This window comes from Bacillus spongiae, assembly GCF_037120725.1.
GTDB lineage: Bacteria > Bacillota > Bacilli > Bacillales > Bacillaceae_K > Bacillus_CI > Bacillus_CI spongiae.
This window is the reverse complement of sequence record NZ_JBBAXC010000013.1, coordinates 1-115343: the sequence shown is the minus strand read 5'-3', so window position 1 is coordinate 115343 and position 115343 is coordinate 1. Positions and strand designations below refer to the sequence as shown.

At 35.5% G+C, this 115343-nt stretch carries 98 protein-coding genes, 9 pseudogenes and 1 riboswitch; of the genes and pseudogenes, 86 read left to right on the top strand and 21 right to left on the bottom strand.

The features are described 5' to 3' along the window. Window positions 1-138: 138 nt before the first annotated feature. From WAK64_RS15810 to WAK64_RS15800, 3 genes are all read left to right on the top strand, one after another. The gene (locus WAK64_RS15810) at window positions 139-585 is read left to right on the top strand and encodes a hypothetical protein (RefSeq protein ID WP_336587960.1); all 447 of its coding nucleotides are present in this window, start codon (window positions 139-141) and stop codon (window positions 583-585) included. A gap of 168 nt (window positions 586-753) precedes the next feature. After that, window positions 754-1233 (top strand): hypothetical protein, encoded by a 480-nt coding sequence (locus tag WAK64_RS15805; RefSeq protein WP_336587959.1) that lies wholly within the window; start codon window positions 754-756, stop codon window positions 1231-1233. A 199-nt stretch (window positions 1234-1432) separates the two neighbouring features. Then, window positions 1433-1873 (top strand): NADAR family protein, encoded by a 441-nt coding sequence (locus tag WAK64_RS15800; RefSeq protein WP_336587958.1) that lies wholly within the window; start codon window positions 1433-1435, stop codon window positions 1871-1873. Window positions 1874-2168: 295 nt separating this feature from the next. On the opposite strand, the gene WAK64_RS15795 is transcribed toward WAK64_RS15800, so the two are convergent. After that, window positions 2169-3698, bottom strand: coding sequence for a cell wall-binding repeat-containing protein (locus tag WAK64_RS15795; protein WP_336587957.1), 1530 nt, complete (start codon window positions 3696-3698; stop codon window positions 2169-2171). 604 nt (window positions 3699-4302) lie between these two features. Between WAK64_RS15795 and WAK64_RS15790 the strand changes: the two genes are divergently transcribed. From WAK64_RS15790 to WAK64_RS15745, 10 genes are all read left to right on the top strand, one after another. Then, window positions 4303-4620: a hypothetical protein gene (locus WAK64_RS15790; RefSeq protein ID WP_336587956.1), complete on the top strand. Its 318-nt coding sequence runs from the start codon at window positions 4303-4305 to the stop codon at window positions 4618-4620. Window positions 4621-5011: 391 nt separating this feature from the next. Next, window positions 5012-5536, top strand: a complete 525-nt coding sequence (locus tag WAK64_RS15785) for an RNA polymerase sigma factor (protein WP_336587955.1) — start codon at window positions 5012-5014, stop codon at window positions 5534-5536. Continuing rightward, on the top strand, window positions 5517-6569 hold the full coding sequence (locus WAK64_RS15780; RefSeq protein ID WP_336587954.1) for a DUF4030 domain-containing protein: 1053 nt from the start codon (window positions 5517-5519) through the stop codon (window positions 6567-6569). Before WAK64_RS15785 ends, WAK64_RS15780 begins: the two co-directional genes overlap by 20 nt. A gap of 429 nt (window positions 6570-6998) precedes the next feature. Further along, window positions 6999-7667 (top strand): response regulator transcription factor, encoded by a 669-nt coding sequence (locus tag WAK64_RS15775; protein ID WP_336587953.1) that lies wholly within the window; start codon window positions 6999-7001, stop codon window positions 7665-7667. Beyond that, on the top strand, window positions 7664-9043 hold the full coding sequence (locus WAK64_RS15770) for a HAMP domain-containing sensor histidine kinase (protein ID WP_336587952.1): 1380 nt from the start codon (window positions 7664-7666) through the stop codon (window positions 9041-9043). The genes WAK64_RS15775 and WAK64_RS15770 overlap by 4 nt, the downstream gene beginning before the upstream one ends. Before the next feature lie 107 nt (window positions 9044-9150). After that, entirely contained in the window at window positions 9151-10059 is a 909-nt protein-coding gene (locus tag WAK64_RS15765) for an ABC transporter ATP-binding protein (protein ID WP_336587951.1), read from the top strand. Further along, entirely contained in the window at window positions 10059-10769 is a 711-nt protein-coding gene (locus tag WAK64_RS15760) for an ABC transporter permease (protein WP_336587950.1), read from the top strand. The genes WAK64_RS15765 and WAK64_RS15760 overlap by 1 nt, the downstream gene beginning before the upstream one ends. After that, window positions 10770-11498 carry an ABC transporter permease gene (locus WAK64_RS15755; protein ID WP_336587949.1) on the top strand — a complete coding sequence of 243 codons (729 nt, stop codon included), beginning with the start codon at window positions 10770-10772 and terminating at the stop codon, window positions 11496-11498. A gap of 323 nt (window positions 11499-11821) precedes the next feature. Then, window positions 11822-12304, top strand: coding sequence for a histidine phosphatase family protein (locus WAK64_RS15750; RefSeq protein WP_336587973.1), 483 nt, complete (start codon window positions 11822-11824; stop codon window positions 12302-12304). Window positions 12305-12665: 361 nt separating this feature from the next. Continuing rightward, on the top strand, window positions 12666-12824 hold the full coding sequence (locus WAK64_RS15745) for a hypothetical protein (RefSeq protein ID WP_336587948.1): 159 nt from the start codon (window positions 12666-12668) through the stop codon (window positions 12822-12824). A gap of 60 nt (window positions 12825-12884) precedes the next feature. On the opposite strand, the gene WAK64_RS15740 is transcribed toward WAK64_RS15745, so the two are convergent. Together WAK64_RS15740 and WAK64_RS15735 are read right to left on the bottom strand one after the other, a co-directional pair. Further along, complete coding sequence (locus tag WAK64_RS15740) at window positions 12885-13121, bottom strand: hypothetical protein (RefSeq protein WP_336587947.1); 237 nt, start codon at window positions 13119-13121, stop codon at window positions 12885-12887. Window positions 13122-13328: 207 nt separating this feature from the next. Beyond that, entirely contained in the window at window positions 13329-13805 is a 477-nt protein-coding gene (locus tag WAK64_RS15735) for a hypothetical protein (protein WP_336587946.1), read from the bottom strand. Window positions 13806-14758: 953 nt separating this feature from the next. Between WAK64_RS15735 and WAK64_RS15730 the strand changes: the two genes are divergently transcribed. Next, the gene (locus WAK64_RS15730) at window positions 14759-15682 is read left to right on the top strand and encodes a patatin-like phospholipase family protein (protein ID WP_336587945.1); all 924 of its coding nucleotides are present in this window, start codon (window positions 14759-14761) and stop codon (window positions 15680-15682) included. A 152-nt stretch (window positions 15683-15834) separates the two neighbouring features. Here the strand turns inward: WAK64_RS15730 and WAK64_RS15725 are convergent, their stop codons facing one another. Together WAK64_RS15725 and WAK64_RS15720 are read right to left on the bottom strand one after the other, a co-directional pair. Continuing rightward, on the bottom strand, window positions 15835-16542 hold the full coding sequence (locus tag WAK64_RS15725; RefSeq protein WP_336587944.1) for a LiaF transmembrane domain-containing protein: 708 nt from the start codon (window positions 16540-16542) through the stop codon (window positions 15835-15837). Between the two features lie 404 nt (window positions 16543-16946). Then, complete coding sequence (locus WAK64_RS15720) at window positions 16947-17699, bottom strand: hypothetical protein (protein WP_336587943.1); 753 nt, start codon at window positions 17697-17699, stop codon at window positions 16947-16949. A gap of 214 nt (window positions 17700-17913) precedes the next feature. Here WAK64_RS15720 and WAK64_RS15715 point away from each other — a divergent pair. Continuing rightward, window positions 17914-18511 (top strand): annotated as a pseudogene (locus WAK64_RS15715) (IS1595 family transposase); the annotation flags it as partial. A 101-nt stretch (window positions 18512-18612) separates the two neighbouring features. On the opposite strand, the gene WAK64_RS15710 reads toward WAK64_RS15715, so the two are convergent. Next, on the bottom strand, window positions 18613-18837 hold the full coding sequence (locus WAK64_RS15710; RefSeq protein WP_336587942.1) for a hypothetical protein: 225 nt from the start codon (window positions 18835-18837) through the stop codon (window positions 18613-18615). A 213-nt stretch (window positions 18838-19050) separates the two neighbouring features. Here WAK64_RS15710 and WAK64_RS15705 point away from each other — a divergent pair, with 213 nt between their 5' ends. From WAK64_RS15705 to WAK64_RS15680, 6 genes are all read left to right on the top strand, one after another. Then, complete coding sequence (locus WAK64_RS15705; RefSeq protein WP_336587941.1) at window positions 19051-19905, top strand: metallophosphoesterase; 855 nt, start codon at window positions 19051-19053, stop codon at window positions 19903-19905. Window positions 19906-20088: 183 nt separating this feature from the next. Beyond that, window positions 20089-20272: riboswitch (cobalamin riboswitch) on the top strand. 120 nt (window positions 20273-20392) lie between these two features. Next, complete coding sequence (locus tag WAK64_RS15700) at window positions 20393-21349, top strand: ABC transporter substrate-binding protein (protein WP_336587940.1); 957 nt, start codon at window positions 20393-20395, stop codon at window positions 21347-21349. Next, a complete protein-coding gene (locus WAK64_RS15695; protein ID WP_336587939.1) occupies window positions 21309-22373 on the top strand; it encodes a FecCD family ABC transporter permease in 1065 nt (354 codons plus the stop codon). Before WAK64_RS15700 ends, WAK64_RS15695 begins: the two co-directional genes overlap by 41 nt. Continuing rightward, window positions 22370-23758 (top strand): ABC transporter ATP-binding protein, encoded by a 1389-nt coding sequence (locus WAK64_RS15690; RefSeq protein ID WP_336587938.1) that lies wholly within the window; start codon window positions 22370-22372, stop codon window positions 23756-23758. The genes WAK64_RS15695 and WAK64_RS15690 overlap by 4 nt, the downstream gene beginning before the upstream one ends. 15 nt (window positions 23759-23773) lie before the next feature. Further along, window positions 23774-24349: a cob(I)yrinic acid a,c-diamide adenosyltransferase gene (locus tag WAK64_RS15685; protein WP_336587937.1), complete on the top strand. Its 576-nt coding sequence runs from the start codon at window positions 23774-23776 to the stop codon at window positions 24347-24349. 191 nt (window positions 24350-24540) lie between these two features. Next, window positions 24541-25113: a histidine phosphatase family protein gene (locus WAK64_RS15680; protein WP_336587936.1), complete on the top strand. Its 573-nt coding sequence runs from the start codon at window positions 24541-24543 to the stop codon at window positions 25111-25113. Window positions 25114-25567: 454 nt separating this feature from the next. Here the strand turns inward: WAK64_RS15680 and WAK64_RS15675 are convergent, their stop codons facing one another. Further along, a complete protein-coding gene (locus WAK64_RS15675) occupies window positions 25568-26053 on the bottom strand; it encodes an NUDIX hydrolase (protein WP_336587935.1) in 486 nt (161 codons plus the stop codon). A 343-nt stretch (window positions 26054-26396) separates the two neighbouring features. Here WAK64_RS15675 and WAK64_RS15670 point away from each other — a divergent pair, with 343 nt between their 5' ends. After that, the gene (locus WAK64_RS15670; protein ID WP_336587934.1) at window positions 26397-27884 is read left to right on the top strand and encodes a multicopper oxidase family protein; all 1488 of its coding nucleotides are present in this window, start codon (window positions 26397-26399) and stop codon (window positions 27882-27884) included. 247 nt (window positions 27885-28131) lie between these two features. Next, the gene (locus WAK64_RS15665; RefSeq protein WP_336587933.1) at window positions 28132-30138 is read left to right on the top strand and encodes a phospholipase D-like domain-containing protein; all 2007 of its coding nucleotides are present in this window, start codon (window positions 28132-28134) and stop codon (window positions 30136-30138) included. 168 nt (window positions 30139-30306) lie between these two features. Here WAK64_RS15665 and WAK64_RS15660 read toward each other — a convergent pair whose 3' ends face one another. Then, on the bottom strand, window positions 30307-31149 hold the full coding sequence (locus tag WAK64_RS15660; protein WP_336587932.1) for a DegV family protein: 843 nt from the start codon (window positions 31147-31149) through the stop codon (window positions 30307-30309). Between the two features lie 192 nt (window positions 31150-31341). Here WAK64_RS15660 and WAK64_RS15655 point away from each other — a divergent pair, with 192 nt between their 5' ends. The 4 genes from WAK64_RS15655 to WAK64_RS15640 all read left to right on the top strand — a co-directional run bounded on the left by WAK64_RS15655 (window position 31342) and on the right by WAK64_RS15640 (window position 35874). Beyond that, on the top strand, window positions 31342-32136 hold the full coding sequence (locus WAK64_RS15655; RefSeq protein ID WP_336587931.1) for a DUF1295 domain-containing protein: 795 nt from the start codon (window positions 31342-31344) through the stop codon (window positions 32134-32136). Between the two features lie 354 nt (window positions 32137-32490). After that, the gene (locus WAK64_RS15650; protein ID WP_336587930.1) at window positions 32491-33372 is read left to right on the top strand and encodes a MerR family transcriptional regulator; all 882 of its coding nucleotides are present in this window, start codon (window positions 32491-32493) and stop codon (window positions 33370-33372) included. A 483-nt stretch (window positions 33373-33855) separates the two neighbouring features. After that, entirely contained in the window at window positions 33856-34887 is a 1032-nt protein-coding gene (locus tag WAK64_RS15645) for a class I SAM-dependent methyltransferase (protein ID WP_336587929.1), read from the top strand. A gap of 114 nt (window positions 34888-35001) precedes the next feature. Then, window positions 35002-35874, top strand: coding sequence for a CvfB family protein (locus WAK64_RS15640; RefSeq protein ID WP_336587928.1), 873 nt, complete (start codon window positions 35002-35004; stop codon window positions 35872-35874). A gap of 387 nt (window positions 35875-36261) precedes the next feature. Here WAK64_RS15640 and WAK64_RS15635 read toward each other — a convergent pair whose 3' ends face one another. The 4 genes from WAK64_RS15635 to WAK64_RS15620 form a co-directional block, all read right to left on the bottom strand. Next, window positions 36262-37164: a DUF4097 family beta strand repeat-containing protein gene (locus WAK64_RS15635; RefSeq protein WP_336587927.1), complete on the bottom strand. Its 903-nt coding sequence runs from the start codon at window positions 37162-37164 to the stop codon at window positions 36262-36264. Further along, window positions 37161-37706: an HAAS signaling domain-containing protein gene (locus WAK64_RS15630; protein ID WP_336587926.1), complete on the bottom strand. Its 546-nt coding sequence runs from the start codon at window positions 37704-37706 to the stop codon at window positions 37161-37163. Before WAK64_RS15630 ends, WAK64_RS15635 begins: the two co-directional genes overlap by 4 nt. Window position 37707: 1 nt before the next feature. Then, window positions 37708-38022 (bottom strand): PadR family transcriptional regulator, encoded by a 315-nt coding sequence (locus WAK64_RS15625; RefSeq protein WP_336587925.1) that lies wholly within the window; start codon window positions 38020-38022, stop codon window positions 37708-37710. A gap of 503 nt (window positions 38023-38525) precedes the next feature. Beyond that, the gene (locus tag WAK64_RS15620; RefSeq protein ID WP_336587924.1) at window positions 38526-39719 is read right to left on the bottom strand and encodes an MFS transporter; all 1194 of its coding nucleotides are present in this window, start codon (window positions 39717-39719) and stop codon (window positions 38526-38528) included. 219 nt (window positions 39720-39938) lie between these two features. Here WAK64_RS15620 and WAK64_RS15615 point away from each other — a divergent pair, with 219 nt between their 5' ends. The 6 genes from WAK64_RS15615 (at window position 39939) to WAK64_RS15590 (ending at window position 43825) form a co-directional block, all read left to right on the top strand. After that, a complete protein-coding gene (locus WAK64_RS15615) occupies window positions 39939-40370 on the top strand; it encodes a GNAT family N-acetyltransferase (RefSeq protein WP_336587923.1) in 432 nt (143 codons plus the stop codon). A 14-nt stretch (window positions 40371-40384) separates the two neighbouring features. Continuing rightward, window positions 40385-41023, top strand: coding sequence for a MarC family protein (locus WAK64_RS15610; RefSeq protein ID WP_336587922.1), 639 nt, complete (start codon window positions 40385-40387; stop codon window positions 41021-41023). 202 nt (window positions 41024-41225) lie between these two features. Then, entirely contained in the window at window positions 41226-41594 is a 369-nt protein-coding gene (locus tag WAK64_RS15605) for a GNAT family N-acetyltransferase (protein ID WP_336587921.1), read from the top strand. Between the two features lie 141 nt (window positions 41595-41735). After that, window positions 41736-41867: a hypothetical protein gene (locus tag WAK64_RS15600; RefSeq protein WP_336587920.1), complete on the top strand. Its 132-nt coding sequence runs from the start codon at window positions 41736-41738 to the stop codon at window positions 41865-41867. A gap of 392 nt (window positions 41868-42259) precedes the next feature. Next, window positions 42260-42694, top strand: a complete 435-nt coding sequence (locus tag WAK64_RS15595; RefSeq protein WP_336587972.1) for a DUF4275 family protein — start codon at window positions 42260-42262, stop codon at window positions 42692-42694. Between the two features lie 858 nt (window positions 42695-43552). Then, a complete protein-coding gene (locus tag WAK64_RS15590; protein ID WP_336587919.1) occupies window positions 43553-43825 on the top strand; it encodes a DUF4190 domain-containing protein in 273 nt (90 codons plus the stop codon). A 77-nt stretch (window positions 43826-43902) separates the two neighbouring features. Here the strand turns inward: WAK64_RS15590 and WAK64_RS15585 are convergent, their stop codons facing one another. Together WAK64_RS15585 and msrA are read right to left on the bottom strand one after the other, a co-directional pair. Then, window positions 43903-44391 (bottom strand): BsuPI-related putative proteinase inhibitor, encoded by a 489-nt coding sequence (locus WAK64_RS15585; RefSeq protein ID WP_336587918.1) that lies wholly within the window; start codon window positions 44389-44391, stop codon window positions 43903-43905. Between the two features lie 277 nt (window positions 44392-44668). Then, a complete protein-coding gene (gene msrA / locus WAK64_RS15580; protein WP_336587917.1) occupies window positions 44669-45211 on the bottom strand; it encodes a peptide-methionine (S)-S-oxide reductase MsrA in 543 nt (180 codons plus the stop codon). A gap of 516 nt (window positions 45212-45727) precedes the next feature. Between msrA and WAK64_RS15575 the strand changes: the two genes are divergently transcribed. From WAK64_RS15575 to WAK64_RS15555, 5 genes are all read left to right on the top strand, one after another. Next, window positions 45728-46516 carry a DUF6612 family protein gene (locus WAK64_RS15575; protein WP_336587916.1) on the top strand — a complete coding sequence of 263 codons (789 nt, stop codon included), beginning with the start codon at window positions 45728-45730 and terminating at the stop codon, window positions 46514-46516. Between the two features lie 2194 nt (window positions 46517-48710). Continuing rightward, window positions 48711-49499, top strand: a complete 789-nt coding sequence (locus tag WAK64_RS15570; RefSeq protein WP_336587915.1) for a DUF4931 domain-containing protein — start codon at window positions 48711-48713, stop codon at window positions 49497-49499. A gap of 152 nt (window positions 49500-49651) precedes the next feature. Continuing rightward, window positions 49652-50575: an AAA family ATPase gene (locus tag WAK64_RS15565; RefSeq protein ID WP_336587914.1), complete on the top strand. Its 924-nt coding sequence runs from the start codon at window positions 49652-49654 to the stop codon at window positions 50573-50575. Beyond that, window positions 50572-51672, top strand: a complete 1101-nt coding sequence (locus WAK64_RS15560) for a DUF58 domain-containing protein (protein ID WP_336587913.1) — start codon at window positions 50572-50574, stop codon at window positions 51670-51672. The genes WAK64_RS15565 and WAK64_RS15560 overlap by 4 nt, the downstream gene beginning before the upstream one ends. Before the next feature lie 12 nt (window positions 51673-51684). Beyond that, a complete protein-coding gene (locus WAK64_RS15555) occupies window positions 51685-52338 on the top strand; it encodes a hypothetical protein (protein ID WP_336587912.1) in 654 nt (217 codons plus the stop codon). A gap of 49 nt (window positions 52339-52387) precedes the next feature. Here WAK64_RS15555 and WAK64_RS22470 read toward each other — a convergent pair. Next, a pseudogene (locus tag WAK64_RS22470) lies at window positions 52388-52933 on the bottom strand (IS3 family transposase); the annotation flags it as partial. A gap of 37 nt (window positions 52934-52970) precedes the next feature. Between WAK64_RS22470 and WAK64_RS15540 the strand changes: the two are divergent. After that, window positions 52971-53140, top strand: a pseudogene (locus WAK64_RS15540) (IS3 family transposase); the annotation flags it as partial. Here WAK64_RS15540 and WAK64_RS22465 read toward each other — a convergent pair. Further along, window positions 53141-53710, bottom strand: a pseudogene (locus tag WAK64_RS22465) (helix-turn-helix domain-containing protein); the annotation flags it as partial. 184 nt (window positions 53711-53894) lie between these two features. Beyond that, window positions 53895-55151 (bottom strand): MDR family MFS transporter, encoded by a 1257-nt coding sequence (locus WAK64_RS15530; protein ID WP_336587908.1) that lies wholly within the window; start codon window positions 55149-55151, stop codon window positions 53895-53897. Window positions 55152-55250: 99 nt separating this feature from the next. On the opposite strand from WAK64_RS15530, the gene WAK64_RS15525 reads away from it, so the two are divergent. The 11 genes and pseudogenes from WAK64_RS15525 (at window position 55251) to WAK64_RS15480 (ending at window position 72217) form a co-directional block, all read left to right on the top strand. After that, window positions 55251-56957 (top strand): ABC transporter substrate-binding protein, encoded by a 1707-nt coding sequence (locus tag WAK64_RS15525; RefSeq protein ID WP_336587907.1) that lies wholly within the window; start codon window positions 55251-55253, stop codon window positions 56955-56957. Window positions 56958-57061: 104 nt separating this feature from the next. Next, a pseudogene (locus WAK64_RS22460) lies at window positions 57062-57922 on the top strand (ABC transporter transmembrane domain-containing protein); the annotation flags it as partial. A gap of 60 nt (window positions 57923-57982) precedes the next feature. Then, window positions 57983-58583, top strand: a pseudogene (locus WAK64_RS22455) (ABC transporter ATP-binding protein); the annotation flags it as partial. Between the two features lie 1017 nt (window positions 58584-59600). Beyond that, a complete protein-coding gene (locus tag WAK64_RS15515; RefSeq protein ID WP_336587905.1) occupies window positions 59601-62243 on the top strand; it encodes a leucine-rich repeat domain-containing protein in 2643 nt (880 codons plus the stop codon). A gap of 448 nt (window positions 62244-62691) precedes the next feature. Further along, window positions 62692-64560: a leucine-rich repeat domain-containing protein gene (locus WAK64_RS15510; RefSeq protein WP_336587904.1), complete on the top strand. Its 1869-nt coding sequence runs from the start codon at window positions 62692-62694 to the stop codon at window positions 64558-64560. Between the two features lie 382 nt (window positions 64561-64942). After that, window positions 64943-65287: a PadR family transcriptional regulator gene (locus tag WAK64_RS15505; protein ID WP_419465958.1), complete on the top strand. Its 345-nt coding sequence runs from the start codon at window positions 64943-64945 to the stop codon at window positions 65285-65287. After that, a complete protein-coding gene (locus WAK64_RS15500) occupies window positions 65271-66449 on the top strand; it encodes a DUF2812 domain-containing protein (RefSeq protein ID WP_336587903.1) in 1179 nt (392 codons plus the stop codon). The genes WAK64_RS15505 and WAK64_RS15500 overlap by 17 nt, the downstream gene beginning before the upstream one ends. A gap of 98 nt (window positions 66450-66547) precedes the next feature. Then, window positions 66548-67111 (top strand): annotated as a pseudogene (locus WAK64_RS15495) (AAA family ATPase). A gap of 183 nt (window positions 67112-67294) precedes the next feature. Continuing rightward, window positions 67295-67765, top strand: coding sequence for an arsenate reductase/protein-tyrosine-phosphatase family protein (locus WAK64_RS15490; RefSeq protein ID WP_336587902.1), 471 nt, complete (start codon window positions 67295-67297; stop codon window positions 67763-67765). A 421-nt stretch (window positions 67766-68186) separates the two neighbouring features. Further along, window positions 68187-70445, top strand: coding sequence for a right-handed parallel beta-helix repeat-containing protein (locus WAK64_RS15485; RefSeq protein ID WP_336587901.1), 2259 nt, complete (start codon window positions 68187-68189; stop codon window positions 70443-70445). 476 nt (window positions 70446-70921) lie between these two features. After that, window positions 70922-72217 carry an L-lactate MFS transporter gene (locus WAK64_RS15480; protein ID WP_336587900.1) on the top strand — a complete coding sequence of 432 codons (1296 nt, stop codon included), beginning with the start codon at window positions 70922-70924 and terminating at the stop codon, window positions 72215-72217. A gap of 469 nt (window positions 72218-72686) precedes the next feature. Here WAK64_RS15480 and WAK64_RS15475 read toward each other — a convergent pair whose 3' ends face one another. Beyond that, a complete protein-coding gene (locus tag WAK64_RS15475; RefSeq protein WP_336587899.1) occupies window positions 72687-73481 on the bottom strand; it encodes an alpha/beta fold hydrolase in 795 nt (264 codons plus the stop codon). A gap of 169 nt (window positions 73482-73650) precedes the next feature. Here WAK64_RS15475 and WAK64_RS15470 point away from each other — a divergent pair, with 169 nt between their 5' ends. The 22 genes and pseudogenes from WAK64_RS15470 to WAK64_RS15365 all read left to right on the top strand — a co-directional run bounded on the left by WAK64_RS15470 (window position 73651) and on the right by WAK64_RS15365 (window position 96846). After that, on the top strand, window positions 73651-74106 hold the full coding sequence (locus tag WAK64_RS15470; protein WP_336587898.1) for a DUF3939 domain-containing protein: 456 nt from the start codon (window positions 73651-73653) through the stop codon (window positions 74104-74106). Window positions 74107-74467: 361 nt separating this feature from the next. After that, window positions 74468-75358 (top strand): nitrilase-related carbon-nitrogen hydrolase, encoded by an 891-nt coding sequence (locus tag WAK64_RS15465; protein WP_336587897.1) that lies wholly within the window; start codon window positions 74468-74470, stop codon window positions 75356-75358. Window positions 75359-75432: 74 nt separating this feature from the next. Then, window positions 75433-76788: an NAD(P)-dependent oxidoreductase gene (locus tag WAK64_RS15460; RefSeq protein WP_336587896.1), complete on the top strand. Its 1356-nt coding sequence runs from the start codon at window positions 75433-75435 to the stop codon at window positions 76786-76788. Between the two features lie 24 nt (window positions 76789-76812). After that, window positions 76813-78108 (top strand): NAD-dependent dihydropyrimidine dehydrogenase subunit PreA, encoded by a 1296-nt coding sequence (gene preA, locus WAK64_RS15455; protein ID WP_336587895.1) that lies wholly within the window; start codon window positions 76813-76815, stop codon window positions 78106-78108. Window positions 78109-78136: 28 nt separating this feature from the next. Then, complete coding sequence (gene hydA / locus WAK64_RS15450; protein WP_336587894.1) at window positions 78137-79552, top strand: dihydropyrimidinase; 1416 nt, start codon at window positions 78137-78139, stop codon at window positions 79550-79552. A 171-nt stretch (window positions 79553-79723) separates the two neighbouring features. Then, entirely contained in the window at window positions 79724-81199 is a 1476-nt protein-coding gene (locus WAK64_RS15445) for an NCS1 family transporter (protein WP_336587893.1), read from the top strand. 13 nt (window positions 81200-81212) lie between these two features. Further along, entirely contained in the window at window positions 81213-81419 is a 207-nt protein-coding gene (locus tag WAK64_RS15440; protein ID WP_336587892.1) for a hypothetical protein, read from the top strand. A 14-nt stretch (window positions 81420-81433) separates the two neighbouring features. Continuing rightward, a complete protein-coding gene (locus tag WAK64_RS15435) occupies window positions 81434-81613 on the top strand; it encodes a hypothetical protein (protein WP_336587891.1) in 180 nt (59 codons plus the stop codon). Between the two features lie 68 nt (window positions 81614-81681). Next, window positions 81682-83277, top strand: coding sequence for a PucR family transcriptional regulator (locus WAK64_RS15430; protein ID WP_336587890.1), 1596 nt, complete (start codon window positions 81682-81684; stop codon window positions 83275-83277). Window positions 83278-83394: 117 nt separating this feature from the next. Further along, window positions 83395-84861 (top strand): CoA-acylating methylmalonate-semialdehyde dehydrogenase, encoded by a 1467-nt coding sequence (locus tag WAK64_RS15425; protein ID WP_336587889.1) that lies wholly within the window; start codon window positions 83395-83397, stop codon window positions 84859-84861. A 47-nt stretch (window positions 84862-84908) separates the two neighbouring features. Continuing rightward, window positions 84909-86264, top strand: coding sequence for an aspartate aminotransferase family protein (locus WAK64_RS15420; RefSeq protein ID WP_336587888.1), 1356 nt, complete (start codon window positions 84909-84911; stop codon window positions 86262-86264). Window positions 86265-86472: 208 nt separating this feature from the next. Then, window positions 86473-86571 (top strand): annotated as a pseudogene (locus tag WAK64_RS15415) (GNAT family N-acetyltransferase); the annotation flags it as partial. Window positions 86572-86639: 68 nt separating this feature from the next. Then, the gene (locus tag WAK64_RS15410) at window positions 86640-86900 is read left to right on the top strand and encodes a hypothetical protein (protein ID WP_336587887.1); all 261 of its coding nucleotides are present in this window, start codon (window positions 86640-86642) and stop codon (window positions 86898-86900) included. Between the two features lie 918 nt (window positions 86901-87818). Beyond that, on the top strand, window positions 87819-89540 hold the full coding sequence (locus tag WAK64_RS15405) for an ABC transporter ATP-binding protein (RefSeq protein ID WP_336587886.1): 1722 nt from the start codon (window positions 87819-87821) through the stop codon (window positions 89538-89540). Then, window positions 89530-91299 (top strand): ABC transporter ATP-binding protein, encoded by a 1770-nt coding sequence (locus WAK64_RS15400; RefSeq protein ID WP_336587885.1) that lies wholly within the window; start codon window positions 89530-89532, stop codon window positions 91297-91299. Before WAK64_RS15405 ends, WAK64_RS15400 begins: the two co-directional genes overlap by 11 nt. A 10-nt stretch (window positions 91300-91309) precedes the next feature. Beyond that, a complete protein-coding gene (locus tag WAK64_RS15395; protein ID WP_336587884.1) occupies window positions 91310-91735 on the top strand; it encodes a GNAT family N-acetyltransferase in 426 nt (141 codons plus the stop codon). Window positions 91736-91984: 249 nt separating this feature from the next. Further along, window positions 91985-92275 carry a hypothetical protein gene (locus WAK64_RS15390; protein ID WP_336587883.1) on the top strand — a complete coding sequence of 97 codons (291 nt, stop codon included), beginning with the start codon at window positions 91985-91987 and terminating at the stop codon, window positions 92273-92275. 198 nt (window positions 92276-92473) lie between these two features. Then, entirely contained in the window at window positions 92474-92653 is a 180-nt protein-coding gene (locus WAK64_RS15385) for a spore germination protein (protein WP_336587882.1), read from the top strand. A gap of 816 nt (window positions 92654-93469) precedes the next feature. Then, window positions 93470-94174 carry an SDR family NAD(P)-dependent oxidoreductase gene (locus WAK64_RS15380; RefSeq protein ID WP_336587881.1) on the top strand — a complete coding sequence of 235 codons (705 nt, stop codon included), beginning with the start codon at window positions 93470-93472 and terminating at the stop codon, window positions 94172-94174. Window positions 94175-94453: 279 nt separating this feature from the next. Then, window positions 94454-94522: a metal-sensing transcriptional repressor gene (locus WAK64_RS15375; protein ID WP_336587970.1), complete on the top strand. Its 69-nt coding sequence runs from the start codon at window positions 94454-94456 to the stop codon at window positions 94520-94522. Between the two features lie 195 nt (window positions 94523-94717). Further along, entirely contained in the window at window positions 94718-96115 is a 1398-nt protein-coding gene (locus WAK64_RS15370; protein ID WP_336587880.1) for an MATE family efflux transporter, read from the top strand. Between the two features lie 494 nt (window positions 96116-96609). Next, window positions 96610-96846: a hypothetical protein gene (locus WAK64_RS15365; protein WP_336587879.1), complete on the top strand. Its 237-nt coding sequence runs from the start codon at window positions 96610-96612 to the stop codon at window positions 96844-96846. 143 nt (window positions 96847-96989) lie between these two features. On the opposite strand, the gene WAK64_RS15360 is transcribed toward WAK64_RS15365, so the two are convergent. Then, complete coding sequence (locus WAK64_RS15360; protein ID WP_336587878.1) at window positions 96990-98261, bottom strand: APC family permease; 1272 nt, start codon at window positions 98259-98261, stop codon at window positions 96990-96992. A gap of 93 nt (window positions 98262-98354) precedes the next feature. Between WAK64_RS15360 and WAK64_RS15355 the strand changes: the two genes are divergently transcribed. Continuing rightward, window positions 98355-99251 (top strand): LysR family transcriptional regulator, encoded by an 897-nt coding sequence (locus WAK64_RS15355; RefSeq protein ID WP_336587877.1) that lies wholly within the window; start codon window positions 98355-98357, stop codon window positions 99249-99251. A gap of 283 nt (window positions 99252-99534) precedes the next feature. Here WAK64_RS15355 and WAK64_RS15350 read toward each other — a convergent pair whose 3' ends face one another. After that, on the bottom strand, window positions 99535-99927 hold the full coding sequence (locus WAK64_RS15350) for a hypothetical protein (protein WP_336587876.1): 393 nt from the start codon (window positions 99925-99927) through the stop codon (window positions 99535-99537). An 856-nt stretch (window positions 99928-100783) separates the two neighbouring features. Here WAK64_RS15350 and WAK64_RS15345 point away from each other — a divergent pair. The 10 genes and pseudogenes from WAK64_RS15345 (at window position 100784) to WAK64_RS15300 (ending at window position 110637) form a co-directional block, all read left to right on the top strand. Further along, window positions 100784-102112, top strand: a complete 1329-nt coding sequence (locus WAK64_RS15345) for a cytochrome P450 (RefSeq protein ID WP_336587874.1) — start codon at window positions 100784-100786, stop codon at window positions 102110-102112. A 617-nt stretch (window positions 102113-102729) separates the two neighbouring features. Continuing rightward, window positions 102730-103347 carry a stage II sporulation protein M gene (locus tag WAK64_RS15340; protein WP_336587873.1) on the top strand — a complete coding sequence of 206 codons (618 nt, stop codon included), beginning with the start codon at window positions 102730-102732 and terminating at the stop codon, window positions 103345-103347. 275 nt (window positions 103348-103622) lie between these two features. Next, window positions 103623-104525 carry a DUF1002 domain-containing protein gene (locus WAK64_RS15335; protein ID WP_336587870.1) on the top strand — a complete coding sequence of 301 codons (903 nt, stop codon included), beginning with the start codon at window positions 103623-103625 and terminating at the stop codon, window positions 104523-104525. A 728-nt stretch (window positions 104526-105253) separates the two neighbouring features. Beyond that, the gene (locus WAK64_RS15330; RefSeq protein WP_336587869.1) at window positions 105254-106621 is read left to right on the top strand and encodes an MFS transporter; all 1368 of its coding nucleotides are present in this window, start codon (window positions 105254-105256) and stop codon (window positions 106619-106621) included. 563 nt (window positions 106622-107184) lie between these two features. Continuing rightward, window positions 107185-107334 carry a hypothetical protein gene (locus WAK64_RS15325; protein WP_336587868.1) on the top strand — a complete coding sequence of 50 codons (150 nt, stop codon included), beginning with the start codon at window positions 107185-107187 and terminating at the stop codon, window positions 107332-107334. Beyond that, window positions 107331-107609 carry a hypothetical protein gene (locus tag WAK64_RS15320; RefSeq protein WP_336587867.1) on the top strand — a complete coding sequence of 93 codons (279 nt, stop codon included), beginning with the start codon at window positions 107331-107333 and terminating at the stop codon, window positions 107607-107609. The genes WAK64_RS15325 and WAK64_RS15320 overlap by 4 nt, the downstream gene beginning before the upstream one ends. Window positions 107610-107734: 125 nt before the next feature. Then, the gene (locus WAK64_RS15315) at window positions 107735-107989 is read left to right on the top strand and encodes a hypothetical protein (RefSeq protein WP_336587866.1); all 255 of its coding nucleotides are present in this window, start codon (window positions 107735-107737) and stop codon (window positions 107987-107989) included. Window positions 107990-108664: 675 nt separating this feature from the next. Continuing rightward, entirely contained in the window at window positions 108665-108847 is a 183-nt protein-coding gene (locus WAK64_RS15310; protein WP_336587865.1) for a hypothetical protein, read from the top strand. Window positions 108848-109737: 890 nt separating this feature from the next. Then, a pseudogene (locus WAK64_RS15305) lies at window positions 109738-110136 on the top strand (hypothetical protein); the annotation flags it as partial. A 273-nt stretch (window positions 110137-110409) separates the two neighbouring features. Further along, window positions 110410-110637, top strand: a complete 228-nt coding sequence (locus WAK64_RS15300) for a hypothetical protein (RefSeq protein WP_336587864.1) — start codon at window positions 110410-110412, stop codon at window positions 110635-110637. Between the two features lie 579 nt (window positions 110638-111216). Here WAK64_RS15300 and WAK64_RS15295 read toward each other — a convergent pair. Continuing rightward, on the bottom strand, window positions 111217-111528 hold the full coding sequence (locus WAK64_RS15295) for a hypothetical protein (RefSeq protein ID WP_336587863.1): 312 nt from the start codon (window positions 111526-111528) through the stop codon (window positions 111217-111219). Between the two features lie 387 nt (window positions 111529-111915). On the opposite strand from WAK64_RS15295, the gene WAK64_RS15290 reads away from it, so the two are divergent. The 3 genes from WAK64_RS15290 to WAK64_RS15280 all read left to right on the top strand — a co-directional run. Continuing rightward, window positions 111916-112422 carry a YolC/YozM family protein gene (locus WAK64_RS15290; RefSeq protein WP_473700449.1) on the top strand — a complete coding sequence of 169 codons (507 nt, stop codon included), beginning with the start codon at window positions 111916-111918 and terminating at the stop codon, window positions 112420-112422. A gap of 282 nt (window positions 112423-112704) precedes the next feature. Further along, a complete protein-coding gene (locus WAK64_RS15285; protein ID WP_336587861.1) occupies window positions 112705-113388 on the top strand; it encodes a hypothetical protein in 684 nt (227 codons plus the stop codon). A gap of 1769 nt (window positions 113389-115157) precedes the next feature. Beyond that, window positions 115158-115343, top strand: a 186-nt coding sequence (locus tag WAK64_RS15280) for a transposase (protein ID WP_336587860.1), incomplete at its 3' end; no start/stop codon positions are given.

Sequence of the window (115343 nt, the reverse complement as noted above, 5' to 3'; positions counted from 1 at the left end):
GGTTAACACAGTTTTCTTGCGAAAAGGATGAAAAATTCAATAAATTCCAGGTTTGAATGTAGGGAAATTATCATCATGACAAACATAAAAGTAAAACTAGTACGATTATTAAGATAGAATAAATGGAGAAGATATTGAATGACCTTAAGTAAAAGAGATGCAGAAAAGTTATTTCATTTAAGGTTTAAAAGGCCCAATTATGCTGAAGAAGTATATCCACAGGATATATATGAATATGATAAGTCTACTTGGATTGTCGGAGGGAGAACTGTACCGTCAACGAAAGTATTATGTGATGAAAAAATGTATAGACAAGGCACTTGGATTCCTTCAATAACAGATTTACTAGAATGGTTTGATGAAAATGAGTGTACATTTACTATGACTTATAATGACCTTAGTTATAAAATCGAAGCATTAGATATAAATGAACAGTACTATAAAGGAAAGGGGATATCAGCAGAGTTTGGGTTATTGAATGTCATTATTCAAATTCTTACTAAATATGGAGGTTCACCTGTAACCAAAACTTACACTGTAATTGAAGCGGAATTAGTGGATGATGAAGACCTAAATGTTCATTAGGTAAATATAAAACTTACAACTTTCTAATATATAGCATCTCAACATTAAGAGAGATGACATGTTAAAAGGGAAGGACTAAATAATTGGTGCTAAGGATAAAGTGTGAGATTGCACGTAAGCATGCTAAAACAAATCGTACCATAGTTAAATATGAAGGAGGCGTAACGATTGAAGGAGAGTCCTAAGTATGCAAAAACGATCATTGTGTTTGTGAAATATAAAAATGAGGATAGGTGGTATGTTGCGGATAAGGAACTTTGGTTTTTGGATTTACGTAAACTGTCTGCTGCTTTTAGTAAGATAGTTTTTGATGATGATCTTTCTAATGACTTCTCTGACAGATATGATATTGATATAGTGAACGAGGATACAGCGGAGGATTTCCTGAATCACATTAGGGAGGCTTCAACAGAAGAATTGCACAACATACTGAAGGGCGGATTTTATAGCGATATTGTTGATTTGGTCCCCTCTCTATATATTGATTTTGATAATAAAATATTTTTATCCTATTATCCTGAACCAGCATCATATGAAGTGTTCGTACCAAATGGGTGGGTTGGAAAGTATGAGGATTTTATGTTTACGGATTCTATCCCACCCGAATATAGATATTGGATCATCAATGGTAAGGATGTATTTTTATAAGGAGAATAACAATGGAAAAGAGTTTAACAGAATCATTGTTTCTCCCATAGGCTTCTGTTACAGCAGAAGCGGACCATGCTCAATATCCAGACCCTCTTTATGGGAATTAGAGAAGTTAGAAGGGTAGATAGAAAGGTTCTTTGGGATGCCCTTATTAGTGAATTGTAAAGAAGAATAAAATATGCATAGGAGCAAAAACATGGCAATTTACTTTTATAAAATGAAAGACGATTATGGTAGTTTTTCAAACTTTTCTCATCATGGGTTTGAATTAGATGGTTCTTTTTGGCCCACGAGTGAGCACTATTTTCAAGCAATGAAATTTATTGGAACGGAATCGGAGGAAGAGGTTAGACGTTCTGATTCCCCTATGGAAGCGGCAAAAATGGGACGTGATAGAAGCAAACCCCTTAGGGAAGATTGGGAAAATGTGAAAGATGATGTGATGAGAAAAGCCGTGTTGACAAAATTTACAGTACATAAAGACCTACAAAGCCTACTCCTTTCTACCGGAGACCAAGACATCATTGAGAAAACGTCAAATGACTACTATTGGGGATGTGGAAAGGATGGTTCAGGCAAAAACATGTTAGGTATTATTTTAATGGAAATTCGAGAACAGTTAAGAAAGAAAGTTTAATAATAGTGATTTAACCCTTGATAGACACTAAGCCCTTCAAGGTTTTTTTAATATTCAATTACGTTCTTAAAGGAGAGAAAGAAACGACATACGGTTAATCTGTAACAATTAGTGTTTATTAAGAGCAAGAGGATGAAAAGGAACGAACGATTTGCTGTGATGTATCGAAACAAGGGGTATGTAGAAATAAATGTAAAAAAAACTTAAACCCCCGTTACCTGTCAATAACGGGGGAATGTAAGTGATGTTTCTATTCGTTACATCAGTATGATGACTGAAATTTAATCTTTTTTGCTTATTTGAATAAGTTGTGGAGATAGTCTTCAACAGATTGAGGGACTCTTAAGGTTCCCCCGATAAGATACACATTATCAAGCGCTTGATGTTGCAGCTTATCATTGAATGTGTCCTTTACTACTCCGTGTAAATCTTCGTCTTCAGGGGTTAAATACAGATTTGCCCCACTAAAAGCACCTAATAAAGCTCCAGGAATTCCATCGTAATAAGTGGCCGCAACGACGGCGCTTCTCTTTGTATAGTGAAGGTCAGATGCAATACTATTTGGAAGCTCATAAATATCGCTACTAGAAACCCGTCTTACTTTCCCGAATTCCTCTAATTCTTTTTCTACATTAGTTGACGCTACTTCTGTATTACCTACTAAAATAAAATCGTTTAGTTGTGGGTTGTCTGTTAAAAACTTTACCGTATCCTCGAGTAAATAATTTCCATTTGTATAGAGAATGGGTTTCCCTGTTTCAGCGGCATAAGATGAAATTAAAAGTGGTTCATCAAAGGAAAGTCCATTTACGATAATAGCGGAAGTCGAGTATTCGTCCATGATTTTTTCCGCAACCAAATTTGAAGTAATAGTGCGGGTATCCCCACTAATCCGTTCAACAGATAAACCGGCATCACGTAGTTGTGCTTCAGCCTCATCTGAAACAACGACAGTTCCACCTATAATGATTGCTTTTTTTGCGCCTAATCGTTTGATTTCGCCCAGTATTTCATCTGGAACGAAATCAGTGTCAATCGATAAAAGGGGCGCTTTTTCCTGATACCCTAATACAACGCCAAGAATGGAATCATTAAAGCCATCCCAAGCATCTGTTATGATGACGGTATCCGTATTTCCACCAAATTTATCAATTTCTTTACTAATTTCCACATATGTTAAGTATAGAGTATCTCCGCTAATTCGCTTAGCACCTGGTGATACGACTGTTCGTGTATCTGTGATGCTATTGTCATTGGCTGATTCTGCAAATGATACAATGGTGTTTGTTCCAAACAATACATCGACACTTTTTGAAAAAGAGCTTGAAAGGGTATTGGCTTGTGTGTGTCGGTTAATAATGTAATTGATGGTTGAGCCATTACTAGATCCGTTAAAGCCTGTGTTGAAATCTCCAACACTTAGTTTCGTAAAGGGGGAAGGCTCTGACACATTCAAAGATGGTAATTCCGTATCACCTGAAAGGTCAAGGTCTCCTGTTAACTTTATTTCATAGCTTCTGTCAGACTTATTTGTAGATGAAATAGAAAGGACATAGTCTCCAACTGGTAAAGAGTCACCACTGTAATAGGGTTTCTCTGTGTCTTTGTCAACGAGAGAGTAAAATACTTCTGTATTCGACAAAAAACGGATGGAGAGCGTTCCTTCTTTGGCAGTAGAGAAAGAATAGCTATGGACTTGTTGACTAGGTAATTCTCCCTTGTATGTAATTGAAGAACCTTCGCCATACGCCGTATTCGTATTGCCAATTGTAAAGAACAATACTACTATTAATAGGAAAGAGAGTACTATCCTTGATTTATTCATAATTTTCGACCTCCTGTCATATTCAATTCGAATTTTATTTGAGTTTAGTAATAATATCGTGATGACAAAACAAAATAGAATTACGGACTTATTTATAATAAAGCATAAAGGTCAAAACAATCAACTACTAAAAGTATGAAAATGGCATACTTTAATAAGTTAAATAAAGTTAGATATTACATGCAAGATATAGATTTTAAGCTATGAAGCTCTGTTTGAATCGTGTCAATATAGTCTATTCACTCATGTTACATGAATGGTAGAAAACAACAGTAGTTATGACAGAATCATTCAATAGATGGAAACCTGATATTTCTAGAAGCTTCTATTAAACATAATGCTCCAGAAGTGAAAAGAATAATCGACGTAATCAAGGAAGAACATTTCGGACCCTCTCTCAGGCGATCAATAGTTTTTATGGTACTAAGGTTATATCTAACAATATTGTTGAACACATTTAAAATGACTAAGGAAAGATTTATTGTAGTACAGCTTAATTGAAAATGTTGAGACTCTTACATAAGAGTAGATGTTCTAAATATTACATGTTATTCTATAATTTAGTGAAATCGATAAAAATTTGTCAAAGTAGGGGGATTACAATATGTACGGGCTGCTTAACCTTGGAAGTCTCGTGCTTGGGCTAATTGCTTGGACACTTCCTATTAGTCTTCTAACACGAGAAAAGAAATATGAAAATAGACATTGGGTTACTTTGTCTTTTATAAGTATTAGTGCTTGTAGTATTTCGTTATGTTTGCAGATTTTCTACATCTATCACAAAGTAACAGTTGAAGATTGGGGTGCTTTAATGGACACGATGTATGCAGTTGCCTTTGCTTCGGCATTTCTTCTCATCGTCACCATAATACTAAATGTGATGACTTTTTATGTAACCCAAGACAAAAAAGTGAAGCAATAATAATGAAAGTTCATTTTGAAAAAGAATAAACAAAAGTGGTTCCGTTGGTTTGAGTTAAGGAAGAACTTAGAATTTAAAACAGGTAGAGTAAATGCTTTTTAAACTCGAAAAAAATAAGTCAATTTTCCGTAGAAATGTACAGACGTACATATTGTTTAGTGTCTTCTTTGCTAAGAAACATAATCAAGTAGACAAGGTTTTATCCACGTAAGGCACGATGAAGTATAAGATATTTTCCAAAGGTGCTTTTTCTATCTCAATCGTATTGGAACAACGATACCATTTTAGTATATTGTATCAATGTTTTAGAGCAGACAAGAATGTCTGCTTTTTTTGCGACCGATTTTTATACATTTCGTCTAAGTAGTAGGAAGAGAGGAGAGGTAATTAATTGGATACTCAGGAAACCATTTCACAATGGTATAACGATTATGGGGAGTCTGTCTTTACATTTATTTTGATGATTGTGAAAGATTATCAGCAGGCAGAGGATTTAACTCAAGAAACATTTGTGAAAGCTTATCGAAAGCATCATACATTTACTCAGAAATCTACTATAAAAACATGGTTATTTAGCATTGCACAAAATACGGCGAAAGATTACTTACGTAAAAAAAATCCGTTGTTGCATTATTTACGGTTATCGTTACATGAACGCGATGTAACGCCTTTACCTCATCAATTAGTGGAAATGAATGAAGATGAAGTAAAACTATATCATTCCTTACAAAGGATAAAACCAAATTATCGACAAGTGATTGTTTTACGTAAGTTAAAAGAATTTTCAACGAAAGAAACTGCTGAAATTTTAGGATGGTCAGAAAGTAAGGTTAAAAGCTCACTTCAACGAGGTTTACAAGCATTAAAAAATGAGTTGATTAAAGGAGGATTTGAATATGAAGAAATCATTGGATGATGAGTTAAATCAATCTTTCCAAAGCCTTAATCAAAAACTTCGGATGAAACGAGAATATCATGACCATTTAAAGAAACGAATATTACTTGAGAGTAAAACAGCTGTTAAACAGAAAAGAATAAACAAAAAAGTAGTCCTTTCAATAGCGCTTACAGCCCTTTTATTGTTAATTAGTTCTCCATTGTATTCAACAACAATGGCATCATTAGCTGCGAAAATTATTCCGCTTGAAATGAAAAGTAATTCATCAATAATAGGTAAAATATTTGAAGTGGGTGAACAATCTGGTTACAAGCCACTTCATGTAAAAATTTCGTATAATCCGTACACAATTACTATTTGGTTGGAGAAAGGCGAAGATAGTCTTGCTAAAATACAAGGAATACTTGAACCAGAAATTAAGGAGTTACTTTATAATGAAGGAATTGATCAATATACATTGAATTTTACACAAGAAGATAAAGAGTATAAAGAAAGACAGAGTGAATCGGATACATTTGACAAAATGCGGGAAATCATTAGCACAGCGTTCTCGACTTTTGGTTATTCAGATTGGGCGGAATATGCATCATTTGGAATAGGAAAAGATACTCTTTATTTGGATATGCCGATGCATGTGAAAGAAGCTGAAGAAATCAAAAGCGATGTCATGAAATCGATTAAGAACGAAAAATTGAAGATTAACGAGGTTAAATTAGAATATATTTATTCCGATGTCGAAGACCAAAGGCAAAGGAGCCGCTGGGAAGGAATTACATCGGATATTCATCAGGCTTTAGCTGGGAAGTCAATTTATAATGTAACTAATATTTTTAGCTTAAATGTGCAGCGCGGGGTTTCATATGTTTCGATTCAAACGGGAGCGGGAATGTCTGATCCTCCTGATAAACAAATTCTCTCAGAAATCGATTCAGCTCTGCGCACTTTTTTAGATTCTGATGAGGTGAAAAAAAAGATACAAGATGATCAATACGAGATTCGACTATTAAACAAATATGATGGAACACTGTTGGTGGTTTCCAATAAAGAATAACATGCAACACAATAGTAAATTTCTATCAAAATGAATCTTCCAACATAAGAGTAATAAATAGCCTAATTTCTCAACTCATTGCTGAGAAAATTAGGCTATTTGAGCTTCACCATTTCAAATGTGTTAATGCACAGTTTCTTGAAGTTTGACCCTCACTTAAACTAAGCCACCTTCATTCACCGATTCTCAGTCAGGTAAGATACTCGAAAGGGGAAGTATGGAATCATCAATTATTCTAAAAAAATTATTCTTAATTATTGCAACGAATGAAGGTAATTCCAATATTGGTCCTTAAAAAGTGGTGGCAATATAAATAAATAACATTTTCAACAAATAATGGATAGTAGTGTTATTATATAAGTATTGTAAAGATTGACATAATTGATTAGACAAATAGTAATTTGAATGATTAGTAAGGGAGGGGAAAAGGTGGTTCATGTTTTGTACATAGAAGATGAAAGTGATATAGGCAAGTGGGTCAAAAAGGATTTAATGGAGAGGGGATATGAGGTTACGTGGCTACAGTCTGGCGAAGGTGTTGAAAACTATATAGCAAGTACCGACATCGTTATTTTGGATGTTATGTTGCCTGGATTAGATGGTTTCTCGATTGGAAAACGGATTAAGAAAGAAAATGGAGACCTGCCTATTTTAATGCTTTCCGCACGTACTGCGGTAGAGGATAAAATAGAGGGTCTCCATTTTGCAGATGATTATTTAACAAAGCCTTTTCATCCAGATGAGCTTGCAGCACGTGTCGAGGTATTATTAAGGAGATATCAAAAGAATGAAGATAAATTAGTGCTTCAACACTTAACCGTTTATACAAAGGATATGAGAATCGTTGAGAGCGATACAGGTATGGAAGTTAAATTAACGGGAAAGCAGTATCATATATTGCAATACTTTATTCGACATTTAAATCAAATATTAACAAAAGAACAGTTATATGAAGGTGTTTGGGGAGATCGTTTTATTGAAGGCGACAAAACCTTGATGGTTCATATCCGTTATTTACGAGAAAAAATTGAAAAAAACCCAGGAAAGCCAACAATTATTGAAACGATTCGGGGAATCGGGTATAGGGTGAGAATATGAGGAAGATTTTCCGGTCTCTGTTGGCAAAGTATATGTTCATTATCCTAATGGCACTTTCACTTGTTCAACTTACTTACATACTTATTGCTGTATTTGTATCCGAGGTAACAAAAGATACGGAAGATAAAAGCCAATCCCAAGGCTATGAAGGTTTTGAGGAAGTAGAGGAGAAATGGCATCAAGAAGCAAAAGATATCCAAAATGTCACGGTTCAAACAGTAGACCAACATTTTTACGAGTGGACACAACAATATGCTGATGCATCGATGTTTTGGGTAGGTGAAGATGGAAAGCTATTAACAACAGTTAATCTGAAGGACCAGCTGCCATCAGAATGGACACCGGCATTTACGACAAAATTTATTAAAGAGCGTTATGGAGGAGACCCCTTTACGATAATCGCATTTTTAGGCGAAAACGAAACGAATGGCTTTATTGTTTTGGAAGTGCCAAGGTCAACGTTTAATCCACCACTTAGAGACGTTTATGACAATTATGGATCAATTTTGTTTATTGGTGTCATTCTCATTATTTTCTTATTTATTACGGCTTCCTTTTTATTTTTTAGAGGAATTAGAAAACGTTTAGTAAAGTTACAAGATGCGATGGAGCTAAGAGATGTCGATAATCTGCCAATTCAAATTAACGTAAAAAAGCAGGATGAAATTGGTCAACTTGAACAAACGTTTAATCAAATGGTATTTGAATTGAGAGAAAGTAAACAACGTGAACAGAAGGAGGAGCAATTACGTCGAGAATTAATTGCCAATTTATCTCATGATTTACGTACACCGTTAACGAAGGTAAGAGCTCAAACCTATTCAATAGCTAAAGAGGATTTATCAGCAGACGGTAAAAGAGCGATAAAGGCGCTTGAAGCTTCGGTTGTGAATATTGACAGTTTAATTGAAAATTTGATGTCGTATTCTCTCCTAATGGCTAGTAAGTATAAATGTGATCGAAAAGCAATCGATGTTGTTCGTTTTGTACGCAAATCTTTAGCTTCATGGTACCCAGTATTTGAAAAAGCAGGATTTGAAATCGATATTGAGTTAAATGTTTTTAAAGAAACCAAATGGCTGGTTGACCCAATTTGGTTAGGGCGTATATTGGATAATCTTTTTCAAAATGTCGTACGTCATGCACGGAGTGGACAATATATCGGGGTAAAAACAGAGTCAAAGGACAATATTGACTCACTCATCATTATTGATCGAGGAAAAGGGATGAATGATGAATCAAATGAAAAAGGAGCAGGAATAGGTTTGTCCATAGTTGACATGATGGTGAAAGGAATGGACCTAGATTGGGATATTGAGTCAAGTGAACAAGGAACAACGATTACAATAAAGAAATATAACGAAAGGTGTAGTTGAAAAAAGCCACCAGCTTTTTTCAATTGCACCTTTTTAAATAAAATTTAACCTTTCCGCTTACCTTACTTTAACCTTTAATTTCTATCATAGAGGATGAGGTGAGAGAAATGGAATATGTTGTACAAACTAAAAATTTATCAAAACGTTTTGGCAAAGAAAATGCAGTTATCGGATTGGATATGAACATACGAAAAGGGGATATATATGGATTTTTGGGGCCTAATGGTGCTGGGAAGACAACGACAATCCGTATGCTATTAGGCTTGATGAAGCCAACATCCGGTTCTATTACTATTTTTCAAAAGGATTTGAAAAAAGAAAGAATCGAAATATTGAGGAAGGTTGGATCACTTGTTGAGAATCCATCCTATTACCCTCATTTAACAGCTTATGAAAATTTGGAAGCGTTAAGAAAAATTTTAGGAGTTCCAAAAACACAAATCTATGATGTACTAGACATTGTTCGCTTAACAGAAGTGGCCAATAAAAAAGTAAACGGATTTTCACTTGGAATGAAGCAGCGCTTAGGAATTGCCGCTTCACTTCTAAATAATCCAGATCTGTTAATTTTGGATGAACCAACTAATGGACTTGATCCTTCTGGAATTATTGAAATCCGAAATTTAATTAAACGATTACAATCTGAATTTGGAATAACGGTTATCATCTCAAGTCACTTATTAACAGAGATTGAACAAATGGCAACGACTGTTGGGATCGTCACGAAAGGAAAAATGATCTTTCAAGATTCTATCGAAGCGATGAACAGATACGCTCAGCAAAAAATCTTATTAAAAGTAAGTGACAGTGAGCAAGCGTGGCGATCATTACTAGCTAAAGGGATAAAAGCCGATTTTAAAGAAGGTATCATTTTATTACAAGAACATTCAAATGAAAAAGTAGCGCATACCATTCGAACACTCGTTCAAGACGGATTTTGGATTTATCGAGTGGAAGAGGAGAAAAGATCATTAGAAGAAACTTTCTTACAAATGACGAAGGAGGAGAAAAACTAATGATTGGAAGACTTTTAACGACTGATTTTTTAAAAATAAAGCGAAAAGGAATCTGGTTTTTAACGTTTTTAGGCCCTTTTGGTGTTGTTGCGATGCAAATGGTGAATTACGGGGTTCGAAAAGATTATTTACTCCAGCAAAGTGAGGATAATTGGGGATATTATCTATTGAATGTTAGTGGATTTACCCCACTTGCACTTGTGTTGGGAATAGCGATATTAACCTCCTTTATGGCGAGTATAGAGAATGAAACGAATGCATGGAAGCAGTTGATTTCATTACCTGTTTCGAAAATGAGTATTTATTTATCTAAATTCATTGTTCTTGCGTGTTTATTATGGATCTCTTCATTGATATTGATGGTGCTCACTCTTAGTTACGGTATTTTTCTAGATTTAGGAGACAGTATTCCTTTTTTTGAACTGATCAAGTATAGTTTCTATCCTTACTTTGCCGTACTACCGATATTAGCATTGCAGCTCTGGATTGCAACGGTTAGCCGAAATCAAGGAATCCCAATTACTACCGGTGTTTTAGGAGTAATTTTCACTTATTCTGCCTATAAATTGCCAGATTGGATGATTTGGAAGTGGCCTTCACTAATGAATGAATGGGGAGAACCTATTGTCAATGTCATGCTCGGGGTTGCGGTAGGTTGCATATTGTATGTAGTAGGAATGGTTGACTTTACGAGAAGGGATGTGGAATAAATGTTCTCTATTATACAATCAGAATGGTATAAACTACGAAAATCCAAAATTATACTTATTCTATTTGCAGGACCCTTTATTGCATTTTTTATCGGCTTAACAGGAAACCTCTTTCCTACCGATATTGGCAATGAATGGTATATCATGTTATTATCTATGAATTTATCGTATGCTCTGCTATTTTTACCTTTAATAACAGGGGTATTAGCAAGTGTCATATGTAGGTATGAGCACCAAGCTGGTGGTTGGAAGCAACTGTTAGCCATGCCGGTCACAAGAGGAAAAGTGTTTGTGGCGAAGTTTGTCTTAGTGATGATTCTTGTGTTGACGATCCAACTCTTATACCTCGGTGCTGTTTATGCGGTTGGCATGTTAAAGGGCTTCACAACCCCTTTTCCAGTCGATATTGTTTGGAAAAGTATTTTCGGGGGATGGGTGGCGACTTTTCCATTAGTAGCATTACAATTGTGGATGTCTATTCTGTTTAAAAGCTTTGCGGCCCCTTTTACTGTTAACGTTGTCTTTACCTTACCGACTATACTGGCTGTGAATTCAGAGAAAGTTGGACCGTACTACCCATGGGCACAACCATTTTCTATGATGTATACAGGTGATAATACAGGCGGTATATTTTATGTTCCAGGAGACCAATTATTAACGATTGTTGGGGGAAGCTTCCTATTGTTTTTCCTTGGAGGGCTTTTCTATTTCCAAAGGAAGGCAGTATAGAGAAGTAACCTTATCACTAAATAGAAGTCAAACCAAATATGGAACTAGACCTAATCGTAAATCAGCTGATTTACGATTAGACGGGTTTGTGATCATTTTTGCCCAAATCTTTCTTCAAAATAATTTCTTCAACCATCAGTGATTCACTTCTATAAGGAAGAAGAATAGTTAGTTACCCTACATTCTTGACGCTTTCATAATGAATATGAAAAAATAACGTTATATTCATTTTATTGTAAATTTTTATTAATAGAGGAAAAAATGAACACTACAACAATATATTTAGTTAGTCACGGTGAAACGATATGGAATAAAGAAAAGGAATTCCAGGGACAAAAGATTCTCCATTAAGTTCTATAGGGAGAGAACAAACATTACGATTAAGTGAAAAACTACATCCTTTCGACCTAGATTTAATATACACAAGCTCTACCAATAGAACCATTGAAACAACCAACATTATTAACGAACAAAGAAATTTAATAGTTACTAAAAGTAATAAATTATTAGAAATGAATTTTGGAGAATGGGAAGGGTTAACAAGGTCACAAATTAAGGAGACATTCAATAACGAATATAAATTGTTTGAGACCGATCCTGCTAATTTTGTGGCACCAACAGGCGAATCATTGGTAGAAGTGAAAGCACGAGTCATTCAATTTATAAATGAACTATTAGAAAAACACAATGGAAAGAACGTATTAGTAGTCACTCATTCCATTGTCTTAAAAATACTAATGGCTAATTTTGAAGGGCGCCCTCTAGCGAAAATGTGGAATGAATCCACCATACATTCAACAAACTAGCTTAAGTATAGTCACAGTAAACCCACAAGGATATCATATTGAACTTTATGCTGATAGTTCCCACCTTCAAGATCTACAAGCACAATAAAGGGATTATTACAGCAGCTTGTTTTACTTTACATATCAATTTTGTATCCTATATACACTCATTTTCATCTATGACCGAGTTAGGTAACATGTATATTTGTCGAGAGAAACTCTGACAAGGTGACCTTTTCGCAAACATACAATGGGTAGATTGACGAAAGAACAGTTAGACAAAGTGATTAGGCATAAACATGCTCTAAGGGATAAATAACCAACCGAGCAGTAATGTTCAGTAAAGTTTGCAAATAATATATTTAAGAAAGGGGAGGGTACTATGACTATTTGGACTTGGGTAGCCATAGCTATTGCTTTAATTTGTGGTGTAATTGCTGCTAATTCTGGAAAGAAGAAAACGGAAAGAAAAAATGTTATCGCATTTATTTGGTTTATCGTTGCAGTAGTTTTATTTTTTGTTTGGTGGTTTACAAGATAACCTTTTTAACTACTAGAAGTATTCGTTTAATAAGATGATAATGGTGAACAGAACTCCTATCTAACTGGAAGTTTTGTTTTTTTTTGAAACATCAACACCTTTTACATCTTTACAGTTAGCATTTAATATTGCAAGAAAATTAGGGGGAAGGGTTGACAATCTTTTTTTAGATGGACCAAATGAAAAGTTCCCCATTGCATTCTTCATGATGCTGTTTTTATTGGTTGCCGTTTGTTTTGATAAATGGATAAACGATACAGTCAATCTTTTTTTATTTGGAATTTTAGGATTAGCCATGATATTACTACCTTTAATGGAGCTTCTTATTTCTAGAAAATATCAATAAATACATACTAGGGAAGGTGTTAGAAACTACAAATTGTCGACGGATAAGAGTAAATCTAGTTTTTCACAATCGTTGGGTACGATTTTATTCTGAAGGTGGTCTTGAAAAAAAGCTGAAATTTCGGAAGCTTGATAATCTGGCTTCCCAATCGCTTCTTATCAACCTGTTACAATATGTTCTATGTATACGATTCCCATAAAAATTAACCAAACCGTTATAGGAATGGCCAAACTCTTAATTGCTTGCATCACTGTATATTCTTTGGCTGTTTTTTGTAGAATTCTGTCAGTAATAAAGAACAAGATAGCAGCACTTAAACTATACAAAAGTAAAATAAGACCAAATATAATGTGTAAAATGCCAGACAAAATGATTTCAGATTTTTCATTTCCTATTTTTGTAGAAGTAATTTGACTGATTTTGTCGCTAATAATAGACGTTAATACTCCGTAAATTAAAATAGCTGGGAAACTATACATCAAATAAACAGGTGTGACTAATACAACAGCAAATAAATAATTCGGTATCGATGGAATCGTTTCGCCAAATGGATTTGGCACGAATAGACCTAACAAAATAGCAAACAAAGAACCAGAAACAGATGCCGAAATAATCTTTCTTGATATCAATTTCATCACCATCCTATTCAACAAATAGTTAAAGTATCACGTAACATGGAGTTTCAAACTATCAGACATATCCTTTCTTTCAATTACAATGAAGCGTACCACGTTATTTGATTTAATTGGAAAAAGGCTTTAAAATCTCTCCAAATATATTACTAAAATGTTAGTTTAACACCAATCATATTTTCTACTTTGTGTTTCACAATCTTCCTATGCAAGCTACTTTTGATACAATTGCTGTTATTCTTCCTCTAGCAATAGCTGCCTCAGCTTACTTTGCTAAACCTTTTCAAGGAGACTAATATAAGTGAATGATAAAGACGAATAAGTTATTTTTTGCTACAATCGAACTATAATATACAAATTTCCTAATTATTACTAATCTACTACTCTATTAATATTTTATCAAAAGATAAGAGATGTAGGAAGCAAATAAAAGAAGGGTAAGAAACGAAATGAAATCAAAAAGCAACCAAGCAAATATAATGAGACAGTCACTCTTAATGGAAAACAATTTTCGTTATCAGATCTATGCACGATGAAGTGATAAGTATCAATTCATGGAAAAGCATAATGAGGAAACAATTGTTGCAAAGGTGCACTAAACAGTAAGATATTTGAGGTTGGGGAATATTTAAACGAAATTAGTCTGTAAACACAGTGATATTTCTTGAATAAAATAATAATCCATATACAGGTTACATTCTGTAACAGAGTGAACTGACAGTAACAAGAAGGTGTTGGTAGTCGGAGGTCCCGCTATCATCACTTATCACTCGTGTGTATCTGAATCTTTTCGAAGGTGCAGTCGTGATATCTGTGCTATTAACAAGTAACGCTATCACGCCTCTCCTGTAGAACGAAAACGAAAGGCACGACTTCTTTATCAAAATAGTCATTTTTCCTTATGTATAGGGTAAGGTATTAGTGGAATGATTTTCAGTTGAAGAGGGGGTGGCTTTATGTTGTTGGATGGTGTTTTTGAAGGCGGAGGTGTAAGGGGAATTGCTCATGTTGGTGCTGTTGAATCGGTTGAATTAAGAGGCTATAGGTGGAATCGTTTAGCGGGAACATCAGCAGGGGCGGTTATAGCGGCTCTCTTAGCTTGTGAATACTCTGGTTCAGAGATAAAGGACATTATCGATAGTGTTGATTACACACAGTTTATGAAGAAAAATTGGTTGGATTCAATTCCTCTTATCGGGAAAGGAATAAATCTATTGATTCATGAGGGTCTGTATGATAACCACTATCAAGAAACATGGTTGGAAGACCTTCTCATCCAGAAAGGGTATCGTTATTTTAGTGACCTTAAAGAAGGACAATTGAAAATTATTGTGTCAGATATTACGAATGGAAGAATGACAATCCTTCCGGACGATTTACACATATATGGTGAAACACATGATTTTCCTATTGCTAAAGCAGTTAGAATGAGCAGTACGATTCCTTTTTTCTTTTATCCGATTAAGTGGAAAACGAAGAAGTTTAAGCATCCTTCTTATATGGTAGACGGTGGTCTTTTAAGTAACTTTCCGATCTGGATATTTGATACGCCGGACGAACCAAAATGGCCTACGTTTGGTTTTCACTTTGTAAGAGACAAAATGAAGTCATCTCCTATGAATAGAATTGGACCGATTCGTATGTATAGATCGATGTTTAAAACGATGATGCAAGCCCATGATTTTCGTTATTTTGATGACGACGCTTATGCGAGAACGGTTAAAATTCATACGGGTACAATAACGAGTACGGATTTCCAGCTCACAGAGGACGAGAAACAGTGGCTCTATCAAGCCGGGTTTCAAGCGGCTGAAAAGTTTTTGAACACATGGAGTTTTAAAGAATACAAAAGAAGATTTAGAAGCAATAAAAGGGAGTAGGGGGAGGGTGAAGTCTGGTTCTTATGTAAAATACATCTGTCTAGCCTTGAACCCTCTCAATGTACGAACCTAGTGATGATTTTTCCCTTTATTTGAGAATGTTAAATCGACACTTTAAATAAATGTATTGGTCCTATGGCATTTCAAACATGTTAACCGTTTCGAATCGTCATTTCGCCAAACATAATGACACCATTGATTGTTAAAGTAGGGGCATCTTGAAGACCGGAACGTAAGATTGTATTGTTGGTCCAGCGCCCAAATATTCGAATGGCATTTACCTCAATGTTCCACCCTTTTGGAACAATCATATCAGCATGTCCAAAGGCTACAACTACATCAACCGTAACATCTCTTTCTGCTATTTGCGCTTCCGTTAAATTGACCGTTGCATTGCCAAACGCAACAAACTGCTCACCGCCGATAAAATCTTTGGAAACATTTTTTACATGAGACGAAGAAAATAATTGAATAGATTGAAGCTTATTTTTTGACACAAGGTTGAATGGTTGTTCCTTTTGAGAATAGTGTTTTTTTGGTGTCCGCTTCTTTCCCGTTGAAAGGAACACCCACACACCTAAGAGAATAAGAATGCTTGGCCAAAAACTTGTATACTCAAAAATATCCACGATACCAAGTACCCTTAATTGAAGCAATACGCCGATTGTGACGATGATCAACCCGCTAGAGGTTGAATGATAATGGTTTATGAGTCGGTGAAAACCATAGAAAACTAAAATCATCGGCCAAAAGGTTGTAAAAAGCTCCCCTAGCCTTAAATCTATGACTTCTAAATTATTTAGTAAAAGAAATACACCTAATGCAATCAAAACAATTCCGAAAAAATGTTTTTTCCTCAAGGACAATCCTCCTTTTAATTATCGTTTATTTATTATTATATGTTACTAGATAGGTAGAAAGAAGTAGAAAATGGAAAACATGGTTTATTCTAGTATTGATAAAAAGGTTTGCTAATAGGATAAAAATAGAGGGGTTTACGACAAAAAAGGTGTACGTACACCATCTTTCTTAAAAAAAAAAATTAAACCGAGTTTACTAAAAAATCCATTAGTGTAGGAATCTTGAAGGGATGTCCGATGATGCACAGTCCGAATACTTATTGTATAAGAGATAAAATAAGAATCAGAATCTAACAACATCAATTATTACATTGAAGTTATTATCTACATATACTCTATTTTAGTACTGCTTTAAAGTTCTTTGTTGTCACTTTCTATTAACGCGCACAGCAATTAGATTAAACCTAGTAGCCTTTGCATTGTTCATTACTTTCTTTTCCAGATATATTTTCATGCTTTATAATTTCTTTGATTTGAACCCCATTACGTGTATCAGTCAAAATGATATTGATTTTAGCAGAATTACCAGAATGATGTCCATAATAGCTTAATGCGCTGGCATAAACAATATGACTTCTGGTATCGCCATTTATCCTTTCGATTTTATCTATTTTTGGGCACATAAAAAAATCAGAGTATGCTTTGTCTAGATGTGAAAAGTAGTACCTTGTATACAAAGTTTCTTCTAACAGTTCCACTTTCGTAGGGCCATCAATTTCATGTTTCCATCCGACAAAGAGCCAATCATAAAGTTTAGGCGATTTTAAATGGGTTTTCACTTTATTTCGGTTGTATACAATTTCACCATCTACTGCTGTACAGATTTTAGTTTGCTGTTCCGAAATGCATGTATAGACAGGTTCTATAATGGCAATTTCTCCGTCATTCATCTTTAATTTCAGGGATATTGGAACCTTTTGAAATTCTAAATCCACTTTACCTTCACCAGGACTCGATGTGTTGATCCATTCAAGTACCTTACGCATTATTTTTTCTTCGTACCCATCGGTAATTCGGAATAAACGCGATTCACCTGAAGAGTATATAACTTGCATTGCTGCAACCTCTTCAATTTTAAGGTTTACATTAGCCTTGACGATAAAATCGGAAAAAAATAAACAAATGATCGCCATAAAAACAAGGATTGCGTTTTTCATGAAGCATTTCATCTCTTTCTGGAATTTTTTTATATTTTCCCCCTCGGAGATAAATCGATACCTTGTTCAACAAACGGGCTCTTTCCACAAAGTCCCGCCCATTTCGCGAGGTTTGCATTAACCAGTGATAGGATCTTCAATAATGTCCCTGTGAATTTAATAAATAATAAACTCAAATTATCCTTACCCTTTGAGCCATTCATCAAAAAAGTTGCTTTTTTTTGCTCTGCGTTCAATGGGTTATAAATGTTGAAAGGGATTATCGAATGCGATGAGACCTTTTTTAAAGAGTCTATAAAAGGACGAAGGGCTCTGGACAGAAAACCTAATAAACGTGGCGCTAAAGATAAAAAGAGGGATTAGTAATCTAAAAATGCTGTTGTTGTCGCCCAGGACCGAAAGGGGCAAGTCATTGCTCAGAGAACTGGTCGTGTAAAAGCAGAAGAAATTGACTCAGTTATCGGAAGCTATATCGCCCCATACTCTTTTTATACACAGATACAGCCACGAACTACAAGAAATTCGCCCAAATAAAGGCACTTAAACACGAGCCGATAAATCTAAGCAAAGAGGGGTATGTCAAAAAAGGCATCTATCATCTGGAAAACGTTAATAACTATCATAAACGTTTAAAGGGGTGGATGGATAGGTTCCAAGGAGTGGCTACGAAGTATTTGGACAATTACCTTTACTGGTTTAGCTTCCTTCAGCAAAGTAAGAAGCTGGCTGAAAATGAACAAATAAACCAAATGCTACTTAGTGCTTGCCAAAATTCAAATAGCATTACCGTCAATTTTTTATTTGAGGTATAAAAAAATAGCCATCCCTATGTTGGCACGACTGTATTTCTTATTCCGTTAAAGTCCAATCTGCTCTTCATTTTCTCTTTCTTTTCATTGTATCTCTTTCGCAATTAAACGCTTCTGAGTTTAACTATGCGTTCCACAACAAATCCAACTATTAAGCCGATAGCAAAAGGAAGTAATGCAATATTTGCATCAAAAATCAACCCATTTTCTAACGGTTCGTTAAGTACGAGTGAAAACCTAAAAAGAGATAAATCGAATATATTTCCAATTCCATAAAACAGAGCCATTGTCGCAACTGAAGATAATAACGGAAACCATATTTTTCTCATAAAAGCCCCCCTTTTCAATAATTGTTATATTGAACTAAACTCCCGTTAGCTGATTAGTCCTCTCCTAATATAATACCATAAAAAGTAAATTATTCCTTGTAAGAATCAAAAGCAACAATCTTTACGAAAAGGGCCTATATTAAATTAGTGTGAAAGAAGCTCTACTTATAGTATAGTTGTAAAAAATAATAGAGGATAAGAAGAGGGGAAAAGATGAAAAAAAAGAAGAAGGTTGCGTTGTATGTTTTACTAACTGTTGTAGTATTGGGTTTGTTTTCTTATTATCAAAACAATTCGATTACAACGACAAACATGAGTATTCAATCAGATCAAATTCCAGAAGCATTCAATGGCTATAAGGTTGTCCAATTATCTGATTTACATAGTAAGTCCTTTGGTAAGAACCAGCGGGTGTTAGTGGAAAAGGTGAAAGAGACCAATCCTGATGTCATTGTCTTTACGGGTGATTTAGTCGATTCGAAAAAATATAATGAAGAAAATAGTGTCGTGTTAATGGAACTGTTAACGAGCATAGCCCCTGTTTATTACGTTAGTGGAAATCATGAATGGTGGTCAGAAAGGTTTGCCACATTAGAAGAGAGGTTAACAAGTGCTGGAGTAAAAGTACTCCGGAATTCTAGTGAAGTGATTGAAAGAGAAAATGAACAAATTCATATCGTAGGGATTGATGATCCGGCGATTCAACCTTTTTTGGAAGAGGGAGAGACAACGGATAAAGCCATTACAAAGGCTCTTGAAGGGATTGATCCGGCAGAACACTTTACGATTCTCCTCGCACATCGGCCAGAGTATTTCGGTATCTATGCCGAGCACGAGCTGGACCTTGCTTTAGCCGGCCATGCACATGGGGGGCAAGTTCGAATTCCGTTTATAGGTGGTGTTGTAGCGCCTAATCAAGGTTTCTTCCCAGAATATACGTCAGGAACCTATACTGAAGCTGATTCGAAAATGATTGTTCATCGAGGGTTAGGAAACAGCATTATTCCTCAACGTATCTTTAACCGTCCTGAAATCATCGTCATTACCTTAGCATCTAAGAATGAATAAATGCCTTTAAATCCTTGGTAGAAAACAGAGGGACCCACTTAAAAGTATTGGTCACTCCGTTGAACGTTCTTGACGAGAAAATGGAATCTGCTCGAAAAAAGGCTGATAATGACGAAAATGATGAAAAATATGTCAACGATGAGTGAGAAAATAGTGTATAATGGCTAGGAACGGAAAGAAAATTACATACATTTGGAATTAGGTGAAGCAATTTACTATTGCTTAAAAGGGAAGTTGGTGAAAATCCAACGCGGTCCCGCCACTGTAAATGAGAGCGAACTGTAACGCCCACTGTGAATGATTTCATGGGAAGGGACAGGGAACGATGATCATAAGCCAGGAGACCTGCCTAATAACCGCACCAATCATGCCTACGAGGATAGGAAGGTGTATGAAGGCTTATGGCTTTAGATGTACTTTACTGCCTTTATGCACATGACATCTTCCTTAGGAAGATGTTTTTATTATGTTTAACAGGAGGATTACCATGAAGAAGCTATTTTCATTATTATTTGTATTATTATCGTTTGGCTTAGCAGGCTGTGGAGAAGACGAGAAAAAGACAGAGGAAACAAAGAAACCCGCGACGGAACAAACAGAAGAAAAAGCAGCGTTTCCTGTCACGCTAACGGATAGTGTGGATAACGAAGTGACGCTTGAAGCGAAGCCAGAGAAGATTGTTTCAATCATGCCGAGTATTACTGAAATTCTCTTTGCGGTTGGCTCAGGTGAGGAAGTGGTTGCTGGAACAGATTTTGATAATTACCCAGAAGAGGCCCAGAATCTTGAAAAAATTGGTGGAATGGAATTTAATGTCGAGAAGATTATTTCGCTACAACCTGACCTAGTATTGGCTCCTGAATCTGGATATGCGTTGGGACAGACCGGCTTGGAGCAAATTGAAGAAGCAGGCATTCCTGTTTTGGTTGTCGATGATGCAACGAATTTCGATGAAGTATATGCATCTATTGAATTTATAGGGAAAGCAACAGGACACATGGAAGAAGCTTCGAATATCATTGAAGACATGAAAACAACGTTAAATGAACTGAAGGAAAAAGCAAGTTCGATTGAAGAAGCAGAGAAAAAGAACGTCTTTATTGAAGTAAGTGGAGACCCACTCTTTACGGTTGGGACCAGTACATTTATGCATGAGATTTTAATGGCGATTTCTGCAAATAATGTAGTAGAAGAAGAAGGCTGGGTTGAACTGAATGAAGAAAAGGTTGTTTCATTAAATCCAGATGTCGTGATTACTACATATGGAGAAGGAGCGGCTGAACAAGTCTTAGCAAGAGAAGGCTGGCAAGGTGTATCCGCTATTTCAAACGAAGAAGTATATGAGGTCAACTCTGATTTAGTGTCCCGTCCAGGGCCAAGGTTAGTACAAGGAGTAGAGGAAGTTGCAAAAGTCATTTATCCTGAGGTCTTTACAAACGAATAAAGCATTCACGTATTGTATTGCCTTACTATTTCTTTTCTTATCAATTATTTTAGGCGTATCGATTGGTACTGTGTCCGTTCCGTTCACTGTGATTATTCAACTTTTTGTCATGAAGCTTCTACCTTTTCTTTCATTTGAGGTTGAGGAACAACTGGCGTATATCGTAAATTTGATTCGTTTGCCACGTGTCGTACTAGCTGGACTTGTAGGTGCTTCTCTTGCGTTAGCTGGAGCTGCCTTCCAAGGACTACTCAGAAACCCGTTAGCAGATCCCTATACATTAGGGATCTCATCGGGGGCTTCCGTTGGAGCGGTTGTCACCATCTTTTTTAATTTGTCGATACCCTTCCTCTCCCTTTTTACCCTTCCATTCATGAGTATCGTCGCTGCCTTTATCACAATTTTTTTGGTTCTTATTTTTACAAAGAAAATTGATCCGACGATGAAGGTGGAAACGATTATTTTAACAGGCATTATATTTAGCTCTTTTTTAGGAGCAACGATATCCCTCATGATAGCGCTCACGGGTGATCAGCTTCGCCAAATCATTGGTTGGTTATTAGGAAGTGTCGCGATGAGAGGCTGGGAACATGTATGGATATTAATTCCGTTTTTCCTCGTTGGCTGCATCGTTCTGTTATGGAATGCAAAAGAGTTAGATGTATTAACCTTTGGGGAAGAAAAAGCACAGTATTTAGGTGTGAATGTTCACCGGCGTAAAATGATGATCTTGCTGGCAGGTTCCATTGTGACTGGAGCGGCAGTGTCAGTATCCGGTACGATCGGATTTGTAGGTTTAGTCATCCCCCACTTTGTTCGTCTTATATGGGGACCAAGCCACCGACAATTGCTCATTTTATCGATCGTCTATGGGGCCGGCTTTCTTATTTTAGCTGATCTGATTTCACGCACGATCATTGCACCAACAGAGCTGCCAATTGGTGTTATTACAGCCCTTTTTGGCGCGCCAGTCTTCGGACTCGTGCTTATGAAGCAAAAACGTGAAAGAAGTGGTAGGCTATGATTGAAGTTCGCTCATTAACAGGAGGATACGGAAATAAGGAGATTATTCGTAATGTCACTTTTTCCGTGAAGCAAGGGGAAATGTATGGTATTTTAGGACCAAATGGAAGTGGGAAGACGACGCTTTTAAAGATGATGACTGGTTTGCTGCCGTATCAGAGAGGTTCCATTTCCATCGCTGGGAAGGAGCTTAGCCAATACTCAGCGAAAGAGCTGGCACAAACGACAGCCGTTTTACCACAAATGTCTATGCAGTCTTTTTCCTATTCTGTTAAGGAAATTGTTTCTTTAGGTAGATATTCTCATCAACAAGGAATGTTCAAATCGTGGAGTCCGAACGATGAGGAGATTGTACAAGAAGTAATGGAATTGACAGGAATTAAAAACTATGAAAACGTCTTCATTGAACAGCTGTCTGGAGGCGAACGACAGCGAGTATTTTTAGCACAGGCACTTGCCCAGCAACCGAAACTACTACTATTAGATGAACCGACGAATCATTTAGATTTGGCGTTTCAAAAAAGTATGCTTGATACGCTCAAAACATGGACGATTGAAAGAGGTCTTACTGTATTATCAATCTTCCATGATCTAAATTTAGCTAGTTTATATTGTGATACATTACTATTATTAGCAGATGGTTCCGTACAAAAGGTAGAGCAGCCGAGTAAGGTCCTAAGCGAGAGGAATATTACAACGGTATATCAGACGAAGGTGCAAAAAATCATGCATCCACATGTGGCAAAGCCACAAATCGTCTTACTACCAAATGTTGCTGAGGCATCAAGTCAACCCCACTTTTCCCTTGACTTAGTAGAAAGAAATGATGAAAAGGTCGTCATACAAACTTCTAAGCCAGTAAAGGTTATGTCTACGGCAATAGAAGGGGAGGCAGTAGGGTGGTTTACAGCCTTTTTTCTATCGCTAAAAAACGATCGAGTGCAGTCTAGTGAGATGCTCACACGATTGATTCAAAAGGAAGGGCTAATCGTAGAAGATACGATTGCTATGATGACGCCTCGCTCTTGTCATCATATATCTTCTAGCTTTTATGATGAGGGGAAAATTTCATTCATGATGGTCGTGTCGTTAACGAAAGGGATTGAAAAAGGTTCCATTAGTGTTGACCATATCATGATCTTTTTTAATGGATATTTATCTGAAGCAACATTTCTTCAAGCGTTCATGGCTGTAACTGAAGCAAAGGCTGCAATAAACTGTGGAAAAGAAGAGTCCCAATCATCTAATTATTCATCACCAAGTATCACCGTTGCTGCAACGCAAATGGGCGAGCGACTTCGTGATGCAGGACCACATTCACCGATAGGAAAACGCATAAAGTCAAGTATTGATGAGAGTATAAAGGAAGCAAAAGAGAACAAATGAATGGGAGGATGTAAGATGAGGCTATACACAAAAGGTGGAGACAAAGGGAAAACGAGTGTCATTGGAGGACGCGTCGATAAAGACGATCTTCGTGTTGAAGCATATGGCACTATAGATGAAGTGAACTCGTTCGTCGGTCAAGCACGCTCACATCTTGAAGCAAAGAAATTTGATGATATTCAAAAGGATCTTGAAAAAATTCAGCATGAATTATTTGATCTCGGTGGAGAATTAGCTACTCTTGATAAAGATCGCGAAACCGTATTTACAAACGATACGATTGAGTATTTAGAAAAGCGTATTGATGAGTATACACAAGAAGCACCCCCGCTTCAGCGCTTTGTTCTACCTGGTGGAACAAAAGGCTCATCTAGCCTCCATATTGCGAGAACCGTTACTCGACGAGGGGAAAGACTAGTCGTTCAGCTTTCTAAACTTGATGAATCGACATCCGCTTTAGCGTTAAAATATTTAAATCGACTGTCAGATTATTTCTTCGCTGCAGCAAGAGTCGTAAATATTCGTGATGGTGGGAAGGATGTCGAATATATTCGCAGTAAAAATGTCTTTTCTCCTAAAAGCGATAATTAAAGCGAGCCACTCATGTTGTGAGAGGATTGTACACCGTTACCCGTTAATGGTGTACTTTTTATGTAACGGAGAATAAACGAAGTTAAATGAAATCCATGAGGGGAAAGAGGGGGAGAAGTCTCTATCTTCTGTGGTCTATCGAAACTGAAAAATTTTATTCGAGAAATAAAATTCGTATGATGGAGGCTAGGATGAAAACAACTATCTATATGGTGAGACATGGCGATTCACCCAAAGTAGGCAATGAAAGAACAAGAGGATTAACGACGAAAGGAAAAAGAGACGCCAATGAAATAACGGAATTATTGAAGGGGGAAGAAATTGACATTTTCCTTTCAAGTCCCTATGACCGGGCAATCTTGACGATAGAGGAGATGGCTCAACGTGCAGGGAAGGAAATCGTCGTGAAGGAAGATTTGAAAGAAAGAGTGTTTTTCCATGACGACAACCGCCATCCTGACAACGAATTATTTCCCGTATTGGAAAAATCATTTTCCGACCCTACCTATTCACTACCAGGTGGTGAATCAAATCAAGAGTGCCAACAGCGAGCGGTGTCTGTTTTGAATGAATTATTAACTGAACATCAAGGAAGAAAAATGGCAATAGGCACTCACGGAGCGGTTATGACCTTAATGATGCATCATTATGACAAGCAGTATGATTTGAGCTTTCTCCTGAGTACATCGAAACCGGATGTATACAAAATGGAATTTAATGGTCAGGATTTAGTGGATGTCCAAAGGCTATGGCATAAAGAGTAGTCATTTCGCCGTTCTTATCTTCAAGTTCATCAGGGGGAAACATGGTTTATTATACCTGAAATCCTCTATCGACTCGACATCCGTTATGCTGCATGAAGGGGTTGGTTCGGTCGAAAAAAGGTTGATTTATTCCATATCTAATCTATTCAAGTACTTCATTTTAAAAACTCTCCTTTATTTGGAGAGTTTCTTTTAGTCAGAGCATTAATTAGAGGCAATCCACGATGAAAGCTTCAGTACCCTCCCACTTGCTGAAACGAATCGTATGGGACGATTTTCACGCTTCTTTTAAGGAGGTGACGAAGTTACTATTTTTCCACGATGAATTTCTCTCTATTTCTAGTTTTGAAATCTTATAAACTCTTTTTCTGGAAAAATCTTGTTAATAGCACTAATTGTTTTTCTATGCAAAAGAAAAGGCTATCTTTAACTAACACAAGTACAGATAATAAATCTACTTAAGAACCTTCCAATCTTCGTAAGTATTCAGATCAATACCTAAATTATTCGTTCTTAACCATTCAAAAGCTTTTATAACAAGTGGGGAGGCATTGTCCAACGATACATCATTTTCAGATACCCATACAGCTCCAACAGAGTCTTGTCCATTAAATTGTGCTGGAACGCTTAGCTCTCCAGCTATTTCTTTAACAGAATAGTAAACGGCAATATGGTGCACATTAGTAAAATCTCTCCATGACCAAGGCAGTTTAAAATCGATTACACCGATATTTTCCTTGATTTCAATTTCTAAACCTGTTTCTTCAAGAAATTCTCTTTTCATAGCTTTAGATAAAGCTTCACCCTCTTCTAAGCTTCCTCCAGGAAGGTCATATCTATTTATATAAGGACCTCTGTTCTTATTTACCACCAATAATTTGTCGTCTTTTAGTAAAATCCCATATACACCAAAAGCCGTGTGACATTTTTTTTCTGACACAAAAAACCCTCCAATTTTCTAAACTTGTTCAATTAATCTAGTTTAGGAATTCCCTTCATCCATTATATGTTAAATAGAAGGTGAATCAATAGCCTCCTCTAGATACATCGTTTGAGCATCCCTTTTCCTCAAAAAGTTCATTCGTCACGATTATCCAATTGATTGAAATTTAAAGGAAGCAATATCTTATCGAGTTTGCCATATCTACATAGAAACGAACGAGTAATTGAACTTAAAATACGATTATTATAAAAAAACTAAAGAAAAATTAAACTTCATTAAACCTTCAATATTTATCAGTAAAATTTAGTTATTGAAAACGATTAGAAAGGGAGGAAGTTCAGTGAAATGGAAAGGGTTAGGGATCATATCGCTAGTACTGTTTGGTTTGGCTGCCTGTTCTGAAATCGATACAATGAAAAATACAGAAGAATCTACCGATATCCAAGAAAGTAAAGAACCTATCATATTAAAAGAAGATAATAAGAATGAATTTATGATAGTGGCTAATGAGAGAAAGCATACATTTACAAAAAATTCATCCATTGAAGCTTGGACATTTAATGGTTCCGTTCCGGGCTCACAAATTCGTCTTAAGCAAGGAGAGGAAGTGAAAATTCATTTAAAAAATGAATTACCTGACCCCATTACTATCCACTGGCATGGAATTACAGTGAATAATAATATGGACGGTATCCCTGGTGTCACTCAAAATGCCGTTCAACCAGGCGATACTTATACGTATCGCTTCACCCCTGAAGACCCAGGAACTTACATGTATCATACTCACCAAGATGGTGTAAATCAAATGGATAAGGGATTAGCTGGGTCTCTTATTGTCGAACCACAAGAAGCTGAACAGCTGGATAGAGATTATACACTCGTTTTAGATGAATGGAACACTAACAGCGATGAAAAGCTGGGAGGGATGATGGAAGGAATGATGGAAGGAATGATGGGGAACATGGATGCTTATGACATGTATACAATAAACGGGAAAACTGGAGAAAGCATTAAACCTCTAGAAGTGAAGGAAGGAGAGAAAGTTAGGATTCGTTTAGTGAATGTAGGGTTCATGTCCCATGCATTTCATCTCCATGGACATGAGTACAAAATTGTTGCTGTTGATGGTCAAAAAATAAATGAACCAAAAGCAATTGAAAATAAACTGATTTCTGTTGCTCCTGGTGAGCGATATGATATTGAATTCACTGCTGATAATTCAGGGGATTGGTATTTAGAACGACATGGAAACGAAGAAGGTACGGAAAATATGAAAATACAAATTAAATATAAGAATGCAACAGTAAATGAAGATCGGTCCAACCAGCAAGTTGCATTACCTCATTTCGACTATACATCCTATGGAGAGGCTTCTGATAGTCCTTTTGCACTCAGTCAGGTATATGATGTTGAGTATACGATGGACTTAAATACAGAAATGAAAAATCATGAAATGGCCTATACGATTAATGGAAAGACATTTCCGAACACGGAAAATATTCAAGTGAAGGAAGGAGAGAAAGTAAAAGTTACATTAAGGAATAATTCGATGATGGATGATCATCCTATGCACTTACATGGACACTTCTTTCAAATAATAAGCAAAAATGGGAAGTTAGTTGAAGGATCTCCTATCATCAAAGATACCGTGAATTTAACTCCAGGTGATGAATATGTTATTGCATTCGAAGCTGATAATCCAGGTGATTGGCTTTTCCACTGTCATGACCTTCATCATGCTTCTGCTGGCATGGTGAATATGGTGAAGTATGACAATTTCCAGCCTGATTTTGAACTAGATCCAAATGCTAATAATAAACCTGAGTAATAGTGAATTTTATTTTATATAACCATATTAATAGAAAAACGCATTACGAATTTTAATCTGTCGCCCTCCAAATAGGAAAAAACATTTAGAACGTCTTTTTACTAGGATAGTCTAAATGTTTTTTATGGGTTTAAACGAATGTAAGTAATCTGCTGATTATAAGTTATCTTGTAAAAGCAGTCTATTCCGATTGTAATAACTGGTTTTTATTTCAAGGGGATTTTTGAGAGGGTGAATGCTAGAATAAATGTTGGAAGTGGTTTCATTTCATCCTAATAGAAATAGAAAGGTAGATGTTGATAGAATGGGAAAACGATTAAAAGCATTCATTGTCTTTATCTTTATTTTTTCACTTGTGTCACCTTCAATTAGAACCGGGCATGCAGCAATAAAAGGTGATGTTGTCTTAAATGAAATTGCCTGGATGGGTACGACGGTAAGTAGCAATGATGAGTGGATTGAATTGTATAATAATACAAGTTCTACTATTTCTTTAGCAGGATGGACATTAAGCGCTACGGATGGTTCACCGACCATTACGTTAAGTGGTGTAATTGAAGCGAATGATTATTACCTTTTAGAACGAAGTGATGATCAAACGGTAGCCAATGTATTGGCAGATTTGATCTATACAGGAGCATTGAGCAATACGGTTGAATCGCTTGAACTAAGAGATGAGAATGGTAATTTAATAGACAATGTTTCAAGTTGGTTTGCTGGAGACAATAATGAGAAAGCCACAATGGAAAGGGTCGATCCAAACGATGCTTCTATTTCAACAAACTGGGTTAGCTCAACTGTCGCGTATCAAGAAGGCTTTGGAACTCCTAAACAACTAAACTCTGCTTCTTCAAATGATCTGATTGGATGTAATACGACGACAGAACAATTAAATAATGTATCAAATGAGTTAGGAGCCATTAATGTCTATTTTAATAAATGCGCTTTAGTTGAGTATGCTGATGAGAATAATGAAGCCAATTATAACGTGAACCTAGAAACACGATTAATTGAACGCTTAAATGAAGCCACAACAAGTATTGATATGACTGCTTACGAAATTAATCTCCCAAAAGTGGTCGATACGTTACTACAGAAAGCTAGTGAAGGGATTGATGTTCGCTTCATTGCTGATGCTAAAGATGCGGATGACCCTCACAATTTAGAGCGGTTTGAATTAATGAGACTATACGTTGAAAAAATGGTGAGAGGTCTTGATGGTGTCATTGGGACGGCCGACGATATTCACGTATTTTCAGATTCACCTATGTTTGTCGTCGAGGACAGTGTAAAAAGAGTAGAGTATGGTTTACCTGCTCAGTTCAGTGACGTTCCTGAAGTGACCGTTCAACTTAGCAATGCTGTATATACGGGGCATATGTTTGTAGATGCTGAGCAAAAAGACGTGAACGCTTACTATTCACCAAATACTCAAATGCATAATAAATTTGCGATTATTGATGACCGTTGGGTTTTTACAGGAAGTTGGAACTATACAGTAACGGGTTTATACGGAACGGATGAAAATATGGAGAATGCGGTATTAGATGGGAATCAGCAACATGTTGTCGAAGTTCACAGTCCAGACCTTGCCAATATTTATGAGGTTGAATTCAATGAAATGTGGGGAAGTAATACATTGACTCCCGATCCACTGAATGCGAACTTTAACACACGAAAAACGGATAATACGAAGCATTTTGTCGAGATTAATGGGAAAACGGTTGAAATTTACTTTTCTTCAGGTGACAATGCGTTAGGTCGTGTTCAAGAGCTAATTAAAAATGAAGCGGATCAAAGCGCTTATTTCACAATGTTTGCTTGGAGTGACCAACAAGTATTAGATGAATTAAAACATAAGTGGGAAGGGTCCTATACTGATTTAACAGGAACGCTTACAGGCTTTGATGTAAAAGGAGTATTTGATGCTAGCTATTGGAATCAATGGTGGTCAGCAAGTGTCGACATGACTGGTAGAACGGCAACACAACAAAGTGAAGGGAATCCAAATACACGTTGGGCAAATCCTGCACCAGTTTATAAAGACAACGAATCAAGAAAACTGCATAGCAAAACGATGCTAATTGATGCAAACTCCACAAGTGATCCGACCGTCATCTTAGGATCAACGAACTGGAGTGAAAATGGAAACAATGTGAATGATGAAAATATGTTGATTATTCACGATGAATCAATTACAAATCAATTTCTTCAAGAATTCAATGCTCGATATGAAAATGCGGGTGGTTTTTAACTTATTAAAACCGGAACTCCTTGATGGTAAGTAATCTTTACTATCAAGGAGTTTTTTTGTAGAATTTGAGCTTCTGTGCTTTTTCTTAACCTTTATAAGGAATAGGCGGGGTTTTACAGGATGGGTTGTCTTTTTCTATTATTCTACGTTTTTTACTTATTATGACGATTACTCGATTTTCCAAACTAATGTAATACTTCCCTTCCCACCATGAACACCTATTGTTTGACTTATCGGCCCAATAAGAACGTCAATATCCTTGTATTGAGTTAATAATCTTTCTTTTAATGATTTTGCCTCGTCTATAACATCAGCATGTAAGACCTGAACCTGCTTTATTATATTCTTTTGTTTCTGTAAATCAAATTGGTTTAAAATAGTGTTGATTGCTTTCTTTTTGGTACGAGCTTTCCCATATAACTGAACCGTACCGTCCTTAATCTGTAGAATCGGGTGGATATTAAATATACTCCCAATCATTTTTTGAATAGCGTTGATTCGTCCCCCTTTGTAAAGTTGTTCAATCTTTCCGACTAAGATGAAATTTTGATAGTTTGTATGCTCTTTGCGAAGTATATCCCCTATTTCTTTGGCACCTAATCCATTAGAGTGTAATTTCATCCCTTTTTCAATCATCATTGTTAGTGGATAAGACAAGATTCTTGAATCTATTACCTCGACTGGAAACCCCGTTAGTTTAGCTGCAAGGTTGCTCGCATTATATGTTCCACTCAAGTCACTTGATAGGTGGACTGCTATCGCTTCATCATACTCCTGTTTTAGTTTCGTGTATAACTCAATAAAATCTGATAGTGCAGGTTGTGAAGTTTTCGGGATTCCGTCCATATCATCCATTTTTTTATATAATTGTTCAGCTGATAGATCGACCCCATCTTTATAAACATGGTCATCAAATGAAATATTCATAGGAATAATGAACAAATCATTATGTTTACGAACTTTATCAGGTACGTAGGCAGAACTATCTGTTATCCAAGCTATCTTTTTCATTATGATCATCCTTTATAAGTAATTTATAGAAATGTAGTTGTAGATGAAGCACTTGCAAATACTTTATCACGAAAAAATAAATTGTACAAATCATTTAAAAAACTATACATTAATTATACAAATTGTGATAAGGTTGTAGTGTGTTAGTTTATTAGTTTGACATTACGAATGAATATAAAGGAGTGAAAATTAATGCTAACCTCTTTGTTAGTTGCTTTAATTTGTGTAGTTATTTACATGACCTTGTTTTGGGTAGTAGCGCAGTTGAAGAAAGATTTATCCATTGTTGATATTGCTTGGGGAGGCGGTTTTGTAGTTATTGCAATCGTCTTGTTATTTTTCACTAAGGAATACACTAGTAGGCAAATGATTGTTACATCATTAGTATGTATATGGGGATTTAGATTATCTATATATCTATATTTACGAAATAAAAATACTGGTGAAGATTACCGTTATAAAAATATGCGAAAAAGATGGATAGAACAAGGGAAAAGCGTGGCACTAACTAGCTATATTCGAGTCTATATGTCCCAGGGAGTTGCAATGCTTTTGCTCTCTTTTCCTATTGTGGCAGTTAACGCGTGGGATACGGGAAGTAGTTTAGGGTTATGGGATTATATTGGGGTTATGGTATGGACCTTGGGCTTTTTGTTTGAGGTTGTGGCAGACAAACAATTATCAAATTTTAAAAAAGATCCACGAAATAAAGGAAAAATAATAACTTCAGGAGTGTGGAAATACTCGCGTCATCCAAACTATTTTGGTGAATCCGTTTTATGGTGGGGAGTTTTCCTAATTGTAAGTTCTGTCACATTCGGGTGGACTACAATTATAGCACCAGTCGCACTCACATTTTTATTAGTAAAGGTTACAGGTGTCCCACCTTTAGAACGAAAATATATGCAAAAGCCCGAATTCCGGGAATATGCAAAAAGAACCAGTATGTTTATTCCTTGGTTTCCTAAAAAACAAATTGGAAGTTAATTAATTGTATATGAATTTCTAATAGCACTCATGTATGGTGAATGAGTGCTATTAGATTATTACTAACTTGTTTCTTTCTACTTAAATTGTAGAGAAAAGTTAAACCAATAGCTTTCACAATACATTACTTTAAATAGATGATAAATGATTGTTTTTACTTATTAGCAAAGAATAACGGAATTGAATGATTCAATAGAACACGCTTTACAATGGAGAAAAAAATAATCGGGAAAGTTCTCGATTTCTTCCACCTTTAACTTTTTGTCTAACTCTTGTATAGTGTTTATATACTATTGTAAACTTTTCCATCATCATGAAAGTTAATTTAATGCAAACTGAAAGTGTGAGAATTGAATGTATAATATTAGAATTGCATCAGAAAAAGTAGGAGTGACCCCTGTAACTCTTCGAGCATGGGAGCGTCGTTATGGTTTAGCGCCTTCATCAAGATCTGAAGGTGGTCATCGCATGTACTCAAATGACGACATCAGAAAGCTAATCTGGTTAAAGAAACAAATGAATCAAAAGGGAATATCTATCTCTAAGGCAGTAGAACTGCTATCTAAACAAGAAGAAAGAATGTCTGTTGAACAAAAAATGATACAAAAAGATCAAGAAATAATAGATCCTTTATTCAATGCCTTAACCTCATTTGAACTTAATCAGGCGCATTCTATTGTTGACTACAGCTTTTCTGTCTATCATTTTGATAGGGTTTTTGAAAAACTATTTTATCCTTTGGCTACAAGGATTGGTAACGAATGGGCAGTAGGCAATATAACTGTTGCACAAGAACATTTTGCCTCGCAATTTTTGCTACAAAGGTGCTTTAAAATAATGGATATTTTTCCGATTCAACCTCAGTTACCGAAGGCTATAGCTTTTTGTCCTGAAGGTGAGCATCATCATCTCGGTTTAACCATTTTTACGTTATTCTTGCGAAAGAAAGGTTTATGTGTTTTATATTTAGGGCCAAATACACCAGAAGATGGTCTTGATGAACTCATTGAAGAGCAGCAAATTCAATATGTCTGTCTCTCTATCACAAGTAGTAATGATGATAAGTCGCTTATTTCATTTATTGAAAAGTTAAAGAATAAACACTCGTCTCTTCAATTTATTCTTGGAGGGAAGGGGACTCAACAGTTAGATAAATCAGATAATTATAAAGTACTTGATCATAAGCTGGAGAGTTGGGAACAGTGGTTTCAGGAAGATATCCTACCTGTTTCTTAATAAATTATGTAACTTAAAAACAGTCGTTTATGATTGTATGGTATTGGCTAGTAAAGAAAACATACTGCTGCTTCAGACATTTTCTTTACTAGCCAATTATTAAAGTTGTCATTATAGTTGACAGCAATAGACCTCGTGTATTACGAAAGAGTGTAGGGAAGGAATCACTCAATTAATGAACAGTCAAATGATAAAATAAGAAGCATTGTTCGGATAAAAATATAAAGAAACGCCAAAATAGACAACATTTGTTTATTTTGGCGTTTCTTTTCGTTTAGTTAAGGATGTTTCACTCGTTTTATCATGCTCTCTATAGTTAAATAAGGTATGATGTGCTGTTCTCTGTTCAGCAATAGTGGTGAGCGTAAAGCAGTAAGGTAAGTTCTTTTAAAAAGATAAATATTTTAATTTTCTAATCATTAAAAGGGAATTAGTTTAAATGCATGGAAATATATATTAACAAGCTAAAGGGGGATTGAGAATATGCAAACCGCAACGACAAATTCAAGAATTGTGCAAAGCGAGACGCAATTGACACCTTCTTTTCGATTGGATACGAGAGAGTATAGTGCAAAAGAACGCAACAAGTTTGTAAAGGAAAACACAGTTCGAGATTGGAGTCAGCTTAGCTGGAAGGATATTGGTCGTCCGTTTCAAGTGACATCATACGCAAAAGAAAAAACAAACTGGGAAAAAGAAAAAGGTCAAGCCCTCCCCGTTCACACTTCTTGGGAAATGTTTAACCGATCGTTTCACGAGTGGTTTGTTAAAGATGTTCCAACTGAAATGAATGTAGCTAAAAAACAGTTTTTTTCATCCCTCACTTCATTCAAACCAAAGCAAATCTCCAGTGCGCTAGGTGATCTAGCCAGAATCCATTTCTGGAATTATGCTCATCGAGTGCAAGATGGTATATGGGACCCAAGGGGAAAGCGGGCTCTGTTTGAAGGGCTAGATGTTGAAAAGCCTAGAATTCTCTTTTTAGGGGCAGCGGAAGGATATGAAGGAATGCAGTTAAGCGCGATGTATCCAGGGGGCGAAGTCGTTTTAGTCGATTACGATGCTTTCTGTAAAGATATTCGCTTCGGTGAATTTCCAGATTCCTATCCATTTTTAGGGGAAAACCCACAAACAGGTGGAAAAAAAGTATACCACAAGGATGATTTTAACGTTACGTATCTTGTGGAGGATATCCGACAATTATCGTTCGGAAAAGAATTTGATATTGTGATTAGTGTTGGTTTACTAGAACATTTTCCTGATGAATTGAAACCTGATGTTGTCGAATGGCACCGAAAATTTCTTAAGGATGATGGCTACATTATCATGACAACACCTCGAGCACAGTTACGATCGAAGCTATATTACGAAATTATGTCTGATGTCATGAACCATACGTACAGGGAATTAATGACACTGGAACAAATGGGGCTGTACGTATATGAAAACGGTTTAGATATATTGAAACATGGGTATATTAAAGTTCATAATGCAATCATTGCGAAACCTCGATAAAATCTGGTGATGATCTCACTAGGTTTTTTTTGAGGAACTATACAAAAGATAAAAAACATGATATGTTAAAGTGCGGTGCCAATATGGCGGTTATACTGAGAGGAAGTGTTACATATGTACGATTTTCAAGCAGGAAAGGTGGAAGTCTTCAACGTTGATCGTGAAGCATCTTTTGGATTCTTTTTACAAGATCAAGATTATGATGGTGACGGTATTTTACTACATTACTCTGAAGTTGTCGGCGATGTAAGAGTCGGCGATGATGTGGAGGTCTTTTTATTTCATGATAAACAAGGTCGCTTAACCGCAACGATGAAGATACCAGCAATTGTACAAGGGACGTACGGATGGGTAGAGGTCGTTGATGTTCACCCTGACTTAGGTGTATTTGTTTCAATTGGAATTTCTAAAGACGTGCTTATTTCAGCTGATGATCTCCCACGCTTCGTAGAATTATGGCCAGCAAAAGGTGATCAATTGTATATTACGTTAGAAACAGACAAGAACGGCCGAATGTATGGCAAGCTAGCGACGGAAAATATTATTAAGGAAATCGCCACGAATGCTGAAGGTAAACTATATAATCAAAAGCTAAAAGGGAGAGTATACCGTTTACTAAGAGTTGGCACATATGTACTGTCGGAAGAAGGGTATCGTTGTTTTGTTCATGAAACCCAGCGTACAAAAGAGCCACGTCTTGGAGAATTAGTTGAGGGGCGTGTTGTAGATGTGAAACCGGATGGGTCCATCAACCTATCCTTTCTCCCATTTAAGCAAGAGAAAATGGGCGGTGACGCCGAAAAAATATATGAATACATGGCGACACGAGGCGGAGCTATGCCATACTGGGATAAAACCCAGGCGGACATTATTCAAGAAATTTTTGGGCTAAGCAAAGGGGCGTTTAAGCGTGCCTTAGGAAAATTAATGAAGGATGGCCGTGTCTATCAAGAAGACGGGTGGACCTATTATTCCGAAAGAAAGTAAATTAAAAACGAACTCAAATGAGTTCGTTTTTTTGTTAATGCAAACAGCTGAGTAGAGGTCGATCGGAAGGAATGGTGTTGAATTTGCAACAAAGAGTTGCGATTGGGAGTATTCCGTGTAGATTTGCAAATTATATAAGGGTTGAGGGAACTCTAAAGAAATCCAGATAGAAAGAAAGGATTGTCAAAGGTCCAATGAGAAAATAGACAAGGCACTCCATACTTAGTACAGAAATTCTCTGTGTACCTCTCAATAGATTTTTAATAGACGGAGAAATCAGTAATGGAAGGAGAAACTACTTATTTAAGGATTGAATGGAAAAAAGGAAGAATTCTGTCAAATAACTGTTGTATAAAGTAATGAAATAAAGGGATAGTCTAACTGCTCTTATTGGAGTGTAAAGTTACCTGAAGTAGTATCTACATATAAGTTATAATTTCCTTCCCCAATTGTGCCAATAATCAGGTCATTGGATTTTTCCTTATAGCTAACTCCATCAAGGTTGACAGTACCTTTTCCGGATCTACTTTCATAATTTATATATAGTGATGAAGGAGGTTTTGCATAGTTGATATCGACATTACCACTTGTAGTATTTGCTGTAATATTGCTAGATGCGTCTTTATTAGATAGGGATATATTACCAGATATTGTCGTTAGTGAAGAAGTGGTAACAGATTGGTTCTGTACGGTAACATTTCCAGACGCTGACTTTATCGCAATTTGATCAGCTTTTAACTCTTTTGTTTTTATATTTCCTGAAGCTGCTGATATAGTAAAATGATCAGCTTTTGATTCCTCTGTTTGGATATTTCCGGATGCAGCTGATACTATGATTTGATTCGCGCTTAATTCTTCAACTTCAATATTTCCAGATGCTGAGTGTACTTCGATCGATTCATACATTTTCTCGGGTACATTTACAGAAATACTTAGATCGACCATTGAAAAAAAGCCAATCTCAGAAGGAGGGTTCAAAAATTCTACCTCCAGGTTGTTCCCAAGTTCTCTCGCGACTAATATGAATTCATCCTTCATTCTTTCATCCACTTTTCCATCCAATTCAATAATGAAGTTATCATCTTGAGAAGGTGTGACTTGAATATCGGTTGATGCAAAGCGTATTTCGATATTATTGATCTTTTCATTTTTTATAATTTTTTGGTCATGTACATCCACCGTTTTAAACACCATATTATACAAAGAGCCTCCGGTCACATTAATCGAAACAGCTGTTCCAATAATGCCTATAAGGAATACAGCAAGTAATCCAAATAATAACTTTTTCATGTTACCTTTCCTCCTTTAATAATATAAATATTAAATTTGATATAGCGGAGAATAATGTTATATAGAAATTTTCCAGCACGAACCACTCCTAAACCTATTATTAATCCTAGGCTACATAAAGTCATGGCTAAAAAGAAGCTGACAGATAGATTCTGTAGGGGGTCAAAAAACAATAATAAGGGAGAAAGTATTAATGTAATTGCAAGTGTACATATGCTTAAATACACTCCAATTAAACCAATTACTGGTCCTAGAAGAAAGACAATGTTGATAAGGCTGAGACTTGTAGTAGCAATAATTGCATGCATAATATTGAAAACGGATTTGTCATTTTCAGCTACCTCAATCCTGTAATCTGCTAAAAGGTCACGCGCAATTTGTTCCGGATCTCCAAGCTCAGCAATTAACTCGTTCTCGATTTTCCCATTCTCTAGCCCAACATCAAAATGCTCAACATAGTCATACAACATTTCTTTACGAACCTCTTCAGGTACGCGTTCTAACAGAAGCTTGAGTTTCGTTAAAAACTCTTGTTTAGTCATGCTATAATCCCTCCTCTATAAATAAATCTACAGCGTTTGAAAATTTTCTCCATTCATCAATTAACTTTCTCATATAATCCCTTCCTTTTACGGTTAATGAGTAGTACTTTCTTGGTGGTCCTTCCGTTGATTCAGATAAATAGGTTGTCACATATTCCTCCTTCGTTAATCTTCTGAGTAGTGGATATAATGTTCCGTCCGCCATTTGAATTTTTTTTGAGATATTTTGGGCTAATTCATATCCGTATTGATCTTTTTTTGATATAAGGATAAGGACGCATAATTCTAAAACCCCTTTTTTAAATTGAACATTCAATATATGCACCTCCTATGTTGTTTATTATTAATCGGTGAGTTAATTACTGATTATTCTGATAAATTCTACAACTTAAGTATAATATCCAGTATTTAATAATGCAAGGTACTAAACTAAATTTAACTGCCCATATTTCATATATATAAAATGAGCAAAGAAATATTCCCTTAAAGGATTAGGTGAGGAGTAAAGTCACGACTTAGAATGATGAAATGTTTTGCAGAAATTAGCACTGTTTAATGGACTTAATTCCGCCAGTAAAGAGGAGGGAATAAAAAGTAAGGAGTCCAGTTCGACAAGTAAAGGGTTAGGAAACCAAAGTAATGTGTGTAGTTCGTAAGTAAAAAGAGGGGAATTGTAGGCATTCGTTGTAGTTCCGTAAGTAAACAGAGCAATATTGCAAGTGATTGCTGAGCTACTGCAAGAATATAATCGTTGGTTGTGTCAATTTCTTAAAAAGAAAAAATCGTGAAATGTCACGATTTTTTCATTAATAAGGATGTTCATTCGACTTGAACAAATTTCTTTTTAATTGGAAGTAATGTGCCGATAAGGGCGATAATCGCACATCCGACAAAGATAGATTGAAAGCCAGATAGGGCAACCGTGTATAAGGATGCAAAAACGATTAAATCAAACACTGAATCTAAAATAGACAGTAATGATATCGTGGTGGCTCTTACATGAGAAGGGATGATATCATTACTGATTTGTGAATAAATAGGGTACCGAATCGCTCTAACAAATTGCAGAACAAGAAAGACTCCTAACAGCATTCCTAATGAATCTTGGAAGTAGGCAGAGAGGAGTAAGCAACCTACGCTTAAAAAACCAGTTCCATACATTAATAATATAGATGAAAATTTATTGGTTAAATAGCCAATTGATCGTGAAGAAAAGAATCCGATTAAAGCCGCACAGGAATATAATATTCCTAAAAATGGAACGGGTAGTCCTTCGTTTGTCAATAATAATTGGACAAAGTTATCAAATACTGCGACTGCAGGGATAAATACTAATGTTACATTCATGAACATAATCAATAGTTGTGGTGTACGATATATTTCCTTTGCTCCTAATTTGAGTAGCTTCCATGGATGTTGAGTGCTCTCTGCAACTTTAGGAGGACTCTTAATCAAAAACAATAATAAGATGACAAGAAGTTGTGCTGCAATACTTAAAGAGATGAGTACAACAAACTGGTCATTTTGTAAATCCTTTGCATAAATCGCCCCAATAATAGCAGTGACTAGGCTAGAGATGAAACCAGCTGACTGGACCTTTCCCATTGCTGCATCCATTTTATTTTGTTCGCCACTTTCTTTAAGTGATTCATACAAAAGTGCTTCATCAGCTCCGGAGAAAAAGGAAGCGGATAGCCCACTTAAAGCGGATAATATATAAAAGATCCAAGAGTCATACGCAACCAAGAAGAGTGTGATTGAAAATAGCTTAATGATCGCTCCCGTAATAAATGCAACCTTAGGACCAAATCGATCGGCAAAGATGCCTGTTGGTATTTCACCTACTAATACACCGCTACTCCAGCAAAGTAATACAATAAAAATATCAGGTGCTGTTAGTCCTCTTTCGAAATAAAACAATGTCAGTATCGGTTGTAAAAAACTGACGGTACTAAAAAACTGTACCCAAAAAAGCACAGAAATATTGTGATTCGCTAATGATTTTAACTTCATTTCTTCTCCTACTTTCTACATATTGTAAGTCAATGTGAAAGAAGAAGAAGTGTAGGGTTAGCTGTTAGCTTCTATTCACTCCTTCTTCTTTTGAGATAGATCGTAGTGTTTTTAGCATGTTTGTTCCTCCTTTATGTTATTGTAAATTAGTATACAACAATTCTATATATTTCTACTAGAGTGAAAAATTATCTTGAATTTGACTTGGAGGGGTAATAGTTGACTACACTTATATTAAAGGAAGTGCAAGAGTTGGATGAAATGAAAGCCATTTATCCACTTTTAACACAACTTCGGACAACCTTAACCGAAAGAGAATTTGTTTTACAGACAAAAACAATGATTGAAGAAGGATATCGAATGTTAGTATTATATAAAGAGACTCATCCAGTCGCGATGGCTGGGGTCATTATGTTAACGAATTATTACGACGGAAAGCATGTTTATGTGTATGATCTTGTGACAGAACCATCCCAACGTTCAAAAGGGTATGGGAATAGGGTTCTTCAAGAGGTAGATAAATGGGGGAGTATGCGCGGTTGTGAAAAAGTGGTGCTATCCTCAGGCGTAAAACGTGAGGAGGCTCATCGTTTTTATGAAGAAAAAGGGGGCTTTCAAAAAGAAAGCTATGTTTTCCGTAAAAAAGTATAAGGGTAGGAATGATCATGAATATTTCATTAGAATTAATGTTATTTTACTTCACTTCTTTTTTTACATTGATTAATCCATTAGGGGTTATGCCGATTTTTATGACGATGACAGACTCCTTAGATGAGGCGACAAAGAGAGCAACGGCCAAAAAATCAACTCTTGTCGCTTTTATTCTGCTTGTCTTTTTTGCCTTGACTGGTCAAATCCTCTTTCGTTTTTTCGGCATTACTGTTGACTCATTAAAGATTGTGGGTGGCGTAATTTTCTTTTATTTAGGACAAGACATGCTACAAGCTCGACTTGCGAAAACGAAGGTAAAAGATTCAGAGGTGAAAAGCTATACGAACGATATCTCGATTACACCACTAGCCATTCCCATGATTTGCGGACCTGGAGCAATTACGAATGCGATTGTCTTAATGGAAGAAACGTCTACATTTGCTCAACAAGTTTTGCTGATTTTATCTATTGTTCTTGTTAGCTTTGTCGTGTACATAATATTAAGAAATTCGAGTAAGCTTTATCGATTTTTAGGGGAGACAGGTAATAATGTCTTAATGAGATTAATGGGATTAATTGTAATGGTTATTGCTATCGAATTTATTATTAGTGGGTTAAAGCCAATCATACGAGATATTTTTATGCTGAACTAAGGGTAGTTAATACGTTAAATTCTATTTGGGAAAATCGATGTCTAGAAGTATTGCAAGCAATTAATAGAGGAATAATTGGAAATAAAATGAAGAATGCTTTTCTACTAGTAGTAGGATTTAAATAAAGGGGGAAAAAGGCATTAATACTTTATCAATTAGAGAGCTAAATACACGTGAGGAAATTATAGAGTCATTTCCAGTAATGAATCAGTTAAGAACAGATTTGACAGAAGTAAGTTACCTGAAATTATTTCAAGAAATGAAGAAAGATGGATATCAATTGTTTGCATTATCTATTGAAAATGAAATAGTGTCTTTAGCAGGAATCGCCATGAGGGTTAATTTTTACAATAAACGTCATATTTATATCTATGATTTAATAACTTCTTCTTCTCATCGTTCTAAGGGGTACGGAGAACGATTATTAAACTTTATACATACCTTTGCTAAGGAAAGTGGGGCGGAGTATGTTGCGTTAGAGTCTGGTTTAAACAGAGTAGAGGCTCATCGTTTTTATGAAGAGAAATTAGATTATGACAAATGGTGTTATTCTTTTAGGAAAAAGATATAATCACACAACAGAGTGGTTCAAAAAGCCATACTGATATGAATCGTTGAGCAATTTGAAAATGTAATTAGTTCATTAGAAATTTTTGAAAATGGACTATTCAATATCTATCTGAGGATAATAGTATATATGGGGAGAACTTCAATGCTTATCTTTATCACAATAGCTGTATTAGTGTTTTTATTTGATTTTGCTAGAATTAGAAAACAGAATGATACGTTAATAGAACAAAATGAAAAGGTCATTTCTTTATTAGAGGAAATCAAAAACAAATAGAATAAATTCATTAACTAACGGGGCATTTCTGAAATAGAAAAGCGCCTTTTTATATTTTATATACAAAAGTATGGTATAAATAAACGGACAGCCGAGAGAACTAGAGAAGAGTACAAAGCCAAAGAATAAAATATTAAATATATGTTGTGATTTTTACAATGGTATTCGTAAATTTGATAGATGAATATATATTGATAGTCTGTCTGTTCATCTTTGGTACTATATTTTTTATAAAATTTTAATATATTACCTATTCAATAAATAATTTGCATTATCTCAAACTTAAATCTTCAGCAAATGGTCGTGCTTATTTGATTATTGGAGAAGAAGAGATATTTGAAATGGTTGGTAATAAGTTAAAGAATAGTAAGGTTGGCAAATACGGGGGATTTATGAATTTATTAGATACGCTTATAAGTAAAAAAATTAAAACAAGAGAAATACCAAAATGGGGCACTTATTTGAGAAGACAGTGGGAGAATGAATTTGCAAATCATTTAAGTGATGAGGAAAAGAAGTCAATACATCTTTATGATGAGGATGGTGTATGTGGATACCTATGGCATATCTTCAGTTATGAAAAAAAGGAAAGCTTAAAAAACAAATCAGCCGAATTAGCATTTGATAGGGAACTAAAGGAGTTCTGCTACGTATTTTATCAAAGTACTAATGATGCCCTAATTGTAGAGAACGCTTCATCGTTAAGAGCAATTGATTTAATAAATGAAGAGGATATATATATTACTAATAAAACGTTTGATTGGACTTTTGTAATAACCCATGAAACAGGGTGGTGTGGACCTTATTTCAGTATAAAGAGTTACTGAAGGTGAAATTCGTGACTTTTTGGATTTTCCTACTTTCAGTAAGTAATCAAGGTTGTTGTGCAGTTTAATCGCTAGGCATTTTAAATAATAAGATCCTATTTGTATTATGTATAATTTTTAGTGCTGTAAGCATTGGTGGACTTCTATATAGCTACATTCAAATTCGCGGAACCGACAAGGGTGCGGGAATTGCCTTTTATTCAATAGCTTGTATTTCGGTACGGCTCTTGGTATTGCTATAAGTCCATCTATAAAGAAAAGGAAAAATTAATATCGTTATAGTAGTTCAATAATAAGGGGCTTTAGTAAAAGATATAATGATAGGTTACTTTAAATTCAAGTTTTCGCTAATGAGACATGATTGTTTCCTCTGTAACTTGATTAAATGGTAGGTGCAGATTTTACAGTACTTAGTCCGTTGAAGCAAAAAAATGATTGGGAATGAGGAAAGAATGCTTCTATTTTTCTTTATAGCTTTTTTTAGTTTATTAGGTTATACTTTTCCCTATTATTATATTCCTATAATTGGAAGGGATTTTCTTTTTAATACAACGGGTAATTCCTTCGCAAACTGCTACATTGAGCTAGTAGATGTTCTATTCTATTTTCAGAGTGCCAAGTGCTAGATTATCCTATAAAGGGTAAAGTTTAGTGATGGACTACATAATAGAGAACTTTCCTCTTATGCTATGAACCTCTTGGATTTATACATCTGTTTATGCTTACGGCTATGTATAGTTTCGCGAATTCAAGCTAGCCAGTAGGAGGGAGTGTTTTTCGTTTCTTAAATAATAGGAATGATCATCTAGTTGTATATAACTGTTGGTGAAATAATAAAAATGTATAGGGGATGAGAAAATGAATTTGGTAGAAAATACTCAAACAAATAATCAATCTACTTTGGCCTTAACCTTGGGTATTCTTTCAATAATAATCCCGTTCATTGGGTTACTGATCGGTATTGCGGGAGTTTTCGTCTCAAGAAAAGCAATAAATGAAATCGTTCATACTAATGAAGGTGGAAAAGGATTAGCGACAGCGGGGTTCATTTGCAGCATAATGGGAATTTTTATTCAAATTCTCGTAATTTTAGGGTATATTGCATTCACATCCATCACATACACGGGGTAGTAGAAATAAGGAAACTCTGAAAGGGAAGAGTTTCCTTATTTTTTATCCATTCTATAATATTGTGAAATAAGAATACACTATTCAACGGTAAACGTTGTACTTTGTTTATATGGATTTTCGATTGCTTTCGACCAAACCGTTAACGTATAAGTCCCTGGTTCAAAGTTGGGAAGAGAAATGGAAGTTGACCATTCCTCAGCAGGCTGAAGCGCAATCTCTTTCGCAGTTTGGATGAATTCCTTTCCAGAAGAATACGTAAAAAGAAGCTTCCCTAATTCGTCATGAACCTCATAATCGAATAGTTGGGTCGTTGGAAATAACAATACTGCTTTTCGTTCTGTCTGATTTTTTAACGTGTATTGAAAGGTATTAGATGAGCTTGAATCTATCTTTTTGAGAGAAGGTTCAATACTTCCAGCAACGATTCCAGTCGATAAATTCGGCGATTCTGCTTGCTCTTCTACTGAATCATCCACTACTTTTTCCATAGGTGGACTCTCTGGAGTAAGCGAGTTACATGCAGATAATAAAAGTGTAAGTCCAATGATGAAAAATATCTTTTTCATTTTACAATAACACCTCCATTAAGGTAGACGCAGGAAAATAAAAAGAGTTACAAATGGATTCGTTGAAATTGAACCTGTTACGGTCCTTCTTTTTTAAAAACCGACTGAAAGTGAATGACACCATTTTATTCTTTCCAATCCTTTTGTGGTTATCGATTATTTTTCACGGTAGACAGACAGTACTGTTTTTTGTTACCGCCTTATGGATAGCAAGAAATAGGTGATCAATACAAATAAGGAAACCTTTTTCTTGAGCTATCATCTATAGGAAGGAACTTTATTTTTGATGGTCATTTTGCCAATGTTGATTAATAAACGTATCGCGACCGGATTTTTCTCTATCCTCTTTATACGCAGTCGGTTCATGTTTGTAATAATCTTGATGATAGTCTTCTGCCTCGTAAAAAGTTGTTCCAGCTAAAATTTCAGTGACAATTGGCTTTTTGAAAACACCAGAATTTTCTACTTTTTGTTTAGATTGGTCTGCCAGCATTTTTTGTTCTTGTGAATGATAAAAAATAGCTGTTCGGTATTGACTACCGCGGTCATGAAATTGTCCGCCATCATCAGTTGGATCAATTTGTGGCCAATATAATTCCAACAATTTTTCATAGGAAAATAGGGTCGGATCAAACGTAATTTGGACGACTTCGAAATGGCCTGTTTCTCCTGTTTTAACTTGTTCGTATGTTGGGTTTTTAGTATGCCCTCCCATATATCCTGACACTACCTTTTTAATTCCGGGCAGAGTATCAAACGGCTGCACCATGCACCAAAAGCACCCACCGGCAAATGTGGCTAATTGTGTTGTTTTCTCCATTGATTGTTACCTCCGTTACATGATTAAATGATATGTGCAGATTTTACAGTATTTAGTCCGTTAAAGCAAAAAAAAAGATTGAGAATGAGGAAAGAATGTGTCTCTTTTTCTCTATAGCTTTTTTTAGTTTATTAGGTTATACTTTTCCCTATCATTATATTCCTACAATTGGAAAGGGATTTTCATTTTAAATATAACGGGTGATTCCTTCGTAAACTGCTACATTGAGTTGAGCTAGTAGATTTTCTATTCTATCTTCAGGATGAAAAGTGCTAGTTTATCCCGTAAAGGGTAAAATTTAGTGATGGACTACATATTCGAAAACTTTCCTCTTATGCTATGAACCTCTTGGATTTATACATCTGTTTATGCTTACTGTTTTGTATAGCTTCGTGAATTCAAGTAAGCCAGTAGTAATGAAGGAGGGAGTGTTATTCGTTTTTTGAATAATAGAAATAATCATCTAGTTGTATTTTATTGTTGGTAAAATAATGAAAATGTATAGGAGATGAGAGTATGAAAGTAATCAAGTTAGCTGGAATCATGTTTTTATTAATGATCTTAAGTGTTGCGTGTAGCAATGAATCTACCTCAAAAGAAGCTGGTAAAGAAGAAGGAGATAAAAAACAAGAAATTACAAAGGAAGAACTAGTGAAAAAAGCACTAGAAAAAGAAATTACGAGTATGGAAATGGTGACTGAAGCAACATCAACAATCGAATCGAATGAACAAGAGATGACTAATTCGCTTACAATGGAATCAGTGAATGATACTTCTGTGGCGTATGCAAAAATGACTGATGTGGAAGGCGAAACAGAAATATATGCAGATGGCGAAACAGCTTATGTGAAAATACCTGAAGAAGAATGGGTTTATGGACCAATTGAGGAGTTAGGAGAAGATTTTTCTGCAGCTGGTTTTAATGAATCTTATCAAGACTATATTAAGGCTTTAGAAGAACATACAGATGTTTTTATAATTAAAAAAGAGGATAAAAAATATAATTTAGCTGTAGATAATTCAGATTTAACTAATGAAGATTTACTCAAATTCATAGAGGAAGTATTCTCGGAAAATGGATTCAATAAAGACATAACAGAGATCATTTCGTTTGAATATGTAACAACGTATGATGAGGAATTTTACTTGGAACATATTGAGTATGAAGTGAAATATGAGCAAACATTAGACGGTGAAACAACTACTATCGCATCGAGTCTTGTAGCAGATTATAAAACAAATGAAAAGGATAAAGTAGAGATTCCAACAGAAGTAAAAGAGAATGCTATTAGCGCTTATGAATAAACTTCTATATGAGGATGTGACCCTAAATAGGTAGTCACGTTTTACGATAATACCTTTTACGGTGTGAGTTCGAGTTTTTAACGGACTCATGCCTTTTCATTTTTCGTTTATTTATGTGTTGTCGAAGTAATGTATGTAATTCTGTAGTTTCTTCTTAAATTGCTCATTTCTCATTTAGTCTTTATCTAAACGATAGACTTCTAAACAACCCCATCCAATCTAGTTGGCGAACTGCTATCTTCTAGAAGAAGAAAATAGTCGAAAAAATGTATATTGTCAAAATGACAACGAAAGAATGGTTGAAGTGGTAGGGGGATTCATCGAACGTTTTTTGCATTTATGATCAGTTTTTATGAACCAAAAAGAGGTAGAATCCAATCGTTCTTTGAACATTACAAAAAAATATGATATTCTAATCATAGACAAACAATTCTGGCATACAATAAGAAAGAGCGAAGGTGCTGCTACACCGACGCTCTAACACAATAACGATTCCCTTAGTGGATCGGCCCATTAGAAATAGACCGCACCCATCATTTCAGGATAAAGGGCGGTCTATTTGTCATTCTTGTTGAAAGACAGTATCGACATTACGAGCCCAGCAAAGGCTACTGCAAACATCAATGATTCAAATACCGTCATAGGCCTCACCCCCTTTCTCGGAGATGAAGGCCGACCACCCTTAGAAATTTGTTATTGTTCACCAATTATAACACAAATCCACATTTTTCCGAAAAATAAGATTATGAACCATTATTCCTTTTCAGTGAAAAGTGCTTCTATGTGCCAACCTCATACTGCACCTATACTCATATATTTGAACAGTTGGTTTTTCAAAGTCCCAATGGTATAAAAGCAATTTACAATGCCGTTTTAAATAGAAAGCAAATTTGAAAACAAGGAATGAGATGTATAGCCATAAATCGAGTAAAACGATGAAAGGTCATCTGAACAATAGATTGCTGACTGAAATAATCAATGGGTTACTAGAACGAAATAAGCTAGGAACTAATATCACTTAAGAAAGAAATATAATAAGTTCACAAAAGTGGCACACATGACCTGATTGAAAGGGATGTAAGGTGCTATACTATAAGTGTAAAGAAATTAAAAAACATTATTACGTTAGGAGACTCAGCCATAATCATGTTCGTTCCATAGGGTGAGCGAAATGAGAAATCCCTTTACTAATAAGTGTAAGCGTTTACCGTACGTTTCATTGTACTTTTGGAAACATTGTGATCCTTTGCCAAGTTTTTTATTCAAGTTGTTACAGAAAATGAGTGTATTTAGTATCAAAAGGTAACGTCAAAGCAAAACGGTTTTCTGCAAAAATCCCGGTGGTCATGTTTAATAGTGTGACAAGTCATTTCTATTTTATTATGGAATAGTGAGGTGTTAGGGAAAGAAGAGAAACGTGAGTGTTGTGGCGATAGGAAAAACAAACAGTTGACAAAACTACATGAAGCAAAATGAATGGATATTGGATTTTATGTGTTATCTTTTTTATCCATTCGTTACAATCCTTATTTCATAGCTTCCTTTTTTGGCCAACCATGGAGACAGAAGTTGACCGTTCAGACTCAAGGTTAGCAGGTAAGGAAGTGAGAAGACTAGTTCAATCATTACAGTATTCTAGCTGAAAATGGTAAAACTTGAGCTTACTTCATGAATCGTCTATGGACTCGAAGGGATAAAGTGTAAAGTGAACGGGGAAATGGTTGATGTATTTATGTTAATAGTGGAACTAACATAAATCAGTCTAGGTAATATATTGATGAAAAATGAGTGTAGCGTGTAAAACAATGTACTGATTTTAGAATATGGTTGGGTCTCCTAACGTAATAAAAAAATGATTCCTTATCGTTAAGATAAGGGATTTTTTTATTCATAAAAATATTATCTAGATATTAACTACCTAAATAATGGTATAATTACTATAAATTGATGTTAATATCGCTTAGCAAAGCAATAGTGATAGTTGAGAAGGTTAGGTTATCTTTCCTGCTTTCGATGGCACGTTCATGTCAAGTATTTCACTTCCCTCATACAGTTATTGAAAACCACCTTCCATTTGAGAAAACGATAGAAACACAACAATCTGTTAAAATGCACTCGTGTCAATCAGAAAGAATTTGAGGAAAAGGCACCGTGAAGTAGTGAGCGATAAAAAACGAAATAATTGGGGGTAAAGATGGGTAAAGAAGAGCTTCTTTTGTTTAAATCTAGTTTGGCGAAAAATAAACCTGAAAGCATTGTAAATCGTGATTCTACTTGTCCTTTTTGTGAGACGGAGAGTTTAACAAATATACTAGACAGAGAGGGATCAATCATATGGTTGGAAAATAAATACCCTACTTTAGTAGATACGTATCAAACCATTATTATTGAAACGGATCAATGTGAATCAGAGCTTTCAAAGTATGAAGAGAGCCATCTTAGAAAATTGCTAAGATTTGCATTGAGAAAATGGCTTGATATGCAGAAAAGTGGGGATTATGCATCCGTAATACTATACAAAAACCACGGACCGCTATCAGGTGGAACGATAAGACATCCTCATATGCAAATTGTTGGTCTGAAAAAATTTGATTACAAAAATAAGATAAAAATGAAGCATTTTAGTGGCGATATTATTGATCAAGTTGGAAAGATGTCTTTAACCATTTCCGATTTCCCTTTAGTAGGGTTTACAGAATTAAATATAAAAATGGATGAACATTATGGGATCAACGATATTGATCAGATGGCCAAATATATGCAACATTGTACCCATTTTTTATTAAACCATATTGGATGTACTAGTTATAATTTGTTTTTTTACCAACTTGATGAGCACATTTACATAAAAATCATGCCTAGATTTGTGACGTCTCCCGTATTTGTCGGGTATGCTATTCCCCAACTGTCTGACTATAAAGAGGAGATTGTAAAAAATATGAAAAAATTATATTTTGCTGAGAGGACATACAGAGGAAGGTAAATAGAATGCTGTCACTCGATACATAATTCCTTTAAGAATATAAGTGACCTGAATTGATAACTATTCAAAGAGACACACCTCGGTTTTTTAATTCTTACTTAATTATTTACGATGTCAACGCATTACTTCATTGATATTTAAAGGAGGATTTCATGTTTAATCAATTAAAAGAAAACATCTCAAAAGTCATGATTGATAAAGAAGCTGAAATTGAACTAATGATGATTGCTCTTCTCAGTGATGGGCATATATTATTAGAGGATGTCCCAGGAACTGGGAAAACAACGATGGCAAAATGCTTTTCAAAAAGTGTAGAGGGCACCTTTAGTCGTCTGCAGTTCACCCCTGATACTTTGCCCTCCGATATCCTTGGCCAAGAATATTTTGACATGAAAACGAGTGATTTCAAGGTGAGAAAAGGACCGGTTTTCAGTCATGTTTTATTAATTGACGAGATTAATCGTGCCGTTCCGAGGACACAATCCGCCTTACTTGAATTAATGGAAGAGAAAAATGTAACGTTAGGAGGCGTAACGTATCCTCTACCAAAGCCTTTCATCGTGATTGCAACTCAAAACCCTTTTGATTCAATTGGTACTTTCCCCTTACCTGACGCACAATTGGACCGTTTTTTATTAACGATTCAGCAAGGCTATCCTTCAGTTGAGCATGAAAAAAAGATGCTTAAGCGATTTAAAACCTCCAATCCGATTGATACCATTCAGAGTGTTTTGACGATAGCCGATGTTATAAACATGAAAGAAGAAATGAAGCAAGTCTTAGTTTCAGATGATGTAGAAGATTATTTATTAGGGATTATTCAAAGGACAAGGAATCATAAATATATTGAGATCGGTGTAAGTCCTCGCGGCTCGCTTGCCTATATGAGAGCGATTCAAGCTCGAGCCTACATTCATGGTAGAGAGTTTTGTAATCCAGAAGATGTGAAAGAACTGGCCCTTCCTTTACTCGCCCATCGAATCGTGTTGAACGTAGAGGGGGAAGTGAAAACAACGAAAAGACATGTCATCCAGGAGATCTTGGATCACTCGCCAGTTCCTGTTGAGGCAAAATGAAGAAAAAAGTAGAGAAAACAATCTTTTCATCTTCTATTACTCTATGTGTCACGGCCCTTCTTTTTCTTATACTTAGCTTTTTTCCATACACCTCTGTGATGTTTTTATTAGCTCTGCTGATGATACTTGTATTATTCTCGCGAATTTACCTTTCTATCACCTATCGACAAATCCACTGGAAATTGAAACAATATACACTTTCCTCAAGTGTAGAAGATGTAGAAGAGTATTTCATCGAAGTGGTGAATGATTCCGCATTCCCTTTGTTTCAAACAGAAGTAATCCTTGAGAGTGAGAACGAAAAAAAGATGGTGTTTGTCGACGGTAATGAACAGGAAAGTAGCTTTCATAAGATGACCCTATATTTACGACCTAAATCGAGAAAGCTTCTTCGTTTTAAACTCAAAGCAAAGAGTAGAGGGTATCACACATTATCCCATCTTGAAATTGTATTGTATGATCCTTTCCGATTAACCGCATATAGACTGATTTATCCGGAGAGTCGATATCCTGAATTTGAGGTGTTTCCTCGATTTAATCAATTAAGTAAGCTGCATTTACAATCTTTAATCCCAGGGTATAAAACAACAACATTTTCTCCCTTTTTTGATGAAACAAACATCATTGGAACGAAGGACTATGAAAATGAAAGTTTTCGGCATATACACTGGTTAGCGACAGCGAAAGAAAATCGAATGATGGCTAAAAAATACGAAAGAGTCCATGGAAATGTTTACTCCATCCTCCTCAATTTCGTAGGGAATGGCTTTTTTCATCTTCGAAAGGACATGGAGGAGTTGATTGAATACACCGTCTCCATATGTACTTTATTAGCTAGGGACGGATGTGATGTTGAGTTATTTGTCAATTATTCCACACAAACGGAAGGTATTTTGCATGTGAAACATGATTCGAACAAGACTGATATTAAGAAACTCATTCAAACAACCACTTTAATAGATACAAAGGGCGTTTTCCTTTCTACGAATCATTTTTTTGATTATGTATGTCGAGTAAAAAATCCGCACTCCATAATGTTAGTAGTCGGGACAGCGTCCGAAGCTAGACGCATTCAATGGACCCAGGTCAAGCCGTAATGGAGGAAGAAAATGAAGAATAAATGGTTTATCATTGGTTGTTTATTTGTAATGGCCTCCTTGCTAAGTTTGCTGTTAACAAGTGTAACCTCTACGATCGCATATAACGTGAAATCAACATTTTCTTCCAATGATCCACCTTCAGAACAAAAATGGGAGGAACCAACGGATGAAGGTACTATGATTGAAAACGGTACAAATGGTAGAGAGGGAATTCCTACAGGGAAAAAAGTAGATTTTCCTTTTCCTGAAGAGAATTCAACTGACAAACTAACCCTATATATTTATATCATTCTTTTTCTTCTCATCGCTGTCACCGTCTATTTCGTCCGGAGAAGACATGTAAAGAAGAAAAAAATGGAGATGAGCCAAAACGAAATGTCCGTACCTGTAAAGAAGGAATCTAGTAAAGTAGAGGCGGTAGAAATAGATACTCACATAATAAGATCAGAAGAGCTTCATGAAGTTCGAGAATATGTGAAAAGATGGGAAGAAAATCTAGTAGACCAAAAGAGAAAAAGAGTAGCAGAGACGATTCAAGAATGGTTTCAAAGAATCAAAGGGCCAGTCGAAATTATTCCTATTTATGAAAAGGTAAGATATGGTTATGGGGATTGTACAGAGGCTGAGTTACAGTTACTGATAAAAAGGTTAAAAGAAAGATAACCTATAAATGAAGTGACCTGACCCCTAAATATTAGACATGGTTATTTCATTAGGCAACTTGGTAAAAATGAGTTCGGGATTGCACCGGACTCATTTTTAATTTAGCCTTCATCCGATTCGTATTGTAGTAGTGTATATATTTTTCTAATTCTAGTTTAAAATGATCCACACTTTCAAACTCTTTCAAATACAGAAATTCTGATTTCATGATCCATTACTGCGATGTCGTAACCGTTTCCTTTTCGAGACATACTTTGCACAATACCGCTTGATTGAAGTGTACGAATATATCGCTTCATTTGATAATGCCACCCTTGATCCGAGTGTATCAGTAGCTGATGAGCCTCAGGTAGACATTCTAAAGCTTTCTCTAACATTTCTGAAACAAGTGTATACGTTGGTCTAGAGCCGATTGTGTATGTAATAATATCACCGTTAAACAAGTCAGGGGATAAGTAAGTTTCTTACCAAATAATATTCACTCTGTGATGTCGGTTACTCATTTTTGATTCGGTGCTTCTGCCTTAAAATTACGTTCTAAAATGTTTGGGGCAACTTTACCGACCATCCCTTTATAAGACTTATATTTTTTATACGTACAACACATTACAAAGCACGTAGTATGATTTAGTAAAAAAATGAATCGCCCAAATTCAGATTCCGATTTGAAGGATGAAATTAAGCCGATATTTGAGGGAAATGAAGGTTGTTATGGCTATCGTCGCATTCGTGATGAGCTAGCGAATCGTGGTCGAAAGTAAATCACAAGAAGGTTCAGCGCATTTTGAAAGGGCTTGGTTTAAGCTAGCTTCACAAGTGCCTTCGAGAAATATTTATGCCTCAACTCATAAATTAGTTTTTCTCTGTCTCGTTTGGTGATTTTTCCTTCTTTTGAACTAAGGCATTCAACTTTTTTAAGTACTCATTTTCCATTTCAAGCTGTTTAATTCGTGCTTCAAGTACTTCGACTGATCCTTCAACTAGTGTTTATTTGTCTCTTTTTTTATGGATGAGCGCCCTTTTTTCTTTGATTGAAGGGCATCGACTCCTTGTGTTTCGAGTTGTTTTCTCCAAACACTAATCTTTAAAGGCCCAGGTATATTAAAAGCAGCTGCCGTTTCAAGAAAGGAAATACCGTTTTCAATCATGAAATTTAGTACGTGTAGTTTAAACTGTTGTGTGTAATTTGTATACCGTTTGAGGAAAGCCTCTGCACCATTCTGCTTATATTGCTTTATTCAATTGATAATAACTGTCTTTCTTACACCGACATCTTGGCCAATTTCTCGATAGCTTTCGTTTCCGCGTTCAAATAACGAAGAACGATTTGTACTTTTTCATCAGGTGTAACATAGAAAAACTGCTCCTCCAATTGTTAGATTATGTGTCTAACAATTGGGGGGCAGTTCAACAATCCTACGGTTATCTTTCTATAATGATTCCTGTAAGTGGAATCGTTAAGGTATTTTGTCTTTCATTTAAATCTAGCTTTCTTGAGACCATGGCTTGGACATTAGATACGGAAGCTATTTCCCCATCTCTCGTCTCCTATTGACCTATCTGTGAGAATGACTTGTCATGTGTTTATTTACTGATTTAGGGGATGTCAGAAACAAACCAGAGTACATTAACGCGATTCCGATCATGATAAAGATGCCGATATAAACCGACATCATGGTCGGGGCTAAATAAGCTCCAATGATGATTGTAGAGCGTGCGATTAAGTCGGCTCCACTAAAGGAAATATTGGAAAAAGCGGAGTAAGACCCTCTTTTATCATCCGGAATCATATTTGCTTGTTCTGTGTTACGTATAGGGGAATAGATTAACTCCCCCAATGTGGCGATCAAATTAAACAAAATCAGTATATACCATGTATTAGCAGAAGTGACCGTCACATAACCAATACCGTATAAAACCAGTCCAGTTAGAAGCATTGACTGATTGCTAAAGCGACGAGTGACTCTGTTTATCATAAACGTTAAAAATACAACGAGAAGCATATTTTCAATGTTTAGTAAGCTTAACATTCGTACCCCGGCTAATTCAAAATGACCGATATGAATCGATTCAAATGATTCGGCTAACCGTACACCAATATAACTATTTAGCGAAAATTCAGCGGAAAAAATAAACATTGAGCCAAACACCACTTTGACAAATGGTGTATCCTGAAAGGCTGTCTTATAGTTTGCTACTAAATCTACCAATACATTTTTGTGCTTCTTCTCTAAAAGCTGAGTATGTTCGTCAATGAGCCAAAGCTTATAGGCAATAGGCAGCATGGAAGATGTAAGTGTCAATAAAGAGAACAAGACGATTTGATGATGTAAATATAGCAATCCTCCTAATGAAACCCCGATTGCCATCGATAAATTGACTAGCCAGTAATCAAGCGTATAGATTGCTTGACGATTTTCACGTGTTGTTGAGTCAATAATAATAGCGTGCATGGCAGGCCTCCCAAGGCTGCTAGTTACAATATATACTAAATAAGCAAAGGCAAATAGCCAGATGATATTCTCCTTCGGATATAAGCTAATCGTCATAATTAGAAACATGAGTGCACTAAAAGTCGATGTGACTAATAACACTTTTTTACGAGGGAAACGATCGGAAATATAACCTCCAACCATACTAACCCCAAAGCTAACAAAAACGGTAAAAACTAAAAATAACCCTGCCCAAACTTTATTCAATTCTTCTGAGAAAAATAGGGCCATAAACGGCATAACCGCTGATGATACGGTACGGTTAAAAAAAGAAGTGATTAATCGTACCTTAATATTTTGTGGATATTCTTTCCAAGACATATTGTGAACCTCCTCTGTTTCTAGTATATTAAACTAGACTAAAGAAGAAAAAAACGGACAGATGAAAAAAAAATGTCCCCTTTTTAAAAGGAGAAGGAAATGGATAGACAATTATTGACTTTATGGAAGGCAGTTCCATCAGGGAATGTAAAAAAAGAAGAGTTAGCTGAAGCACTTCGATTAAGCACAAAACAAACCTCTAGGTATATACAAAAATGGACGAAGGAGGAATGGCTTACCTTTTCATCAGGGCGTGGACGAGGAAAAGTGTCAACGCTTCAATGGTTAAAAAATGTGGAAGAAATGTATGAAGAACAGTTGCTGAACAGCATGGATAAGTGGAGTGTGGAAGAAATGTATGAAGAACAGTTGCTGAACAGCATGGATAAGTGGAGTATTGAAATGATTAGTAAATATTTGTTATGGGACTGGTCAAAGGATAGTAAGCTGCGGCTAATGGAGAAATTTCGTTCGAAATTTGGGTATACGAACAATCTCAATGTTCAAGATAAACTTCTGATTCCGAAAGTTTATCCGTTTCTGTCGATGCATCCATTAGTAGCAGCGGATGCAAATAGTGTTAGTTTAATTGCAAATATTTATAACCGGCTAGTTGCTGTTAATCATAATGGTGAGGTGTTGCCAGAATTAGTACATAGCTGGGAGGAGACATCCACACGTTTGAGACTATACTTAAAAAAGGATGTTATTTTTCATGATGGTTCCATCTTAGTAGCAGAGGATGTTGTTCATTGTTTACAAAAATTACAGAACCATTCACACTTTCAAGATTTGTGGAAGCCTGTGACAAGCATTGTCACAAAAGCTCCGTTAGTAGTTGATCTAGAATTTCCTAATGGATGTAGCTACTGCTTACAAATGCTCTCGATGTTAAACGCGAGTATATATAAAGAAATGAAGGGGACAATCATTGGAACAGGTCCATTCTACATTGAAGAGAATAGTGAGACCAGAACGTCATTGGTTGCATTTAAAGAGTATTTTCAAGAGCGACCTTTGTTAGATTCTGTAGAATTTGTGATTGTACCACAAGATTTTGGCAGGTTGTACCGAGCGGCCAACCTTGAAGGGGAGAAATCGACTTTCTCCGTTGAAAGTAATTCTGGGTTTGGCGTCATTATGATGAATGCCTTTCGTCAATCAGCGATAAACCGAAAGGAAGTTCGTGATTATTTGCATTATATCATAGCCAAAAACCGTCATACGATAGTCGATGTCAACCCGCTTATGAATCCTAACGACCAAGGATGTTTAACTGGAGTAAGTGAGCAATATGACATAGAAAAAGTAAACCGACCTTATTTCTCTGAACCACTTATTTTGAAAATAATGAACTACACAGAAAAAGCAACAATGTGGTTAAAAGAGATTTTAGAGAAAGAAGGCGTACCTGTTCAATTAAAGTGGGTGCCATTTGAGGACACTCTATACAATGAGAAGGTAAAGCAGGAGGTTGACCTATTTGTTCACGGTGAAGTGTTTGAAATGAATCAACATTTTTCCTTTTATTTTTTCCTGAAAAATGGTTATTCTCCCTTACCTGACATTATTAAAACAGATGAAGGGCTGCTAAAGGATATGGCTGAATATGAACGAACCCCTTTTGAAAAATGGCCGGCACTAAATAAAAAGGTGGAAAAATCTCTACTTGAAGCTTCCTTAATGATTCCGTTGTATCATAAAAAACGAAAAATTCCCTTCTCAGAGGAATTGAAGAACGTTACGATTAAGCATTTTGGTTACGTAGATTTTTCCAAGCTATGGGTGAAGCCGAATATAGAGTGAGTCCTACATGCAGATGTTAAGTATCTGTATTGAGTGTTACTATTTTTCATTTTTCAATCGTTCTTTTACAATGGAGATAGAAAGATAAAAAGGAGAATATCATAATGAAAGAAACGGGTTCGAATAAATGGAGTGAGTTTAAAGAGCTTATTTTTGATACGAAGCCTCCCAAGGCGAAATTTGGGGTTGCAGTCGGACTAAGCTTGATTTCTACCCTCGTAGGATTAGGAATTCCTCTCTTTACGAAAAGTTTAATTGATACAGTGGATTTATCGAATATGAATATGATGCTCGTTGGAGGGCTACTTGTTGCGTTTATTATGCAGGCTGTCGCTAGTGGAGTATCGATTTATCTATTAAATGTAGTCGGTCAACATGTCGTAGCGCAATTGCGAATTCGTTTATGGAAAAAGCAGCTTCATTTACCGGTCAAGTTTTATGATAATCATAAAATTGGTGAACTTATTAGTCGGCTAACGAATGACACGAGTATAGTGAAAGGCTTGATAACGGACCATGCAACCGGATTTTTTACAGGGATTTTATCCATTATAGGTTCAATTCTAATCTTGCTTTATCTTGATTGGAAGATGACGTTAATCATGGTTATTGCTGTTCCGTTAACAGCCATCATTCTCATTCCTCTCGGGAGAAAAATGTATAAAATTTCGAAGGAACTGCAAAATGAAACGGCGACATTCACTTCATTATTAACAGGCGTATTAGCAGAAATCAGACTCGTAAAGGCTTCTAATGCAGAAAAAAAAGAACAAAAAAGTGGAGAAGCCTCTATTCACGATTTATACACAATCGGATTAAAAGAAGCCAAAATTCAAGCGATCATTGCGCCATTAATGACGTTAGTATTAATGGCTCTCCTTGTTATTGTAATTGGGTACGGAGGTTACCGAGTTACCCAAGGCGACTTAACACCAGGTGACCTTGTTGCGTTTATTTTGTACCTTTTCCAAATTGTCATCCCTATTTCGGCATTCACGACCTTTTTCACTCAACTTCAGAAATCGATGGGGGCAACTGAGAGGATGGTCGAGCTTTTAGAAGGTCATCATGAAGAATTAGCTACTGGAATCACTAAGGTGCAAATGAATAAACAGCTGCGATTTTCCCAGGTTGATTTTCAGTATCAGCAGGATGAGGAAGTATTAAAAGGTATTTCTTTTTCCGTCGAACCGGGAAAAGTAACGGCAGTGATTGGTCCAAGTGGAAGTGGGAAAACGACAATCTTTTCAATGATTGAACGTTTTTATTCCCCAACTTCAGGAGAAATCTTACTCGACAATCAACCTATAGAAGCGTTCTCGTTAGGTGCATGGCGAAAGGAAATTGGGTATGTGCCGCAAGAAAGTCCGATTCTTGCAGGGACAATTAAAGAAAACATTATTTATGGTGTGCAGCGTCAAGTATCCGATGAAGAGATTAAGGAAGCGGCTAACATGGCTTACGCCGATCAGTTTATTGAGAGCTTTCCTCAAGGTTACGATACACAAGTGGGCGAGAGGGGAATTAAGCTTTCGGGCGGACAAAAGCAACGAATTGGTATTGCAAGAGCCTTGATTCGCAATCCTCACCTGCTGCTATTAGATGAAGCAACGTCTAGCTTAGACAGTAAATCAGAAATTGAGGTGCAAAAAGCGTTAACCAATTTAATGAAAGGTCGCACCACCATCGTTATTGCCCATCGTTTATCAACAGTGATTAATGCTGACCAACTCGTCTTTTTAGATAGAGGAAACATCACAGGGATTGGAACACATCAAGAGTTATACGAATCTCATTCTTTATACAAGCAATTTGCCGACCAGCAACTTCAGTCCATCAATAATCAGGAAGTCCATCTGAAAGAATCAGATAGAGAATCGAATTAATTGAAAAGGAGACATAGTGCATATATAAGTGTCGATGATTAAAAGAACTGCTATCAGAAAAATATCGTTTAGTAACAAATAAGCAAACAGATTCCAAATGATTAATGTACAAATTCCTTCCATTAAAGTAGAGATAAAGCTGATTATATGCGATAAGATTCCACCTATAAAAGATACGCTGGAAAGCCTTCACGCAAAACACTTTTAAGGTAATATGTGGGTTAAATACAATGTGGGGCTCTTTTAGAATAAACGATTGCCCTTTCCTTGTTGAATAAACTTAAACAGATAGACGTCCCTTATAATGAAATGCTCGTTTCAACTGGTCCAAGAAATACAACAGCTATTCTATTTAAAAAATGGGTTTCATTTGATAGAAACAAGTTAGCTCGTTTAAAAATGGGGAGTAGACAGCAGAGTTGTTATTATCATTAGTAAATACCACGGTAGGAGAAATCCGTTACCGTGTTTTTTTCATTGAGATATTCAACGGGGTGAAATAGAATAAGCTCGTCTCTTTCCCTACAAAAAAATTTCGTCAATACCGCTAGATTTACGTTATAATAGGAGGGGTTTTTTGTAAAAAATTGAAGAGAGGTGGGTACATAGTAGCAAGTGGATAGAACGTGCTTTATTGAATTCTTTGTCCAGATAAGCTGTTCAAATAAGGATTTCTACAGGACACAATGATCTGCTCATTAAAGCCATTTACATACTTTAGTACGTAACGAAGCGAATGTAGGGAAGAGGAGAAAAAATGAAGAATAGTATACATAAAAAAATAATGATTATAATAGCAATCATCTTCTGTTTTCAGCCTATTGTGCAACTAGAGTACCCTGTGTTTGCACAATCCCAGAAGCTGATACCAGACCCAAATTTAGAACAAGCAATTAAACAAAAATTACACAAGTTAGACCACACTGAATTAACAGTAGCTGACTTGAAATTACTGACTGAATTAAATCTATATGAAAAAAACGTTAAGAGCATTGAAGGCCTTGAACATGCAGTCAATCTACAATATCTAGATCTGTATGGCAATCATATTAACGATATATCGAGTATAGAAACATTAGTGGATTTGACCTATTTACATTTAGGTGAAACCAACATAACCGATATTTCAAGCCTATCAACACTAACAAAGTTAACGAATTTAAATTTGTATAATAACAACATCTCTGATATTTCAAGCTTAGCGAAACTAGAAAATCTAAATTCATTAGCTCTTAACAGTAATCAGGTAAATGATATTTCTAGTTTGGAAGAATTAGTAAACTTATCTTATTTATATTTAAGTGAAAACAATATTACCGATATTTCAAGCTTAGCAGGACTAAAGGAATTAGAGGAACTCTACCTCTCGAGTAATGACATTGAAGATATCTCTAGCCTCACAGATCTAGAGGAAATCTATATACTAGATTTATCGGGTAATAATATTAAGGATATTTCAAGCTTAGCGAATATGAATAATTTAATACAATTATTATTATCTAGCAATAGTATTAGTGATATCTCAAGTCTAGCTGGTTTAAAAAATTTAGCAGAACTTTATTTACCATCAAACCATATTACGGATATCTCAAGTCTAGCTAAGGCAGAAAATTTAAACTATCTTTATTTAAGAAAAAACTTTATCAAGGATATTTCAAGCTTAGTCGATTTACAGAAGCTAAGGTTAATGGATCTTGAAGGCAACCCATTAAACTTAAAGGCAAAAGAAATTATTCAAACGCTGGCATCAGAAGGAAAAACCGTTATTTATCCAGGTGATTTTCTAGACGAAGCACAATCAAGTAACGCTAGTTTATTTGATTTAACAGTAAGTAGTGGTAGCTTCATTTTTGAACAAGATAAAATGAACTACTTTGTTCATGTAGAAAACAATATTGATTCGCTCAAGGTTACGCCAACCGTACAAAACGATAAAGCTTCCATTATAGTTAATGGAGAAGCAGTAAGTAGTGGAGAAGAGTCAGGAACAATCGTTTTACAAGTTGGTGACACTCCAATTAACGTAATCGTCAGAGCAGAGAACGGGACTGAAAGAACCTATACGATTACCGTGACAAGAGAGACCCAAATCGATCCTGTTGGCTCTCAGCTAATTCCAGATCAAAATTTAGCCAAAGCAATTAAACAAAAGTTAGGCAAACAAGACAACACTGAATTAACTGTAGCTGACTTGGAATCTCTAACTGAACTAAGTCTATATGAAAAAAGTGTAAGCAGTATTAAAGGACTTGAGTATGCAGTAAATTTACAATATCTAGATTTGTATGGAAATAAAATTAACAATCTATCAAGTATTGAGAAATTAGTAAATATAACAAATCTAGATTTAACAGGAACTAACATCACGAATATTTCAAGTCTATCTAACTTAACCAATTTAACCAATTTAGATTTAAGTGACAACAAGATCTCTGATATCTCTAGTCTAGCGGGACTTGAAAATTTAAATATATTATCTCTAAATAATAATCAAATTGAAGATATTTCAAGTTTGGCAAGTTTAAAAAACTTATCTTATTTAAGTTTAGGTAACAACATAATCACTGATATTTCTAGCTTAGCAGGACTAGGGGAGGTAGAAGAACTATACTTGTATTCTAACAGCATTGAGGACATCACAAGCTTAGCGAATTTAGAGAAAATCTATATACTAGATTTATCTGATAATTTAATCAAGGATCTATCAAGCTTGGTTCATCTAAAAAAAATGGTACAATTATCCTTGTCAAACAATAACATTAGCGATATATCAAGTCTTGTTGGTTTGAAAAATTTATCGCAACTTTATATATCATCAAACAGTATCATTGATATTTCAAGACTAGCTGAAGTAGAAAATTTATTTTATCTATTATTGAGAGATAATTTAGTCAAGGATATTTCAGCTTTAGTAGATTTGCAGCAGCCAATGTATATGGACCTGGATGGGAACCCACTAAACTTAAAGGCTGAAGAAATTATTCAAATACTGGAAGAACAGGGGAAAAAGGTTATTTATTCTGGAACCTTTCAAGATGAGTCATCGTATTCAAGTGATTTGACTGTAAGTGAAGGGAGCTCACACATTGAAAGGGACAAAACCGAGTACGGAGAAAATGCACTTGATTATCTAGTGCCAGTTAATACCGCCATTTCTATCTTTAAGGCACCTGTAACAGTGAATTACTATCAATCGGTTCAGAATGGAAGTAAGAAAAGCGATAGCAAGGAAATAGAGAATAGAGATGAGGAAGCTAATAGTCTACCAAAAGTATTAATAAAGCTTCAAAAGGAATCGTCTCTAGTTGCAGTGAACACGTATTTTCCTCATATGAAAAAAGTGTATACACCGATTGTTCATTCTCATCAAGTAATCGTTCAACAGCATTTATTTAATTAGTAATACTGCTGGTTAATGATTTTGGCAATAACTAGATTTTCAAATTGAGCCATTGTCAAATAGCTTTTAGCCTGGATAGAAGTAATTGAATGCAATAACGTATCCTCTATGATGATAGACTCGAAAAAAGCGTGAAGGTTAACTCCCCATTTTCTAATGAGGATAAACCTTACGCTTTTTCATTATATGAAAACATTTACAAATGGTAAATATTTCTTAGTGCTTATAATTAGATTTACGTTATAATATTGACGGTGATTAATCTAATAGCAATTGGAGGTTGATATGTATTATAGAATAAATTATTGCATAAAGTAGCGGTCTTTTAAGTGTTTAGTTCTCTCTGAAAGGATAAGTCTTTATTAGTCAATATTATTTCATATTCACTGTAATCGGTTATTACATACTAGCGTGAAACGAGAGAGAACGTAGAATGAAGGGAGAAAAAATGAAGAAATTAATAAGAAAAAGAATTGTAATTATGATGGCATTCATCATGTGCTTACAGCCGATTTTCCAACTACAGGGGCCAGTATTAGCGCAAACGAAGCTGGTTCCAGATGAAAATTTAGAATTAATGATTAAACATGAGTTGGGCAAGAGGTCATCTGAGGAATTAACTGTTTCGGATTTAGAATCTTTAACTAGATTGGATGCGAATGGTAGAGGGATACAAAATATTGAGGGACTTCAGTACGCTGATAATTTACAATCTCTCGAACTGTATGATAATAATATCAATGATCTATCAAGCTTAGCAGGTCTAGTAAATATTGAAGAATTAAATTTATCTAATACCAATGTTGAGGATATTGATATCTTAACTCTTTTTAGTTTAAAGGGTTTAACACATCTGAACTTAGATAACAACAACATCTCTGATATTTCTAGTTTAGAAAAATTGGAAAAATTAACAAGTTTATCTTTAGATAATACAAATATCGATATCTCAAGTATAGAACCGTTTGTAAGGTTAGAACGGTTATCTTTTACTGACAATAATGTCACCGATATTTCAAGCCTTTCAGTATTAAGGAATTTAACGAGCCTATACTTATATAATAACAAGATCACTAATATCTCAAGCTTGGCGGGATTAGACAATCTATATTCTTTAGCACTAGGTAATAATGAAATAGAGGATATTTCTAGTTTAGAAAGTTTAGCAAATTTATCTTATATATATTTAGATGACAACAAGATCACGGATATTTCTAGCTTATCAGGACTAGAGAAGATAGAAGAATTATATGCATCTAATAATAGGATTGAGGCCATACCAAACCTAAGTAATTTAGAGAAAATTAATCTTTTATATTTATATAATAATAAAATAAATGATATTTCAGGCTTGGAGAATTTAAATAGTGTATTTGAATTATATTTGGGTAATAACAATATCACGGATATCTCAAGTCTAGCAGGATTGGAAAATTTATCAGATCTTTATTTATCTTCAAACAACATAAGTGATATTTCAAGCTTATCTGAAACAGAAAACTTATATAACCTTTTTTTGAAGGATAATAACATTAAGGATATCTCAAGCTTAGTAGATTTACAGCATTTACGTTTTATGGATTTTGAAGGGAACCCCTTGAATTTACAGGCAAAAGACATCATTCAAACGTTTAGAGACAAGGGTAAAAATGTAATATATTCAGGTGAATTTCACGACACATCATTGTATTTAAGTAACCTTTCAGTTAGTGAAGGAAACTTACGTTTTGAAAGAAATAAAACCGAGTATGATCTACATGTGAATCACTCAGTCGAATCCCTTACGGTGACACCAACCGCTGAGGAACCTAGTGCAGTCGTAACAATAAAAGGGCCAAACGGCACTTATCAAAATTTAATTAAATTAGCAGTAGGAGAGAATCTAATTGAAGTGATTGTTACAGCAATTGACGGTACAAAGACGGTTTACACGATCAATGTGACGAGAGAAGCTGCGAGTAATGCCAGCAATGAGGATGACACCACCAATGAAGGGACCGTAGAGCCGACAGTCCCTAAGTCTCCAGAGAATGATCCTCAAGCACCGATTGCTACCTTTAATGCACCAGCAACAGTGAATTACTATCAACCGGTTGGTACTACTAATAACGAAAGTGATAGTAATGCAGGAGAGAGTAAGGAAGAAGAGAATAGTGATGACGAATCTAGCACTCTACCAGACGCCTTAATGAAACTTCAGAAAGAATCGTCTCTAGCTGTAGTGAACACGTATTTTCCTCATATGGAAAAAGTGTATGCGCCAATCGTTCTTTCACAACAAGTAATCGTTCAACAACATTTATTGAATGAGGAATAAAGACAAAAAGCTTTTGGCGAAGCCACTATAGAAAAACAACTATTACTTTGCCATTTTCTCCTTGGCACTCGTATACAGAAGATGCTGTAATGAATTAAATATTTTCTCTAAGAAAAAAATGCGTAGAGGATATGTCCTATTTTGGGTGTATCTTTTACGCTTTTTCTTTTTGATTACATTTTCAGCTGACTTCTAACATTTTCCACATTATCGGATGTCATTTTAAGAACAAACTGATATCGCTGTTGTTTGTACCTCCAACTTATAGGGGATTAATGGAAAATACATTATTGAAGCATATGTCACGTCGTGATATAGTCATAGTGTGACATATATAATTGTAATAAAAGCTATTAATTAAAGGTAGCTGAAAAGAGGTGTCATGTTGGAGATTGAAAAGGTATTAAAAAAGTATGTACCCATGACCGAAACGGCTTTTTATATACTGCTTTCGTTAACAAAACCACGGCATGGATATGGAATTGTGAAGCATGTTGAGGAGATTTCCAATTCACGAGTCCGCTTAGGTTCTGGTACAGTTTATGGCACGTTGACGAAAATGCAAAAGGATGGGATTATTACTGTTTTTGCTGATGAACAAAGAAAAACAGTGTATGAGATTACCGACATTGGAAAAAAGCTCATTCTTACTGAAATAACTAGAATAAAAGAGCTGCACGAGAATGCAAGAAAGTATGAGGGGGAATTTGATGTTGAAAGTTTTTAGGCCCTTTTGGAGCTATGATGTCAAAAAAACGGAAAGCTGGCTTTCCAACATGGCGAAGAAAGGGCATCACTTAGTAGGATTAAATCGGTGGACACGTTGCTTTTCCTTTCAGCAAGGGGAGGCAACAAACATCACCTATCGAGTAGGATATGATAAAGCAAATAGTATTCCTCTATCCAATACGTTAAAGGATGACGGCTGGACGAAAGTATTACAAAGTGGAAATTGGTTTATCACGGAAAACAGAAAACCTGTTGAACAAATTAAGCGATCAAGTGTACGAGAGGGGATCTTAAGACGGAATAAAAAAATGATGTATGGATTTACTGGGCTGCTCATTTTCATAATAACCTTTTCTCTACAACATATTTTGACACTAGGCATTGACTTTCTTCTAGGAATACCTAGTACCAAAGTCGAGAGTCCGATGTGGATTGTAACCTATTTATTCTTTAGTGCTGTGATCACAATGTTATTGTTAGCCATGTATTCAATTAGAACAATTGGAAAAACGAACAAGGATTTAATGAATGAAGAAGTGGAGAACTTATTTACTGGGAACGAGGAAGAAGACAGACTCAGTAAAAAAGAAGAATTACAGCTAAAGCGGTCAGGGGAGCTTGTGAGGAAACGAAAGCTCGCTTGGATGTATTCTCCAGACAAGCTTGAAAAATGGCTGGAATCAATGGAGAAGGCAGGCTATCATTTATATCGAATTAGTCAAGCAGGAACAGCTTTTCATTTTCGCACTGGCGCTCCTCGTAACGTAAAGTATTGCGTGGATTACCAACATATTTCAAGTGAAAACTATTTCGCTATACATAGAGAAGCTGGCTGGAAAAGTGTGTATGTGTCTCCTACTTCATTACAAAAATGGACGATTTGGAGCTATGAATATATTGACGGTGAGGAAAAGCCGCAATTATACTCAGACAAATTCCTTCATGTGAAACAAGCGAAAAAGGTGGCTGTTGCGTATTCTATTCTTTTTCTACCTATTGTGATCATGTATAGTTTTCTTGTAGGAGTTTTTATTGCTGGTATGGATATGACAAACGTTATCCTATTTTCCTTTTCGATATTCATTTTTGGGTCCTTTACCGTTAGGTCCTGGCTTTATTATCGGAGAATTCGGAAGCAATATACCATTACGCTTAATTAGAGGTATACGAAAGATTAGATTACTCCAAAGTGATTGGTTAGGGTGAAAAATCTCACAAAAACAAGAAGATTTGATGTATGAAATTGGAGTGGAAATAAATGAATCGACTAGTTATTATGACGGTTGGAAAAACGCATAGTGGAAAGACGACATTTGCAAAAGCATTAGAAAAAGATTTATATCATTCGGTTGTAGTGGACCAAGATAACCATGCTGAATTTCTTCACACTCATAACTAACCTTTGTTACCAAAGGAAGGATGAAATTTAATCAAGTATACGCTCACTGAAACAATTGTTAATTATGCAATTCATGAATCGACTTGTCATATTATTCTATGTAACTCAAATCGAAATCGCCATAATCGTTTGCAATGGCATGACTATTATCATGACAAAGGCTTTACTAGTATTCTTGTAAATTTTGATCTTCCAGAAGATGTTCTAAAAGACCGTATTTCCAACAGTAATCGAAGTACGTCCGTATTAAGAACGGCTGCAAATTTTGAGGAGGTTCTTACTCGTCAAGGGAATGAGGCGAATAAGGAAGATGTAAAAACTCCTACAGAAGGAGAAGCAAATTACTTGTTCACGATTCAACACGCTGAAGATGTTCCATCTGTTATTAGAAAAATTACCAATATTGCTCGAAGTCGTAACTAGGTAGACAGGCTTTGGTCATCCATACTGACCATTTGGAGTAAGGACGTTTTTATTGATTTTTTTCTACAATATTGTGGTTTAGATATAAAAATCGTTATAGGGTATCTTATTCAAAAATAAATTTTTTAAGCAAACGAGTATCAATAGTTCGGATACATCGCGAATTTAGAAGGAGAGTATAGGGTGAAAATATTATTTTTATGTACAGATAATTACACAAGAAGTATTACAGCTGAATTTTGTTTAGTCAATTATTTAAAGAAAAACAATCTGTCACACATAGAGGTACAGTCAGCGGGCTTTAAATCTAATAGTGATTTAAGTTCATTCTCAAGCATTCATTTTGATAGAATGGATCAACTTAGTATTGATACATCAAACTTTAAAAGAACGCAATTTAACAAAGAATTTTTTGAAGAATTTTCTGTAATCGTTGGAATGGGAAAAGAACACAAAGATTATATCCTTCAAGAATACGGAAAAAGAATATATTTATTTAATGAAATCTACAAAAAAGAAGAAATATCTTTAGTTGTTCCCCCTCCAGATGAAGATGGAAGCTATTTAGAAGAAATTAAGAATATGGTTGATTATATCCATAACGCTATGCCAAAGTTTGTAGAGAATTTATCTCTAATCCAAGTGCAAACCTAATTTCTTCTAGTATTGGGTGTGTTGAAACATCAAGAAATTAAACACAACTATAAGAACCAGTTTCCTTATTTGCGCTAACGGAACTGGTTTTTTGGTACCTTCTAACACGACCTTGCTTAAATCTGCTATTTTATTCCGTTGTCATCATTTCCCTGAATCCACTAAGTATAATAAAAATTTCCTCTTACATTTCCTCAAAGAATTTTCACCAATCATCGTTGATCAAATGGCTCATTTCTTATGTATTTTCATTAATTTGTCCATACTGTAATTGGTGATTATTGTAATGAGGAGAAAGGTGTGGAGCTTGAGAAAAATCGTAGGTAAACCGGTAGCAGCGTCGGCTAGCTATGAGTGACACCTCAGCTCTCCTAATTTTCCTAATGTAAGATTTCATTCAAAGGTAAAAGGTGGGCTATAAGTGAATAAACAATTACTATCACTAATATTGGTTGTTTCCATGGGTTTTTTGGGGCAAATAGAGACAAATCATTCGACACAGGTACTATCTAGTAGTACGCATATAGGAAATGATGAACAGCAAGACGTAAATTCCCAGTTCACAATAGGAGAAAATAAAACTGCTTCAAAGGATAAGGAGAAGGAACGAGCAGATGATCGCACAACTTATTTACTTGAGCTCAAACGGTGGAATATTTTCAATGATGGGACACATCCACTTGAAACAACAAAGGGTATGAATGAAGCTCTTCAATGGGCAAGTAATAAAGGTTATTCGACAGTAGAAGTACCAGCAGGGACTTATGTCATTTCAAAAGGAATCGATGGGGATGAGGACAGTCGACGTATTAATATGCTCAGCAAGCTGACAATGAAATTGGGAGATGAGACAGTTTTTCAAAAAGAGCCCAATGGCAAAGAGCAATATGAAATTATTTATTTCGGACCACAAGTCAAGGATGCTACCTTAAAGGGTGGCGTGTTGATTGGAGATCGAGATCAACATGATTATTCAACAAAAAATAGTGGTGGAACACATGAATGGGGGAATGGAGTTACAATTGCTGGTGGAGAAAATATTACGGTTGACGGTGTGGAAATTAAAAAATTTACAGGTGATGGGATATTTATAGGTGGTTCTACGATTGGCGGAGGATTGGGCGGAACATTAACAGAATCACATTTTGAAGAGGGGAGCTTAGATAAGACGGGGAAACCTATTCCTCAGGAAGGGAAGATTCGTTCAGAGCTTAGACCCCTTGATCATATTGAAAATGAAGACCATCGAATCGTGAATATGTGGCTTCCTGAAGGACTCTCTTCAAAAGAATTTGATGTATTCTACTATAAAGAGAATGGTACATTTTTGAGCAAAGATACAGGTCGAATCTACGCTAATTACTCCATTGCACCGAAAGAAGCTCATTCTTTTCGAGTCGTGTTCGATGCAGACGGAATAGAAGGTGTTACCGTTCAGCATATGGTGATTGAAAATGCCAAAAATATCGTGATTCAAAACAATGATATAGGATATAACCGAAGACAAGGGATAACAGCAGGAGGGGAAGGAGTTCAAATTAAGAATAATTTTATTCATCACACGAATGGAACTGCGCCACAGGCAGGCATTGATATTGAGCCTGGTTTTTATCCAGCCAGAAATCATGTCATTCAAGGCAATACCTTTTTAGACAATAAAATTCAACTGGTAGCGGCTTATGGTGAAAATGTTACGATTGAAAAAAATACGTTTGAACAAACCGCAGCAGTAGAAGGAGCAGTTGGAGTACATATCCATAAAGCATATCGTGGCGACAAAGTAATGCAGAATAATCAATTCAAAGGCTCAGGTTTAACGCTCGATTCAAAAGGTGCCATAGCGGAGGGAAATACATTCACTGAATCACAAATAAATCTTCAAGGAGATGATCAGCAATTAAACGAGAGTGCCTTCCATAATGCAAGCTTAACCATTGGAGGGGGAGTCGACCAAAAGGTCTCCGACCTCACTTTCCATCAAATTGGAGAACTAGGACAGGACCGTGCCTCTTTTTATATAGGGAGAAATCCAGTCATAGTAAAAGATGTCACGATTTTAGCGGATACAACCAACAAGAGAGTGCCAGGAATCCTTTTTGGAGAAGGACATGCTGACAGTACGTACGAGAATTTAACGATTACAGATAAAGCAAAAAACGGTACGAAATTAGTTGCTGGAACCTATACGAATGCAACATTTGATGCAGGTGAACTGGCAATTCGTACAAAAGGAAGCTATATATTCGTAAACAGCAAGCTAACGGCAAAGGAGCGGTTTCTAACTGTTACATCAGAAGCGGAGGCAGAGCCAGAAGTGTCGATAAAAAATAGTCAGTTAGAACTAACTGATAATATTGGCTTTGGGGGAGCAGTATATGTTCAGCAGGCAAAGAACTTTGAGGTAGTCGATAGTACAATTCTTGCAGAAAATAATACGGTTACACATACTTCACTATTTAAATTTGGGCCAAATGGAGATGAGCCAAAAGCAACGGGAATTTTCGGAATCACGATGAAGGGAAACCGCATTCATACAAGAGAAGGAGTTGTGGCAATTGACACCTCCAGTTCAGGAGCCAATGCCCCTAGCTACACGTTCGAAAAAAACACCATCGTTAATGGCTCATTGAAGGTGAAAGAGAAGGATGTTCATGAATTGAATGAACATATAAAGAAATAATCAAACGGAGTACCGATAAGATAGATGTTGAATAACATGTACATTCCTCTGTTGGAATCAAAATGCCCTTTTTCGATAAGTGAAAAGGGCATTCTTTTTGAAAGTAAATACACGATGCTTTTTAATAGATTTTCGCTTAACAGTGAAACGGGGAACATTGGTATACAATGGTAAGAAAAGAGTTTTTTTTAATAATGAACATCCTGCCTCCTTTGGTAGTTACTAAATTCTTCCGAACGCCACTAAATAATGATTCATTTCATCTCCTTTTCCTTACAAATAAAAGATTAATCAATCTTGGACAGTGAAATAGATGTCGCATAAAATATTTATGTTCAATATTTCACAAAGTAGTCATATTCATTAGATACTAATCAATTTTTTTCACAGTATAATAAAAATGCATAATACTTGTGATAACTTTCACAAACTTAACTCATTTATTTACAACTCACAATAAAAAGGAGAGATTTCAAATGAAACAAAAAAACCGTTGGTTAATTGCTTTATCTGCGATTGCCATCCACATTTCAATCGGTTCTGTATACGCATACAGTGTATATAAAAAACCAATTCATGATGAATTAGGGTGGAGCAGCACTGAGACTGCCCTGGCATTTACCATCGCAATATTTTGTTTAGGAACGTCAGCAGCGTTTTTCGGCAAGGTAGTTGAGAAAAAAGGCCCTCGTTTTTCTGCTATCGTTGCAGCTATTTTATTTTCAAGTGGTCTTATTGGGACTGGATTTGCTATACAACTTGAATCATTATACGGATATTATTTAACGTATGGACTCATTAGTGGAATGGGATTAGGAATCGGCTATATAGCGCCGGTGTCAACATTAGTCAAATGGTTCCCTGATCGCCGTGGTTTAGCTACTGGTATGGCAGTTATGGGGTTTGGAGCAGGCGCATTAATTTGTAGTCCCGTTGCCAACTATTTAATTGAAAATGTTGGACTATCACAAACATTTTTTATTCTAGGTATTACATATTTTATCCTTATGATCTCAGGAGCATTATATATAGCACGACCTGAAGAAGGATGGGTACCAGCTGCCATGAAGGAAGCGTCACAAAAAGGAAAAGGTAAAATCAAACAAGACCTTGCACAGCTTACTGCAAACGAAGCAGTAAAAACAAAACGATTCTGGATGTTATGGGTAATGATGTTTATTAATATATCATCAGGAATTATGCTCATATCAGTTGCTTCACCAATGGCTCAAGAAAAAGTAGGTATGACAGCTGTAGCAGCAGCAAGTATGGTTGGAATAATGGGGTTCTTTAACGGTGGTGGACGTATCGGTTGGGCTACTGCATCAGATTATTTAGGAAGAACCAATGTGTTTACGATATTTTTCTCCCTTCAACTCGTAGCATTTTTAATCTTACCAACCGTTTCAAACCAGGCTGTTTTTATAACATTAATTTTCCTTATTTTAACCATTTATGGTGGGGGATTTGCCTCTTTACCAGCCTTTATTGGAGATTTATTTGGTACAAAGCAATTAGGTGCAATCCACGGTTATTTACTAACATCTTGGTCTATGGCCGGTGTGTTCGGACCAATGCTCGTATCCTATATTAAAGATACAACAAACAGCTATAATGCTACATTTTATATATTCTCAGCATTTCTTACAATCGCATTAATTACTTCGTTCCTTATCCGTATGGATATTAAAAAAATTAAAGAACAACAAGAGCCAACTTCTCAACAAAATAACGTTAAACAACAAATGATTGCCATGCAGCACAACACTTAAATTCAGTTGCACTCCTACTACACTATAAGATAACAAGACAAGGTGACTTTGGTGAGAATCTACACGCTTTGGAGAAAGGAGTTCAACATACTTGGAATAGTTTGTTAGAAATTCTCCATTACTAGCATTCTCCTTTTATCAATAGAGACTATTCACAAAATATTGAAGGGTGAGCAACCGGTTAGCGAAATTAGAATGTTTTAGATTACGTGCATTTCTAGAGTGTACTTACTAAATATCTCCAGATTGAAAAAGAACAGTTCAGCTACGCATTCTTGTTCGCTAATGATTGGAGTAGGTGTAGACTACAGAAAATGGTGAAGAGGTATAAACAAGCGGGCTTCTTGCTGATTCATTACATTCGGATATAGACCCATTAACATGTAAAGAGCGACTTTTCAAGTTATCTACTACTCCAATAATTGTGCGGTAATAGAAAAAACGAACTAGACATAGTCTAGTTCGTTTTTTATGCAGAAATAATAGTTGATTTTGATGTCAAATCGTTTATAAAGTCAATAGAAATCTCATTAAAACGTTCAGGCTGGTCAATATTGCATACGTGACCACAATTTTCAATAGAGGCTAATTCTAAATCTTTTTGACGTTTTACCAATTCTTTCACAGGTGTGATGAATAAATAGTCTTCTTGTCCCATAATAAATAATGTGGGAATGCCTTTAACGACTTTTTGTAGGTTACGTAAATACGGGTTTACGGATTTTGTTAAAGAAAACCACCTGACAAATTCCTTTTGGCACATTTTCTTAGCTTGCCTGATAAAGGCGTAACGAGATTCAGTGTGTGATTTCTTTGGCATGATAATCCAAGCGAAAAAACGGTAAAGCCACATGTAAGGAAAAATATTTTTGCACATATTCCCAATCGATAACAAGAATTTAGTTCGAAGATTCAGTTGAATAACCGCACCTGCTAATATCATAGACTCTACTTGATTTGGATAAATTCTAGCGAATGTTTGAACGACAATCGTTCCTAAAGAAATGCCAATCATATGGGTTTTGGTTAGATTAAGATGATCCAAAACTTTTTTTACATCTTCCGCAATTTCATTAAAGGTATCACCTTTTTGCCATGTGACATCGGACTTTCCATGGCCCCTTAAATCGATACATAACACATTAAATCGTTGTTTATATTCCTTAATTTGTTTATACCAGATGGATGAACTTCCACCTGCCCCATGAATAAATGTTACCCACGGTGCGTTAGGCTCATGTAAATATGTTCTGTAATGTAACACGTTGGTGTGCAACCTCATTTCTAAAAAGTCTCTCATTTTTATTTAATCATTCTAATAAATTGAAATCAAGTAGAAAATCGTAGAATTTTGTAGATTGATAACGTTTATACCAATAATCAGAGAATGTGCAAAAATATGGTATAATAATGTAAGAATCTACTAATCACTTATGGAGGTGCTACAACTGTTAAAAAAATGGTTTCAACGGTTCTCAAGGCAAAAGGTATCCTTGCTATCGATCGATCAAGCAATATCTGAATGGGGAAAGAACAAGCATGAATCAGTTGATTATACGGTTCTATTACATTCAGATCAATCGATTAATTATTCCTTTCTTAAACCGTATTTAAAAATAATACCGAATAATAAAGTTTATATGAGTAAACATACGTTCAAATTATATGAAGAAAATGAAAAAGAACGCATGCTTTTACTTGATGCTGCACAAGATGCAGTCTTTCTATATTTAATTAAGATGGATACGTCAACTATTCCGGTCTATCATGGGACAAAGAGGTTGAACCAACAGACTTTAGTAAATGCTAAGGTCATTCCAGAACCGTTCCCAGTAGAGTTATTTGTTGAAGACACTGTCTTTATTACGGATAGTGAGCAAGCTGTGTAACAGAGAAACGCTTTTCATAGTTTCATATGAGAAGTGTTTTTTTTTGTTTTCATAAACCCTTATGACTGCATAATTGACGAAATTCCCTATAAATCAATAAAATTAGCTAACTTTTTTTTATTTCAACCTTCTTATTACAACAAACTTTGTAATAGAACTATGGTAACTTATTGAATAGTAAAACGATAGTAAATCGTAACAAATTGTCTAGTCTATGTGATGAATGTTCTTACAAAATGTCTAATGATTCATCGTTATTCACTCCTTACAATGATGAGAAGGTCATAAGATTCCGTCTATACTTTTAGCATTACGAAACTACCTTTAGAAAAATATGTGAATAAAAGGAGGAAGAGAGTAGATGTCAGATAGAGTGAAAATCGGTCTGATACAGGCAAAGCATGAGGTAGATGGGAGTGAGCCGGTAAATGTACATAAAGAAAAGGCAATCGAAAAGCATATCCGGCTTGTGAAAGAGGCAGCGGACAAGGGCGCACAAATTATTTGCTTACAAGAGGTCTTTTATGGTCCCTATTTTTGTGCTGAACAAAGCCCTAAATGGTATGATTCGGCAGAGGAAATTCCAGATGGGCCAACTACGACAAGATTTCAAGCAATCGCAAAAAATTTAGGAGTTGTAATCATCTTACCGATTTATGAAAGAGAAGGGATTGCAACGTATTATAATGCAGCAGCGGTAATTGATGCGGATGGACGTTATTTAGGGAAATATCGTAAACAGCACATTCCTCACGTCGGAGTCGGAGATGAAGGTTGTGGTTTTTGGGAAAAGTTTTATTTTAAGCCTGGTAATCTGGGCTATCCCGTTTTTGAAACAGCCTTTGCTAAAATTGGGGTTTATATATGCTACGATCGCCATTTTCCAGAGGGCGCTCGTTTACTTGGATTAAAGGGGGCGGAAATAGTCTTTAATCCATCCGCTACCGTTGCAGGGCTTTCTGAATATTTATGGAAGCTTGAGCAGCCTGCCCATGCCGTAGCGAATGGCTACTATTTAGGTGCAATTAATCGTGTCGGCATTGAAGGGCCATGGAATATGGGCGAATTTTATGGTCAGTCATATATAGTTGATCCACGTGGAAATTTTGTTTCGATGGGTAGTCGTGATCAAGATGAAGTCATTATTGGAGAAATAGATAAAAAAATGATACGTGAAGTTCGAGATACTTGGCAGTTTTATCGAGATAGACGCCCCGAAACCTATGGTGACATGACAGCATTGCTACCATAAGCGAATACGGCTTTACATAATTAAATTTATGTAAAGTCGTATTTACTTTTACTAAATGATAGGGAGGTTATGTGATGAAGGAATCTACTTCTATGAGAGATTTTAAGGCGAATTTTGCAGAAGTGAAGGAAGGACTCTCAAGAAAAGAAGCGGTGGAAGAAGCGAACCGTTGTTTGTATTGCTATGATGCTCCTTGTATTCAAGCTTGTCCTACTGGAATCGATATCCCATCGTTTATTAAAAAAATACCTTCAGGAAATCTAAAGGGTTCAGCTAAAACGATTATGGCAGCTAATCCAATGGGCGCAAGCTGCGCTCGAGTATGTCCGACAGAGGAGCTCTGCGAGGGAGCTTGTGTGTTAAACCATTCGACTAAGCCAATTATGATTGGTGATTTACAACGTTATGCAACAGATTGGGCGAGGCATAATGATACTCAATTATTTCAGCCATTGCAATCAAATGGAAAAACGGTCGCCATCATAGGAGGAGGACCAGCAGGTTTATCAGCAGCTAGGGAGCTTGCTTTATTTGGGTATGAAGTAACCATCTTTGAAGCAGAGAAAGAGGCAGGTGGGTTAAATTCTTTCGGAATTGTTTCATTTCGACTTCCACAAGCGATTTCTTTTTGGGAGGTTGAGCAAGTTCGAAAATTGAACGTCAAGATTAAAACGAATACAAAGATCGGAAAAGATATATCTGCAAAAAGTATTATGAACCAGTTTGATGCTGTTATCTTTGCAGTTGGAATGGCTAACGTGCGCAAATTAAATATTCCGGGCGAAGAATTAGAGGGGGTATTTGACGCCATTCAATTCATTAAATCAACGAAATCCATGCCATTAAATGAAACACTGAGTGGGAAGAATGTAGTGGTAATCGGAGCAGGAAACACAGCGATTGATGGGGCAACATGTGCTGTGCGTTTAGGAGCAAAGGATGTGAAAATCGTATATAGACGAACACAAGAAGAGATGACAGCCTATGATTTTGAGTATCATTTTGCGAAGCAAGAGGGCGTCGAATTTCGTTGGCTTACTGCACCTAAGCGGTTTATTGGAAATGAGGAAGGGAAAGTAGTGGCAATGGAATGTGTGAAAATGCAGCTAAGTGAACGAGTGGAGGGTGGAAGAAGGTTAGCCGTGCCAATTAAGAATTCTGAATTCATTGTAGAAGTGGATGCTGTTATTATGGCCATTGGACAAGAAAGACATCAAAGCTTAATAGAAGAATTTGAATTAAACCATTTGGACGGCGTTGTGCAAGTAGATTCAACTACTTTCGTAACATCTAATTCTCGTATTTTTGCTTGTGGAGATGTCATATTTGGAAATGGAAAAGGAGAAGCGATGGTTGTAACAGCAGCCCAACAAGGGAAGAAGGCGGCATATAGTGTACACGCTTCATTAATGAGTCGTGCTTCTATTTAAGTTGAGTGAGAGGAGGAAGATTACATGGCTGATTTAAGAATGAATTTTGCTGGAATTCAGTCTCCAAATCCTTTTTGGTTGGCCTCAGCACCGCCAACAAATTCTGCCTATCAGGTACAACGAGCATTTGAGGCAGGGTGGGGAGGAGCTGTTTGGAAAACGTTAGGTGACCCGATTATTAATGTTTCTTCTCGGTTTGCAGCAGTTCACTATAACGGGCAAAGAGTAGCAGGATTTAATAATATTGAGTTAATTACTGACCGCCCACTTGAAGTGAATTTACAAGAGATTTATGACACAAAAAAGAAGTATCCTGATCATGTAGTGATCGCTTCATTAATGGTCGAACCGAAGCAGAAGAATTGGCATGAAATTGTGAAAAAGGTAGAGAGTGTCGGTGTAGATGGATTGGAGTTGAATTTTGGTTGTCCACATGGAATGGCAGAAAGAGGAATGGGGTCAGCGTCTGGACAAGTACCAGAGTTGGTCAAAAAACAAACGTATTGGGTTAAAGAAGTTGCCCAAACACCTGTTATTGTCAAATTAACCCCAAACATTACAGATATAACCGTAACGGCCGAAGCAGCAGTACAAGGAGGAGCGGATGCCATTAGTTTGATCAACACAATCAACAGTCTAGCCGGCGTTGATCTGAATACTTGGAATACGATTCCTCACGTCGCTGGGAAGGGAGCACATGGAGGCTATTGTGGACCAGCAGTGAAACCAATTGCCTTAAATATGGTTGGTGAGTGTGCGAGAAACCCTCGAATAAATGTCCCAATCTCTGGTATTGGAGGAATTTCTGATTGGCAAAATGCGGCAGAATTTATGCTGATGGGTGCTACTGGTGTTCAAGTATGTACAGCGGTGATGCACCATGGCTTCCGAATTGTTGAGGATATGATTGAAGGGTTGGACCACTATCTTGAGGAGAAAGGAATTGACTCTGTTGAACACTTGATTGGGAAATCGGTCCGTAACTATTCTGATTGGGGCGATTTAGATTTAAATTATCAAATTGTCGCAAGGATCAATACGGACACCTGTATAAATTGCAATAAATGTTATATCGCTTGTGAAGATGCTTCTCATCAGTGTATTGATATCGTTACAAAGGAAAATGGAGAGCAATTTGTGAAGGTGAGAGAAGAGGATTGTGTGGGGTGTAATTTATGTTCAATCGTTTGTCCAGTTGATAATGCCATTGACATGATTGAGGTACAAAGTGAGCATCCGCCTATGAGCTGGAACGAACGGCAGGCAGCCATAAACAAGGTTCAAACCTTTCATACAAACCGAATGAAAGAAACGAACTGAATAAACAGAAAAAGGAGGAGTGAAAAAAATGAAAAAAATCATTAAACATGGTGTCATTGTCACAGCTACTGAAGAATATCAGGCGGACATCTTAATTGAGGATGGGAAAATCATCACGATTGGAGATTGTTTGGATGAAGCGAGTGCTGAACGCATTGACGCAAAGGGCTGTTATATCTTTCCTGGTGGGATTGATCCCCATACTCATTTAGAGATGCCCTTTGGCGGAACTGTATCGAAGGATGATTTTGAAACAGGAACAAAGGCTGCTGCTTTTGGTGGTACCACAACCGTTATTGATTTTTGTTTAACAGAGAAAGGGGAACCGCTAAAAGATGCCTTACAAACGTGGCATAAAAAATCAAAGGATAAAGCGGTGATTGATTATGGGTTTCATTTAATGATAAGTGAAATAAATGAATCCGTCCTAACAGAGTTAAAAGAGGTGGTCGAGGAGGGGGTTACTTCTTTTAAAGTATTTATGGCTTATAAGAATGTATTTCAAGCGGATGATGAAACGCTTTTTAAAACGCTACTTACAGCGAAGGAACTTGGTGCACTTGTGATGGTGCATGCTGAAAATGGTGATGTAATTGATTACTTAACGAAACAAGCCTTAAAGAAAGGGCAAACAGAGCCAATTTACCATGCGTTAACAAGACCACCGGAAGTGGAGGGAGAAGCAACAGGGAGAGCGGCAACGTTAACAGGATTATCTGAATCGCAATTATATGTTGTTCATGTTTCATGTGCTGAGGCGGTTGAGAACATCGCACAAGCTCGTACTAAAGGGTTTGATGTATGGGGGGAAACGTGCCCTCAGTATTTAGTTTTAGATCAATCGTATTTAAAACGTCCAAATTTCGAAGGGGCAAAATATGTTTGGTCGCCACCATTACGAGAAAAGTGGCATCAAGATGTTTTATGGAATGCATTGAAGACAGGTCAGTTACAAACACTTGGTTCGGATCAATGCTCCTTTGATTTTATCGGACAGAAGGATTTAGGGAAAGGAGATTTTACAAAGATTCCAAATGGAGGCCCTTTTATTGAAGATCGTGTTTCGATATTATTTTCCGAGGGAGTAAAAAAAGGAAGGATTACCATTAATCAATTTGTTGATATTATGTCAACAAGAGTCGCAAAATTATTTGGTCTATTTCCACAGAAGGGAACGATTTCAGTGGGGTCAGATGCTGATCTTGTCATCTTTGATCCAACGGTTGAAAGGACAATCTCAAAGGAAACACATCATATGGCGGTTGATTATAATGCCTTTGAAGGGCTAACAATTACGGGCGAACCTGTAAGTGTTTTATCAAGAGGAGAGTTTGTAATTAAAGATAAGGTTTTTGTAGGGAAGCCTGGAAACGGCAATTATTTAAAACGTGCAAAATACGGGAATCACTCCGTATTAGAAGTTCCTCATCAGACTAATTCATAGGACTACTCTATACTTCTATAGATAAAATCACTTCACTTTTTATTTTTCATAAAGAAATTCCATTACTACTTTGAATCGAAAGAGTTCAACTTTCTGTATCTGTATTAGTGAATGTTGCGAAGGAGATTCGTGTTATCTCTTTGCCAAAGCTGATAAAGAGGAGTGAGATTGTTGAAGAATAGTTACTTAAAATCTCCTGATTTATTGCCAATCACGAGTTCTGGAAGAAAGATTACCATAATGGGTTACTCTTTTATGTGGGTAGGGATGGTCGTTGTATTAGCTACTTTTGCTATAGGGGGTGCGGGTGTGATGTCGCTCCCATTACCTTTTGTTCTTATAGCTACGATTATCGGTTCGCTTGCGATAGGAGTCTTCATGAGTCTTACAGGAGATATTGGAATCGAACACGGTCTTTCCTTTCCCGTTTATATGAGAGCCCCTTTTGGTACGATTGGGACACATATTCCATCAATAGTTCGTGGATTAGCTGCATCGATGTGGTTTGGTATTAATACTTTTTTTGGTGCAACGGCAATGAATGGCATCTTGAACATTCTGTTTGAATTTGATCAATGGTTTCTCTGTTTCCTGTTATTTGCTTTCGTTCAATTACTCAATACAATATTGGGAATAAAGGCTGTTGAAAGATTTGCAGATCTTGCTGCACCTGTCATTATTTTGATATCGGTTTGGATGTACTCGACATTATCAGAATCTGCCGCCTCACAAGGTCGTGAAATATGGAGTTGGGTAGAAAGCCCTGTTACCGGTAGCGCAGCGATTACAGCGTTTTTAGTAGTCATTTTTAGTAATATGGGATTTTGGTCTACACTCTCAGCTGATATTAATTCGATTACTCGTTTTATGAAGGCACCCAAAAACGAACGAAATTGGTTTAAGAGAAATAGGAGTTCCTTAATTGGTAATTTGATCGCATTACCACTCACACAAACCTTCATGGTGTTAATTGGAGGGATTTCCTATATTGCTGTATTAGATTCTGACCCGGTTGTAGCATTGCAGGAGTCAGCGAGTGGTTTTTTTCTAGGCATTTTATTATTGATGATTGTTCTCGCCCAATGGTCAACCAATATCGCTGCAAATATTGTCCCAGCAGCTACGATATTCTCTAATATTGGTGGACCAAAGTTTCCTTTTTGGGCGGGCGTGATTACGGCGGGAATTGCCGGAATCATTGTTCAACCTTGGAATCTATTTGATGTCATCATTCCTGTTCTGTTATTTGTGGGTGGTATATTATCAGCAATCGTTGGGATATTAGTCTCAGATTATTATATTTTGCGGAGACGACGCGTAAATGTTCCCGATTTATACGAGAAGGAAGGGCAATTTAACTACATGAAAGGAGTAAATCTTGCCGGCTTTGTAGCATGGTTTTTAGGAGCGGTTGCTTCCTACTATATACCAAATTACTCCTTTATTGTTGGGTTTACAGTCGGTGGGGTGAGTTATTATGTTCTTGCAAAATATTGGTGGTTTAAGAAGTATAAACAAGCGGAGATAGAGGATCCGAATGATGAAAAATATTTAGGGATTACGGTCGGGAAAGAGTGGAAAATTGTGGTTGAGTCTGAGGAAGTAGTAGTGGATCATGAAGCTGATAATGTAAGGAGCCTATTTTAAAGGGGGGAAGAAAATGGTTAATCATCAAGAATATATAGCTGAGAGAGAGAAAATAGATTTTCTTATCGAAAAAGAATTTACTATTATCGATGTGACAGAAGATTTAAATGGTTCGATTGTAGTATTTTCGAAGGGGGAAGAAGAAATATCCTTACACGTGAAAACGGCAGAGGCTCGGAAATATTTTTCCAATTTATTAGTTCAAAAAAACGAAAATTAATAGGGGGAGGAAGTATGCAGCCTGAGTTTGAACGGAGATTACCACCTGATAGCATGGAGGCTACCGAGTTTAAAACTTCAGAAGAATTTGTTAGTTGGTTACTTGACTTGTTAGATGACTCATATGGGTCTGATCGAAACTTCCTAAATGAGTTAAACATACTGGTTGAAGTATTCATTTCCCCTATTGAATAGTCAGTAAAAGGGTTGGTTATCGTACCAGCCCTTTCCTTCATAATTGACGAGCAGAAAGGAGAGTATTGATGAGAAAAGATTTTCACCTTACAGTTCAACAAGTGTTAAAACGAAAATACTTTCAATCAGCAAAAGTCCTTGCCGGCTCTACTAGTCTTCATCGTCATGTTAAGTGGGTTCATATTGTGGAAGTGACAACGATTGAGAATTTGTTAAATGGAAATGAATTAATCCTTACAACTGGGCTAGCTTGGAAGGAGGAACATACGTTTCTTTCCATCATGGATCAGTTAATAGCCAGTCGTGCTGCAGGTATCTGTTTAGAATTAGGGACAAATATAGAGAGTATTCCTCCTTCTGTCATAAAGAAAGCAAATAAACATGATCTTCCTCTTATCATTTTCCAGGAAGAAGTCCCATTTGTAAAAATTACACAAGATATACATACTACGATTATTAATCAACAATATTCTTTAATAAGAGATTTAGAAAACTATTCACAACGACTCAATAAATATTTATTAACGATTAGTGACGTTAAAGAGATTCTTCAATTTTTGTATGATTATATTGAAACCCCTATTCTATTTAAATATAAGGACGAGAAGGTAATCAGTTTTCCGCCACGAAAAAAAAGAGACGGTGAAACTCACGTAAGCGAGCTCTATCATTCAAACTATATTTCTACTAAAGTCATTGTATTCGATGAGGAATTTGCTGAACTGCGGTTGGTAGGTGATCCAGATATTTTTCAAGAGTTTGAGCACTTATTACTTGATAGAACGGCTACCGCAATGGCTCATTATTTTCTTAGAGAACTATTTTTTGAAGAGAAAAAAAGGATGGAAGAAGCAAAATGGGTGGAAGGGTTGCTAAGTGGGTCCCATTCACCCGGTAAAATTCATGATTATTTAAGAAAATTAAAGGTTACAGTACCCATACATGGTGGAGTGGTTTGTTTATGTACCATCCATTCATATGAGGAAAAAGAAAAAATGGATGGAACGTATTTTCAACTTCTAACACGAACCACTTTTGAACAATATGGATTTGTTGCCATTACAGAAAGTAAGGATAATCAGCCGTTGTATATTCTCCTTGATACAAGAAGTCCTTCTACATGGAAACGTCGAATCATACAAGCTATAGAACGGATCAATGATTCCCATTTTGTACGAAAAAATACCTCTTCCTCATTATTTTTTTCGGTGGGGAAATATACTCATCAACTATCAGCCATCCATAAAAGCTATCAATCATCTCTCGAAGCGATAAGGCTTCAACCACTCCAAAATGGGAATGGAAAGTACGTGTTTTTTGACGATTTACATCTGATCCGTATGGTTGCAATACTTGAACAACAGATGGATTTGTCACAATTGGTCAATGAGTATTTACAGCCTATTATTGATTATGATCAGAAGCAAAATACGAAGCTATTTCAAACATTAAAGGTTTATTTACATTGTCATGGCTGTAAGAAAAAAACAGCAGAACAATTATATATTGTTCGTCAAACTTTATATCATCGCTTAAGTAGAATAAAGAAGTTATTAGGAGATGATTATATGGAACCAAGAAAACGAATGACCCTGGAATTACTACTATTTGCTTATGACTATTTTCAAGAAGAAAGCTCTCTACCTTCACAATTGGAATCATGATATTTAACAAAATGTATAAATGGAATACGATACTATTTAACATTATGTCTAATGAAAGAAGCTCGTCCCTCTTTCATAATGAAAGAAGGAGAGTCCAGTTTGAAAGGAGGAATAAAGATGACAGTGATTAGAAGTGAAACGAAAAAAATAAAAAATTTCATCAATGGGAAATGGATTGAACCACAAAGTCCTAAATTAATGGAAGTGATCAATCCGGCAACAAATGAAGTCATGGCAACGGTTCCGATTTCCTCAAAGGAGGATGTTGATGAAGCGGCAAAAGCAGCGAAAAAAGCATTTTCCGTTTGGAGAAAAGTTCCTGTTCCTAAACGGGCACGACTATTATTTTCATTCCATAATCTTCTGATAAAAAACCATGCACAATTAGCAAAGCTTATAGTTCAAGAAAACGGAAAGGCCTACAAAGAGGCGTACGGAGAGGTGCAAAGGGGAATTGAATGTGTAGAGTTTGCAGCTGGTGCACCGTCTCTCATGATGGGGGAAAGCTTAACAGGAATTGCTGAAGAAATTGATTCAGAAATGGTTCGCTTTCCTTTAGGAGTCATCGGGGGAATTACCCCATTTAATTTTCCAATGATGGTCCCTTTATGGATGTTTCCGTTAGCAATTGCTTGTGGAAATACGTTTGTCTTAAAACCTTCTGAGAAAACGCCAATACTTGCAAATCGTCTTGCGGAGTTATTTACGGAAGCGGGTGCTCCTAATGGTGTTTTAAACGTGGTACATGGTACGCATGATGTAGTAAACGGGTTACTAGAGCATCGTGAAATTTCAGCAATCTCCTTTGTCGGATCACAGCCAGTGGCAAAATATGTGTATGAAACGGCTGCTCAACATGGGAAGAGGGTTCAAGCGTTATCAGGAGCCAAAAATCATCATATTGTGATGCAGGATGCGGATTTGGAGAAAGCAGCTACTCATATTATTAGTTCAGCCTTTGGGAGTGCGGGTCAGAGATGTATGGCTTGCAGTGCCGTAGTGGTCGTCGGAGAAAATGATGCATTCATTAAAGCGCTGATGAGAAAAGCAGATGAACTTATCATTGGATCAGGGCTGGATGAGAATGTTCTTCTTACACCAGTAATTCGAAAGGAAGCTCTTGAAAAAGTACTCCACTACATCCAAAAAGGCCTTGAAGAAGGAGCAAGGCTGATTCGGGATGGTCGAAAGGAGATGGATAATCAGAAGGAAGGGTATTTTTTAGGACCAACTATTTTTGATTATGTTCAACCTGACATGACCATTGCGAAAGAAGAACTTTTTGCCCCTGTATTAAGTATTCTTCGTTCAAGCAATCTGGATGAAGCACTTGAGTACATTCGACTATCGAAGTATGGAAATGGGGCCACCATCTATACAAAGGATGCAAAGGCAGTGAAACAATTTCGGGAAGAAGCGGATGCTGGAATGCTTGGAATTAATGTAGGAGTACCCGCAACGATGGCATTTTTTCCGTTTTCAGGGTGGAAGAACTCGTTCTATGGTGATCTACATGTAAATGGCAAGGACGGTGTCAATTTTTTCACAAGAAAGAAAATGATTACATCTCGTTTTGATTATTAAATAATATAGCGCATATAGTGTAATGAATGAAAGAAAGGGGGAACAGTATGGTTCAAGCTAGAGAGACGAGAGATTCACTTTTAAATAAGGACGAACAAATGCTTTGGCATTCAATGAAGCCGTATAATTCTGATTCTACAATGATTGTGAAAGAATCAGAAGGTGCTTGGATCACCACCGAGGATGGAAAAAAATATTTGGATGCTATGGCGGGGTTATGGTGTGTCAATGTGGGGTACGGTCGCCAAGAATTAGCCGATGCTGCCTATGAACAATTAAAAAAAATGGCGTATTTTCCCTTAACACAAAGCCATGAACCTGCGATTCGTTTAGCGGAGAAATTAAATGAATGGTTAAACAATGAATATGTATTTTTCTTTTCAAATAGTGGTTCAGAAGCAAATGAAACAGCTTTTAAAATTGCTCGGCAGTTCCACTACCAAAAAGGAGAGCATAGCAGATATAAAATCGTGTCACGATATCGATCGTATCACGGGAATTCGATGGGGTCTTTAGCTGCTACGGGGCAAGCTCAACGTAAATATAAATATGAACCGCTTGCACAAGGGTTCCTTCACGTATCACCACCTGATGCTTACCGAGATAACACGGATGTTAAGCATCCGCAAGAGCTTTCCTCCGTTCAAGAGATTGATAAAACGATGACTTGGGAGCTGAGCGAAACGATTGCCGCCATGATTATGGAGCCCATTATTACGGGAGGGGGCATCCTTGTTCCTCCAGAGGGATATATGAGGGCAGCAAAAGAAGTTTGTGAAAAACATGGGGCACTGTTAATTGTCGATGAAGTGATATGTGGGTTTGGTCGAACAGGTAAGCCATTTGGTTTCATGAATGAACAGATAAAGCCAGATATTATTACGATGGCAAAGGGGATTACAAGTGCCTATTTACCTTTGTCGGCTACGGCAGTGAAAAAAGAAATATACGAACAGTTTAAAGGGAATGAGGATTACGATTTCTTCCGCCATATTAATACTTTTGGAGGTAATCCTGCTGCATGTGCTCTTGCCTTAAAAAATTTAGAAATAATGGAAAATGAAAAACTATTTGAGCGTTCAGCTGAATTAGGGGAACGTGTCATAAATGAACTGAAACATAAATTGTTTGACCATCCCTATGTTGGGGATGTAAGAGGAAAAGGCCTGTTAATTGGAATTGAGCTAGTAGATAATAAAGAAAGTAAAACGCCGTTAGATATCCAAAAAGTAAACCAAGTCATTCATTATTGCAAAGAAAAAGGAATTCTGATCGGAAAGAATGGCATGACGGTTGCTGGTTACAATAATGTTTTAACCCTTTCGCCGCCACTTATGATTGAACAGTCTGACTTAAACTTAATCGTTCATACCGTTATTAATGGAATCAATTCAATTCGGTAAATGCTTCCCCTATACCCTTTTTGGGTGTAGGGCTTTATTATGCTTATTTGAATTTCAGTATTAACGTAAATAATCAAAAAAACATAAAGAAGACAATAATTACATTGGTATTGTTATTGTGCTAACCTATTTCAAAGAGTAATAAGGAATTTAATGTGAAATACGGTAAAGTTAAAATGGTATTGTTTACGTGAAGGAGAAAGAAATCATGATTTCTGAATTACAACAAAGTGAATTTTATAAATGCAATGATTTAGTAAATGAGAAAGGACAATTAGAAGTAAAAGCAGTAGTAGAAGGTGTTAATCGGCTCTCTCATTGAAGCTAGAATCGTACGGAAATGGCAAGATAACAAGGAATGTGAGGTGGACTAGGTTGCTCCAAAATGATTATTTTCAAAATCATATGGAAGATGTAGTCATGATTCATCTAAAAAATCATTTGAAAGAAGGAGTAGATTTAGAATGTTTTAAAATTTTAAATCTTATTCATCAAATAGTGGTACCTTTAGGGATAAAGTTTGATCAACAGTTAGTTTTATATCCTAAAGGAGATCGATTGGATAGAGTAGAGGTAGTCTTTAATAAAAATGATTATGTGCCTTTAAACAAAAAACTGGTGGAAGGGGATATTTGACTCACAGTCCCATTCAAACAATATTCTTGTCCTTTTTTCATTTCCCAAGCTACTCTTATACAATCTGTCAGCGGTAAGCCGACTGAAGGAGAGTATGCTGTAGTCAATCTTACTTTACAAAGCTTCTAAAATTTGTAAACAATAAAGAATTAGAGGATTTGTGGAAATAATTACTATAACGACCTTTTGAGAAGATACGTCTGTAAAAAAGAAGGAATGTATGTTAGAAGCCTTCCTTTTCAATTTTAATTGCACGATTTTTTGTAGTCGAAAGAAACCACAAAACAGTATTCAAAGTGCTTTATTAAATTCTCCGTTATTCTGTTTTTATACATGTATTGACTTGGGCGAATCCTTTTGTAGTTTAGAGAGGAAAAGGTTTATGAAGTAAAACAAATCCAAAAGGGACAAAATATTATGAAATAAGGGGTTAGAAGCACCTCCACTTACTATATCCATCTTCTTCACCGAAAATTTTTATCTCTATTCTTACACGACTCCAGCCACGATAATTATCGTCATATGCACTCAGTAAAATTTCAATCGACAACCTTAAAAACAATCTCCTCAATATTCTTTAATGAAAAGAGAGCATCGTTTACAAAACCCTCGATCAATATTTCCACTTATATATCAATGTCATGTTGTGTTCCGGTCAATCCTGTTCCATTTTGAATGATTTCATCACCCTATATATTTCTTGAGATTTATTTTTTCGTCAAATATTTCCGCACTGCTCGTTGAGTAAATCAAAATGAGCAATTAGCGCAATACTATCGGTGAGGATACCTCATTGACTTCATTAGTAATAATTACTTCCATTATGAAAGACAATCATCTATGATAAAACATAACCGAAAAGAATATTGAGGCAGGTGATACAAATCTTGAAATAGACAACTAGAAGGGGAGAGAAGGATGAGAAAAATATTATCTTACTTAACCTCCTATAAAGCATCTGTCACGATTGCCTTAAGTTTGATGCTTTTTGAGTTAGGTGTTGAGCTGTCACAGCCATTACTTATGGGAATCATTATAGACAGAGGGATTATTGCAGGTGATATGGAAGCTGTAACTCTTTGGGGAGGAATTTTATTAGGTTTATCCATTCTTGCATTTATTGCAGGGATTATTAATACGTTTTATTCAGCTAAAGTAAGCCAAGGTGTTGGCTATGAATTGCGAAGAGATTTATTTACAAAAACACAAGAAGTGTCGTTAACGACTTTTAAACAACACTCGCCTGCCACGTTATTAACGCGGATTACAAATGATGTTCAATCGATACAGGTGCTCCTGTTTATGGGACTCAGAATTATGCTAAGGGCTCCTTTATTTATCATTGGTAGTCTATTGATGGCTTTTATCGTCTATCCATCTATAGCTGTTTTATTATTAATTTCCGTTCCAATTTTATTAGGTATCTTTCTATTAATTTTAAAAAAGGGCGTAAATTTGTTTCAATATGTTCAAGAAAGTATTGATTCTGTCAACAATCGCATCAGAGAAAATTTGAAAGCCATGAAATTAGTGAAAGCCTTTAATAGAGGTTCTTATGAAAGCGACCGGTTCTATCATGACAATACATCATTACTTGGCCATAATACGAAAGCGTTAAAGGTGATGGAGATTTCAATGCCAGCTATTATGGGCGGTATGAATTTAATCTTAGTTGCCTTAATTTGGCTTGGTTCAACGGAAATGGCTAGTGGTGGAGCAGATGCAGGAGCCATTGTAGCGGTTATTAATTACGGAATGCGAATTTTGTTTGCTTTTTCAGTATTTTCCTTTTTAATCATGCATTTTTCTCGAGCGCAAGCATCAAGTAAACGGATAAATGAAATTATGGATCAGCCTGTTTCAACAAGTAAATCGAAGCAATCCATCGATGTTATTCATTCAATAGCATTTCAAAACGTAAGTTACAACGACGAGACGAGCGATCGATCAATTCTTCAAGATTTAAGTTTTTCTCTTACAGAAAACCAATTTGTCGGTGTCGTGGGTGAAACAGGATCTGGAAAGACAAGTTTACTGGAGCTCCTCCCTCGATTATATCCACATTCGACTGGTGAAATATTGGTGAATAATCAACCAATTGAAACCTACATAGAAGCTGATTTAAGACGATTGTTTGGGATTGTACCACAAGAAGCACATCTTTTCTCAGGATCCATTCGCGATAATATTTTATGGGGAAAAAAGGATGCATCGGATGAAGAAGTCATTGCGGCAGCCAAAAGTGCTCAAATTCATGATTTTATTCTTTCCCTTCCCGCTGGTTACGACAGCTACATTGGCCAAAAAGGGATGAATCTTTCAGGTGGTCAAAAACAACGGCTTTCGATTGCAAGAGCATTAATTCGAAAACCGAGTGTGTTGCTTCTTGATGATAGTACGAGTGCATTGGATGCCGAAACTGAAAAACGGTTACTAGAAGCACTTCAGGAGTATTCTTGTACAGTTGTGATGGTAGCACAAAAACTTAGTTCGATTAAGCAAAGTGAACTTATTTTGCTTCTAAACGAAGGAAAGATTGTCGGAAAAGGAACTCATTTTGATCTATTAGAAAATAATCCACTCTATCAATCAATTTATGCCTCGCAGCAACAGGGAGAAAGGAGTAGATATGTTCAATAATCGAAATAAGAAGGAACAACAAAACGGTTGGCGAACAACCATTTGGAAAATATGGGGCTATATGCGCGTGTATAGGGTCCGTTTTATGATTACTTTGTTCACGGTTATCCTCTCTTCCATTTTAGCACTTATGGCCCCGTATTTTTTAGGTGTAGCCGTTGATGAATTAATTGTTAAAGCAGATGTGGAAAAGACGCTCTACTTTATAGGCCTTTTAGTCATCATTTACGTATTGCAGATGATAACTCTCGTTTTACAAAATAATTGGATGATCGATATATCTCAGAAAACAGTATTTCAAATGAGAAATGATTTGTTTTTCCACTTGCAAAATCTCCCACTTGCTTTTTTTCAAGAACGCCAGCAAGGTGAGTTAATGAGTCGAATGACGAATGATATTGAAAATGTTAGTAGAACACTCAATTCCGCTGTCCTACAAATTGCAACAAGCTCGTTGATGATTGTTGGGACAATTGGAATGATGTTATGGTTAAGTCCGTTAATGACCCTCGTAACGTTAATGATTGTTCCATTTTTATTTTTTGGCTTGCGATGGATTACGAAGCGAACAGGACGCTATTTTAAAGAACAGCAAAAACATTTAGGAGAGTTAAATGGTTTTGTAGAAGAATCCTTGTCAGGCCAACAATTAATCAAGATGTACAGTAAAGAAGAAGAGATGAAGGCAACCTTTCAAGAGAGAAATGAAGAGTACCGTCAAGCAGGCTTCTGGGCACAAACGTACACGGGCTTTATTCCAAAGCTGATGAACATGCTAAACAATGTAAGCTTCGCTGCCATAGTAGGAGTGGGAGGAATCTTAGCGATTAATGGGTATGTAACAATAGGAGTCATCGTTACATTCACAGCTTATGCTAGACAGTTCACACGTCCACTAAATGATCTAGCCAATCAATTAAATATGGTATTATCAGCTGTTGCTGGAGCAGAAAGAGTTTTTGCTATTATGGAAGAACCGATTGAAAATCGAGATGAGGAACATGCCAAAAAATATGCAACGTTACAAGGAAATGTAAAATTTGAAAATGTCACTTTTTCATATGAAGGCGATCAGTCAACCTTAAAGAATATTTCATTTGAAGTGAATGAAGGAGATACGATTGCGTTAGTCGGTCCGACAGGTGCAGGAAAATCAACAATATTAAATATTTTGGCTCGATTTTATGAACCTGAACATGGGCAGGTTTGGGTTGATGATATAGCGTTAACGAAAATAAAGCGAGCAAGCTTACGCGAACATTTAGGGCTTGTCCTTCAAGATTCTTTTTTATTTGAAACGACGATTATGGAAAATATTCGATACGGAAACCTTGGAGCCACTGATGAAGAAGTCATAATTGCAGCAAAAAGAGCGAATGCGCATGAATTTATCATGGCCTTCCAAGATGGGTATCACACGATTCTGTCAGAGAAAACGACTATTAGTTTTGGGCAGCGTCAGCTAATTGCGATAGCGAGAGCATTTTTAAAGGAACCAAGTCTCTTATTACTAGATGAAGCAACGAGTAGCATTGATACGATTACGGAATTGAAAATTAATGATGCGTTATCAACGTTAATGAACAATCGTACAACGTTTGTGATCGCTCATCGATTAAATACGATTTTAAACGCTGATAATATTCTCGTCTTAAATAATGGAGAAATCATCGAGCAAGGCAAGCATGAGGAACTATTAGAGAGAAATGGGTTCTATGCGAAATTATATTATCAGCAGCGCCTAACGGAGACAGGATAGGAGTGGGAAGTTGAGTATATCGTTTGAAGTAGTATCAGAAGACTCCCTTTATATAGCAAAAGAAATGGTCACATCGAATCATGAACATTGGGAGAATACCAGCGGGGAGCTAGCTGAGCCGTTATCTAATATAGGAAATGGAAAATCACTGTTCCTTAAATTAGATGAGACGTATATTGGCTTGGTCAAATATGTAAAAGATAATGAGAGCGTAATGGTCAAATTATTACTGATTCATCCAGACTACCAAGGGTATGGTTTTGGAACGCAAGCCTTTTTTGCATTGGAACAACGCTGGAAGAGTGAAGGAGTACAGAGCTTACGTGTTCAGGAACAAAAAAATCAGTCTCGGGTAAATAAGTTTTGGGAGCATGTTGGCTTTCGAATAGATGACATGATGAAAGATGAGCGTGTTTATGTAAAAAAGGATTTGTAGATGGAAAGTCTCTCGTTTTTGAGAGGCTTTTTTTGATTTCAAATTAATCAATTTATCGAGAAGCACATTTTTTCGACTTACATTAAGGGCTTGTCTACAAACTGAGTCTCTCATTATTGAAAGGCTTTTTGTAGTAGTGTGAGAAAACCATTGTATTGTCCAGTATTATGTGTGTTTGTCTAAGCAGAAACGCAGTATGTTTCATATAATAGTACTAACTCAACGAATGAATGATGGAGGTGTTTAAAATTGAATGGTTCAAAAAATGATGGATTCCAAGGTCAATCTAATGACGGAAGGGATAGATTTTCACAGTTGATGTTTGGTCCTCCAAGAAATGAAGGAAATACAAACATTCCAACGCAAGAAGGGAATGAGTCAAATAATTCATTAGATATTAATTCATTGGTAAACGGACATAACCCTGATCAAATTATGAATCAGTTGGTTGAAATCTACGATTCAATTCAAGAACTAAAGCCAATCGTGAGTGAATTTACACCAGTGGTTGATTACTTAAAGAAAAAACTAAAACTATAACTTATAATATTAATGAAATAAGAATTAATATGAATGTTGGGAGGAGATTATCGAATGGATCATCTCCTTTTATTCGTTTTTAATGGTTATATTCCTCTTCTTAAATTTGTCCTCAATAAAGGACGAATGCACAAACAGATTATTAGTACAAGAGTATACTAGTAGTAGAAATATGTTGACGGAGAGGAGGATACGCGTTTGCCATCATTTATCGGACAGGTTGTAATTGGTAACATATCTGGAGGGAATTTGCAAAATGGTGATATCATCTTTAATACACCTATATCAGTCACGAAAACGTCGAACGGATCTGGGTCAGTAAATACGGGACCATTTGTTATAACCATTAATACGTTGGATAATAATGCGCAGGTTTAACTTCCATATTCATTCTATTTTAAGGTAAGAAATATTAGATAACGTCTTTCACTTATTTAGCTGATGAAACATGAAGTCAAAGACAAGTACGAGGATGGAATGAAGAATGACTTGTGTACATGAATAGGTGAGCTTGACCTTTCTAATATACTAACACTCAACGGTTGTCGTTGAGTATAAGCCTAAACTAATTGAAAAATAGAAAAAGACGTCTGAATATCCGTCAGACGTCTTTTAGTACGTATTTGAGGCGATAAACCGTGTGACCACATTCACACGTGTTGAATAGTTCAACATGTTTATCGACTTACTCAAATGAGCTCATCGCTTTATTAATATAACATCATTGAACAACTTAATCAATAGTATTCTAACAAATTATCGTCAGAGTAAAAAAGAAGTGGTTTTATACGAGGTTAAACGATTTCTATGAGCAGTAAATAGTTTCAAATGAATAGAGTGAGTAGGTTCAGTAGCATCACTTCCTTTTCATTGATTTTATGTCAGGTCGTTTCAGTAGTTTATCAATGAGTATCTGGCTTTGTTTCAATTACTCAATCCACCCTCGATGGAAAACGATTTGAGTACTACCTATTGTTCATAGAACACGTGAGACGCAACCTCTTTACGAGAACGATATAAGTAGTTGCCATAGGAAGCTTAACGAAAAACAATTTACAATTAGGTCTATATTTTATAATCAGTCAATGAAGGGATTTTTTTAGGTAAAGAGAAAGTAATAGAAGGATTGTTATGTTCTGAACGTCATGTAGTATCGTTCTTCTATAATTAAGTTATGACTGAGGAGGGGAATGGATGAATGTGTTGATTACAGGTGGAAATAGAGGTTTAGGGTTAGAGTTAGTTAGGGAGTTCAATAAAAATGGTCATACAGTTTTTCCAGTTGTCAGAAGCAAAGAATCACTAGTGTTCCTTACTGAAGAATTTACTGTTAGATGTCATCCCATATTAGCAGATTTAAGTAAAGACGAAAGCATTGAAGAAATTAATTTTCAAATTAGCGCTTATGTTAATTGTATTGACCTCGTTATTAATAATGCCGGTATCCCAGGAAAAACATATGAAATAGAGAAAATAGATACAAAGGAGTTGATGGATCTCTATAATATTCATTGTTTAGGGGTGGTTAGGACTGTACAAGCAACAATAACGTACTTACGTAAAGCGACAAACCCACATATTATTAATTTATCTTCACGATTAGGATCCTTATCAAAGGTGTCGAGTGGTCAATTTGAAAAAGGTAAATTCTCATACTCTTATCGGATTGCAAAAGCAGCACAAAATATGTTGACGCTTTGTTTAGATCAAGAGTTAAGGGATATTCCTATTTCAGTGACAGCTATTCATCCAGGAAAGCTACAAACATCTTCAGGAGCCTATGATGCAGATATGAGTCCAGAAGATGCGGCTATTAGAATTTATAATTGGCTTTTAAAATCTAAACAAGATATATCGGGCAAGTTCATTGAACCATTAGTTGCTGAAATGAGCTGGTGAAGATTTACATTCCTTTGATATTTTTGCAGTAAAATCATTACTTTAACTAACTTTCCCTTTGGACAAAATATAAATGTTCTTCTACAATTTCAGGTATTAGCAAGGACATGACGAAATAGTGGAATGTCTTATTTCAGCCTATCAATAAACGACTAAAATATTGTGGAAGCACTGATACAATGAACTTTTTAAGTATTCATCCAACGTTATTACATAACGATAACAATCTCATCCTCGTTGTGTATAAATTGTAGCTTATTAGAATTCATGTAAGGACAAATAAAACAAGTAATTAATCGACTAGCACGGATTGAGGGTCATATACGATCTATAAAAGAAATGGCATAAAACGGGAGAGATTGTCCAGATATTTAACTCCAGATTACGGCTGTAAGAAAAGCTTTAGATAATACAGAAAAAGTATATTTTCTGATTATATGGAATGATTCTTAGTCGACGCTGACCATGAAGGAAATGAAGAAAAAGTTCTTGAAGATTTAAAAAAGGCATTAGAAAATTTCATCCGTTAGGAAGGGATCCTCTATGTTATCAGAAAACCTAGTTGAAAAGCGAACAACTAAGGAAAAAGTGTTGGCCATTTTGCTCTTAGCCATTCCAGCCATGATTGAAAATATTTTGCAAACCATTGTTGGATTTGTTGATACCCTTTTTGTTGCGAGGCTTGGGTTGCTAGAGGTAACGGCAGTGGGGATTGCAAATGCTGTTATTGCTGTTTATATGGCTCTCTTTATGGCTATTGGGGTCGGTGCTTCCTCCTTAATTGCTCAAAGTGTCGGAGCTGAAAATATAGAAAAGGCAAAAGCAGTTGCAAAGCAATCCACAGTGATTGCCATAATCGTTGGAATTTTCTTTGGATTAATTACTTTATTTTTTTCGGAATCATTACTTACTCTTATGGGAGCTGAACCTTCAGTAATAGAGCAAAGTGCCGTATACCTTCGAATCGTTGGAATTCCCTCTGTCTTCATTGCTCTGATGATTATTTTTGGAAGTATTTTACGTGCAGCTGGTAATACTAGAACACCAATGAACGTGGCTCTATGGATGAATATTCTTCACATTATCCTCGATTATGTGCTAATTTTCGGATTGGGAAGTTGGATGGGGTGGGGAATTGCAGGTGCCGCATGGGCGACAGTTATCGCAAGAGTTATAGGAACGCTTGCACTATATTATTACATTAAGAAATCCAAAGTATCATTTTCCCTTTTTACTTCATCGGATACACCATCCTTTTTTTCAATTATTATTAAACTATCTACACCTGCTGCCATTGAACGATTGATTATGCGTTTAGGCCAAGTTCTTTATTTTGGGCTAATTGTCGTTGTTGGAACAGAGACTTTTGCAGCCCATACAATTGCCGGTAATATTGAAACGTTTTCTTATATGCCAGGTTATGGCTTGGCAGTCGCTGCCACAACCTTAGTGGGGCAGTATATTGGTGCAGAACGAACGAAAGAGGCTTATCAATATGGGGTTTTGACTACAGGAATTGCAATAGTATTCATGACCTTCATTGGGGTTTTCATGTTTTTCTTTGCACCCTGGTTAGCTATGATTTTTACAAAAGATGTATCAGCTATCCAAATGGTCACCGTAGCCTTACGAATTGATGCTTTTGCTCAACCTGCTTTGGCAATTGGGCTTGTTATAACAGGTGCATTGCAGGCAGCAGGGGATACGAAGAGCCCTATGTATAGTACAGCCATTGGGATGTGGTTAATCAGAATCGTTGGAATCTATAGTTTAGGAATTTATTTTAAAATGGGGATTGCAGGAATATGGATTGCCATTGCTTTGGATATTGTGATTCGTGCCATCTTTTTATCTTGGAGGTATCACTATTTATTCCGTCGTTTAATTCATGAGGAGAATGTTAGCATGAATGAAGAAACAAAGTACATCGCTTCTAAATAAAGGAAGAGTTTTAATCCAAGTAAAAAATAGACTATTTTCTGTAAATTAATAAAGAGGAAAAGGGTGGTCTTTTCTAGAATAAGAAAAAAACCTGATAAGATTTCAACAGGTTTTTTACAGACTTTTTATAAACAATCAACCTATGTTTTGTAGATTTTTTAGTAATGGTCGTGAGAAGAATAGTTGGAATCCATTCGTATATTCTTTGATGACATCACCTCTAGGTAAATATACTGTTGTAACACTTTCTCCAATTTGAAGAATCCAACGTTTATTATTTTTGTCCGAACAACATGACGTATAGGGTCCTGCAGCGAACCTTATCCATTCATATAGTATTTCACTTTGAATTTTCCTACTATAATCACCTTTTTCTTTCGTAAGTAGAGATTCAGCTCTTTTCCCTTCTGAAGCTGCCATGTTGTATAATAGAAACAGAATTCAGAATAAATATTTTTTTATAACATAATACAATCTGAAAGGAATGGTAAAGAATGTTTAAAAAACACATTTCTAAAGGAGAAAATATGGTCTCAACAATGATCATTACCATTGCCATCCTTACTATTATTTTTACAAACTGGTATCCTGTGTTATATTTAATGGCTTTTTCGTTATTCATTTCTGTTTCATTGTTTCACTCTAGTAAGAAGGATATATTTTTCAATATAGTAGGACTAGTCCTTCTTATTGGATTCATCTATGGAATTGATATTTTTGTAAATGCATAATAGGGTATTCTCTTTCCCATTTTCTATAGACTGCACCTAATTCTAGAAATAAGTTAAAATGAGTGCGTTACCGAACAGGCGATGTTCCTTTTCAGCTAGTTAATTTTTTCTTTTAAAAGGCTTATTTCACTTCTACATTCCTTTTACTTAAACAAGTGTTTTACATTAGCTCCCTGAGAATTTGAATGAACAAGATTTAGTCGGACTTGTTTGTAAATAAAGATCAAACTCAATAAGGCAATAAATGCTATTAGTATGGGAGGAGAAAAGAATAGAAACGTCATTAAAACGACGACCATTAACCCTGTCAATATGTTTACAGTTTTTTGTTGAAATAATTTGATGGATGCTAGCATGCTCACCAATACATTGCTGATAAAAAATACATCGGCAATGGCAACAATTTGTGTGACATTTATCCAGTCCATTACCACAAAGGAAAAGATGAATAGATGACAGGCACTAAGTACAAGAATTCCTCCTAATGGAACATTGTGTTTCGTTACATATCTTAATTTTTTCGGGAGAACATTATCGTTAGCTAAAGATTGGATTAACCGAGCAGCTGCGCCGATAAATAATATGACGGAAGTTAAACATAATCCAGGAGCAATAATCCCAATAATTAATCCAGTTGTACTCCCAAACATCGGTGTCAAAATACTTGCTACCGTAGAAGATGATGCTTCGGATAAGTTCGGTATGTTTGACCATTGGATTGCGGCGGCCACTGTTAAACAAACAAGCGTAATAATGAGTGCACTGAATCCAATCGCTTTTGGAATCGTTTTTTTAGCATTTTTTACTTCACTACTATAATTACCAATTACTTCCCATCCTACAATCGTCCAAAAAAGCAATAACAAGCTAAATCCAAAGGAAGAAAGTTCAAAGCTAGTTGAGAAGAGTTTTTCCTTAGGATAAAGAACTAAAGATGTCGCTCCACCTGCAAATAAAAGGATTGCTGAGATTGAAGAAAGTAGAAACGCGATTTTCCCAATGAATGAGACTCTAAGCAATAGAATTAAGTAGGTAAGTACCATGAATATGAATGTCATAAGATGGGTTGCGAAAGGATGCTCCAATGGGAAAAACTGAGCTGCAGTAATTAAGACAGCGATTGGCCCAAAACAGACAGCTCCAATTAAAAAAAGAGAAGCCAATATTTTTAGGTGTTTTCCAAATGCTATTTCAACGGCTTTTGTTACGCCGGAACTCCCCGGAAACCGAATACTTAATTGACCAAATAAGAAGGCGAAATACAAATTGATGCCCATAATTGTCATCCAAGAAATAATGGCATAGTCCCCTGTTACATCATAAATAATTGGCGGAAGTAAAATGATTCCTGAACCTAATATTGGACCAACAATGAGTCCAATTAGCTGAAGAGTAGTTAATTTTTTTTCATTCATTCTGATCACCTCGTAAAAATACTAACATAGACATAAAAATCAATGTTAGCTATAATTTTTGATAACAACTATCGAAAAAGGTGATGATTCAAAGTGGATTTAGATTATTATCGAACGTTTATTGAAGTGGTTAAATGGAAAAATTACACGAAAGCAGCAGAGCAGTTAGGGTATGCTCAATCAAGTGTGACAACGCAAATGAAAAAAATCGAAACTTCTTTCGGAGTGAAAATCTTTGAAAGGGTAGGAAGAGGGATGAACCTGACCCATGCTGGAGAGCAGCTTTATCAATATGCACTGAAGATTATTTATTTAGAGGATGAAGCGCGGGAAAGATTAACCTCTACTAAAGAACTAAAAGGTACTTTATCAATTGGTACAGTTGAATCATTAGCTACGTTTGAACTTGTTCACTACTTTCAAACATTCCGTGAAAAACACCCGCAAATAAAATTTCTAATCCAATCCCATTTATGTAGTGAATTGTATCAAGGAGTATTAAATGGTACATATGATCTGGCCATCGTAATGGATCGTCACTACCACCACGAAGATTTAAAAAAATACGATTTGCGAAAGGTAGAGATGGTCTTAATTGGAGCGAAGGATCACCCTCTTTCCTTTTTAGATCATGTTACCGTAAAAGATTTAAAGGATGAAACAATGATTTTTACTGAGAAAGGGTGTTCGTACCGTTTGATGCTTGAGGAGGCATTTAAGCGTGAAGGAGTCATTTGTGATTCATCATTGGAATTTAATGGAATTGAAGCAATTAAAAGATGTGTTGCATCGAGGCTTGGCCTCTCATTATTGCCGGAAATAACTGTGAAAGAAGAGCTAGAAAAAGGAACCTTATCACTAATCCCTTTAGATGAACCAAATATTGAGGTGTATGCACAGCTTGTTGTTCACAAGAAAAAGTGGATGTCCCCAGCTATGAACGAATTTATCGATTTATTAAATGTGGATTTTTTGGCGAAGCCGAATTAACAGTTTGTATAGGCAATATTTTCTTGAAATATCAACAAAATTAAGTCTTTTTACTACTCTCTGCACCTCCTTTAAAATTCGTTAACGAAAGTGCGGAGCCGATTAGGCTGCGCTCTTCTTCAAATTGATGCAAAGATGTGGTACTACTTTGCTTGGTTCCTGTATGTTAATGAAGGAAGCAACGAAAGTACAAAATAAAATTTTATAGTGTTCTTGCTTACATCATTTGTATTTTAAGTAAAGGAACTAAAGTAGTTTGCTTCTAACGAAATAACTCTTTTAGCTACTGAGATGACGTTATATTTAAGATGGAACGAGCCAGTTTATTCTCTCCTAATGCTTGCACTTCTAAATGGTCGTGTAATAGTTTAGGAATTTTCCATGTTAAAGAGAAATGGTTGTCATTGTCATCCTTTATGTCGTACCCGATAAGTTTTCTTTCCTCCCACGTTTGAGTCCCTGTTGGGATTAACCAAAACAATACTGTTTCTGTGTTCAAAGCTTCCACATTAATGGTTATTTCTTCTGTCCCCGCAGGAACTGTTACCCAATTATCCTGTTCGGGAATACTTGTATAAAGCTTCATTATTTTCGGTGATGGAGGAACATGTTCTTCTTTTGCGTTAACAGGTACAGTGAACAATAGGCTTATTGCCAAAAGTGTTTTTAATATCATATAAACCACCTCAATAATAGTGTTCTCATAGGTGGTGGATATTATGAAGTTCTTTGGGGCTTAACAAAGAGAGTAGGCTGCTCTAATTATTAAAATAGAAAATTATCACGAAGGTTTAAGAGAGCCTTTTTATAAAAATCAATAACGCTCACTCGATAGAATGTTTCCACATGTAACATACCTTTTTAGCTTTTAGAAGGATTTTATGATTTTATGAAGAATATTTTAACAGTAAAAGGTATATCTGCTTTGGAAAATCCTCGTTATAAGGCATATTTATATTTGGAACACTGTAATAGACCGTTATATTCAACCAAATCTACATTCGCATTTCCTATCTCCGTATGACTCCTATACAAAAAGTTATTGTTTTCCTGCCATGTTTTTTTACAGTAATCATAAGAATATTCTAAGTGAAAAAGGTTTAGGATAAGCTGAATCTACCATACTAGAGAATCAGCATACTTTTAAAAGCTAAAGAATCGACACTCAAATGTATTGATGGATGTAGATGAGAGGATGCTTGACCATGACATTTGGGCGTAAAATCATAATTAAGAGAGTGGTTAGAAATGTTGAAGAATGCCTATAGACAAAGGGGTTCTTTTTTATTATTAACTGAATTTCGTAACAAAATTTCTAATAAGGGTTTCTAAAGATTTGCTACAACAAATGATTTGAAAAAGACATACAATGTGAGAGGAAAGATGTACGTTTTTATTTGAACAGATGAGTGAAAAAGGTCACATGTTTTTTTCGGTAAAACGGTGCTAATGGACTGATTCAATAAATTGTTAATATTATGCTTTTTTTCGTAATACACTATTTCAAATGAATAGGTTTGAGGTGATAAGAATTGAAGTATAAAGTGAATGGCCCGACAGGAAGCATGATATCTGGGAATTGGAAGGAATATAGTGAAGACCCTTTAGGTTTCTTAGACCATATCCGATTAAATTATAAGGATGTGGCGAGAGTAAGGTTTTTTCAATATCCATTTTATATTTTAATGGATCCTACCTTAATATATGAAGCTCTTGTAAAGAAGAACAATTCTTTTCAAAATGGGAAAAATTTCATGGAACTAGAACCATTTGCTGATGAAGGGTTATTGTCAAATGAACAATACCCTTATAGTGAAATAGAGGACTGGACGAATTCATCGCTTATTGAACATTACGTAAATCAACTTGATCCTAAAATGAAGAGGATTATTGATGTTCATCTCACCAATTGGGAACAGACATCCGAGAGAGTGTTGACAGAGGACATGATGAATCTTACTTTAGATATCATTTCTAATAAGATGTTTAGTCTATCAACCTATGAGATTCAGAAAACGAAAGGAAATGAAATGGATACAACTTTAGGGCTTGCAACGAAGCGAATCCGGACGCTATTCGGGCTTCCTCATTCTCGAAAGTTGAGTGAATACCACCATATTGAGGCGACTGTATCAAAATTTGAGAAGGTCGTCTATACAATTATAACGTATCGACGGCAAAATCCAGATATTGTTTACCACGATATTCTTGCGAAATTGATGAATGGATATAAGGATGAAGAGGATCATTATGTTGTAAATAAACAATTAAGAGAGGAAGTCATTACTCAATTCTTTAGGGGTCATGTAATGATGGCTAATGCTATTGTATGGACCTTGTATAACATCTGTAAGTATCCAGCTGTGAAGCAAGAAGTGTTGGACGAGATTGATAAGTTTAGTGAAAATGGTCGACTTTCCATAAAGACCGTGGAAAATCTCACGTATTTAAAGGCAGTATTTCAAGAGTCTATTAGACTTAATCCACCCCTTTATTTATTTAATAGAAAAGCGATAAATGATGTTGAAATTGGTCCAATTCAGATTCAAAAAGGAGAAGGAATTCTTCTCTCTTCCTATATTACACATAAGTTAGATGCTTATTACAAGAGCCCTCTTTCCTTTTATCCTCAGCGGTTTTTAAATCACTCTACCGACAGTTTGCCTAAGTTTTCCTTTTTCCCATTTGGTTTAACAAAAAATATGTATAGTAACAATCAACTTTTCATGCTTGAATCGATGCTTATCATCGGAAATATAGTATCAAGGTTTGATCTTCAATGGGTCAGAGATGTAGGTCAAGAACCACATATTTCGCTAAGACCAAACCGAAATATGGAGATGAAAATAATCAAAAGATAAACAATAGGGCATGGTAAATCAGCCCTTGATACGAATATATAGTTGTTATCAAAAAAAGGTGGTAATGAAATTTCTTTAGGGCACTTCAGAAGTCTAAAGGAGTTGAATTCTTGTATCCAAGTAAAAGTCGATATCTTATGTACAAAATGACGGCATAACATCACCACTCCAAGGCAGTCCATATAATAACTGCTCTTTAGCAATGCAGGCCAGATTTTTGACGACCAATTTTTTGATGGTTGTAGCGGGAATTAGGCTTTACAACCTCATTCGTATTCCGTTCTTGATAAAGATTAAAGGAGTTAGAGTTAAATTAAGGTTTATAGCAAATGGGTAGTGCATTTTAGGGATGCGGAGAAGCTTATTGCCTTAACATAAAGAGTGATGTTTGGCATATGAGAAAAGTGGTCGGTAGGAGTGAATAATGGTTTGAACTCCATATTGTGAAGGCTCATTCTATATGAGTCTGCTCTTGCTGAGCACTTTCCTTCATAGTCTTACCTTTGTTTTATAGAAAGTTTTGATATTCTACAAGTATTCTAGTTAGTCTAACGACAATAGCGAGAATATTGAGTATAATGATTGATAGTTGATTTTTTGAGGAAGGTGGTCGTTTAGTGAAACGGACTTATATACAAGAATGGGAGAAATTCCGTTCATTTTATCAATGGCATTTTATTATTGGGTTTTCTTTATTATTCATTTCATCATTTGGATCCTTTTTTTTAATTGGTCAGTTTCCATTTGATGTAAACGCTTTTTTTGAGCAATTACAAAATAAATTTGCAGACATTGCTTCTCATGATTCAAATATGATGATTATGTGGGAAATATTTATTAATAATATACGAGCTAGTCTTATTATCATGTTAATCGGGTTAATCCCGCTTGTATTTTTACCACATTTTATGATTGTCACAAACGGTTTGGTGATCGGAATTGTGATGAATTTTATTCAGGAGAGTGGTAATTCAATTGTTCCTATGATTTTTTTAGGACTATTGCCTCATGGGATTACAGAATTAATAGCGGTCGTGTTAGCTGCTTCTTTAGGATCATTCCTAAGCTTAAACATCTGGAAAATATGGTTAGATAATGAAAAAGCTGTTTCGTTTAAGGAATCAATCGTCATGAGTGTGAAGACATTTGTGATCGTCATCTTTCCTTTAATCCTTATTTCTGCGTTTATCGAATCTTTTATTACATCGTTCCTGCTTGAAACATTCGCTTCATAATTTATCTACATTCTAGCATTCTGTTGTAATATACAATAGTTGACACAAACTAGGAGAAACCTTGCAACAGATGTCATTTTGTGTTCAAAAATGTAGGATAGTGCGCTTGCCCGGAAAATAATCAGAAATAAATTGATTATTACAAATATTCTTTTAATTTATTATACTTTGAATGATATTTGAACGATAGGAGAAAGATAAGACTCTAGACCGATGATTTTATTCTTTATTTCAATTTAATATAGTATAAAGTAATTTGAGAAGGAGAAGGTAGTATGGCTAAGCGTATATCTTTCGTCATAATCGCTCTATTGGTGTTGTTTACTTCATCCTTCGGGCAAGTACTGGCAAAAAATAATGTGAAAAGCATTAATGAAAAGTTTGGATTGCCAATCGTTGTTTACGGAGGTTCTTTAACAGATGATCAAAAGCAAGAAGTTAAAAATCATTTAGACGTATCAGAAGAAGAGCAAGTTGAAGAGGTGACTGTAACAGGAGCAGATCTAGTAAAGTACATTCAAGGTGAAGATCGAAATGCCATAATGTATTCCTCCGCTAAAATCACCCGTCAAGAAGAGAGTAAAGGTTTGATAGTAAAGCTAGTGACCCCCGAAAATATTACGGAAGTAACGGAATCCATGTATTCAAATGCATTGATTACCGCTGGAGTAGAAGGGGCAACTGTTGAAGTTGCATCACCACTACCTGTTACCGGGCATTCTGCACTCACGGGAATTTACAAAGCCTATGATGTTAGTGGTGAAGAACTTGATAAAGAAAGAATGGAAGTCGCCAATGAAGAGTTAACAATCGCTTCAGAAATTGCGGAAAATGCTGATATTGATCCTGAAAAGGTGAGCGAACTACTAACTGAAATAAAAAAAGAGATTTCAGAACAAAACCCTGTAACGAGAGAAGAAGTTCAACAAATTGTCGAAGACAAACTGAAACAATTAAAGATTGAATTAAGTGAAGAAGATCGCCAACTTTTAATCGATTTATTTGAGAAAATCCGCTCATTAAACATTAATTTTGATAATGTGAGACAACAACTTGAAGATTTACAAGATACGATAAGTACAAAAATAGATGAAATAATCGAAAATGAAGGGTTTTGGCAAAAGGTGAAAAACTTCTTCCAAAGCATCATTGACTTTTTCAAAGGTTTATTTAAGTAACATGTGGCTAGTTGTACAAATGTGCAACTAGCTTTTTTCATGCTTAAAACGAGACCATCGTCATGTATTCACTCATCGTTTATACTATAAATCCAATTGACATGATAAAAACCACAATTATGAGGTTTTTACTTTGGTTAATTTTCTATTGTTGATAGAGGTGATGGCTCTTGTTTTCAATCCGTAGGGCCCTCATTTGTTTCACTGAATTTTCGCCAATACTTACCGGTATTCTTATCAATTAATAGGATATGACTTTCGTTTGGAGCTAGCAATCTCATATCTATCATCTTCATTACTTTATTGTGAAATGAACCAACTACCTATCAGAATGCATACACCCAAAAATAATATGGAGAAAGATTAAAAATGTTTACTCATGATTTTAATCCTCATACAAAAATAAACTCTTTGACCCGAATACCGGATTTTTCTAGTCATTATATTATGGAAATGGGAGGAATATCCTTGTTGAGTGGGAAATGTAAAGGGAACAGCCTTTCATAAAGAGAATGTGAGAAAATAGGATATAAACGAAGTATCGAAAAGACAAACCTTGATATGTCAAAAAGGACAAAGACTAATACCATTAAAATAATCACGGTTGCTTTCTAAAGATTCATTAGTTTTGTAAAGATTTTTTCTTTTGACGAAATCAAAAAAGGGGAGTATAGTACATAGAGTAATTATTTAGTGAATCGAAATAATAAGGAGTTTGATCGACATATATGAGTAAAGTTGTTATGAAGGAAGGGTCTTTAGCGCATGAGAATCGAATCGTTTTATTGTGGAGCTTAACGGTCTGGCTCGTTGTTATGAACACGACCATGTTTAACGTAGCATTGCCATCTGTCCTCCAAGATTTATCACTCGCATCATCCACGGCTTCTTGGGTTGTGTCTGGTTACTCAATTGTTTTTGCCATCGCTACTTTAACGTATAGTCGATTATCTGATTTTATGCCAATATCTCGACTGCTGTTCATCGGTCTAGTGTTACTCGGGATTGCATCCATTATAGGTTGGATTGCTAATTCTTTTATAGAATTGTTATTGGCAAGGTTGCTACAAGCTGCAGGTGCGGGAGCAGTACCAGGGTTAGCGATGGTATTAGCTGGAAGATATATCCCTGCATCTAGACGTGGAAAAGCAATGTCATTTATATCTTCTGCAGCGTCACTCGGTTTTGGGCTTGGCCCTGTTATTGGTGGAGCAATTACACAAGCATTCGGCTGGAATTATTTATTTATTGTCACAAGCTTTGTTGTGTTATTACTCCCTGTTTTCTATAAGCTATTGCCGAAAGAATCCTCACAAAAGGTGAAATTTGATTACATCGGTGCTATTCTTACAGCGCTGTTTGTAACTTGTTTTTTATTGTTTTTATCGACACTAGCCATTTATTATCTTGTAGTAAGTGTAGTAAGTTTAGTGATTTTGTGGAAGCATATTCATAAATTATCAATCCCGTTTATACAACCTAGTATTTTAAAGAAACGTCCTTACGTTAAATTACTATTAATCGGGTTTATCGCATTTGTTACCCATTTTTCTACCTTGTTTATCATGCCATTAATGCTTGCTAATGTTTTTAACAAAGAGGCAGCAGTAATCGGGCTTATGATATTTCCAGGTGCGATGCTTTCTGCTGTTGCAGCTCAATTCATTGGGAGATTGATCGACCACTTTGGGAATAAACCAATTATTATAGTTGGACAATCTTTATTAATTTTATCCACTAGTTTATTTGCTCTATTCTCTAGTCTTTCACCCTATTGGATTATGTTTGCCTACCTATTTATGAGCACAGGTTTTTCTGCCTTAACATCTAGTATTGCAAATGAGGCAACACGAATTTTACCAAGTGATGAAATAGGAACGGGAATGGGAATGTACCAACTAGTCCAATTCTTTGGTGGTGCTTTAGGAGTAGCATTATCTGGCATGTTAATTGTTTGGCAATCAAGTCTTTCAAACGAGTTGATTTACCGCAATATTTTCATAGGAATCATTGGTATATTGCTAGTCTCTGTAGTTCTATTTATCAGTTACCAGAAAAATTCGAGAGTAGCTTTGGAGCAGCAGCAAGCGTCTTGAATTTAAATTAAAATAGATTGCACGTAAAAATCTAAAAGAAAGATGATTTGTGAGTTTTGACGATGTTTTTGATTTGAAATAAAGTTGCATTGTTTTTCCCCTAGACATGGGCGTCTAAGGGGATTTTTTATAGGGAAAAAAAAGAAGATCTGAATTGAAAACTCGCTTAAGAACTGTTAAGAGATAATAAGTTTTTCCGTTAAAGGACCAGATTGTTGAAAAGTTGAATTGGAGATAAATTAGAAAATTAACTAGTTTATAATAGAAGAAACAAATGGTTGCTAAAATATTTCATTTTGACCAGGTATATCTTTTGTATAAAATGAACGATATGAGGTAGTAGTAAGGTAGTGGCCATTTACATATGATGAAGACTGCGCAATCGCAGGAATTTGAAGTGTTCTAAGGATACGGGTACGTTGGAAACTACCCTTCATGGTCTACAGCAAAGAAATGATATTGGAAAAACAGAGATCATTTTTAGAATCAGGAGATTTTTCTTCAGATAATATAAAATTAAAAGAGAAGTAGAATGCTCATTGGAGCGGAAGGAGATTAGTATTATGAATTATAAACGAATTTTTAGCGACGGTTTTATTGAAAATGGTAGAAAAGATGTGATAATGTGGGAAGCTCAACCCATTTCTAATTGTCAAGAAATTAAAATTACTTTCATTGAAATAACACTTCATACAGACAAGGGGTTTGGTTGAGAACAGATGAGGGAATTGAAATAGAAGGACAAATGTGTCCTTCATTGGTTTTATGGGAAGATACTGCTCCAAAAGAAGTTATGATAAAGTGTTTTACTGACAATGGAGTGCTAAGTTTTTATAATATATGGGATAAAGGGACAGGAAGACAATCCCAGTTACATACATCAGGTATGCTAATTAGCGAAAGTGACAACCGATTAATTTATCATTGCAATGATATTGGCTTTGATACTAATTTTGATAAATTAGTTTTCTCAATAGAGAAACTATAAAATCCTTGAATACAAGAAACATGATGGGTGCTATTTTAAAAAGGTTCGTCTATGATGAAAGCAATAAACTCTAACATTGAAAATTGATAGAAGCTAGGGACATACGAATCGATGGAGGTAGTTTTGTGAAATATTTTGTTCTAACAGAAGACGAATTAGATTATGGAGAGGAAACCATATATGTTTTTGAACACACAAAAAGAGATAGTCCTTATAGATCTTACAAAGATATTCAAACATTAGAAGAATTTGCAGCTAAATGCCAATTTATAGAACTGAAAAATAGACATATATATTGGTATAAAGGGAGAGGTATTGAGGATTTACCTGTTGATGAATTAGAGAAGAAATTTAAGGATGCCAAAAAAAGATTTTGTTGAACTTAAGTCTGAATTCTCAGAATTAATAAAACCCTTTGTATTTCCAGAGAAGGTTTTAAAATGTTCGCATGTATATGAACCTGAGTGGAATGAATTTTTAGTTGTTATGGAAGATAAAGATAAATATTTTGGAATACATTATTTTACATCAGCATAATCGTCAACATTCATTAGTATAAAAAACATATGCAGTTCTCAATATATCCAGGGTAACGCAATTCGATTTATGACAAGGACCAAATAAAAGTTGTTTCACACGTTCTTTGTGAGCAACTATTTTACTTTGTTCGAGGTATCTGAACCAATATAAATAGTTATCAAGGTATTATTTATAAATAATTTTTTATGAAATGAATGGGTGGTTAAATAGAGTCATCCATTCTTTAGTAATAAACTCCCGCGAAACCTAGTCTTCCATACAAATTAGAAGAAGGAAAACAAAGGAGCAAGAATTGGTTCAGTAATTATGAGTAAATTGTGAAGAGCGTTAATAAAGTTAGCTTGAATTCAAGTCTTCTGCCAAAGGGTGCGATGATCTAACATCGTGCTTTTATTGTGTTTTAAAAAAGTTGTTGTAAGATTTAATAAGTTTTGAAATAATTGGTATTAAACTATAGGGCAGGTTTGCTTAAACAACGATAAATGGTTATCAGTAGCAATGGAGGTGTATTTATATTGAAAACTTATACTATTTTGTTCATTATTGTAGCTCTAATGCATACGATTACTCTTGTGAATATTTCTATACTTAATGGTGAATGGAATGGAATTGTTATAGCACTATCAACTATATTGTTTGTGATTGCGGTATTTCTTTTTTCAACGGAATTTAGAGCTAACAAACATCGAAGCTCTTAATAAAAAACAGGAAAATTATCTGAGATAATGGCTATACCAGACCTGGATCTTTCATCTAAATTTTATTTTGACAGAGCTGCAACAAGATTGGCGGTATGCTTATTTAGAGCAGGAGGAGTGTTTTTAGAAAAACAGCTTTTCAGTCATAAAATATCACTATCCTCGATTTGCATTTGGGCTTTTAAGGATCTTAAGTTTACGGTTAATGAAACTAGAAAATTAATTTGTTTGAAATTCAAAAACATATAACGATTGCACCATCATATACTCCAGTCGAGTTTAAAATTACTATCATATTCAAGAATAGTGCGCTAATCTGCAATTAAGATTAGCGTCATTTTTACTTTTGGACTATTATCTTGAAAGTTTGAAATCGAGATATTTGACAAGATTATCTAGTATATAATAGAACAAAGGGTGGCTATTAATATTTCATTCTAACTAGATATACCTTATGTATAAAGTGAATGATGGAGGTAGCGTCCATTTACATACGATGAAGACAACGCAATCGGAGGAACTTGATAGCGTTGGGTAGTGTTCTAAGGGTAAGGATTGAGCAGTTATCATATAAAAAGAACTAACATAAAATAGGAAAAGATTTTATCAATCAAACTAAAATCCTGAGAGATATTTAAAGAGGCAAAAGAACATGCAAGAAAAAAACTTATTGCGCGATATGAGTATGAATTAATAAAAAGAGAAGTACCAGGGCAGCGATTAGATATTTTAGAGCAAAGAATGATAAATAACTATGGTGGACATAAAAAAATGGAGGGTTATTAGAAAAAAACGAAATTAAATAAGTCCTAAATACTGGGATTGCGATAATATTAAATAAAGGGGGAATAGTAAATGGATAAAAAAAGCATAATGTCAAAGTAGGCGATGTCTTTTATATCAAAATAAATGGTGAATATAAGTATAGTTATGGACAAGTTATAGGTTTAGGAGAAACTTCAGAGTGTATTATTATTTTTGATATAACATCAAATAGACATCCTGAAATCAATAATATCATAAAAAATCCTATTTTTATTTTAGCACAAACGGTTACTGTGAAAATTGAAGATAATGAATGGGGTTATTTAGGAAGTATAGGTATACCAGACAATTTAATACTCCCTGAATGCAGTGATACCTTGCATGGAAAAGTAATATTAAACTACAAGGGAGAAATTTTAAGGAAGGCTACAAATGATGAAATAGAAACTTTAACAACATTGAAATCAATCTCTCCAGCGGTTGTAGAAGACGCAGTAAATTCTAAATATGGAAAAGTAGAGTAGTACCCTTATTTAGATAATTTACTATTTAAAAGTAGTTATTTTAAAATAGACTGACAATATTAGTTATACCAATCCATCTTATTTTTTGTTGAAAAAGAACAGGGAGAGGGACGAATAACCCCACTTGTTCATAATAGAATGGAGATAACACTTATAATCCCTACATGATGTTTTTATCAAATTAAAGCGTACGTACAATTTTAAATGCCAATTTGATAGTTTAGTAAAAGATTCTATAACCTGTTTATGTCAATTAATGAAGGAGAGAGGCATATGAGTCATTATGTTTTATATCTTGTTTTAGGGATTATTTTTTTTGTTTCAGGTTGCGTTATTGTATATAATGGCTACCAACCTAAAGTTGGTCCAATAGGAAACGGTCCAAATTATAAGCTTATTTGGTTTCAATTTTTTATACTAGCAATATACTCAATTACAGCATTTATCAAATCTTTTTTGCTATTTAAATTAGAAAAGAAAAATTCAAAAGACGACGAATAATAGATATTATGATTACGCCCTCTAGTGCTTCCCAAAAAAGATTGCGAAGTATGAAGAAAAGATTGAGAATACGCAACTGTTGATTTGAAATAAAGTGGTACCGTTAAAAAAAAGTAATATCGTTTTTCCCCTTTGGATATGTCATCTAAAGGGATTTTTCTCGAAAAGGAAAATGAGTTTAGAACTAAAAGGTAAAAGAACTGTTAATTGACAATGGATTATTCCAGAAAAGGGTGCGATGATCTAACATCGTACTTTTATTATGTTCGTGAAGGTTGTTTTTAGGTTTGAGAGGTGTTGAAATAATTGGTGTTATGTTAAAGGAGAGTAGAGTAAAAAAGAAGCAGGGGGAAGTAATTTGTATTCAGTATATGATATTGTTGCATGCGGTTCCTTATTTTTATTATTGTAGATTTTATCATATATCCGTCATAATCCCGACTTAGATTCTAGTTGCGGATTATTTGACGCTTACGTTTTGTATAGATAGATAACCTAGTGAGATTGTTCACTATACTTAAAATTTTTTATTATCATTCAGATTAGCGTTAGTGGCGAATAAAAAACCTAGCGAAATGGTTATTCCACTAGATCTATTTTTAAAGCCTTAAGTTTTTGGTCCTTTTGATGTAATTCTTCCACCCAAACTTTTACTATGTTTCCTTTTACAAGAGAACCACTATCTTTAATCACAGTATTTTTATCAATATAGATTTTATATACATTGTAATCGGCTTCTGGATCTACTTCTACTGGTCCAATCATTATATATTCTTTAGTTACAAAAAAAATTTTCCCGATATAATCTGGTTTTAACACAAAATACCAGGTAGAAAGAGCAGAAGCCACAAAAAAGATAGAGACTAAAAAAACTAACAACTTACGATTCATATAACTTCACCCCTTTACTTGGACCTATGTTATTCTTGATTCATAAGTGATAGCACCTTTTTAAGTCCACCACTAACCACTTTTGTCTGTAGGTTGATACTCACATTTTCAACCGTTAACTTCAAAGAATTATCTTGTAGTTGAGTCTTTTCAACTTTATTCTCTTTAAAAGTGCTTTTAGTTCCTTTTTATCTGATGAAGTAATTTCATAAGTCCCTTGATTTCCACCAATAGGTCTGTACTTACCTGCTCTTGGATCATTCTCTTCTGTTGGAATTTTTTCAAGGAAAAGTAGTTACAGATTATCTTCTTTAATTCCCTCAATATGCTCCTATTTACGATAGATCCTTCAGAGTTTGTACGATCATAGTTAATAACGTCTAACTTATTTTCTTTTTCGTAATCCTTCAAGGTGTAGACAGTAAAGAAGCTCGTTCTGATTGTATCGTAGCTACCCTAAGAGATGCATGGGATGAATATGGTTTATTCAGCTTCCAGATAGGTGATACAGACCCTATTAAATCGATTGGAATGGACAAAACCAATAATGAACATGAACTTCGAGATTATTTAGAAGAAAATATTGATGCGCCAGATTTGGTCTATTATAATATTGAGGTTTTTAAAAAAAGTATACAAGAGTTGGAAATAGAACGAACTTTGAAGCAACTTGAAAGAATTGTATATGATTATATTATAGAAAATAATTACACAGGTGTCGAAGTTCATTATCCTTCCATTAAACCAGAACCAATGATTAAGATAACGATTCCTGAGAATAGTGAACTCTCTACTGAAGGTTTAAAATATGAGTTAGTAAACTTATTGGCTTCCAAGAATCCTGTACTCAGTGTGAAAGATATTCCTTATGAAATTCAAGTAAGTAACTCTTAAATTATCTGGCAGCAAGAAATACTGACTTATCTTTTGCTATATAGAGGGAGTGAAAAATTCATGAAGGTCTCAGAATCTCTTATTCAACAAGCGAGGGGATTCATTGATGCCAAATTAAAAACTGTCTCAAATTCAAGTCTTCAGCAAAAGGGCGTTAGATGAAAATAGTATTTTTAATAAATACTAGTATTGTTTATTCTTTGCATTATGTTTAAAATTTTGATAACGAAAATATGAACTAAATCCATGTCGTTTAGAAGAAAGGTAATGATTGGAGAATAAATGAAGGCAAAATTTATTACTACATTTATATCTTATAATGGTAAGAAATTACAGATTTTAAAGCCTGTGATAAAATTTGAAAATACCTATGTAATAGAAACAGCGCCTAAAGTATTTATTATTTTTGGTAATGAAGAAGAATTGAAGTTATTGGCAAACCTTTTCAATTTGGTGAGTTGTCAAAAGGATGTATTAATTTACTTGCCTGTCAAAAAAAAATCAATCCCAACATATTTGAAAAACTGGTCAAACTATGTTAAACAACGAGATTTGGTCATCCTACATCACTCTACACAATTTAAGACAAAGAATTGGAAGCAATTAAGAGAAAAAATTAGAAAGAGCCATAAGGTGATTTCACTTGATTTACGTTTACCAACTTGGGATAAGAACCAGTTACGTAAAGACTTTGAAAGGATAAATTATAAAGAAAATAAGGAATTTTTGGATTTAAAAATTTATGCAGAAACTTTGTTTATGATGAGTAGTAGTAGAATTTACTATCTAATCGCCTACGATACAGAACATGTCTCCATAAACGGAAAGATGTTGTTTGAAAAATATCCAGGCTTCCATGAGCATGAACATTTAAATAATTATTTAAGGGATCCATACCTCTCAAATAAAGGAAATGGATTTGCTTTAACTGTAGATTTTTATGATAAGGATTTATGGGGAGAGTAAGCCAATTAGATTATATCCATAGTACTAACCTTGATCAAAAATGAGCGATTGTGGAGCACTAAAGGTAGAAAATGATGCAACTTCTTTATACAAATCCTCATTACATCTTCAGGAGAAGAATGCATTTTGATTAATCTACTGTCAAAATACATTCTTTTTATTAGCAATAATATTTAGGTTTGTGAGATGTTTTGATCAAACTTTATTCTAAGGCAACAAATGAATCATTTTTTTATGTTGAACAAAAATTATATTTTGTTAGTTGACCCGTGTAAAAATTCTCACTATAATCATTAACGAGAACAAGCATTCGGTACGTTGCGAATGAATAATAAATCGATTTTCTCAGTATTATCGAAACAACTCTATCAAGTTAACGTGATCATAAAGCAAGGGTACTATTTATCTAGCTTTAACTGTTTCTGATGTATTGTTAAACACGGAGGGGTATGAATCATCAACGCCTGTTAAAAAAAGAGAAGTGCATGAAATTAAATCGGGAATATTTTAAGCGTTTGTAGTTGACCGGATGGTATTATTCTTTATTAACTATCGTCAAAAAAAGAATTGTAAATATAGAAAGCTGTACCGAAATAAATATAGGAGGGGAAAAAAATGGACAATCAACAAAAGATCGAAGCTATTCAAGAAATTTTATATAATACGGATATTAGTAATTTGGAAAAATATGAACGAATCGAGAAAATTTTAATCAAAAGAAAGAACTAAGAAATGACAACTCCAACTTTAATAATGGTGTCCACAACGTTCGGTCTAACGAAAAAAAATACAAATTGGGCAATATCTCGTCATTGCTTCTAAAAAATTTGGTGTTTAATAGAGAGAAAGTGTGTTTTCTTCCTTTGGAAAAATTTGAATGAGGCCATGATTCAATTGACAAGTGAACAGGTTATCATAAAAATGAAATATTTTATATTTATTGAATGAAACCAATTAAAGTATGTAGCCAAAGTCAATGAACATGTTATAAAATACTTAATTGTATGTAACGATTATTGAAGTAAAATACAGATCATCAAGAAGGTGTAATCATCCATGATATATTTTAAATTTTCTATCTATCAATTCCTACTATTTTCTATTTTATTCATTCTAAATTCGACATTTGATTACTATGTAAGCAAACCGTTTACACGTGTTGACCTAATCGCAATTGGTATAAGTATTCCGGTACTATTTTTCATATATACTATTTTGGATCATGTGTATAAGGAGTTTACGGATATAAGGTTTAGAAATAAACTATTCTTTTCAGTGCCGATTTTCCTACTATCCGTTCTTTTTGTTGGATACATGAGTTATCTTTTTATGGAATTGTAAGTATTAAGTGAAATTGCGATTTTTTTCGTGTTGGATCAATCATAAGTATTGGGAATTTTATGCATTATTATTATAATAAGGGAGAGCTATCTCTTCTTTATGTTGCTGTGGGGATACCATCGTTCCTCAGTGCAATAATGTGTATACTTATTGCTAGATACATTGGAAAGACTAGTAAGTAAATGATTAATTTAATGCTCAATACATGTTTAGTAGGTGGAATGTTTATCACTGTTAACTAGGTGGTAACAACCATCACAGCCATGTATCAGCAAAGGCTAAATTTGTATTTTTTATGGGAGAAGGGGACTGTACCCCTTTTTTTATTAGGTCTTATTTCAACAATTTGGACCGGCTACATTTAGTTAGACAGAAATTTTAAGGTCAAGTAGAATGAACTTACTATATGATTGATGAGGAGAATCTACATGACAAAAAGGTCACGCCGTACGTTTACCCAAGAATTCAAGGAACAAATTGTGCAACTCTACAATAATGGAAAGCCAAGGAAAGAAATTATTCGAGAATACGACTTAACTCCTTCTTCTCTTGATAAATGGATTAATCAATATAAAAATTCAGGAACATTCAAAGAGAAGGAGAACCTAACTCCT

Coding starts and splice junctions, on each gene's coding strand:
- WAK64_RS15660 (WP_336587932.1), bottom strand. CDS start 31,149: ATGAAAAAGATAGCTTGGATAACAGATAGTTCTGCCTACGTACCTGAT.
- WAK64_RS15635 (WP_336587927.1), bottom strand. CDS start 37,164: ATGAAAAAGTTATTATTTGGATTACTTGCTGTATTCCTTATAGGCATT.
- WAK64_RS15370 (WP_336587880.1), top strand. CDS start 94,718: ATGTTATCAGAAAACCTAGTTGAAAAGCGAACAACTAAGGAAAAAGTG.
- WAK64_RS15505 (WP_419465958.1), top strand. CDS start 64,943: ATGTTGGAGATTGAAAAGGTATTAAAAAAGTATGTACCCATGACCGAA.
- WAK64_RS15710 (WP_336587942.1), bottom strand. CDS start 18,837: ATGAGAAAAATATGGTTTCCGTTATTATCTTCAGTTGCGACAATGGCT.
- WAK64_RS15610 (WP_336587922.1), top strand. CDS start 40,385: ATGAATATTTCATTAGAATTAATGTTATTTTACTTCACTTCTTTTTTT.
- WAK64_RS15555 (WP_336587912.1), top strand. CDS start 51,685: ATGAAGAATAAATGGTTTATCATTGGTTGTTTATTTGTAATGGCCTCC.
- WAK64_RS15335 (WP_336587870.1), top strand. CDS start 103,623: ATGGCTAAGCGTATATCTTTCGTCATAATCGCTCTATTGGTGTTGTTT.
- preA (WP_336587895.1), top strand. CDS start 76,813: ATGGCTGATTTAAGAATGAATTTTGCTGGAATTCAGTCTCCAAATCCT.
- WAK64_RS15325 (WP_336587868.1), top strand. CDS start 107,185: ATGAATTATAAACGAATTTTTAGCGACGGTTTTATTGAAAATGGTAGA.
- WAK64_RS15790 (WP_336587956.1), top strand. CDS start 4,303: ATGTACGGGCTGCTTAACCTTGGAAGTCTCGTGCTTGGGCTAATTGCT.
- WAK64_RS15500 (WP_336587903.1), top strand. CDS start 65,271: ATGTTGAAAGTTTTTAGGCCCTTTTGGAGCTATGATGTCAAAAAAACG.
- WAK64_RS15795 (WP_336587957.1), bottom strand. CDS start 3,698: ATGAATAAATCAAGGATAGTACTCTCTTTCCTATTAATAGTAGTATTG.
- WAK64_RS15285 (WP_336587861.1), top strand. CDS start 112,705: ATGAAGGCAAAATTTATTACTACATTTATATCTTATAATGGTAAGAAA.
- WAK64_RS15350 (WP_336587876.1), bottom strand. CDS start 99,927: ATGATATTAAAAACACTTTTGGCAATAAGCCTATTGTTCACTGTACCT.
- WAK64_RS15440 (WP_336587892.1), top strand. CDS start 81,213: ATGGTTAATCATCAAGAATATATAGCTGAGAGAGAGAAAATAGATTTT.
- WAK64_RS15420 (WP_336587888.1), top strand. CDS start 84,909: ATGGTTCAAGCTAGAGAGACGAGAGATTCACTTTTAAATAAGGACGAA.
- hydA (WP_336587894.1), top strand. CDS start 78,137: ATGAAAAAAATCATTAAACATGGTGTCATTGTCACAGCTACTGAAGAA.
- WAK64_RS15430 (WP_336587890.1), top strand. CDS start 81,682: ATGAGAAAAGATTTTCACCTTACAGTTCAACAAGTGTTAAAACGAAAA.
- WAK64_RS15755 (WP_336587949.1), top strand. CDS start 10,770: ATGTTCTCTATTATACAATCAGAATGGTATAAACTACGAAAATCCAAA.
- WAK64_RS15560 (WP_336587913.1), top strand. CDS start 50,572: ATGAAGAAAAAAGTAGAGAAAACAATCTTTTCATCTTCTATTACTCTA.
- WAK64_RS15730 (WP_336587945.1), top strand. CDS start 14,759: ATGTTGTTGGATGGTGTTTTTGAAGGCGGAGGTGTAAGGGGAATTGCT.
- WAK64_RS15400 (WP_336587885.1), top strand. CDS start 89,530: ATGTTCAATAATCGAAATAAGAAGGAACAACAAAACGGTTGGCGAACA.
- WAK64_RS15565 (WP_336587914.1), top strand. CDS start 49,652: ATGTTTAATCAATTAAAAGAAAACATCTCAAAAGTCATGATTGATAAA.
- msrA (WP_336587917.1), bottom strand. CDS start 45,211: ATGGAGAAAACAACACAATTAGCCACATTTGCCGGTGGGTGCTTTTGG.
- WAK64_RS15435 (WP_336587891.1), top strand. CDS start 81,434: ATGCAGCCTGAGTTTGAACGGAGATTACCACCTGATAGCATGGAGGCT.
- WAK64_RS15365 (WP_336587879.1), top strand. CDS start 96,610: ATGTTTAAAAAACACATTTCTAAAGGAGAAAATATGGTCTCAACAATG.
- WAK64_RS15295 (WP_336587863.1), bottom strand. CDS start 111,528: ATGAATCGTAAGTTGTTAGTTTTTTTAGTCTCTATCTTTTTTGTGGCT.
- WAK64_RS15515 (WP_336587905.1), top strand. CDS start 59,601: ATGAAGAATAGTATACATAAAAAAATAATGATTATAATAGCAATCATC.
- WAK64_RS15510 (WP_336587904.1), top strand. CDS start 62,692: ATGAAGAAATTAATAAGAAAAAGAATTGTAATTATGATGGCATTCATC.
- WAK64_RS15630 (WP_336587926.1), bottom strand. CDS start 37,706: ATGACTAAACAAGAGTTTTTAACGAAACTCAAGCTTCTGTTAGAACGC.
- WAK64_RS15765 (WP_336587951.1), top strand. CDS start 9,151: ATGGAATATGTTGTACAAACTAAAAATTTATCAAAACGTTTTGGCAAA.
- WAK64_RS15800 (WP_336587958.1), top strand. CDS start 1,433: ATGGCAATTTACTTTTATAAAATGAAAGACGATTATGGTAGTTTTTCA.
- WAK64_RS15605 (WP_336587921.1), top strand. CDS start 41,226: ATGAATCAGTTAAGAACAGATTTGACAGAAGTAAGTTACCTGAAATTA.
- WAK64_RS15595 (WP_336587972.1), top strand. CDS start 42,260: ATGAATTTATTAGATACGCTTATAAGTAAAAAAATTAAAACAAGAGAA.
- WAK64_RS15330 (WP_336587869.1), top strand. CDS start 105,254: ATGAGTAAAGTTGTTATGAAGGAAGGGTCTTTAGCGCATGAGAATCGA.
- WAK64_RS15470 (WP_336587898.1), top strand. CDS start 73,651: ATGGAGGTGCTACAACTGTTAAAAAAATGGTTTCAACGGTTCTCAAGG.
- WAK64_RS15585 (WP_336587918.1), bottom strand. CDS start 44,391: ATGAAAAAGATATTTTTCATCATTGGACTTACACTTTTATTATCTGCA.
- WAK64_RS15760 (WP_336587950.1), top strand. CDS start 10,059: ATGATTGGAAGACTTTTAACGACTGATTTTTTAAAAATAAAGCGAAAA.
- WAK64_RS15570 (WP_336587915.1), top strand. CDS start 48,711: ATGGGTAAAGAAGAGCTTCTTTTGTTTAAATCTAGTTTGGCGAAAAAT.
- WAK64_RS15700 (WP_336587940.1), top strand. CDS start 20,393: ATGAAGAAGCTATTTTCATTATTATTTGTATTATTATCGTTTGGCTTA.
- WAK64_RS15655 (WP_336587931.1), top strand. CDS start 31,342: ATGCTAACCTCTTTGTTAGTTGCTTTAATTTGTGTAGTTATTTACATG.
- WAK64_RS15735 (WP_336587946.1), bottom strand. CDS start 13,805: ATGAAATTGATATCAAGAAAGATTATTTCGGCATCTGTTTCTGGTTCT.
- WAK64_RS15650 (WP_336587930.1), top strand. CDS start 32,491: ATGTATAATATTAGAATTGCATCAGAAAAAGTAGGAGTGACCCCTGTA.
- WAK64_RS15745 (WP_336587948.1), top strand. CDS start 12,666: ATGACTATTTGGACTTGGGTAGCCATAGCTATTGCTTTAATTTGTGGT.
- WAK64_RS15780 (WP_336587954.1), top strand. CDS start 5,517: ATGAAGAAATCATTGGATGATGAGTTAAATCAATCTTTCCAAAGCCTT.
- WAK64_RS15645 (WP_336587929.1), top strand. CDS start 33,856: ATGCAAACCGCAACGACAAATTCAAGAATTGTGCAAAGCGAGACGCAA.
- WAK64_RS15425 (WP_336587889.1), top strand. CDS start 83,395: ATGACAGTGATTAGAAGTGAAACGAAAAAAATAAAAAATTTCATCAAT.
- WAK64_RS15600 (WP_336587920.1), top strand. CDS start 41,736: ATGCTTATCTTTATCACAATAGCTGTATTAGTGTTTTTATTTGATTTT.
- WAK64_RS15705 (WP_336587941.1), top strand. CDS start 19,051: ATGAAAAAAAAGAAGAAGGTTGCGTTGTATGTTTTACTAACTGTTGTA.
- WAK64_RS15740 (WP_336587947.1), bottom strand. CDS start 13,121: ATGGCTAATCCTAAAATTCCAAATAAAAAAAGATTGACTGTATCGTTT.
- WAK64_RS15620 (WP_336587924.1), bottom strand. CDS start 39,719: ATGAAGTTAAAATCATTAGCGAATCACAATATTTCTGTGCTTTTTTGG.
- WAK64_RS15690 (WP_336587938.1), top strand. CDS start 22,370: ATGATTGAAGTTCGCTCATTAACAGGAGGATACGGAAATAAGGAGATT.
- WAK64_RS15405 (WP_336587886.1), top strand. CDS start 87,819: ATGAGAAAAATATTATCTTACTTAACCTCCTATAAAGCATCTGTCACG.
- WAK64_RS15460 (WP_336587896.1), top strand. CDS start 75,433: ATGAAGGAATCTACTTCTATGAGAGATTTTAAGGCGAATTTTGCAGAA.
- WAK64_RS15685 (WP_336587937.1), top strand. CDS start 23,774: ATGAGGCTATACACAAAAGGTGGAGACAAAGGGAAAACGAGTGTCATT.
- WAK64_RS15300 (WP_336587864.1), top strand. CDS start 110,410: ATGAGTCATTATGTTTTATATCTTGTTTTAGGGATTATTTTTTTTGTT.
- WAK64_RS15575 (WP_336587916.1), top strand. CDS start 45,728: ATGAAAGTAATCAAGTTAGCTGGAATCATGTTTTTATTAATGATCTTA.
- WAK64_RS15770 (WP_336587952.1), top strand. CDS start 7,664: ATGAGGAAGATTTTCCGGTCTCTGTTGGCAAAGTATATGTTCATTATC.
- WAK64_RS15360 (WP_336587878.1), bottom strand. CDS start 98,261: ATGAATGAAAAAAAATTAACTACTCTTCAGCTAATTGGACTCATTGTT.
- WAK64_RS15720 (WP_336587943.1), bottom strand. CDS start 17,699: ATGAAAAACGCAATCCTTGTTTTTATGGCGATCATTTGTTTATTTTTT.
- WAK64_RS15665 (WP_336587933.1), top strand. CDS start 28,132: ATGTTGGAAGTGGTTTCATTTCATCCTAATAGAAATAGAAAGGTAGAT.
- WAK64_RS15465 (WP_336587897.1), top strand. CDS start 74,468: ATGTCAGATAGAGTGAAAATCGGTCTGATACAGGCAAAGCATGAGGTA.
- WAK64_RS15530 (WP_336587908.1), bottom strand. CDS start 55,151: ATGTCTTGGAAAGAATATCCACAAAATATTAAGGTACGATTAATCACT.
- WAK64_RS15525 (WP_336587907.1), top strand. CDS start 55,251: ATGGATAGACAATTATTGACTTTATGGAAGGCAGTTCCATCAGGGAAT.
- WAK64_RS15380 (WP_336587881.1), top strand. CDS start 93,470: ATGAATGTGTTGATTACAGGTGGAAATAGAGGTTTAGGGTTAGAGTTA.
- WAK64_RS15590 (WP_336587919.1), top strand. CDS start 43,553: ATGAATTTGGTAGAAAATACTCAAACAAATAATCAATCTACTTTGGCC.
- WAK64_RS15680 (WP_336587936.1), top strand. CDS start 24,541: ATGAAAACAACTATCTATATGGTGAGACATGGCGATTCACCCAAAGTA.
- WAK64_RS15640 (WP_336587928.1), top strand. CDS start 35,002: ATGTACGATTTTCAAGCAGGAAAGGTGGAAGTCTTCAACGTTGATCGT.
- WAK64_RS15480 (WP_336587900.1), top strand. CDS start 70,922: ATGAAACAAAAAAACCGTTGGTTAATTGCTTTATCTGCGATTGCCATC.
- WAK64_RS15810 (WP_336587960.1), top strand. CDS start 139: ATGACCTTAAGTAAAAGAGATGCAGAAAAGTTATTTCATTTAAGGTTT.